A 115,343-nucleotide genomic window follows, 5' to 3' on the forward strand; every position below is an offset into this window, starting at 1 on the left:
TTGCCTAACCCTACGAAATCGGCGCATCCACTTACCTCCTCGCAATCATTTGTACATTCATTCACAACAAGTATACGACATTTGAGGAGGAATCCCTATACAGGCAATAGTCCTAACAGAAACGTACCGAAATTGGGACGGATTGACGAGACGATACAAAAACCTCTCCGCATAGCAAGCGGAGAGGTCGGCTTTAGTCCGTGACTTTCAGTTGTCCCATCATTCCGTTCTCTTCATGTTCGAGGATGTGACAATGGTACATGAACGTGCCGGTTTCAGTGAAGGTAAGTTCAATCTTCACTCGTTCATCTGGAGAAACGGCCACCGTGTCTTTCCAACCTTTCTCATGGTCGGCTGGCGGGTTACCATCTCGACTGATGATTCGGAATTGGACACCATGAATATGGAAGGGGTGCGTCATCCCACCCATCATATCCGGTTTGTTTTCAATCTCCCACACTTCGGTGTCTCCGCGTTTCGCTTCGATATCGATGCGGTCCGGGTCATATGTCTTTCCGTTGATGGATACCATATTGCCCATCCCGAACAGCGTGAGTTGGCGGTCGATTTTCTCATCTGTAGAGAGCTCGATTGTTTCGCTCGTCGGCATGTCGATGGACGTCTTGTCGAGTTCGCCAATACGAAACGTAGTGAACGGTACCCCATCCGCTTCTAAAGCAACGTTATCTTTTACTTGTGAGAAATCAATCAGCACCTCGGCCCGTTCGCCTGGCGTCAACGAGATGGTCTTCATCGGTACGGGGCGCTCCAATAGACCGCCATCTGTTGCGATTTGCGTCATCATCTCTCCGTTCGACAGGGTAAAGTCAAAATCACGCGCGTTTGAACCGTTGACAAGTCGCACTCGGAGCGTCTCGGTCTGAACATCGAACGTGGTATTGACGGCTCCGTTCGCAAGAATCGTATCCCCGGTCGTTCCGTCGACGTTCATGTGGGCATCGTAATCCAATTCCCCGTTTTTAGTAAACAATCGGTCTTGTACGATGAGCGGGATATCGTCGACCCCGTATTCGTTTGGAAGGCCACTCTGTGCATCGTCGGTCACATAGAGGAGACCAGCGAGTCCCTTGTAAACTTGTTCGGCTGTCGATCCCATCGGATGGGGGTGAAACCAAAGCGTGCTAGGCTCTTGGTCGATGTCGAGTCGAACTTGCGCACGTTCACCCGCAGGCACAGCTTGATGTGGCCCCCCGTCCATTTCAGCAGGGATGACAAGACCGTGCCAGTGGAACGTTGTCGGTTCATCCAATCGGTTGATTGTATCAATCACGACCGTCTTTCCTTTCGGTAGCTCTAGCATCGGTCCGAGTAAGTCTCCGTTATACCCGAGCGTTTCTGTCGATTTTCCATCTTGAAAAAAGCGTGACGTTCCTTCATCCGCTACTACCGTATAATAGATGGCACTTTCCGTGACGCGATCTGGCTTCAATGGCGTTGGAATCGGAAGTGGTTGTTCCGATTCGTCAGATGCCTCGAGTTCTTGGATAGTTCCGTGTCCCATCGGTCCGCTATCACCATTCCCCATCATGTGATCATCCATCTGTTCAAACGTCGAATTGTCGCCCCACATATGATTCATATTGTTCATGTTCCATCTTCCATTGAATAAGACGAACAGTAGAACGAGAATGATTCCAATCAATATCCCTATCAAGAGGAACCACATTCCTTTTGATTTCATAATGTAACACTCCTTTTGTGATCAGTCCTTACTCTGTTTTACCACCTAAATGTGAAAGAAACATGAAAGTCAAAATTCGTTTATCCTGATACCGCATAGGGGTATAAAAACCGTGTAAAGGAGAGGATATTATGATGGAACATGAACACCATGAGGAAAGTCACGATTCCCATCATGGCGGACACGGACATGAGCATATGATCGATGATTTCAAACGACGCTTTTTCGTATCGCTCGGTCTGATGATTCCGATTTTGTTGTTGTCGGACATGATTCAAGAATGGTTACGATTTGAACTCGACTTTCCGCTTGAAAAGACCATCTTATTTGTGTTGTCAACGATTGTGTACGTATACGGTGGATGGCCGTTCTTGAAAGGGAGTGTGGAAGAGCTGCGGGATCGTAGTCCAGGCATGATGATGCTCATTGGCTTGGCGATTAGCGTCGCTTACTTTTATAGTGCGGCTGTCGTTTTCGGATATGGAAGTGGGCATGACTTCTTTTGGGAACTCGCTTCACTCATTGTGATCATGTTACTCGGTCACTGGATTGAGATGCGCTCTGTCATGGGTGCGTCGAATGCGCTGGAACAACTCGTGCAACTCCTGCCGAACGAGGCGCATCGCATCAACGGGGAAGACATAGAAGACGTTCCCATCTCTGAATTAAAGGAAGGGGACCGGATTCTCGTCAAACCGGGGGAGCAAGTTCCCGTGGACGGGAAAATCGTGAAAGGACGGACGACCATCGATGAGTCGATGTTGACCGGCGAATCGGTCCCGGTCGAAAAGACAGAAGGCGAAGATGTCATTGCGGGATCCATCAACCAAGAGGGCAGTTTGACGATTGAAACGATCGGTACGGGAGAAAGTACGTATTTGTCAAAAGTGATCGAATTGGTGAGCGAGGCCCAAAAATCGAAGTCACGGGCTCAAAATTTGGCGAACCGTGCAGCGAAATATTTGTTCTATATCGCAATTGCGGCGGGGGTCATCACGTTCACAATCTGGTTTATGCTCGGATACTCGGTTGGAACAGCGGTCGAACGGATGGTGACGGTCATGGTCATCTCATGTCCACACGCACTCGGACTGGCGACACCGCTCGTCGTTGCCGTCTCGACAGCGTTATCGGCGAAACAAGGTCTCCTCATCCGCAATCGGACTCAGTTTGAGGAAGCACGTCGACTCGATGCGGTCATCTTTGATAAGACCGGCACGTTGACGAAAGGGAATTTCGGCGTCACGGACGTACAAGCGAGCTCATCTTACACGGATGAAGATGTACTTCGATTAGCAGGGGCTGTCGAACGGGAGTCGCAACACCCGCTCGCGCAAGGAATTTTGCGAGAAACCGAAAAACGGGAGTTAAAATTGTCGGCTGTCGACAACTTCGGATCGATGACAGGTGTCGGATTAGAAGGGTCGGTCGATGGTTCGCATATTCAAGTCGTCAGTCCACGCCATATCCGTGATCAGCATATTCAAATCGATGAGGAGACGTTCCGTCGACTCTCCGAGGAAGGGAAGACCGTTGTCTTTGTTTTGAAAGACGGAGAATGGGTCGGCATGATTGCGATGGCCGATTTAGTACGGGAAGAGTCGAAAGAGACCGTCGAGGAGCTTCGTGAAAAAGGTGTTCGTTCCATCATGTTGACGGGGGACAATGAAAAAGTCGCGCATTGGGTCGCCAGTCAGCTCGGGATTGACGATGTGTATGCTGAAGTGTTACCGGACGACAAGGCGAATCAAGTGAAGGATGTTCAAAAAGATGGTAGCAAAGTGGCGATGGTCGGTGATGGGATTAATGATGCTCCGGCACTAGCGCAAGCGGATGTCGGCATCGCCATCGGGAGTGGGACGGACGTTGCCGTCGAGACGGCAGACATCGTCCTCGTCCGCAGTAACCCAAAAGATGTGCTATCCATTCTAGAGCTATCACAAAACACATATCGGAAAATGATTCAAAATCTATGGTGGGCCGCAGGATATAACGTCGTCGCCATTCCGCTCGCTGCAGGGGTGCTGGCTCCGGTCGGAATCATTCTATCACCAGCCATCGGTGCTGTTTTGATGAGCTTGAGCACGGTCATCGTCGCCATCAACGCCCGACTTTTGAAGATTTAACAAGTTTTTCATCTTTAGCACGTATGCTAGATGGGATGCTACAGATGGAGGGATCAAGATGAAACGAACGTTGATGCTATCACTTTTACTGACGCCACTACTTTTATCGGCTTGTGGTGCAGAGGAAGAACCGTCAGACACTAGTCAATCAGAGAGTATGACGACAACCAAAAAAGACGAGTGGCAACGCGTGAGAGCGGATGAGATGGTGTCCCACATCCATGGGGCTGGATTTTGGCAAGACGACAACCGTCCGGTCATTGCAACGCATGCCGGATTGATGGAGTATCGAGAAGATGGCTGGTATACACTTCCGACGAATCGCCACGACTATATGGGCTTTGAACTCGTCGAAGACGGGTTTTATGCAAGTGGTCACCCGGATCGCCGAACGGACTATAAAAACCCGCTCGGTGTCATCTACGGGAAAGACCACGGTACGATGTTAGAAGTACGGTCACTCGAAGGAGAAGCGGATTTCCATTATATAAGCGCCGGATATGCGACAGGAACGTTGTACGTCTATTTAGAAGAGGCGACGTCCCAACTCGAGACAGGTTTCCATCGCTCGACAGATGGAGGGAAGTCATTTGAACCGATGCAGGTGAAAGGGATCGAAGGAGGACAAGTAGCAGGGATTGTCGCCGATGCGACGGATGCGGAGCGCGTCTTCTTGTACGGTCCGTCTGGGATCCTCGTTTCAAATGATTCCGGGGATTCATTTGAGCCACTTGTTGAAGCGGAACAGGTAGTCACGGTTGGAGCGGATGATGGGCAGTTGGCTTACGTCCGGCAGACAGACGGTTCTTTCGAAGGTGTTCGATTCAACTTAGACGCTGAGTCGACAGAGACGTTCAATCTTCCAGAACTTCAAACGAACGCTGTGCCAATCGAATTGGCAGTCAACGAGGAGCACATGTTGCTTGTTGCATCGGATAATAGCGTATATGAGTTTACAGACGGGGAATGGGAGATTCGCCTCGACAAAGGGGAGCTCAACTGATCAAAAGACGCCTTTCCATTACAGGATAGGCGTCTTTTTGTCGAGGGGAAGCGTGACGGTGAAAGAGGTACCCGATGCATCGGAGGATACCGTCAACGTCCCGCCGTGGCGAGTGACGATTTGATCGGCGATGGCGAGTCCGAGGCCACTACCACCGGTCTGTCTGGAGCGTGATTTTTCCACGCGATACAGCCGGTCAAAAATATGAGGCAAATCTTCTGTCGGAATGCCTTTCCCGTCATCGCTGATGGTCAAGACGAGGTGTGTGTCCGTGACGTGTGAGTAAAGCGAGACATGCGAGGCCTCGCTATGTTCAATCGCATTATGGGCGATAGAGCGGAAGACTTGAAGCATGCGGTGACGATCTAATGTAAGCGCGATATCTGGTTGTCCTGCGCTCGGTGAAGCATCGAAGCGAATCGTCGTCATCCGGAACATTGTATCGAGCATTCGGCGTAAGTCCGCACAAAACGTGGTGACGGTCACTTCTTCTCGATGCAACAAGAACGTGTTTTCATCGAGTTGTGCCAATTGAAACGCATTTTCGACGAGTTCGGTGAGCGAACGACTTTCTTCTAAAATGGTTTGAATCGATTGTTTGCGAAGTGATTCAGGCGTACTCTCTTTTGAAGCGATCTCGGCATACCCTCTCAAGTAGGTGAGAGGGGTCTTAATTTCATGCGAAAGATCGGAAAGGAACTGATGCCGTTCTCGTCGCAGTCGAGATAGTTCGACAGACATCGATTCGATTGAGCGGGCCAATTCGCCGATTTCATCGACTCGGTTCGTCGGCAATTGTAACTCGTCCGGGTTCGTGAGCACGTTCTCTGTCGCTCGTCTCAACGACTCAATCGGTTTTGAAATGAGACGGCTCAGGAGAATGAACGTCAGCACGGTCGTCACGAGTGCGATGGCCGTGATATATAGAAATCGCCATTGAAGGCGGTGACTGATCCCATGAATGATCTCGGTCGGTAAAAACATATAGACGTATCCATATCGTGTGCCGGCATCGTCCGTAATCGGTGTGCGGACACTCAAATACGGTTCGTTTTCCCAATCATCCTCTAGAACGGTCGTGTCATCAAAGGGACCAGTGCGTTTTTTCGAATCGACGGTGTCGACTAAGACTTGAGGAAAAGAGTGCGAAGTTTGTAGCGTATCATGAGCAGTATCGGTAATAGCGACTTTCGTGTCGGTCTCACTTTCCATGGTGGCCACATGACTGATCGTTTCTTCCGAAAAATTCATCGCCAATACGCTTGCATGGCTCTCGGCCCGAGATTCGAGACGATTGATTTCTTCTACCACGCGTTCCCCGAGTAACGTGTGATAGAGGAGAAGGAATAACACCCCTTCAATCAAGAGGGTGGATAGGAGAAAGACGAGGCTAATCCGAAACGGTAAACTGTTACGACTTCGCTTCATCCAGAACGCTCCTCGGTCCAACGATAGCCACGTCCCCAAACCGTCTTCAAATAGTCGTCGATTGGAAATCCAGCATCCCCTAACTTTTCTCGAATCATACGAATATGTGCATCGACCGTACGAGGGTCGGATTCGGCAGAATAGGGCCAGACGAGGTCATAGAGATCCAAGCGATTGAAAAGTCGATTCGGATGCTGGAGGAACAACTTCAGGATGGCCGTCGCTTTTGGGGTGAGGACGACCTCTTGTTCTTCATAAAGGATGCGTCCGCTCTCTTCGTCGTAACGGAGCGGACCATAATGGATATTCACAACCTTGCTTCGCCGTAAGACGGCACGGATCCGGGCGAGGAGCACGTTCCCATCGAATGGTTTGGTGACGTAATCATCCGCACCGGCATCTAGCCCTTGAATTGTCGTCTCATTGTCTGAACGTGCCGTCAACAAGACGACAGGCAATGTCGGATCGATCGTCTTTAGTTGACGACAAAGGGAGATACCATCCACTTCCGGCATCATGATATCTAAGAGGACAAGGTCCGGGCGTTCTTCAATTTGTTCGAGTGCTGAACGGGCATCGCTTGCTTCTAAACAAGAATAGCCATCGCTCTCGAGAAACAGACGAATCAAATGTCTCATTTTTTCTTCATCGTCCACAATGAGGATTTTCATCACGCATCCCTCCTTCCTGTTATCGTTCCGCGTGCTTCGCGTGATTTCCTTCCGGAACGAAAAGAGTCTGTAGTTGTTCATATGCACGTGTCACGTCTCGACAGTAAATAACTGGTACGCGCGCATCAATCGGTCGATCCGTAACGATAGCCACTGCACCGTTTCGGATAGCTGCTTTCACCAGGTCGACGCCGCGTTCATTGACGGGGCGATTACATACATATAAAAAAGTTTTATTTATTTTTTCTGGTGTCGTCCCGATTCCACGAATCGCCATCTCTTCCGGACGATCGAGATAGGACCACGATAAGACAGAATCCAATGTTGCCAGTACATCACGCAGTGTCACCTGTTGCATCAATGTTCCCCTTCCTTGCATAATCTCAATTTCATCAGTCTACCCTACGTTTGTGAAAAAGAAGTGAAAGCTTTGGAAAACACGCTATGACTGAGAAAGATGCAGGTTTGAGTGCAGAACAAGTAGGTAAAAGTACTTCTACATGCATAACGAGAAAGGGTGAACGAGATGAAATCGTACGGAAAATTTGGAATCATGATTGCGGTCTCTACATTTTTGATGTACTGGCTCATGTATTTGAACGTCTTTCAAATCAATCATATCTTCTATAGTCAGACGAGGTTGTATATGGCACTCATCATGGGATCGGTCATGGCATTCGTCATGCTTCTCTTTATGTGGGGGATGTACAAGAACAAAACACTTAATTTTATCATCCTAGGGGTCAGTGTCCTCGTCTTCAGTGCCTCGCTCTGGCTCGTACGCAGTCAGACGACGGTCGATGACGTCAGTTGGATGAAGGCAATGATTCCCCACCACTCCATCGCCATCTTGACGAGTGAGCGTGCGGAAATCGAAGACCCGCGTGTGAAAGAACTGTCTGAAGAGATCATCAAGGCGCAGCGCCGTGAAATTGAAGAGATGAAGCAACTGATTAAAGATTTAGAGGATGAAGAAGAGAACGCAGAAGAGAATCAAGAGTAACAGGCATACACAGTCATGATTGACTGTGTATGTTTTTTTGATTTTAGGAAAAATGAGGGAAGTAAGTTAGAATTTGTTTTCCTTTATTTGAAATATAAATGACATATTTGTCGATTCGTTTTGGTGGTAAAATTTTTTCATCAAGATAATATAAAAAATAAAAATTTAAATACATAATTGAAAGGATTTACCATACTATGAAACGAAAGATGCTTTCTCTCCTCTGTGCTGCATTGCTCACCATCGGAATCTTCACCCCAGCCGGTACGCCTGCTGAAGCAGCGACCACGTATTATGTCAAAGTCACGACCAACAGTTTAAACGTCCGTTCGGGCCCAGGCACGACGTATGCGATCGTTGGAAGCGCGAAGTTAGGCCAGTCGTTCAAGTATCTCGGCGTAAGCGGGGGATGGACGAAAATCAACTTTAACGGGACAGCCCGTTACGTATCGAGTACATATGTGAAGAAGTATAGTGTGACGACACTCTCGACGACGTCGACAGCAAAAATGATCATCCCGACAAAAGGAACGTTAACGCAAAAATACGGTCCAGCGAGCGGACAATACGGCTACACGTTCCATAACGGCATCGACTTGGCGGCACCGAGAGGGACTCCAGTCGTGGCGGCCGCATCTGGACAAGTCATCGTCTCCCGGAACTACGGGGCGTATGGGAATCACATCATGATGACCCATCAGTTAAATGGCCAAACATACATCACGGTATACGCACACCTCGACCGCCTCAATGTCGTCAAAGGACAGACGGTCGCAAAAGGGGCGACAATCGGAGCGGTTGGCAACACCGGCAACTCATTCGGAAACCATCTCCATTTTGAAGTACATCGGAACAGCTATGTATATAGCAGTTCATCGCCAGCAAACAGCATTAATCCGTATACGATGTTTTAACGTAAAAGCACGCGCTCCTCATATTTGGGGGCGCGTGCTTTTACGTTAATGGATGGTCGTTCGTTTGTTCCGTCCGATTTGGTTGGCGACGACGAGGCTGACACCAAGGACGACACCAAACACCAGTCCGAATAGGTTGTTGAAGAGTAACATGAGGATGATCCCGAAAACGAGACCGATACTCATGAGGCCAATCCGATCAAACATAGTGAATCCCCTTTTCTGTAGTTGTGCACCTCATTGATTACCCGATTTTCAAAGAAAGAACACCGACGAAATGGATCGATTGATTCATTATACGTGTTTGGACGAACTAGGTTTCGTTTTGTAGAAACTATAGAGGACGCTAATCAAGATGACGAGAATGATTGTCCCGAGCGACATCCAAATCGGCATCTTGTACACATCGCCCAAGATCATCTTCGCCCCGATAAAGACGAGCATAAAGCTGAGACCATGTTTCAAATAGTAGAAACGGTCGATCAAGTTGGCGAGGACGAAGTAGAGACTACGGAGTCCAAGAATCGCCATGATGTTCGCATAGAAGATGATATACGGGTCACGCGAATACGCGAAGCTCGCGGCGACCGAATCGACGGCAAAGACGATATCCGACAATTCGATGAAGATGAGCGCGATGAAGAGCGGCGTGAAGAACAACTTCCCATTGATTCGCTTCGTGAACTTCCCTGATGAAATGTCTTGCGTGATCGGAAGGCGTCGCTCGAGCCAACGAATCGTCTTGTTCTCCTCGAGCGACTCGTCTTTCCCGATATTTTTATACATCATCCACCCTGTATAGACGAGGAACGCTCCGAACACGTAATAGACCCAACCGAAGTTTTCTAAAAGCGATACCCCAGCGACGATGAAGACGGCGCGGAAGAAAATGGCTCCGAGAATTCCCCAGAATAACACTTTGTGCTGATACTTGAGCGGGATGGCGAAGTAGGCAAAGACGAGCGAGAAGACGAACACGTTATCAATTGCGAGTGCTTTTTCGATGAAGTATACACTCGCATATTCTGTCGCCGCCGTACTACCTTGCGTGTAGAACAACCATCCTCCGAATACGATTGCAATTCCGATCCAGACAAACGTCCATGTCCATGCCTCGCGGAGCGAGACTTCGTGTGCCTTACGGTGGAACACCCCGAGGTCAAGCGCGAGCATAAAGATGACGATGAGTAAAAACCCGATGAGTAGGGTCAACAACAATTCCTCCTTTTAAGTTCGTATGAACCTCTATGTCATTAATTTAAGTTCATTTGAACTCAAAGTCAAGAGGTCAATGAAAAAACCACTCTCTAAAGAGTGGTTCATGAAGTGAATCTTTCAATCTGCAAGTTGTTCGATGTCTTTCACGACATCTCCGAGTGTAATCTGTTCAAGTACACGTTCCATTGCAGATTGGGCGGTTATAAAGAGGGGTTCGATCGTTGTTTGGATATTTCTTCCGACTGGACAAGCGGGATTTGGTTGGTCATGAATCCCGAACAATTCATTCGGTTCAACGACAGAAACAGCTTGATAGATTTCGAGAAGTGAGATGGCGTTTAGTGATTTTTTTAGGGTTGCGCCGGCCACACCGGGTTTGACCTGAATCAATTCAGCTTTTTTCAACATAGCCATAATCTTTCGGATAAGGGCAGGGTTTGTATTTACGCTCCGCGCTAAAAAATCTGATGAGATGACTTCTGGTGGTGAAAGCGCGACAAGAGTCAGCATGTGGATGGCCACCGAAAAACGACTACTGATTGTCATAAATCTCTCCCTTTCTATTCATACGTGTAAACAACTTTGTTACATGTTTAGTATAACAGGGAAAGAGTAATTGACAAATGAGTTACCTGTAATTATGATGGTTACATGTAATTGATTCGATTACAAGTTGAAGGAGGAAAATAAAATGAAATATTTAATCACCGGGGCAACCGGTAAATTAGGGTCAAAAATTGTAGAGGAGTTACTTAAGTCAATCGATGCGAGCGACCTTGCTGTCAGCGTACGGAATCCAGAGAAAGCAGCATCACTGAAAGAACGTGGGGTCGACGTACGCCACGGGGACTTCGATCAACCGGACACACTCGATGAAGCGTTCAAAGGCGTCGAACGTCTCTTGATCATCTCGGCAGATGGAGACAATGACACACGAATTCGTCAACATACGAACGCGGTCGAGGCGGCGAAACGGGCAGGTGTCTCATTTATCGCCTATACGAGTCTGGCCGATGCGACAGATAGTGAGAACTTGATGGCACCCCCACATGTCGTCACGGAGGAAGCGATTGTAGAATCGGGGATTCCGTATGCGTTCTTGCGCAACAACTGGTACTTAGAGAACGAGTTGTCGAGTATTCAAGCAGTGCTTGATGGGGCGCCATGGATCACGGCAGCACGGGACGGGAAGGTCGGATGGGCACTTCAACAAGATTATGCGGAAGCAGCGGCGAACGTTTTGTTGAAAGAACAGCAGGAGAGTGCGGTATATGAATTGTCGGGACCGCTCCATACGCAGCAAGATCTCGTCGATGCATTGAGTGAGGTGCTTGGTCGCGAAGTCGCGATGCAAGAGTTGAACCTCGAAGCGTATGAAGAAACGATGCGCGGGGCAGGACTACCTGATGACGTGGTCGCACTTCTCGCTGGCATTCAGCGAAGCATCCGTCAAGGAACGCTCGAGATTCACGAGAGTGACTTTGAACCGGTTCTCGGACGTCCGGTCACACCGCTCGCTGAAGGGATTCGACAACTGCTCGACAAATAAACCAACATTCCCCCGACCAAACGGTCGGGGGAATTTGTGTTAGGCGCGGGATGCGTGATTTTCGAGTTGTGTCGTCACATCTTCAAGTGCGTTCGCTGTGACGGCGAGTCGGTCTGACATGGAGCTAAGCTCTTTTTGGATGGCGACTTGTTCTTCTGTTGCGGCAGCGACATGGTGGATTTGTTGCTGGAGTTCGCTTGCCGCATGCTTTGTTGATTCGAGTCGTGTCTCGAGCGTTTCCATCTGGGTAGTCACGTGTTGCCGAGTCTCTTGAATCGACGCAATCTGTGCATCGATTTCAGACACGTCTTCCGTGAGTCGACCGAAGACGGCGGTCACATCGTTCGTGACGGTTTGACAGTTCTCCGTCGCTGCTTTAAACAAATGAGCGGATTTCGATACAACCGTCGTATCCTCCATCAATCCACCGAGGACACGTGTCATCTCGGACGCATATTCTCGAGACTGGACGGCAAGTTTGCCGACTTCTGAGGCGACGACAGCAAATCCACGACCGGCTTCTCCGGCACGAGCTGCTTCAATCGAAGCGTTCAAGGCGAGCATATTCGTCTGTTCACTGATCGAGCCCACTTGCTGCAAGATGCCTTGGATTTCAGATGAACGATTCGACATCGTTGCGACGATCCGTTCGAGTTGTTCAGACTCGGTGATGATTTCTTGCACTTTTTCTTCCATGAGACGCATATCCGTATTCCCGGAAAGGGCATCTTTCGCGATACGTGACGAGGCAGCGGCCGTCTGAGCCATTCGTTCTTGGATGAGTGCAGTGAGTGAGCGGATCGATTGGATCTCATCCGCCCCTTGTACCATCGATGTTTGTTGCGATGAAGCGTGCGCAACGATCGGGTCGACGGTGATGGCGATCTGTTCGCCTGATTCGAGTGATTGGTTCGCAGCCGATTCGAGTTCTTCCGCGTGGCTATTCAAGGACTGAACGAGGGAACTGACGTCATGAATTGCTTGTCGCAATAACTGTCGCGTCTCTTGTTCGTGCGCTTCGACACGTTCCGTTTCCTTGTTTCGGAAATGAATCTGGGCGACGAGTACCGCACTTAGCAGGATTAAGTACACTGCATGGATAAGCAACAAGCTGAACGGATAATCGCTCGTTCCACAAATCATCTCAGGGAATAAAGCATATCCCGCTAAATGCTGGACAGCGAAGATGCCGGCGCTGTAGAGGATCAAATCGATGCGACGCATGAACGATAAGATCGCCAAGACGACAAAGATGGAAAAGTGATATTCGACGAGCCCTTGTCCACCGGCGATCGTCGAGATGCTCGCGAAGGTGAGCGTCAACATCATCCAGTGCGGGAACGTCTTCTGTTCTCGTTTCAAGCTGACGAACATCATCCCGAAAAAGACGAGTGGAAGAGCGAATAACACCCACGTCATAGTTGAATACACATAATCATCTGCACCGTTCCGTAAAATCGTATACGTATAGGCAAATTCTGTGAATCGGTGAAGCAAATGGACAACAATCGACGTCATCACAATCAATAACGTCGTCAACAACATCAACTGATTTCGTCTCGTAAAACTCATGTTTCTTTCCTCACATTCTCGTGTTCATTTGTTGTGGCTCTATACATATCGGACGAAGTTCATTGATGTTTATATGAATTACACATTGAGCGCACAAAAAAAGAGCATGAAGCTCTCTTTCATGAATTTTTAATTTAACCCAAGCCATTTTTTAACCGGTTCACGGAAGATATACGTCACGACAATCAATCCGACGAAGACGAGTGCGGCGATGAAGATCGTGGTGACGCTACCTGACGCGAGGCTCGCTCCGAGAAAACTATAAGCGAACGTCCCGGGAATCATGCCAAGAACAGTCGCTGGGACGAAGGCTCGGAAACGGACGCGGGAGATGCCTCCGGCGTAACTGAGTAAGTCGAAACTGACGAGCGGGATGAGCCGTAAGACGAACACATATAAGAAACCGCGGCGCTCCATCTGGGTGAATAGCTTCTCCGACCAAGGGTAACGGTCGACGTTAACGACCGAGCGTCCGAAGAAGCGTCCCATGACGTAACCGGTCGTCGCAGCAGCGGTCGCACCGATGATGATGTAGAGTACCCCAGGCCAAACGCCGAACGCGAGACCGGCTCCAAGTGATAGCACGGATGTCGGTAAAAAGGCGACCGGACCGATGGCGTATAGAAAAATAAAGAATAACGGACCCCAAAAACCAAACGACAAGACGATATCCCGTATGTCAGACGGACGCAACTCATAATGGAAATGGGTGATGTAGAACAACGTGCCAAATACGAGTAAAAACAAAGTGATTTTAAGCCAACGTGGCATGAGGCGCCCCTCCTTTTTTCTAAGCATACCGCATTCATCGTTCATGACAGAAAACGAATGTGCGAAAAAACCGAAGCGTTAGCCTCGGTTTCCTTCATAGCGTTGAATCCATTCATCGACAGATATTTTTTCGGCGAGTTCCCCGACCAAATCAAACGGGATCCGCTTCACGTTGTTGAAGCGAATACAGCTTTTCCCCATGTCGAGTTTCGTCGGGACGCGTTTCGCATACTCTTGTTCGAACCAAGCGAGTAGTTCGGGATCAGCGTAAATCCCCATATGATAAAGCCCGACATGGCGCTTTTGTGCGATCACGCTGATGAAAGGAAGGGGTGTACCCGGCGTCACATGATAACCCGACGGATATCGCTCGAGCGGGACGACGTAATGGACACCATGTCCGTCCGTCGTCTTTTCAAACCCGTCAGGTAAATGGTCATCGATGACCTCAATCAGATGGATGAAGGAATCGAGCCGTGCCTCGTCCACAAGTGTCGTCACGTCCATCATGATTGGCCTCCTCGCAAGATTTTCTCCATTTTCTTCCCCTTCGCCAATTCATCAATAAGCTTATCGAGATAACGGATTTCACGCATGAGTGGTTCTTCGACGTTTTCGACGCGGACCCCACAGACGACACCTTTGATGAGGGAGCGGTCTTCGTTCAAATGAGGCGCTGAAGCGAAGAACGTATCAAAATCAACCTCGTCAGCAATCTGACGCGCGAGTCCGGTCTCGTCATACCCGGTTAACCACTCGATGATCGTGTCGACCTCTTCTTTCGTACGTCCTTTTCGTTCGGCTTTAGCGACGTAGAGCGGATAGACGCTCGCAAAGCTCGTCGTATAGATGCGGTGTGCCATAGGTCTCCCTCGTTTCGGTCATATTTTCTCTATTTTCTCACATCTTAACCGAAGCGGTTAGACCCATTCTAAGATTCCATTCAAATCGTCATAGATCGTATCGGGCGCAACATCGAACTCCTCGAACGGTAGGTCATTTCGGTTGATCCATGCCGCATGGAAGCCGAAGTTTTTCGCTCCGGCGATGTCCCAACCGTTCGACGATAAGAAGAGCACCTCGTCACGGCGAAGACCGGAAGTCTTGAACCAGTGCATATAGGCGGCTGGAGTTGGTTTCGGTTGTTTGATGCCGTCGACGCTGACGATGTCATCGAAATAGTCCGTAAATCCGGCGTTTTGAAGTAGCGCCTCAAGCATTTCGTCCGTTCCGTTTGAGAGGATGACGGTCTTCAAGTCATGTAGCTGTTTCAAGACAGACTCGACTTCTTCGTAAGGGGTGAGGTGCGCATATGATGCGATCAGGCGCTGTTCGATGTCCTCCGTCGCTTTTGCGTCATGGACGGCGAGTGCGTAACGGAGTGCGTCCCGGGTCACCGTATCAAAATCTTCGTAGCGACCCATCATGTGCCGCCAAAAGAAATACTCGAGTTGTTTTGTCCGCCACACTTGGCTGATGGCTGCTCCTTTTTCAGGGAACGCTTCTTCACAGGCATCCTTCACCGAATGGACGTCGAATAAGGTGCCGTATACGTCAAAGACGATGGCTTTGATTGTTGGTTTCATAAGAACATTCCTCCTTCTGTGTCGTTATACCCGTCTTTTCAGAATATAATGGGGGAAAGGGGGCTCAATCATGTATATCCAAAACCGCTATTCCGTAGAAGATCAGGCAGATATCATAGCTTTTTTACATGCCCATCCGTTCGGTACGGTCGTGACGCATGACGGGGACAAGCCGATCGCGACGCACGTCCCGTTACGATTCGATGAGGCGAACGGTCAATTGACGACCCACGTATCGAAAGCGAATCCGCAGTGGCGAACGATTGAAGAACAGGACGTTCTCATCATCTTCCAAGGACCGGACGCGTACGTGTCGGCGTCATGGTACGGACATGAGGACGTATCGACATGGAATTACCAAGCGGTACACGTATATGGACGTGCGACGATTCTCAATGAGACCGAGTTGATTGAAGAACTCGCAGGTTTGCTGCACGAGCACGAAGGAGAACGTGAACATGCGGTGCGGTGGGATGATTTATCCGAACCGGTGAAGCGACAAATGCACGGCGTCGTCGGGTTTCGGATCGACATCACAGACATTCAGGCGACGTTCAAGTTAAGCCAAAACCGAAATGACGTGGACCATGAACGAATCGTATCGGAGCTTGAAAAACAAGATGAACCGATCGCAGACGTCATGCGACGACATCGGAAATCTTGATTAACCTGTCCTAAAATGGCAGTTTTTTTTCATTTTTGTTAGCCGAATAGCGGTTGACATGACTTAGGAGCAGGTCTATACTCATAACTGATAATGATTATCAGTATCGACAAAATACAGAGAAGTTCGAAAAGGAGAAAAATCACGTGAACAACACATTGAAGAAATGGTTACATATGTTCATCTTTGCATCGGCTTTTGCACTCATCTTAGCCGGTTGTGGTTCAGAAGAAGCGGAGAACGCTTCCACAAATGAAGAGACAGAAGAAGCGGCAGAAGGTTACCCAATCATGATCAAGCACGCATTCGGTGAAACAGTCATCGAAGAGAAGCCAGAACGTGTCGCAACGATCTCATGGGGGAACCATGATGTCGCACTTGCACTCGACGTCGTACCGGTCGGATTCTCGGCTGCGAACTACGGTGTCCAAGACGACAGCGGCATGCTTCCATGGACGGCAGAGAAGTTAGAAGCACTTGGGGAAGAGAACCCGAACATCTATCAAGACACGGACGGATTAGACTTTGAAGCAATCGCAGATTCAAACCCGGACGTCATCTTGGCGGCCTACTCAGGTATCACACAGGAAGACTACGACACGCTCAGTCAAATCGCACCGGTCGTGGCATACCAAGAAACTCCTTGGGTCACGTCATGGCAAGATATGGTTCGCTATGACTCACTCGCAATGGGACTTGGTGAAGAAGGCGAACAGTTGATTAAAGATACAGAGAAATTGATCACCGACAAAGCGACAGCCGTTCCTGAGATTGCTGGAAAGAAAGCCGCTTTCGTCTCGATGAGCGCGGAAGACCTTTCAAAATACTATATTTACACGACAGGTGACCCACGCGGTGCTTTCATCGAAGAACTTGGGATGGAATATCCGCAAAACATTTTGGACGAGGCAGAAAAAGCAGACAGCTTCTACCTTGAGCTCAGTAAGGAAAACGCCGACATCTTGAACGACGTCGACATCTTCGTCACATACGGGAACGAAGACACGTTGAAGGCGCTCCAGGCAGACCCGCTCTACGGGAAAGTGCCGGCGATTGAACGTGGATCGGTCGTCTTGATCGAAGACAACACACCGCTCGCAGCGGCAGGAACGCCGACGCCACTCTCGATTGAATATACGATCGATGAGTACGTCTCACGCGTATCGGATGCGCTCGCGAAAGTAAAATGATGCAACATCAGGTGAAACAGATGCATACCCCGAAGTATTTCCCGCTTCTTTTGGTCGGGACGCTCGTACTGACGGTGCTATGTATCGTGGCATCTCTTGCCTTCGGCTCAAGAACAGTCGGGTGGACTGAACTGCTGGACGGTTTATTCCGCCCGGCTGTTCAGTCGTATGAAGCGGACATCGTCCGAGAGCGGGTCGTTCGGACAATTTTCAGTTTCATGTGTGGCGCAGCGCTCGGTGTGGCGGGGGCACTCATGCAGTCGGTGACGCGTAACCCGATCGCCGACCCGAGTATTCTCGGGGTCAACACGGGCGCGGCGCTTGCCGTCGTCATCGGAATCGCATTTTTCAACATCTCGACGGCGAGTGCGTTCATCTGGTTCGCGCTCGTCGGGGCGTTGTTGACGGCCATTTTCGTGTTCGGCATCGGCTCACTCGGACGGGGTGGCGCGACCCCGCTCAAACTCGTCTTGGCGGGTGCGGCGACGAGTGCGGCATTATCGTCCCTCGTCATGGCGCTCATGATTCCACGTTCGAACGTCATGGACCAGTTCCGCTTCTGGCAAGTCGGAAGTGTCGGCGCGGGGAATATTGATTCCATCTATACGTTTTTACCGTTCTTATTGATTGGTCTCGTGATCGCAGTCGTGACCGCCCCTTCCTTGAACGCGCTCGCGCTCGGGGAAGAGATGGCGAAGAGCCTCGGTGTCCGAACTGGGACGTTGAAGCTGACGGCCTCGTTCGCGGGCGTCATCCTGTGTGGGGCGGCGACAGCACTCGCTGGACCAATTGGCTTCATCGGGCTACTCGCTCCTCATTTGATTCGGTTCGTGCTCGGTCCGGACCAGCGTTATCTCATGCCGATGTCTGCCCTCGCGGGTGCGATCATCTTGACCTTCTCGGACGTCATCGGACGTTTGCTCGGAAGTCCGGGCGAGCTTGAGGTCGGAATCGTGACGGCATTCATCGGGGCACCGATTTTGATTCTATTGACGATGAAAGTGAAAGTAAGAGGACTATGATGCAACCAGCGATTGAACAAATCAGACAAGGACGCATGAAGCGTCGCCGTCGCTATGTCGGGATGACACTGCTCTTGACTGTCATTGCGATCACGTTGAGCGGGTTGATGCTCATGTTGGGCAATACGATTTATCCGGTCCAGGACGTCATCCGCGTCTTGCTCGGGGAAGACGTGAAGGGGGCGTCGTTCGCCGTTGAGGTCCTTCGGTTACCACGTATGCTCGCCGGTGTCTTTGCGGGGGCAGCGTTCGGTGCGGCGGGAACGATTTTTCAGACGATGCTCCGCAACCCGCTCGCTAACCCGAACGTCATCGGAATCACGACTGGGTCGAGTGCGGCGGCCGTCTTCTGTATCGTCGTCCTGCAGTCGAGTGAGGCCATCATCTCGATTGCATCGATTATCGGGGGACTCGTGACAGTGCTCGTCATCTACTTCCTCTCCAAAGGGGCCTCCTTCTCGATTGGTCGCCTCGTCTTGGTCGGGATCGGGATTCAGGCGATGCTTACGGCGGTCATCAATTACTTACTCCTCATCAGCCGACAAAATGATGTCGCCATGGCGATGCGGTGGTTGACAGGAAGCCTGAATGGGGCGAAGCTAGAGGAGTTGCCGCCTTTAATCATCACGGTACTCATCTGTTTACCGATTGTATTGTTACTCACCCGTCAGCTCGAGATGCTCGAGCTCGGTGAAATGGCGGCGACAGGGTTAGGGATCAATACGAACCAAACCCGATTGCTTCTCATCGTTGCTGCGGTGTTCATGCTCGCCCTCGCGACAGCGACGACGGGACCGATCGCCTTCATCGCCTTTTTGGCGGGGCCGATCGCCAAACGTCTCGTCGGGACGAGTCACGCGGGAATTTTGCCGGCAGCGCTTGTTGGTATCATCTTAGTGCTCGCGTCCGACCTCGTCGGACAATTTGCCTTCACGGCACGCTATCCGGTCGGTGTCATCACCGGGATCATCGGCGCGCCTTATCTCTTATACTTGTTGATTCGGATGAACCAGAAAGGGGACTTCTAAATGGCATCCATTATGAAAGTGGAACATCTCACCTCAGGGTATGAGGACAAGATGATTTTGAACGATATCAGCCTTGAAATTCCGAGCAACCAGATTAGCATCATCATTGGTGCGAACGGTTGTGGGAAGTCGACGCTACTGAAGACGATGGCACGCCTCATCAAGCCGAGTGCCGGTCAAGTGACGCTTTACGATAAGCCGATCTCGAAGATGGCACCGAAAAAGCTGGCGCGTGTCCTCGGGATGTTGCCACAGTCCCCCGTCGTACCGGAAGGAATCACGGTCGCCGATCTCGTCGGTCGCGGTCGTTATCCGCATCAATCGTTCTTAAAGGGATGGACGAAAGCCGATTATGAGGCCGTCGCCGAGGCGATGGAGATGATGAACATTACGGAGTTTGCGGACCGTCCGATCGACGAGTTGTCAGGCGGACAGCGCCAGCGCGTCTGGATCGCGATGGCACTTGCCCAACAGACGGACGTTCTCTTTTTAGACGAGCCGACGACGTATCTCGATATTACGTATCAGGTCGAGATTCTCGACTTGTTGACGGACTTGAATCGAAAGTACGGGACGACGATTGTCATGGTGCTACACGACATCAACTTGTCGGCACGTTATGCCGACTACATCTTCGCACTCGACAAAGGGAAGTTGATTGCTGAAGGGAAGCCATCGGACGTCATCACATGTGACTTGATCCATCGGGTCTTCAACCTCCGCTGTTCGGTCATGTGTGACCCGGTGTCGGGTTCACCGTCGGTCATTCCGATCGGTCGCCACCATGTACAGACAGAAACGGAAGAGGCGCCTGTCGCGCAGCTTGAGTTGGTATAACGAAAATCGAGAAGGAGCGAATGTTCCTTCTTTTTTTTGCATTGATGAAAGCGTTCTAAAAAAGTCGTTGACTTCTCTTTGAGGCGGGTGTATGCTAAAAATCCTGCCCAAAAATGAGAGGCATGGGGACTGGCATCAGTTCATTCGATTTTTGAGAGGAATGACTTAAGATGAACCAACAACAATTAGTCGAGCGCGCACGCCAATTGAAAGACAATGCGTATTCACCATATTCGAAGTTCCGCGTCGGAGCGGCACTTCTCATGAAGGACGGCACGGTCATCGACGGCGTCAACGTCGAGAACGTCTCGTTTGGAGCGACAAACTGTGCGGAGCGTACGGCCATCTTCACAGCAATCGCGCAAGGATATAAAAAAGGTGACTTCGAAGCGGTTGCCGTGTCTGGGGACACGGACGACTTCTTGCCACCGTGCAGCATTTGCCGCCAAGTCATGGTCGAGTTCGGCGATCCTGACTTCAAAGTACTCCTCACGAACGGCAACGCCGATGTGAAAGAAGTGACGCTTGGGGAACTCGTCCCGCTCGCGTTTACTGATTTGGATATGTGAGTTCGAACCCCTTGGATGTATTGTCTAAGGGGTTTGTTCTTGTCTACTTTAAAAAGTGAAAAAGTAATCGAGGGATGGCCAGAACAATTTCAAGTGTCAAATCGAAGACATCATACCCGTCCCAAAGTCTTTCGGCTCGTGGGACGATAATTTGACCACGAACAGGTTGCATTCTCCCTTTCCAACGAATCGGGAGAGCGGTCGCGGTATCCACATCCGGGTGATTCATGACACGCATATGTAAGCGTGGCTCTAGTGTGTTTCCGGAACGTCCACAGCGTCCGATTAACTGTTTGGTTTTAAGTTGTTCCCCGACATGAACGGCAATCGAACCATTCTCTAGATGGGCGAGAAGGCTATATTCATCATGTTTGTGTTGAATGATGATGTAATTGCCGAGTGGATGGTCATCATTTGGTTCATCTGGTAAGCCATCGACGACCTGATAAACCGTACCATCTAATGGAGCAATCACTCGCTCCCCAAATGCATACGAGCCATCAATTCCGACTTTTCTACGATTGTAAGGTTGTTGATCTTTTGTTTTTAAAAAATCATAGCCAACACGTTTCTTTCGAATCGGTTCATGGAGATACATTCCGACGTTCGTCCCTTCTGAGACGACGAACCACTCTTCTTTGAATGGGAGACGGTATTTGTTTTTCGTGAAAGGGTTGGTCTCTTTTGAAGAGGATGTGACAGTCATCTGAATGGATTCAATCTCATTCGCGCGATTGAATTGAACGGACAATAACTTTTCTTTTCGGAAATCCGACCATAAGACATACCGATTCCCGTTCAATACCATCTCGTTGAGCAGACGATAGCGCCGAATTCCGTGATGAAACGAAGATGCCTGACGATGAAAGGCATCCATGGAATATTGAGATTTGAATAAATCGCTTGTCTGATGATAAAGATCATCGAATTGACCCGACTTGAATAAGAGGATGAACTGTTTGTACTCGTGACGCATACGCATACCGCCTTTGTTGAGTGTTGGTTTTATATACGGACAAAAATTCATAAATGTTTCGTCGTAAAATAGAGTGATGTTTTGATGTACAATAGGCGTAAATGAAGGGTGATTTGAATGTCTACGATTCCATGCAAGAAAGCTCGAGAAGAGTTTGGGTATATGCTTCATCAAGTATGTGAAACTGGTGAGATAATCGTTGTTTCTAGAAAGAATAGGAAAAATGCTATTATTCTGTCTGAAGGAGAATATGCAAGCTTGTTGGAAACAGTTTATTTGTTAGATAGCCCTAAAAATGCAGAACATTTATTAGATTCTATTGCGAGTATAGAATAGATCACTAAAAAATGAGAACTACTATAATAGATGATTTCTGCTGTATAAGTATCACGAGCGAATAATGTTTGCATGTGCAACTAGACTCACATCAATCAAAGATGAGAGTCTTTTTTGACATTTCGAGAATTATCGAATAACATAAGCGTATGAAAAATGCTGTGGAACTATTTAAAGTGTTGGGAAATGAAACGCGACTCGAAATGTTGCATTGGCTGAAAGAACCGATGCGTCACTTTGATAAACCGACAGCGCATCTTACGAAAAATATGAGCGAGAAAGGAGGCGTATGCGTTGGGGATATCCAAGAGAAGACCACGTTATCCCCGTCAACGGTCTCACATTATTTAAAAATGATGCAAAGCGTTGGCTTGTTAGAGTCAGAGCGACACGGGCAGTGGACGTACTATCGAAGAAATGAAGAAGTACTCCAAGAACTGTCTCGGTACATTGGAGAAGAGCTTTGACTCTTTTCCACGCTTTTAATTTCGACTTTTCTCGAAATGTAGATATAAGCAGCGGATAGAAATGGAGGAAGACAGGATGAAATCAATTTTTTACGTCCTCGCTTTTTTAGCGGGTGTGGCGCTCAGTCTAGAGGGAGCGATGTATGCGAGTTTAGGAGAAACAATTGGAAAACTCGAAAGTAGTTTATACAACTTTGCCGTCGGTACGATTATTTTAGGAGTGGCCTTATTATTCTTCGGTAAAGGCAAATTGTCGTATACGAAAGAAGCACCGAAATGGCAACTGACAGGTGGACTGCTCGGGTTAATTTATCTCACGATTCTTGTTGTTGGAATCCCGCTAATTGGCGTCGGGATGGCAATGAGTAGTGTTGTCGTCGGTCAATTGATCATGAGTATGGTGATTGAGCACAACGGTTGGCTCGGAAGTCCGAAAGTGACAGTGAGAAAAGAGAAAATTATCGCTGTCGGACTGATGATCGTATCGTTGTTCTTAATCTATTAATCGGGAGGTTTAACATATGTCTATATTATTATTGCTCGTCACCGTCATCGGAGGCGCGCTTCTCAGTGCACAGTCTTCTGTGAACGGAGCATTTAGCCGAAAGGCGGGTACATTAGAAAGTGCCTTCTTAACGTTCATTACGGGAGCCATGATGCTGTTCTTGCTTGTTTTGTTCTTTGGAAGTGGGAAGATTTTAAGCATTTTAGATGCACCGGTCTGGCAACTAAGTGCCGTCTGGCTCGGAGTCGGTTACCTGTTTTTAACGATTCTAGCAGTTCCCAAAATCGGGGTCATCGCAGCTAACTTGGCGGCGATTATCGGTCAACTCTCGATGGGAATGGTGATTGATCACTTCGGCTGGTTCGAAGGAGCTGTGATTCCATTCGACACGAAACGGTTGATTGCGTTGATCTTGATGGTTGTCGCTTTGCGGTTGCTATACGTAGGAAACGTGAAACAACAACGTGAGAAAGAGATGTTGGAAACAAAAGCATCATAATCAAAAGGCAAGTTATGAAGTCAATCATTCATAGCTTGCCTTTTTTAACGGGTTCAATTTTATTGAAACATCTTCATTGATAGTGCCGCATTAATTGTTCCGCATGCTCCTTCATCATCCCCCGCAACACACTCGGCGCCTTCACCTCTACTTCAGCCCCAGCCTTCAACAGCTGCCTCGACAAAAAGGGAAGTTCTTCTTCGGGTACGTCCCACTCATTTTTCTCCTCGATATCGGGTAATACATCTTCAAGCAAACGACGACCGAGTGGGGTGAGTTCGAGTCGAACGGTCACACCGTTTCGTTCATCACTTGCCTGTAATAAGCTCACCAAATCCTCGGACTCAAACGTCTCCTCAAGCAGTTTAACCGTTTCGATGCGATCGATTCGATATTGACGGAGTCCAAGTTCAGAGAGACCGAAGACGTACCACTTCAAATCAAGGAGTGCCATGCCGACCGGTGCGACGTTGAACGTGCGTTGTCCTTTGGTCGTCCGATACGTCATCTCTATCTTATTTCGATGTTCGATTGCCTGATAGATGTCTTTCGTGAACGGGGCTTTTGGAATCTGTTTGTTCCCGAGCCACAAAATGTTTCGCTCCAATCGACGAATCTTCGCCTCCAAGTCATGAGGCAACTCGTTCACGTACCAGTCGGATAGTGTGCTTCGTATATCCCCGAATGGCACGTTTGGGATGTGTTCTATCCATTTGAGTGTGAGATAGAGGGCGACGGCTTCCTGTTCGCGGAGATGGAGCGGGGGCAACAAGCGGTTCGGTAACATCTCATAGCCACCGCCAGTCCCGGGCATGCTCCAAATCGGATAACCAAGCTCCTCGAGTGACAGCATATCCCGTTGAATTGTCCGGATGGAGGCACCTGTCTCTTGCGCCAGCTCTTCAGCGGTAACGCGTCGTCCATGATTTAGCAATCGAATCAGTTGTAAATGTCGTTTCTTCACTTAAATCATTCCCGTCATCTTTTGTCGTGTTTATCAGATAAGCTGAATGTATCACGAATCAAGGAGGAAGACACGATGCCAAATGTAGTGTTATATATTGCGATGAGTTTAGACGGAAAGATTGCTCGGTCGAACGACCAGCTCGATTGGTTGTTCGCCGTAGATGGAGACGGGGATAACGGCTATGCCGAATTTTTCAAAACGATTGGTGCTGTCATCATGGGACGAAAAACATATGAAGAAGTCCTTCAATTGTCAGAGGAGTACCCATATCCAAACATGCCGAACTATATTTTGACGCATCAGTCTGATCGCGAAGCCGAGCATGTCACCTTTACGGACGAACCGATTGAAGAGCTGATTCATCGGTTGAAAGAAGAAATCGGTCAAGACATTTGGCTCATCGGTGGCGGGGAAGTCATCAAAGCGGCGATGGAACAAGATCTCGTTGATCGTTACGAGATTGCGATTGCGCCGGTCGTCCTCGGTGAAGGGGTCCCGCTCTTCCCAGAAGGTACGAAAGAGACGAAATTGCGACTAACGAACCAACGTGCATCGGGGCAGTTCGTCATGGTGACGTACGACAGCTATACAAATGAATCATGATGTCAAAACACTCTGTTCTATATGAATAGAGTGTTTTCAATGTGTAATCATGATGAAATAATGAAGAACCAATTTACTTTTTTGATAAAAATATTATTGAAATTTAATATCTTGAATAGGAAAATATTATTAATATGTATTCGATTTTTGGTAATAGAAGGGATATAGAGATCACAATCGAAACCGAGGTGTAAACGAACATGTTCATCAGTCTAGTCGCCAATTCGTGTATTGCGTTTACTGGGATTTATTTTATATCTAAGATTGTGAATCACCGTACGAACTATCTTCTTTTAAAAAAATTCTTCATCGGAATCTTATCTGGATGTCTGGGGATCTTTTTGATCACGCAAGGGGTGTTGTATGAAGAGGTTGTGAAAATTGACTTTCGTTACCTCGCGCTCATCCTGATTGGATTCTATCGGTTAGTTTCTCCATTATTCATTGCAGCGACCGTCATTTCAATCTATCGATTCAGTTTTGGTCTGAATCTACAATCCATCGTGGCTTGTATCGCCATCTTTCTTATCGCAATTGGAATTGTCATGATTTATCGAATCGCTCGACTTGAACAGAAATTTCTTCTATTCGGAATCATGCTGAATCTATGGGCTTGTCTCATCGCTTTTTTTGCCATCTATACGAATGGTGGCTTTACAGGGAGTGCATTCGCTGTCGGTCTATTAGTCGTGAGCATTAGTTTCCCGGTAGGCCTTTTAATCACCTTTTTAAATATCGATGTCTATTTGATTAACCAACGCGTGAAAGAGTATAAAGTGTCGGCCGAGACGGATCATTTAACAGGATTAGCGAACCGTCGGGCATGGGAGATGCAGATGAAGAAGTTCAAAGAGCGTGCATTGATTTGCAATGTGTTGATTCTCGACATCGACCACTTCAAACAAATCAATGATCGATTTGGTCATTCGAATGGGGATGAGATTTTAAAACAGTTCGCGCAACTTCTGTATCGAGAAACGAGGGACCACGATATTAAAGCGCGAATCGGAGGAGAAGAGTTTGGGATTTTGATACCGATGCTCTCCCATTCGGAGATTATGAACGTAGCAGAACGGATTCGGCGAAGTATCTCGAAGCACGAATTTAAACTGCTCGATGAACGAGTCATTCATATCTCCGTATCGATTGGGATTGCCAATGGAAAGAGTGAAAATCTGCAGCACATGATTCATTTAGCAGACGATTGTTTGTATCGTGCGAAAAATAGTGGGAGGAACTGTACGCACATTAACGAAACGGTTGTGTAATTCTTTAATGGAAAGGAAGTATGGTGAATGAAGATGACAAAACAGCCCATTTTCTTATGGTCAATCCTGACCGGTGGTGTTCTTCTGTCTCTTATCCTCGCTAATGTGATTGAATTGTTAGAAGGGTTACGTTATTTGAGTGTGACATTCATTATGTTGTTAGGTCTTCGTATTTCTGTTGAATCGTTAATGATCTGGCGAAAAAACAAAAGTGATATCCCTTTCTTTTGGCTACTATTCGGTATTGCGTTCACGTGTTTCTGGATGTATCGATCGCTTTACGAACTTTATATTCAATCTGACACGTTCATGCCGTACATGGTTGTCCTAGTCGTTGAAATCATGAGTTTCATCTCACTTTTCATTGCGCTTCTATACAAATTGAGTAAGCGTAGGTTACACGGAAAAGGAAAATCCTATGTATTTGATCTGCTGATTTACTTAACCATCCTTACAGCGATGATGATACAGGGATCGATGTTCCTCAATCAATCGGTCCACTACGATTTTATGGCGCACCAATATTTAAATAGTACAGTTCAAGTTTTATATACAGGCGTACTCATCACGATCCTGACCATCTTCTATTTTAATAAAATTGAAATGAACAATCGAAATACTACACAGGTTTTAGTCGGGCTGACATTGATCGTCTGCATTGATTTTGTAAAGTATCCGATTTATCACACGTCACAACCAGTGTTGGTTATGTTGGATTACCTGACATGGCTTCTTTCGTTTTTGCTCATCTCAAACGCCGTTCACAATCAGTTGACAGGGCGGAATACCACAAGAATCAAACCGAAGCGTCGAGAAAAGATGATTTTTTGGTCAGTCCGCGAGTTGTTGTTGCCGACTTTTGCGATTTTTGTGTTGCTTATATTGACCCTTGCGAGCTCGGGGTGGGATGTCGATTTATTTGGTCTTGCCGGATTGATTTGTATCCCGCTGTTCATGGCAAAACAGTTCGTGGTGTCGCGTGATAATACCCGCTTGGTCGAGAATCTCGAGCAGATCGCATATCGGGATAAAGTGACAACACTAGGGAATCGAGATGCATTTCTTCATATGTTACATCAAGAACTTGTATCATATGAAGACTCTAAAAAAGCGATCGTCATCTTGAATGTGAACCGCCTGAAAAAAATAAACGATACGTATGGTCATCGGTTCGGCAATGAGGTCATCCGAGAGTGTGTGCATAAGATCAAAGAGAATATAGATCCAGACCATGAATTGTTCGTCCTCGGGGGTGGGGAGTTTGCCTTCCTGTATACGATGACGACATCAGAGGAGATGGAGAGCAACTTGCACCAAGTGTCTCAAGCGTTCGCAACGCACGTTCATATCAATCAGCGTGATGTGTTAGTGTCCATCCGGATTGGTGTCTATGAAATCAATCACTCAGAAGACACGGTGACAAGCATTCTAGAAAAGGCGGATATCGCTCTCAAAAAAGCGAAAGAATATCCAACTCATTCGGTCGTCATCTTCAATGAATACCTTCAATCAAGCCTCATTCGAAAAATGAAGATTGAAAAGGAACTGCGTCACGCTTTGGCGAATGATGAATTCGATGTCCATTATCAACCGAAATTTTGTTTGAAGGATGATTCGTTGGTCGGGGTCGAGGCGTTAGTTCGATGGGAGAATGAACACCTCGGGAAAGTCGGTCCGGGTGAATTCATTCCGATTGCGGAACAGATGGGGTTAATTTATGAAATTGGCGAATGTGTGTTTCGTCAGGCCGTTGGGCAGTGTCTGAATTGGAATCAATGGCTAGATGAACCGATTTCGGTATCCGTCAACGTTTCCGTTTTACAACTGGAAGATCGACGTTTCGTCGGTATGATTGAGGATGCAATTCAACAAATTGGAATCCCCCCAGAGTTAGTAGAATTAGAAATCACTGAAAGTGTGGCGCAAAATTTAGACGAGAATCGCATCACGTTGAGCCAATTGAAGCAAATCGGTGTGAAATGCTCCATCGATGACTTCGGAACAGGATATTCTTCACTGAATGTACTTGAACAACTCCCAATCGATACGCTGAAAATTGATAAATCGTTTATCGACCGGCTGAATCATCGAATCAGTCAATCTGTCATCGAGACGATTATTCATTTATGTACAGTGCTCAACCTTGAAATTGTGGCAGAAGGCATCGAGTCAAAAAACCAGGCAGACGTGTTGAGAGAGATCGGCTGTAATATCGGACAAGGCTATTACTTCTCAAAACCGCTCAATCAACGCGATATGAGTCAGTTATTGAGAAACTACTCGAAAGAAAACAAGAAACGGGTGGCCCGTCCATCTTGATGAAGAAAGAGCATTAACGGAAAGTAGCGCATCGGTCATCCATCCGATGCGCTACTTTTCTGTAAAGTGGTAGACGATTGGTTAGTCACGGAGTAGCGCTGTCACTGACGTAGGGCTCCCATCCATCCGAAAAGTTGTGCGGCGTCTGGATGCCTTCTAACGTCCGAAATTCATAATCTCGCTCCTTCGCATAGCGGATGATCGTATCAAGTGCTTCTGGCGTCATCGAATGATCGTGTGCCAAGATGATGGAGGCAATATTCGCCACACGATTCGCCTCGAGACGATTGAACACGCGTTGCTCCACGCTGGCGTTGTCCTTCTTATAGATATGATCGAGACTACCAACATTCCAGTCCCAAATCGCAAAACCGGCTTCATCCATCGCTTGCCAATGCGCAGGCGTCATACCTGCATCACTGCCGTAAATCGTCCGGGCCATATTCGTATGAATTCCCGTTACCTCGTAAATGAGACGTTGTACGTCCTTCATCTGACGGACGGCCGTCATCGGTGACGCATAAAACTCTTCGCGTTCGTGTGTCATCCCGTGTAAGGCGATGAGATGACCTTCGGCGACGATGCGTCGAATAAGATGCTCATTCCCTTTGATATTCTTTCCGAGAATGAAAAAGGTCGCTTTCACCTGATGCTTCTTCAAGACATCGAGCAGCTTTCCCGTTTTCCAGTTCGGTCCGTCATCGAGCGTCAAATAGATGAGACTCGGGTCGTTATACGCTTTCGGCTCCGGGATTGCTGCCTGTGACAAGGAACCGATTAATAAAAAAATAGACATGAGTAAAAGAACGCGTTTCTTCATTCGAATGAAAACTCCCTCGAGACGATTAAACAAGTGACAGGGTATCGGTATGAAGCATAGATTATCACAAAAGGAGTTGAAGACGAAGCAAAAAATGCCCCTGAAGTGGAGATCTGAGTCGGTTCATTTCAAGATAGGGAGCTCGTAAATTTGTTCATCCATCTCTGTCATGGAATAGGTGAAGTTCAATTTTTTCAATAGCGCAATGGACGCCTCGTTCGTCTCAAGGACACCGGCCTTGAATGCTTCTGCTCCTTGGTCGGCCAAGTGATGAATCAAGCCCGACATCACCTCGAACGCATAACCTTGACGGGCGCGTGTGGGCGCGATCGTATAGCCAATCCAATACGTCGTCTCTTCCTGCTGAATATACACGTCCCCAATCAGTTCACCTGTCGTTTGGTCGATGATGGCGAGTTGCGCGCCTTGATGTAGCGATGGTTTACCGAGTAGGGCGCTCTCATATTCTTCACGGGTGAGCCCTTTGAACGATTGATGCTTCATCCAGTCTAAGTCGTTCCGATAGGTCATGAACGATTCGATGTCCTGTCGTTCAAACGGACGGATGAGACAGCGGGTTGTCATGAGTTGCATCGTTTGTTCCTCCTGTAACGTTTCATTCTTTCCTCTCAGTGTACCGTTGATGATGCAGATAGGGTAGAGGGTTGATGCATACAAAGACCCGTCAATCGAGTGACTGACGGGTCTTTGTTCGAACTTATACATGCTTCCGCTGAAATGCAGAAATGGCTTCATACTCTTCCGACAGATGACGCGACAGACGGATGTAGATCGGCAAGAGCTCCCGATAGACGTTCGTCGCTTCCATGTTCGGTGTATGCTCGTGGGTCACTTGCGGCACTTCTTGGAACTCCTCGATATCCCCGAAGGCGTATTCCCCGAGCATGACGGCCCCGAGGCATGAACTCTCGTGACTTTCCGGCACGACGACCGGTGTGTCGAAGATATCTGCCATCATCTGGCGCCAGAGGCTCGACTGGGCGAATCCACCGGTCGCATGGATACGGTTCGGTGCGCCCGTCAACTCATCGAGTGCGAGCATGACCGTATAGAGGTTAAAGATGACACCTTCCAACACGGCACGGATGAAGTGCTCCCGTTTATGGTGGATGCTGAGCCCGAAAAACGAACCGCGGGCGTTCGAATCCCAGAGTGGGGCGCGCTCACCCATCAAATACGGATGAAACAACAGCCCGTCGGCACCCGGCTTGACCGTCTCGGCGATACGGGTCAACACATCGTACGCGTCGATGCCGAGGCGTTTCGCCGTCTCGACCTCGCTCGCCGCGAACTCGTCACGGAGCCAGCGGAGGATGATGCCGCCGTTATTGACCGGTCCACCGATCACCCAATGCTTATCCGTCAGCGCATAACAAAAGATGCGACCTTTCGGATCTTCGACGGGTTCCGAGACGACCGTCCGGATGGCGCCGCTCGTCCCGATTGTCACAGCGACGACACCTTGTTCGAAGGCACCGACCCCGAGGTTCGAGAGCACGCCGTCGCTTGCCCCGATGACGAGAGGGAAGTCCCAGCCGAGCGTCTCGGTCACGTCAGGCGTCACCTGCAAGACTTCCGTCGTCGGAACGAGTTCGGACAGACGCTCTGGCGTCACACCGGCAACGTCAAGTGATTCCGCGTCCCAATCGCATTGTTTCAAATTGAACAGTCCCGTCGCCGAGGCGATGGAATGGTCGACGACGAAGCGTCCCGTCAACCGATAGAAGACATATTCTTTGATGGAGACGAACTTGTCCGCCTGCGTAAAGACGTCAGGATGCTCCGCTTTCAACCAGCGTAGCTTCGAAAGCGGTGCCATCGGATGAACCGGGGTGCCGGTGCGCATGTGAAGAGCACTCGCGTCAAAGTCGCGTTTGATTTCTTGCGTATACGGGTTCGCCCGACTGTCTGCCCATGTGATGCTGTTCGTGAGCGGGCGTCCTGACGCATCGAGTGCGATCAAGCTGTGCATCGCCGAACTGAACGATGCGAAGCGAATCGGACCGTCCGCTTTGGCACGGACCGCCGAAACGGCTTCGAGCACGGCCCCATAGATGACGACCGGGTCTTGCTCGGCCGTCTCCGTATCGGGTGTGAGAAGCGGATACAACACGTTATGTACCGCCAGTTGTTGATGACCGTTGAACAGGACGGCTTTCGTACTCGTCGTCCCGATATCGACCCCAATCGTAAACACACAATCACTTCCTAACTTAGATGATAAATAGGCTAATCAAGAACACGACGGCAAAGCCGGTGAGCCCGATAATCGTTTCCATGATCGTCCATGACTTGAGCGTATCTTTGACGTCGAGACCGAAGTAACGGTTGACGAGCCAAAAGCCTGAATCGTTGACGTGCGAGAGGACTGTCGCCCCTGAGGCGATGGCGATGACGATCAAGCCGAGCGCCGCGCCCGTGATGTTTTGAATTTCAAGTAGTGGTGTGATGAGTCCGGCTGCTGTGACCATCGAGACCGTTGCCGACCCTTGGGCGACACGGACGACCGTTGCAATCAAGAAGGCGAGGACGATCGCCGGAAGTGGTGAACCGGCCATCATTTCGCCGAGGACGTCACCGACACCTGAGTCGATGAGCACTTGTTTGAACACACCACCGGCCCCTGTGACGAGGATGATGATTCCGGCTGGCTCGAGAGCTTTCGTTGCAATCTCTTGGACTTCGTCACGTGAATATCCACGACGTGTGCCGAGGAAGACAAACGTGAGAAGCGTCGCAATCGTCAAGGCGACGAACGGATGTCCAAGGAACGTCAAGAAGTCACGGACGGCGTTCCCTTCGTCTAAAAGAACCGCTGATAATGTGTTCGCTAAAATTAACACGAGCGGGATCAAGATGAGCGATAAGATCATTTTGAAGCTCGGTAATTCTTTCGATGTATCGATTTCTTTGAATTCCATGTAGTCCGGAATCGTCACATGGATCTTCTTAGCAATATACTTCCCAAAAATAGGACCGGCTAAAATCATCGACGGAATCCCGGCGAGAACACCGAACAAGATGACCCAACCGAGGTCGGCACCAATCAAGTTCGCAACGGCGATCGGACCAGGTGTCGGTGGGATGAAACTGTGCGTGACCGCGAGACCCGCGAGGAGCGGAATCCCATAGTAGAGAAGCGAACGGCCCGTCTTTTTAGCGAGACCATATACGATTGGAACGAGAATGATGAAACCGACATCGAAGAAGACCGGGACAGCGACGATGAACCCGGTGATACCGAGCGCCCATTGTGCCTTGTCTTCCCCGAACTTACTGACGAGCGTCTGGGCGAGGCGTTCCGCGCCACCCGACACTTCAAGCATCTTCCCAAACATCGCGCCGAGACCGACGACGACGGCGACGAAGCCGAGCGTTCCGCCCATCCCGTTCTGGATGGAGGCGATGACGTCTCCGAGCGGCATGCCGGCCGCGACCCCGACGATGAGACTGACGAGTAACAACGAAACGAATGCGTGAAGCTTTGTGCGAATGACTAAAAATAAGAGCAAGAAGATCCCGGCTAAGGCAATCAAAATAAGTGTTGAGCCAGACATTGAGTATTCCCCCTAAATTCCGAATATGTAACCGTTTACAGTTTCTTGCAAAGGAGAAGGTCATTTCCCCGTGACCTTTTCCGCATTTCTTACTTCTTGACGACCGCGTGACCACCGAACTCGTTACGGAGTGCGGCGACGACTTTACCTGAGAATGTATCGTCCTCGAGTGAGCGATAGCGCATCATGAGCGACAAGGCGATGACCGGTGCTGCTGCCTGAAGGTCGAGCGCTGTCTCAATCGTCCACTTGCCTTCACCTGACGAGTGCATGACCCCTCGAATCTCATCAAGCTTCGCATCTTTCTTGAAGGCGTTCTCCGTGAGCTCCATGAGCCAAGAGCGGACGACCGACCCGTGGTTCCAGACGCGTGCGACTTGTTCGTAGTCGTAATCGAACGGGCTCTTCTCTAAGATGTCGAACCCTTCCGCAATCGCCTGCATCATCCCGTACTCGATTCCGTTATGGATCATCTTCAAGAAGTGACCGCTTCCGGCAGGTCCCGTATATAGGTAACCGTTCTCGACAGACAAGTCTTTGAAGATCGGCTCGATCGTTGGCCACGCGTCTGCGTCGCCCCCGACCATTGTACAGGCGCCATTCCGTGCCCCGTCCGTCCCGCCGCTCGTCCCGCAGTCGAAGAACTTGATATCCTTCTCGGCGAACTGCTCGGCGCGTGCGACCGAGAGCTTGTAGTTCGAGTTGCCGCCATCGATGACGATGTCGCCCGGTTCGAGTCGCTCATACAATTCAGCGAGTACTTCTTCCGTGACGTCGCCGGCAGGGACCATCGCCCAGATGACGCGTGGCGTCGATAACTTGTTCACGACGTCCTCGAGTGTCGGTACGATGGTGAACGCGTCCGATGTGACGTCCCCGACGTCCGTCCCGACGACCGTATGTCCGTGGTCGCTCAAGTTGAGCGCCAAGTTGTAGCCCATCTTTCCTAATCCAATCAAACCAATTTCCATATTGTCACCCCTGAAAAAGAATTTTTTTCCGTCTCTGTATTTATCTTATCAAAATAAATTCGATTTACAAGCGGAATCGCGGAATTTTTTTCTTTTTTGGGCATAAAAAATCGACCCCCGAGGTGGAGGTCGAACGCATCAACTTGAAGATGCTTTTTTGAATTGCTGGAAGAAGACTTCAATGTCTTCCGCCGGCAATGGGCGATTGTAATAATATCCTTGCGCCTGGTTGCATGATTCGGCTTTTAAGAAAGCGACTTGATTCTCCGTCTCGACACCTTCCGCGATGACGTTCAAATCAAGCTCATGCGCCATGCGGATGATTGTTTTGACGAGGGCGGCATCTTTTTCGTCGCTCTCAATATTTTTCGTAAAGTGCTGATCGATCTTCAACGTGTCGATTGGGAACAGCTTCAAGTAGCTGAGCGACGAATATCCGGTCCCGAAGTCGTCGATGGAGAGGTGGACACCGAGGGCGACGAGCTCGTGCATCGTCTCGATGGCACGGTCCGCACTCTGGATGACGCTCTCGGTCAACTCGAGTTCTAAGTACTGTGCCTCGAGACTAGAAGCAGCGAGCGCACGACTGACCACTTCCGGTAAATCTTTTTGGGCGAACTGGATGGCCGAGATGTTGACGGCGACCCGGAACGGGGGAATGCCGGCATCTTGCCACGCTTTGTTTTGACGACATGCTTCATTCAGGACGAACTCGCCGAGGCGGTGGATGCTTCCCGTTTCTTCGGCGATTGGAATGAATTCACCAGGCGAAACCATCCCGAGTTCCGGGTGTTGCCAGCGCACGAGCGCTTCCATGCCAATCACCATTTCCGACTCTAGTTGAATCTGTGGTTGATAGTGGACCGTGAATTCACCACGTCCGATACCTTTGCGGAGTGCCATCGACAAGTTTGAGCGACGAGACACGGATTCGTTCAATTCGTTCGTGAAGAACTGATAGCCGTTCTTTCCGTCAGCCTTCGCCCGATACATGGCGATGTCGGCGTTCTTGATCAACTCCTCTGCCGTATCCCCATCGGATGGATAGAGACTGATGCCGATCGAGGCGCCGGTGAACACTTCCTCGTTCTCGAGTTCGAACGGGGGATGGAGGACATTGATCAGTTCTTGTGCGCGATGGGCCGCCAAGTTACTTTTCGTAAGGGGCGACAAGATGATGAATTCATCTCCACCGAGACGGGCGAGCGTGTCCGACTTTTGAATCGTCGATTGGATCCGGGTCGTCACCTGTTTCAAGAACTGGTCGCCGATCGAGTGACCGAAGCGGTCGTTGATCACTTTGAAGTTGTCTAAGTCGATATAGTACAACGCGAACGGGTCTTGCTGGGACTGACCGAGTAGGGCATCGAGTCGGTCACTGAACAGACGGCGGTTCGGGAGACCCGTCAATGGGTCCAAATAGACGAGGTCGTTGATTTGCGCCTCGATTCGTTTCCGTTCACTAATGTCACGGATGATGCTGCTGAAGAAGATACCCTTGTCCGTCTTCCACGTCCCGAGCGACATTTCAATCGGGACTTCGACACCGTCTTTCCGTAAGCCGATGAGTTCCACCGTCTGACCGATGACGCGTTTCTCACCCGTCGTTTCATAACGTTGCATCCCACGTTCATGGGCGTCCCGGAATCGTTCCGGGATAATCGTGACAATCGACTGACCAATCATCTCCTCGTGTGTATATCCGAACAAATCGGTCGCCCCTTGATTCCATTGAAGGATGACGCGGGTATGGTCGGCGACGATGATGGCATCAGAGGCTGACTCGATGATGGATTCGAACTTCATCTCGAGCTCTTCCGATTGTGCCTCGAGCTGTGATGCCGTTCGGAGTGAGATGTACATAATTACGAACAAGGTCATGACGCTCGCTGCGATGACGTAGGCGAGAAGGGTGCTATCGACCGCATAGCCACTCATCGGTTTGACGACTCCTTCTGTCGGCGTGAAACGGGCAGCGCCCATCCCGACGTAGTGCATGCCGGAAACGGCGACACCAATCAAGACCGAACTGGCGAGACGACGCCAATGAAACCGTGAGACGTTCGGGATATAGAAGAGGATATACAATCCAACGAGCGAAGCGGCGAACGCGACGATGGCAGAAGCGACCCACATGACCGGGTCATACGAGAGGACCGCATTCATCTGCATCGCTTCCATGCCGATATAATGCATCGAGACGACCCCGATACTGATCAAGAAGGCGCAAAAGACGAGTTGTGTCGGTCGTGTCTCAGGATGACTGATGATCCAGAAGGCAAGACCAGAGGCGACGACGGCCGGCACGATTGATAATAAGACGATGCCGAGGTGATACGTCACGTCGTCGTTTAGATGGAACGCCAACATGCCGATAAAGTGCATCGCCCAAATTCCGAGGCCGAGGCTAAATGCACCGGCTACAATCCAACTGAATCGTGAGGCATATTTCGCATATTTTAAACGACTGCTAATATCGAGGGCGACACCGGCAGCAAAGATGGCGACAGCAATGGAAAGAATAACGAGTGGTAAGTTGTACGAGCTACTGAGGTGATGTTCGATTCGAAACAGTCCTTTCAATTTCAAATGGTACAAAGAGTGAAGCAATGAAAAAGTGCTTCATTAGAGTAGCACATCAAACAATCCGACTTCCTGTCTCCTTTTGTAAGGTGGGTCAATCTTTTGAGCGAATCACACATTGCGGAATTTTTTTCGAAACGGTATCGTTAAGTGAAGAAGAGAAAGGGTGATTCTTGATGGAAACGATGAACGGGACGGCCCGCATCCGTGGCGCCTATTCGACACTGAGTAAGAAAGAGCAACGCATTGCCGATTATATTTTAAAACAACCAGAACAAATCATTCATCATACGATCAATCAAGTGGCAGACGACCTCGATGTCGCCGAATCAACCGTGTTCCGCTTTTGTCAGCGCGTCGGATTCAAAGGCTACCAGGCGCTAAAAATTGCCCTCGCCTCGGATGTCGTCGCCCCGCTTCAAGACATCCATGAAGACATCACGGAGACGGACACGGCGCTCGAAATTGCGGAGAAAATTTTTTCGACGAACGGGAAGACGATTGAGTCGACGCGTCAGATTTTAGAAGGGGGTTCTCTTGAGAAGGCGATCGAATTGTTCCTCGGGGCACGTCGCATCGAATTTTTCGGAAGTGGTGGCTCGGCCGTCGTCGCACTCGATGCGTATCATAAGTTTGTCCGCAGCGGGCTTCAGGTGAGCGCGATTCTCGAGTCGCACATGCAGCTCATGTCTGCCTCGCAATTGACGACAGAGGACGTCGCCGTCGTCATCTCGCACTCGGGTGCCTCGAAAGAAACGCTCGATATCGCGAAACTCCTAAAAGAAAAAGGTGTGCTGATGATTGCCATCACAAACTATGCGAAGTCGCCCCTCTCGAAAATCGCGGACGTATCCCTCTATACTGTGTCCCAAGAGACGGCGTTTCGTTCAGAGGCGCTCGCTTCCCGAATCGCTGAGCTCAGTTTGATTGATGCCCTGTTTACGGCTGTCATGATGCGGCGCGGGGAAGCGGCACGGATGTCTCTCCAACAGATGCGTGAGGCGATTTCAATGCGCCGAATCTGAAGAAAACAGGGTTAACTTCTACAAAAAGGTGGAAATTATATACTCTGAGGACAACGAGAGGCTTAGAGAGAGAAGGTGGACCGATGAACCATATTGATTTTTTATCTTCCGACCATTACAACGAGTTCAAACGGTTAGCACAACGGCTCACGGATCCTGGTAGTACCAGTCGCGAATATTATGCCGCGCTGTACGTCATTGCGGGCAACCCGCACATCCGAGAATGTTTGCTTCCTTATATAGACCTCGAGGCAGGGAAGATTCGAACCTCTACGATCATCGATGACAACTCGTTCGATAAACGAGAGTTTGTACTCGCCAAACTCGTCATACATTTGTATAACTCAAAAGAGTGGGTCCTTCCGACCGAATTGATTGCCTTACCGGAAGAGGACTATAAATTAGCGATGCAGGCGATCACGCTTTGCCGAAATGAACAATTTGACGGGGTCACGATCCCGAGCGACTGACGACACCCTGTTATGTAGAATGGCAGGGTGTTTTTCGTCTACCCAAAAGGAGGAGAGCGTGTGTCACTGAATACGTCGATGTTGACTATCTTGCTTGTGCTCTTATTGCTGATTATGACCGGACCTCCGCTATTGATCTATTATTTTTGGTGGCGTGACCGAAACCAGCGTGAGCATTCTGTCCTTCGAAACTTCCCAATCCTCGGGAAATTGCGTTATATGTTCGAAAAGATGGGTCCCGAGCTCCGGCAATACTTATTTTTGAATGACAATGAGGCGAAGCCGTTCTCGCGGAACGAATACGAAGCAGCCGTCATTGCAGGGAAATATAAGTCACGCATCATCGGATTCGGGTCAGAGCGAGACTTTGAAGCGGGCGGATTCTACCTTCAAAACGCGCTCTACCCGACGAATCGGAACGAACTCCGCGTCGACAATTCAACCAAGGTATCGACGTGGGTGTATGAACTCGATGAAGATAACCTTTTCACCCGAAAAGAGCATCTCGTCGAACGTGACATTTCTCCATACTTGTTAGCAGAGGAAGACACGATTGTCATCGGGAAAGAGACATGTCGAGAGCCGTTCCATGTCCGAGGGCTCGTCGGCCAGTCGGCGATGAGCTTCGGCTCGCTCGGGGACAAAGCGATCACGGCCCTCTCGATCGGGCTCGGACGTGCAGGTGGGACATGGATGAACACTGGGGAAGGTGGATTGTCGGACTATCACTTGAAAGGAAATGTCGATATCATCTGCCAGATCGGTCCGGCGCTCTTCGGCGTCCGGGATGAGGACGGAACATTTTCCGTGGAGGCGTTCAAACAGAAGAGCGAACTTCCGCAAGTGAAGGCGTTCGAATTGAAACTCGCACAAGGGGCGAAGACGCGCGGGGGACATATCGATGGGTCGAAAGTGACCGACGAGATCGCCCGTATCCGTCATGTGCGGGTCGGGGAGACGATTGACAGTCCGAACCGCTTCTCCGAATTTCAGACACATACGGAATTGCTGGCATTCGTCGAGAAATTGCGTGAAATCGGCGGGAAGCCGGTGGGTATCAAGCTCGTCGTCGGCAATATGAAAGATATCGAATCACTCGTCCATGAGATGGCGACGTCTCAGACCGTACCGGACTTCATCACGATTGATGGGAGCGAGGGCGGGACGGGCGCGACGTATCAGGAGCTCGCCGATACGGTCGGCTTGCCGCTGAAGGCGGCACTCCCATACGTGCATCGACTCTTGATCGAGCACGGTCTTCGGGACCAGGTCAAACTGTTCGTCTCAGGGAAACTCATCACGGCGGATAAGGTCGCGATTGCACTTGCGCTCGGTGCCGATCTCGTCAATATCGCCCGCGGGCTCATGTTCAACGTCGGCTGTATCCAGGCACAGGTGTGTCACACGAACCGGTGCCCGGTCGGTGTCGCGACGACCGACCCAAAACTGCAACGTGCCCTCGTCGTCGACGAGAAGAGCTTTCGAGTGACGAACTATATTATCTCGCTCCGGGAAGGACTGTATAATATGACGGCCGCGGCCGGGGTCCGTTCCCCGACGGAACTGTCAGAGGAACATGTGATGTATCAGGAGCCGGACGGACGTGTAAGGACGATTGAATGATTTGGTCACTGTGTTCGGGCAGTCGCTTTATAGCTACGTTGAACGAACGATTCGAATAGAGACGAATCTTCTAATAAACGTCGACCACTCATACACATCCGGCGCGGCCGCAGCTTCGCATGACTCGGCGTGACGAAATAGTCGTCAGGATACGTGTGAAGCAGGTGACGAATCAGGCTTTGAATCGTATCATAGTCATCCGGAATCCATTCTTTCTTCATGGAGGGAATGTTATCAAGCGTGAGTCGAATGTGGTCACCGTTTCGAATGAACGGATTCACACAGACGCGTCTCGTTTGAGCTCCTTGAAACACATGAAACGTGTGCGTGACAGTGTCACCCTCAATCGAACCGATGACATACCCGGTTTCCCAAGCCTTGCCGCAACCGTCCCATACCGAAAATAAGTGTCCAGGATACACGATGGTCGTATTCAATCGCTCAATCACGTCGTACCGATGATGATCTCCGAGTGCGACATATGCGAACGAATGACGTTGAAGACGTGAGGTTGAAAAGGCACCGACACGCCCATGACTGAGTAATAGATTCGGATGTGTCGCATCGAGCGGGGGGATTCGTTCAAGTGCTTCAGTCAGACCGATTTGGTTCGACGTGCAACTGATACCATAAATCCCAATCCCGAGTTTCGGCTCGAATCGATACGCTGGTTCTACAAAACAGTGGACATGAGGAATCGTCTCCCATAATTCTTTGTCACGATGGCGATTGACGTCATGTTCACCGAAGACGATATAGACGGACGCACCGAGAGCCGTCCATTCTTCTAAATAGGGAATAAGGTCATCCGAATCACTCACTTCGATGTCGCCGGCGATCAGAAATGCAGCAATATCGTGCTCACGAATGACCGAGGCGAGTTGTTGGAGTTTTTCGCGCTGAATGTCAAAGCTCTTTCGTTCTGCATGAATCGCATCCCCTGTATGCCGAGCGTGATGGAGGTCGGCAATGTGTAGAAAGTTTGGCATATACATCAACTCCTCGACCAAAGAATTCTGCTTCACATGAACGAAATCCTTTGAATGGTATTAAGAAGCGGAATGAACGGGAACACGTAACTGTTGAAGATTATTCAAGGAGGGGTTCCATGAAAGCTCTATTTTTGAATTGTACGCTGAAGGATGGCGACACGACGTCGCATACGGAAGGGTTAATCCGAGATATTTTACCGCATTTTGATGCGCTCCAGGTCGATTCGGAGATTGTTCGAATCGTCGACTACAACATCGCGTTCGGGGTCACAGAAGATGAAGGGGACGGGGATGAATGGCCACAGATTTTCGAGAAAGTGAAAGGGGCAGACATCGTCGTCATCGGGACGCCACTCTGGCTCGGGGAGAAGAGTAGTGTTGCGACGCAAGTGGTCGAACGGTTATACGGGGGCAGCGGCTTGACGAACAAGTCAGGCCAAGCCATCTACTACAACAAAGTCGGCGGGGTCGTCGTCACCGGGAATGAGGACGGGGCAAAACATGCATGTGCCGGCATTTTATATGCCTTGTCCCACATCGGTTTCACCGTGCCGCCAAACGTCGATACGTATTGGGTCGGAGAGGCGGGACCAGGCGACTCGTATATCGACGCCGGGCGCGAAAATGCGTTCACGAAGTCTCACGGAAAGACGATGGCATATAACCTCGTCCATTTCGCGAGAATGCTGAGAGCACATCCGATCCCGGCAGAAGGCAATACGATGGAATGACGACAGTAGCGATGAGGATCGCTACTTTTTTTGTGCCAGGCACGCAATGGTGAAAATCCACTCCCCTTTTGGTTAAAATTGGATTTCATGGACAGTAAAAGAAATTATAATGTAGAGAGAAGTCACATGAATAAAAATTTCGAGAGGGATGATGAAATGCAGAGTAGGTCGAGTCTAAAGCGAATAATGAAAACAACGATGAACTACCGACAATCCGCTTATGAACAAACAAACCCTGCTCAATCACATCATTGTGACCAGGCAGGGTTTTCTTCATAGCTGATACGGCACTGGAATCAAACTTTTTGATAAATACAACGGATGTCGCGGATAGTTGCCGGTAGTGGTCACTTTAAGACAATGAGGCGACTGATGTTGGACGAGCTGGTAGACGTCCTGCATTCGGGACTGTGCAGTCGGGGTAGTAATGGCATCCCCCCAAGCTAAAATGACGGCGGCGGAATGGTCTGCCGCAAAACGAATATACGAATCGTTATCTGGACCGATTGGGTCATTCACCTGATCAAGCGACTTCACATCCGGGGCAATCATGGCGTACAAATTGACGACTTTCAATCCATCAAACCCCCACAGTTTTGCATAGTGGATGCAGCGTCTGAGTGTCGGTTCGGTCTGTGTGACGTCACCGATACTCGGATGAAACAGGATGAACGTAATGAAGTGACCGCCGGGGCTCCAATTGCATTCGAACAAATAACGGTACTGATTCGTCTCGTCGATGGTTATTTTGACGTGATAGTTCGCATTCCATGATGGTGTCATGATGCTTCCTCTTTTCTAAGATGTCGTTCATCATTTTTTCTCGACTGCGTGTCCACCAAACTCATTTCTTAGTGCGGCGACGACCTTACCGGAGAATGTGTCATCTTGGAGCGAACGTTGACGCATCATGAGCGAGAGAGCGATGACCGGTGTCGGCACATCATATTCGAGCGCCGTCTCGACCGTCCACTTCCCTTCGCCGGACGCATGCATGACCCCACGGATGTCATCGAGCTTCGCATCTTTCGAGAAGGCGCTCTCCGTCAGTTCCATGAGCCACGAGCGGATGACCGAGCCATGGTTCCAGACACGGGCGACGTCCTCATACTCATAGTCGAACAGGCTCTTCTCGAGCACTTCAAACCCTTCGGCAATCGCTTGCATCATGCCGTATTCAATCCCGTTATGGACCATCTTCAGGAAGTGACCACTCCCACTCGGTCCGGCATACAAATAACCGTGATCCGTCGAAATGTCTTGGAACAACTGCTCAATCTTTCCGAACGCTTCCATGTCCCCGCCAATCATCGTACATGCCCCGTTCCGGGCTCCATCCATGCCGCCACTCGTCCCGACGTCAAAGAAGTAAATCAATTTTTCTTTAAAGTGGTCGGCTCGGCGCATCGACTCTTTATAGTTCGAGTTACCCCCGTCGATGACGATGTCCCCGGGTGAGAGAGCGTCATACAAGTCATTCAACACATGTTCGGTCACTTCTCCTGCCGGTACCATCACCCAGACGACTCGCGGCGCCTTCAGTGCCTCGACGACATCTTCAAGTGACGCTTTCGTTTCAAACTGACTTGTTGAGACGTTCCCTGGGTCGTACCCATATACGCGATGTCCATTATCCGTCAAGTTGAGGGCCAGATTCAGTCCCATCTTTCCAAGTCCGATCATGCCGATTTCCATTTATTCCACCCCATTCATCAGATTTGTTCTCCTAATAGGGTTACCCGAAACAATCGAGGTTCAAAAGAGCGGTTTGATTGGATCGACACGATAAGCGAGAATCTGTGATACTGGAAGCGATTCGCCGTCTGACAGTGTAATTTCCCCGGTCATTGGATGCAAGGATTGGAGTGTACGTTCAAACGTTTTGTGTGCATTATATTCGGAACTGCCATATACGATAAACTCACAAGATTGGTCTTGCTCTAAAAAGCATGTCACGATGAATTGCATCGATTAATCCCCTTATGTATGAAATGAGTTACTCTTCTATACATATTTTACAAAAAATGAAACAAACGTACCATTATGTTTTCTGAAAATAAGGAAAAGGAACTATAAAAAATGACAAACTGTCAAAATTCTTTCAATATTGGCATAAAAAATCGGGATATCTTTTGAAATCGCGACCAATGGCTTAGTACCGTTGTATGAAGCAAAACTACTTCCTAAAAAAGCTTATGTTATGATAGACAACAACTTGCTAAACTTTCAAAAAGCCTTGTCGATACTAGCGATGTGAGCAATCAACATCGCAAGAGAAGTATTTACCTCTTTTATAAAAAAGCGGAAAAGTCTGTCGATTCAGAGTGATAAAATGAAACCTGTGTCAATTACGGTCAATTGGGGATAGAAAGGTGCTATGTCATGGAAGAGCAAAAGCCAAAGAAGAGAGTCAAGAAACGTCGTCGTAAAGTGTCGCCTGCGAAGCGTATCGCCATCATCGCAGGTGCTGTCATCGGAGTGTTCCTGCTCATCGGAGCCGGGATGGCCTACTATTTATATAATCAAGTTGATACAACGGTCGACCGTTTGAACGAATCGGCCGGTCTCAGTCCCGATCGGATGAACCAGCAGACGATCTCAGACAAGAAGCCGGTATCGGTGTTACTCCTCGGGGTCGACCGTCGTGCGGACGAGCAAGGACGTAGCGACTCGATTATCGTCATGACGCTCAATCCGAACTCGGATGAGAGCGCGATGCTCAGCATCCCGCGTGATACGAAGACGGAGATCGTCGGCAAAGGAACGATGGACAAAATCAACCACGCCTACGCGTTCGGCGGAGCCGAGATGGCGATGGATACGGTCGAGAACTTCCTCGGCATCCCGATCGATTACGTCGCGGAAGTCGACATGAAAGGTTTCCAGGACGCTGTCAACTTATTCGGCGGCGTCGACGTGACGAACAAGTTCGCCTTCACGTCGGGTGAGTATACGTTCGAACCGGGAACGGTCAACCTCGATGGTGCAGAGGCACTCGCTTACACGCGGATGCGTTATGATGACCCGAACGGAGACTTTGGTCGCCAGGAACGCCAACGTGACGTCATCACGGCACTTGTCGACAAAGGGACGGACAGCTTCTCGATTGCACGTTTCAACAACATGCTCGACGTCCTCGGCAACAACGCCAAGACGAACGTGACGTTCAAAGACATTCGGACGCTCTCGAGCGACTACATGACGGCTTTCAAAAACCAAAGCGTCCTTCGCCTTGAGGGTAGCGGTGGCAAAGAAAGTGACGGCATCTACTATTGGAACCCAGACGAGGCATCACTCGACGAAGTAAAGTCGTACCTCGGACAATTGATGGAACAATGACAGCGGCACTCGATTCGGATGAATCGGGTGCTTTCGTTTGTGGCATAATGAAAAGAAAAAGGAGTGACGGCCGTGCTCGATCGACTGACCCGACTCGCCATCGATGTGAGACATCGCTTCAAGGACCACCATATCAATGACTATAGCGCCACGCTCGCTTTCTTCTGGTTTCTCGCCATCTTCCCGACGTTCTTCGTCCTGTTCGCCGTCATGTCATGGTTCAAGATCGACCAGGCACTCTTGATCGAGCAGATCGAGACACTTGTCCCGGGATCGAGCGTGCGCGACATGCTGTCGATTGTCTATGACGTCAGTGGCAACTTGAATAGCGGACTCGTGTCAGTCAGTGCTATCATCGCCTTTTGGTCCGCATCGAACGGGACGGCCCGTCTCGTCAAACTGACCGTCTTCGCCTACGGGGAGACCGAGGCGCGCGGATACGTGTGGCGTCGGCTGATTGGCTTGATGACGATTCTTGCCGGTAGTATCGGGGCTGTGATCCTCATCGTGTTCCACGTCTTCAGTCAAGAGTTCCTCGACTTGTTGTATGCCTTTTATCCGCCCGTCGAGGAGTTCGATCGATTGTCGACCGTGACACGGTACACCGTCTCGACAATCATCTTAATCGTCGCGTTCTCGTTTTTCTATAAGATTGCCCCGCAGCAGCGTGTCCGGTTTATCGAGACACTTCCTGGGGCCATCTTTGCCGTCATCTCCTGGCAACTGTTGTCGACCGGCTACAGCATTTACGTCGAGCGCTTCTCGATCCTTGGGGACACGTACGGCACGATCGGTGTCGTCATTTTGCTTCAAATCTGGCTTTATTTGACGGCGGCGACGATGCTCATCGGGGCAGAAATCAATGCTGCTTGGCCATATCATATGCATCGGACAAAAATGAAGACACATTTCCCATAATAACTGGAAAGAAATGATTAGCATTTTTTGGAGACATGCTATAATCCAATGTAGAGTCTGGGAAAAGATATACTAACTGAACTTACGAAAGAAGGTGGCCCGATATGGCGAAACATCAGAAGAAATCACGGTGGAAACTCATCCTTGGCATCACAGCGGGCGTACTGACACTCATACTTGTCGCAGGCGGTCTGTTCGTCTGGTCGATGGTCGACGAGGTCAATGACACGGTGACGAAAGTGAACGACAACTTACAGATCAGCCCGGAACGAAAACAAGTCGAGACGATTGAAGAGAAGCGTTCGGTGTCTGTACTTCTGCTCGGGATTGATCGACGCGGGACTGAACAGGGACGAAGCGACTCGATCATCGTCCTGACACTGAACCCTGACACGAATGAAGGGGCGATGCTCAGCATCCCGCGTGACACGAAGACGGAGATTGTCGGTCGCGGGTACCGCGATAAGATCAACCATGCCTATGCATTCGGCGGTGCCGAGATGGCGATGGACACGGTCGAGAACTTTTTAGATATCCCGATTGATTATGTCGTCGAGGCAGACATGGAAGCATTCACAGAAGTTGTCGACGCGCTCGGCGGGGTCACCGTCATGAACAAGTTCGCGTTCAGCTCAGACAACTATACGTTCCCTGTCGGTGAAGTGACGCTCGATGGACAGAAGGCGCTCGCCTATACACGGATGCGCTATGATGACCCGAATGGGGACTTCGGCCGCCAAGAACGGCAACGGGAAGTCGTCGCGGCCATCATCGAGAAGGGACGCTCGGACTTCTCGCTAGACAAGGTGACGAATCTGTTAGACGTTGTTGGCAACCGGGCGAAGACGAATATCGAGTTCAACGAGCTCGTGACACTGTCGACGGACTACATGGGTGCGTTCCGCAACGCGAGCACGCTCCGCATCGAAGGCGGCGGTGGACTCGAGTCGGACGGCGTCTATTATTGGAACCCGGACCCGGCGTCACTCGAGGGGATCCAGACCGAATTGAAACGTTTGATGGAATGAGTCGTCCGATCAGGGCGGCTTTTTTTGTTTTGAAATCGGTGAGAAGTGAAAAAAGGTAGAGAGATAGTAGAAGGAGGGAATCGTATGGACTGGCAACAGATTGAACCGATTATTATGAAATGGACGACGCATTCACAAGAGGCGTGGCAGCGTCTGTTCGATAAATGGGAGAGTCACACGTGGCATGACCACGAGGCACCGAGCGAGAAGACGAACGTCCTACTTATCGATGCGAGTCTCGTCACGACAGAAGGAAAACCGGACATGGGAGCGCTTCATGACGTCCTAGCCAAGCATGTGGCGGGTACGATCAGCGACTTGCATCTCGTCTCACTATTTCCGTACATCGGACGGCAGACGGACACGGCGGTCGACCCGCGCATCCGATTGTACGAGGACCTTGGTGAATTGAGCGACGACTTTCAGCTCATGTATGAACTCGCCCCGGTTGCCTATAACGCGGAGCAATTCGACCTACTCGCCGAGACAGACGCACTCATCGAGCGTCTCGCTTACGGGGCGACGAAAATTCGCGTCCATGCCCAGTCGTTCCGCGGGATGACGAAAGAACAAGTGAGGGACGTGCTCCAGCTTTGGCATACGGTCTTACATCACTATAAGCCGAACGGTCAGCTCATTCTCGCGGAAGACGGGCTCGATGAGGCGAAGAGTTATATCGAAGTGGTCGACGCGGTTTGTCATTTCGATTTGGCGAGTCATGTGACGCTCGCACTCGCGCAAGGAGAGGCGACGCGTTTAACGGAGTGGGCACGGAAGATTGCGGCACCGCCAGAAGGGAAGACGTACTTCCATTTCTTGTCGAGCGCCGAACGCGACCCGTTCGAGAAGAATCTGTTGGAGTCTCACGAACCGATGCTCCTCGCCGCCCACAGCATCCTGTTCTCGCTACAAGGGATTCCGTCCGTCGACTATCGGACGCTCTTTGGCGTCACCGGTCCGACCGATCATGACGAACTCGTCCATGGATTGAAGAAAGAAGAGACGCGATTGAATCGCTTCTCAAGGATCATGGGGCAATTGAATGTGAAGCGCGCGGAACCGCCCTTGTCCCCATATGCCACGCAGCAAATCTTGGACGTCGACAAGCACGTCTTTGCCGTCGAACGTCAACTAGACGGACGGACGGTGCGTCTCTATACGAACGTGAGCGACAAGGAAGTCGGATTGGATATTCAAGGAATGAGTTTATTCACAGGAGAACCGATTGACGGGATAAAACTCGCTCCATATGAATATGTATGGGTTCGTTTATAGGACTTTTGAATTAAAAATCGGTTTCGATTAATAGGTTTATTGACTCATATGATGGATAGGTGGAAAATGGAATAGTAGGAAGGCTTTACACATCAAGAATTAGTCATAAAAGGAGCAAATTTCCATTGGATTCATCTTTTTATCTTATGATGTTTCGATTAACAATGCAGTCGTTTACGTACTGGATGGTCGCGATTTTATTCCTGTCTTGGGGCGCATACCTCATCTTTTACTTATTGGACCGAGAGCGTGCGAACGTGTATCGGACGTGGTGGCGGATTAGTTTCTATTCGGTCTTCCTCGGTCTCACGGTACTTGGATATGTGTGGGAGAAATTCATGATTGCGGATGTATGGAAGTTCATTGGCATCGCCTTGCTCGTGGGGGGCATCGACTTCGGGCTGATGTCACGAAAAGGAAAAACGCATCAAAAAAATCAGCTGACGGAAGAACAATCGTTCTAACGTCAGCTGATTTTTTTAGTTATATCTGTTCGGGTTTTTCGACTGCCAGTTCCAAGCGTCACGGCACATGTCACGAATGTCATGCTTCGCTTCAAAGCCAAGCAGAGATTGAACGCCTCGACTCTAGTCGTCAAAAACACCTTTAATTGTCTAGTTTGGTCACACGTACACGTGTCGACTCATTTTCTTTCACAAAGAGGCGGAGCGAATAGTTTTGACTTTCATAGACGACACCGTCCTCAATCTCGTACGTTGGTTCTCCAAGTTTGAGGAACATTTCTTTCGTTTGGATCGTACTTGGCCAGTCAATCGCTTCGACCCGTCCGTTTTGGATGGTGAAGAAGATACCATTATAAATCAAATATTCGTTCAAGTCATCTGAGTCCAAGCCATACGGTTCCCCGACGACCTCGACGAGCTGATCTCTCGTCATCTCTAGGTAAGCTTCTGCTGGTTCGTATAAATATACTTGGTCAACACCGACCGTTAGCCATTTCAATAAATCTGGGTCACTAATTGAGAGTCCTGACCATTCCGTGACGACTTCATCTCGTGACACCCAACCGGTCAAATTATTGACCCCTAGATCAAGAAAGAGGGCGTCGTCACGTTCTTCAAGGACATCGTAACGGTCCCCGATGTCGGCGACATACACAACGTCTTCGCTGTTCGGCTCACTGAGGAGCGGGGTATGTTTGACGCCAATCCATACTTCTTCAAGTACCTTCGTTTCGGCGACTGGTTCAGGTTCTGGTGTGGCAGGCTCTTTCGTGACAGTCGGTGTCGATGACGGTTCGAATAGGTCTGAAATCATAGGATAGGCTACATACCCACCGACAGATAAAAGGATGATTGCAAGTAACCCAATCAACCAGCCACGACTTTTCTTTTTAAGGGGTCGAGCAGGTTTAATCTCACGATGTGATTTCATACGTTCCGTACGTGAGGGAATCGTCGACTCTGGGACGTAACGTGGTTTCGTCGGTGTCGGATCAATGGGTGTCTCGGCTTCCGATTCTACCTTTTCCTCAGAGGTCATTGCCTTCGGGACGACCGGTTCGACCAAAGGCGGTGGTGTGGGTCCAATCGTTTGCGGCATGACAACCTCGGATTGGAGCATCTCGCTCTTCTCTAGCAAAGCGACGTAATAGGTCAAAAGGTCTAGATCCGTCTTTCCTTCTTTCAGCCAATTTGAAAAGTCTGTAGCTGACTTCTCTTCGACGGAGAGTGAATCGTTTGTCTCTCCGGTCAGTTCATGATAAGAGGCGGCAAGTGATTTGCCGGCTGCTAAGTTTTTCTCAATACGTTGCTGGACGACGTCTCGCGTTTGTCGGTCGAGTTTGGCGTACAGCTGGAGTAGGCGCTCACTTACATGCACTAGGGGTCTCCTCCTTTGTTAAGTTCTTCCTTTCAAAGTTTAGCAGATTTACATGTCAAAAAACCCATTTTTTTAAAAACGGGTCATCAACCGATGAAAATTTTGCTATACTGTTCTGGTATTGTCATTTTAAATATTATCTGCGGGAATTTTCCAGCAGTGAATTTATTGGAACAAAGGAGAGAAGGACAGAATATGAACGAAGAAACGATTTCCCTTGGAGAATTGTTCTCCATCTTGAAGCGGAGCAAATGGCTCATCGCAAGTTTAACCATCCTCGCAGCACTCATTGCCTTTTTAGTGAGCTCATTTGTGATCAGCCCGACGTATGAGGCGTCGACGCAAGTGCTCGTCGCACCGAAAGAATCACAGAACAACATGATCGACAGCAGTCAAATCCAATCGTCGGTCACACTCGTCAACACATATCGTGTCATCATTCAAAGTCCAGCCATCCTTGAACAAGTCCAAGAAAATGTCGTCGGGGCACCTGACAACATCAGTAACTTGATCACCGTGAACAGTGAACAAAACTCACAAGTCATCAACATCGCTGTCCAACATACGAGCCCGGTCATCGCAACGGATATCGCGAATGAAATCAGCCGTGTTTTCTCAAAAGAAGTACCTGAACTCATGAGCGTCGATAACGTCAAGGTACTGTCGGACGCGAACGTGCCGATGTTCCCGGTCAAACCGAACATTCTATTGAATACAGCAATTGCAGCAGTTCTCGGGATGATGATTGGGATCGCCATCGCCTTCCTTAAAGTCGTTCTCGACCGTCGCATTAAGACGGAACAAGATGTCGAGACGATTCTCGAACTTCCGGTACTCGGCTCAATCCCGGTCATCGACCGTGTCGAAATGAAAAAGCAACGTCAAGCGAATGTGAAGGGGGAAGAGGTCCGTGTTTAAGTTTGGGAAGAAGAAATCAAAACATGTTCAGTATGATAAGACAGGCCGCGACTTGATCACGGTTCATAAACCAAAGTCACCAATCTCAGAGCAATATCGGACGATCCGGACGAACCTCGAGTTCACCGCCGTCGATGACGAATTGCAGACAGTAGCCATCACATCATCATCGTCAGGTGAAGGAAAGTCAACGACAGCATCAAATTTGGCAGTCGTCTATGCCCAACAAGGTAAGCGTGTCTTATTGATGGACTGTGACATGCGTCGTCCGACGGCTCACTTTACGTTCCGTCTCTCGAACGGGATCGGGCTCTCGACCGTCCTTGCAAAAAAGACGACGCTTGATAAAGCAATCCATTCGACTCAAGTCGAGAACTTGGAATTGATGGCAGCGGGACCGATTCCGCCGAACCCCTCCGAGTTGCTCTCGTCTAAAATGATGGACCGAACGCTCAATGAATTGAAAGAACATTACGATGTCATCATCTTGGATGCACCACCGATGATGCAAGTTGCGGACACGCGCCTGTTGGCACGTAAAGTGGACGGCGTCGTCCTCGTCGTCGGCTGTGACAAGTCAGATCGTCAGATGGTCGTCAAAGCGAAAGAACAGTTGGTCCTTGCAGACGCCCACATCCTTGGTGTCGTCCTTAACAAGCGCGAACCACAAGGTAGCGACGATTACTACTATTACTACGCGTATGAATAAAAGGAGAATCACGCCATGATTGATATCCATTGTCATCTTCTCCCGGCCGTCGATGATGGTCCGGGAACGGTCGAACAAACAATCGAGATGGCGAAGCGCGCCGTTGAGGAAGGGGTGACCGCAATCGTGGTCACCCCCCACGCGTTTCACCCTCAATTTGAGACGGAAGACTTAAACGTTCAAGAAGCAGCAGCGACACTTCAAAACGTCTTACGCCAAGAAGCCATAAAGCTCGACATCTATCCAGGTCAAGAGATTCGTGTGTTCGGAGATTTGGTACAAGCGTTAGAAGATGGAGAGGCACTCTCGCTAGCAGGATCACGTTACGTCCTCGTCGAGTTTCCAAGTGATACGGTCCCGGCATATGCCGAGCAATTGTTCTTCCGGTTACAGGCAGAAGGCTACACGCCGGTGATTGCCCATCCAGAACGCAATAAAGAACTCGCGACAAACCCGAAACGATTAATGGACTTTGTCTCGTCAGGTGCTTTGTCGCAAGTGACAACGAGTAGTCTGACAGGGGAGTTCGGACAAAACGTGAAAGAGATTGCGTTTGTTTTCTTACGGAATGGTTTGAGCCAACTTGTAGCTTCCGATGCGCATAGCACAGGACGTCGAACGTTCTACTGGGAAGAAGCGAAACAAGTCGTTACAGATGAATTAGGAGCAGGACGTTGGGAGACATTAGTGGAGAATGCAGAAGCGGTAGTGAAAGACGAGTTCGTCTTTGTCGATCCCCCGATTCTTCCGACAAAGAATTGGCGAGGGAAATGGAAGAAGTAATCTCCCTATTTCCACATAAATAATTGACAATTAATGACTTTTATGATTTTTGTCGACACTTGTCGAACGAAAATAGGTTTTAATTCCCTTACCTTGGTTTTTTCATTAGGTCAAAAGTGTTAACCTTAAAATATATTTTAGTAAGGATGTTAAAATCATCCTTTTTTTCTATAATTGACCGAATTAGACAATCATTAAATTTCATAAGGGGGGATTATCGTTGTCGCTACCTGATTTAGGTCGTAAGTCGTTACGTACAGGTGTACTGGTTAGTTTAGATATGTTTGCCATTCTATCCGCCATGTTCATCTCTTATTTTTTCCTGTATCCATTAGAATTTATTCAAAATATCGATCGCAATCATTTTATCGAAACAGCCATTTCGTATAGTGCCATCTTTATCATCATGGCAGGTATCAGTCGGCTTTATCGAGTGGCTTGGCGGTTCGCCAGTATGACGGAAGCAGTTCGTCTAGCGATGACACTCGCATCGAGCACACTCCTGTTATACATACTACAATTCGCTGTATATGGCGAAGCGATGGAGCGCATGTTGTTCTTGAGCTGTTGTCTCTCATTACTCATGCTAGGTGGGATTCGTCTCGGTTCACGAATTTATGTGACATGGAAACAAGATCAGATGTCTATTTTACGTGGACGAAAAATGAAACGCAGAAAAGATGAGAAGCGAACGCTCATCATCGGAGCTGGGCAAGCTGGTCGGATGTTGGTGCGTCAAATGAAATATTCTGATAATCACCGGATGAATCCAATTGGTTTTTTAGATGACAACAAGCACCTTCAAACATTAACGGTGAACGATGTGAAAGTAATTGGTACACTTGGACAACTTGAAGAAGTCGTCGAGAGTGAAGCCATCGATAAAATCGTGTTTTCGATTCCGTCGATGAATTACCAAGAGCGAGTCGCGCTAATTCAACGTGCGAAGAAAGTATGTACGAATGTTCATACGCTTCCGATGATTGAAGAAGTGGCAGCGGGTAGAATCTCTGTCAATCAAATGCGTGAAGTATCAATTGAAGACCTCCTCGGTCGTGAACCGGTCGAGTTAGATATTACAGGTATTCAAGCAGAGGTCGAAGGGAAGACGGTTTTGGTGACAGGTGCTGGTGGATCGATTGGATCCGAAATCTGTCGCCAAATCTTAAAGTTTAACCCGGACCGCTTGTTACTACTTGGTCATGGGGAAAATAGTATTTATCTCATCGAACGCGAGCTACGTGAAGCAAAGATTGAAGCCGAACTGATTCCAGTCATTGCAGATATTCAAGACGTGGAGCGATTAAGAGAAGTGTTTATGACGTATACACCACATCTCGTCTTCCACGCCGCAGCGCATAAGCATGTTCCTTTAATGGAAGCAAACCCGTATGAGGCGGTGAAAAACAACATTTATGGAACAAAAAATGTTGCAGAGATGGCCGATGAATATGGGGCTTCACGCTTCGTCATGATTTCTACGGATAAAGCCGTCAACCCGACGAACGTCATGGGCTCGACGAAACGAATCGCTGAAATGGTTGTTCAACATTTAGCGAAATCGAGTGAAACGAAATATGCGATTGTTCGATTCGGAAATGTACTAGGAAGCCGTGGTTCGGTCATTCCATTATTCAAGTCACAGATTGAAAAAGGTGGTCCAGTGACTGTGACGCATCCAGATATGACACGTTACTTCATGACGATTCCAGAGGCGAGTCGACTCGTCATTCAAGCGGGAACACTCGCAAATGGTGGAGAAGTATTCGTCCTTGATATGGGAGAACCGGTGAAGATTGTCGACTTAGCACGGAATATGATTCAACTGAGTGGCTTCACAGAAGAACAGATTGCGATTCGATTCAGTGGTATTCGTCCTGGTGAAAAGATGTACGAAGAATTGTTGAAGGAGGGCGAAGTCCATCCGGAAGCAGTGTATCCAAAAATCTTCACAGGGATTGTTACCGAAGAGCCTGATTTAGACGGCAAACTTGAAGATATGAATCGGTTGATGACGGACGAAGCGCTTAGCTTATATCTTGTAAACTGGGCGAATGATTGCCTTGACCGATTTGAACACAAGCAAACAGCAGACTATAAAGAAACGGTTTAACTTATGGAGAGTGAACAATGACATACATTGAGCAGAAACGAAAAATTGATTTTATGTTAGCGTTGATTGGTTTAATCGTCTTATCGCCTTTATTTATAGGAATTATGATTGCTATTAAACTCGAATCAAAAGGACCGGTCTTTTTCAAACAGAAACGTGTAGGGATTCGTCAATCTCATTTCAATATTTTAAAGTTCCGTACGATGCGGATTGATACACCGAAAGACACACCGACGCATCTCTTGGCTGATCCAGATCAATATATTACTAAAATCGGTAAGTTTTTACGTAAAACGAGCCTTGATGAGTTGCCACAAATCATCAATATTCTAAAAGGTGAGATGGCAATCATTGGACCACGTCCAGCATTGTGGAATCAGTATGATTTGATCGAAGAACGAGAAAAGTATCAAGCCAACAATGTATTACCAGGTTTGACAGGGTGGGCCCAAATCAACGGGCGGGATGAACTACCAATTGAATATAAAGCTCAACTCGACGGGGAGTACATTAAAAGAATGACGTTTTGGATGGATGTGCAGTGTTTTATTGGAACGATCTTTAGTGTATTGAAAGGCCACGGAGTTGTTGAGGGTGGAACAGGGATGATGAGTAAAGAAATTGCTTCTACAAAAGAGAACGAAAAATGAAAAGAGTACTAATTACGGGACAAAACAGTTACGTCGGGAATTCATTCAAACAATGGATTAATGAACACCATTCATCATCTATTCAAATAGACAGTATCTCTGTTCGTGATGACAGTTGGAACAATATACAGTTTTCAACTTATGATACAGTCCTACATGTCGCTGGAATAGCTCATGTACCCTCTAATGACAATATGAAAGCTCTTTATGAAGATGTGAACACAAAACTCCCTTACAATATTGCTGAAAAAGCAAAACGGGAGGGTGTTAAGCAGTTTATTTTTATGAGCAGCATGATTGTTTTTGGAAATGGCGATATTAATAATCGATTGATTGATGAGTATACTTCACCTAAGCCTATTGATGTTTATGGTGAAAGTAAATTGAATGCAGAAAAATTGTTGAATCAACTAGAAGATTCAAATTTTCACCTTGCAATCATGAGACCGCCAATGGTTTATGGTCCAAATTCAAAAGGCAATTTCCCTATGTTGCTGAAATTTGCAAATAAAGTACCCTTTTTCCCTTCGTATTCTAATGAGCGAAGTATGATTTTTATTGATAATTTAACGGAGTGTCTAACACAAATCATTCTAACTGAATTTTCAGGGGTGGTGCATCCTCAGAACCCTCAGTACATGAATACGAAAGACATCATTAAATGGATTCGTGATTGTCAGAACAAGCCAACACTTTCGGTACATTTTGTAAACCCTTTAATTACTCTTGGTATCAAAAAGAGTAAAACACTTCAAAAAATATTTGGGGATTTTGCTTATAACCAGAAGCTTAGTAAGCTACCTTTTGAATACCAAATTGTAGACTCGCAAGAATCAATAAGACAGGTTGTAGAAAAAACTTATGAATAAAAATGTATTAATTTTAGTCAACCATGAAGTTGTTATTTATAATTTCCGCAAAGAATTAGTAGATAAATTAATTAAAGAAGGTCATCGTGTCACGATTTCATGTCCTACTGGTTCAAAGTTAGAAGAGTTAGCATCTATGGGATGTCATATTATTCAACAACCGATTGATCGCCGTAGTATCAATCCAGTAAAAGATGCCAAACTTTTCTTTGATTATCTAAGAACAATGCTAAAAGTTCAGCCCGACGTTATATTAACATATACGATTAAGCCTAATATTTATGGTGGAATGATTGCCTCCTTACTTAAGATTCCTTTTGTTTCAACAATTACGGGGTTAGGTTCGGCACTCCATAAAGAATCGTTATCCAAAAAGTTAATGATTAGTTTGTATAAAGTTGCATTGAAAAAAGCATCAACAATCTTTGTTCAAAATAAAAGTAATCTCATGTTCTTAATTGAGAACGGATTTAATGAAAGCCAGCTTCAGCTCGTATCAGGTTCTGGAGTCAATCTAAAAGAATTTAAGATGCGACCTTATCCGAGCCTAGAAGCACCGATCCAAATTTTATTTATTGGACGAGTGATGAAAGAAAAAGGTGTATATGAGTTAATCTCTGCTGCTAAATTACTACAGGAAAAGGGACATCAAGTTGAGTTTAAGCTTGCTGGATTTTTAGATGATGGTTTTCAAATGAGCGATGAACACGTACCCGGAAATGTGAAACTAGTCGGTGCAATCAAAGATGTGAGGGAAAGTATTGAATCTTCACATGCCATTATTCTTCCGTCATATCATGAAGGAATGTCGAATGCATTGCTTGAGGCAGCTGCTACAGGAAGACCATTGTTGGCTTCTGACATCCCCGGGTGTAATGAAATTATAGATGATGAGCTAAATGGATACGTTTTTGATGTCAAATCGACTGAAAGTATCGTAGAGAAAACAGAGAAATTTCTCCAACTACCACATGAGCACAAAGTTCTTATGGGACAAGCGTCCCGCAATAAAGTAACGCTTGAATTTGATCGCGAAAAGATTGTCGATACATATTACAAGAGAATAATGGAGGTTTCAAAATGAACACACAAGTTGTACATAAAGACTTATACCAGCAGATTGTAACCAAGCAAGCCAATATATCATTGATTGGACTCGGATATGTAGGAATGCCAATCGCAGTAGCATTTGCAAAAAAAATTAACGTGATTGGTTTCGACATTAGTAGTGAAAAAGTAGAATTGTATAAGAACGGAATTGATCCGACTAAAGAAGTTGGTAATGATGCAATCAAGCAAACCACTGTTGAATTTACTTCTAATGAAGAAGACTTACAAAAAGCAAAATTTCACATAGTCGCAGTACCTACTCCTGTGAATGCGGATCATACTCCTGATCTCCGCCCCATTCAAGGTGCAAGTCGAACACTTGGTAAGAATTTGACTAAAGGATCGATTGTAGTTTACGAGTCAACTGTTTATCCAGGTGTCACTGAAGATATTTGCGTTCCCATTCTTGAAGAAGAATCAGGATTAAAATGTGGTGTTGATTTTAAAGTAGGTTACTCACCTGAGCGAATCAATCCAGGGGATACAGTTCATCGTCTAGAAACAATTATTAAAGTAGTATCAGGTATGGATGAAGAATCATTAGATATCATTGCCAAAGTCTATGAATTAGTTGTAGACGCAGGTGTATATAAAGCAGAATCGATTAAAGTTGCGGAAGCAGCAAAAGTCATTGAAAACTCTCAGCGTGATATCAATATCGCATTCATGAATGAATTGTCGATTATTTTTAATAAGATGAATATTGATACAAAAGCAGTTTTAAAAGCAGCGGGAACGAAATGGAACTTCTTAAACTTCTCTCCAGGTCTCGTGGGTGGACACTGTATTGGTGTAGATCCGTATTATCTCACTTACAAAGCTGAGCAATTGGGATATCGTTCTCAAATCATTTTGTCTGGTCGTCGAATTAACGATGATATGGGCAAATACGTTGTTGAGAATCTGATCAAAAACTTGATTAAAGCTAATGTCCCTGTTGCAGATGCAAAAGTTGCGATTTTAGGATTTACATTCAAAGAAGATTGCCCGGATACACGAAATACCCGGGTAATCGACATTGTAGAAGAATTAAAAGAATATGGAATTACTCCTGTAATTGCAGATCCAGTAGCAGACGCTGAAGAAGCACACCATGAATATGGAATCATTTTCGATTCAATGGAAGATGTTCAAGATATGGATGCTGTCATCTTGGCAGTCGCACATAAAGAATTCATGGAACTATCTAACGAAAAAATTTCGAAATGGTTCAATCCTACAAATCAAAAGAAAGTACTTCTTGATATTAAAGGTGTGCTCAATCGACAAGATTATGAAACTAAAGAATATAAATACTGGAGACTTTAAGGGAGATCATTATGGGATACGAAAATGTGAAGTTCGAAGAGAATGCGCTGTTTTTAGTGACAGGTGGTGCCGGATTTATCGGCTCCAACCTTTGTGAAGCAATCTTAAATAAAGGATATCGTGTAAGATGCCTTGATAATTTATCAACTGGAAACCCGAAACATGTTGAGATGTTTTTAGATAATGAGAACTATGAATTTATTGAAGGTGATATAAGAGATTTAGAAACATGCCTTGATGCTTGCGATGGGGTAGATTATGTACTACATCAAGCTGCTTGGGGTAGTGTACCGAGAAGTATTGAAATGCCTTTATTGTACGAAGAAATTAACATTAAAGGTACGTTAAACATGTTGGAAGCTGCAAGACAAAATGAGGTAAAGAAATTTGTCTACGCGTCAAGCTCTTCTGTATATGGAGATGAGCCAACATTGCCGAAAGTTGAAGGAAGAGAAGGTAAAGTACTATCACCTTACGCATTAACTAAGAAGGTTAATGAAGAATATGCTCGTCTGTATACTCAATTGTATGGGTTAGACACCTATGGCCTAAGATATTTTAATGTGTTTGGTCCAAGGCAAAACCCTGAGGGGAATTATGCTGCTGTTATACCTAAATTTATTAGTAGTTTAATAAATGATATATCTCCGATAATAAATGGAGATGGACTTCAAAGTAGAGATTTTACATACATAGAGAATGTAATAGAAGCTAATTTGAAGTCATGTGCAAATTCACAAAACGGTAAGAGTGCGGTCTATAATGTTGCTTACGGAGAGAAACACAGTTTACTTGACATTTTAAAGGTAATGTCGCTTTCATTAGGAAGAAATGTTGAGCCTATATTTGAAAACTCTCGTTTAGGTGATGTGAAACATAGTTTAGCATGCATTAATAAAGCGAAACAAGAGATTCAATATTCCCCAGATTGGAGTTTTCAACAAGGGATTGAAAAAACTATTGATTACTTTCGAGGTATTTAATTTTGTCAAAATTTAAAGATGGGTTTAAATGGATGTTGTTATTGTCAACTTTTGCAATTCCAATACAATTTCTAATTTCTGTTGTTATTGGTAGAGTATCAGCAGAAGCGTTAGGCATATATGCTAGTGTTGAATTGATATTAAGCTTGATAGTGATTTTTATTTTTATTGGGGGAGAGTACACATTTATTAAATTTATTCCTAGATTTAAAAGTAAAAAATCATCTATAAATTTTTATCTATCATCTCTTGTTGTATTATCTATACTTTATATTTTCATAATTTTATCTTTTGAATACACACGGGTATATTTTGAAGAAGAATTAAAAATAAGTCGTTTTGAAGCGCTATTTACCTACAAACTCTATTATTTAGGATACCTTTATCTTTTATGGTCAATTTCTGTTGCTTACTTAAAAGGGATGAACTCTTTGAAATACGCAACAATATCACAAAAAATGCCAATTGTTATACCGTTAATTTATTTTTCCACTTCGATAATATTTGAATTTAGTTTATCTACGAGATCCCAAGTCATTTTATCATTCTATTTAATGACTATTGTTGGATTGTCACTTTCGCTTTACTTTATATACAAAGTTAAGAAAAATGATGAGATGATTTCAAATAAAATTAAAGAATATAAATCTAATAGTTTTAAAGAAATATTCAAATATTCATCTTATATATATTTATCAGGGATTGTTATTTTTATTTACGAAAAATTAGATCAAATAATTATTATGGCTAACTTTAATATTGGGATATTAGGCATTTATTTTGCCTGCTATAAAATTTCTCTATTAGCAAAATTTATTCCGAAAACAATGAATCAATCACTTTTACCCTCTTTTTCAGAAATGATATCTACAGACGATAAAACTAGCATTGAAAAATACCACAATAAGAACATAAAATTCAACCTAATATTTTCATCTTTAGTTAGCGGTTTTGTTGTTATATTTTCTGAAAATATTTTATCAGTGTATGGTATTGAATTTGCAGAGTACAGTTGGCTATTAAGTGGACTTATTTGTCTGTTCTTTTTAGGCGCTCCAGGACAAGTGAACACGAATTTAATTGGTATTATTGGTGACGGGAAAAAAATGTTGACGATAAGTGCTTTTGTTGTAGTTGTCCAATTATTATCAATGTATTTAGCAATTAGTTATATAGGCTTGTGGTCGATATTACTAGCTCGTTTTTTAGCTGTTGTATTAAATCAAATATTAACAAATTACGAATTAAGGAAATTATATAAAGTACACAGGAATGGTATGACTTATTATTTAATAAGCACTCTATTAATAATATTCAGTTTTATAGAACATTCAAGTTTAATAAGTCAAATAATTCTTCTGTTTATTTATATATTTATAATAACAATAATGTATTTTAATGAACTAACTACCTTAATTAAAAAAATGAAAATCGAGGTACTTCAAAAATGAGAGTAATTGCAAAGTTTTTTTATCAGATGCTATTTGAGTCACTATCTTCTCTCACTAATGTTTTTCCTGATAATGAGATTGGAAATCGAATTAGAGGGAAAGTGATTGGTCTTTTTTTTAAGAAAAAAGGGGCGAATTTACAAATTTCAAAAAGAACTCATATTTTATATCCTAGAAAAATATCGGTAGGAAATGATATTTTTATTGGTTATGGTGCATGGATTAACGCACAGGGAGGGATGATACTTGAGGATGAAGTAATGGTGGGACCTCTTACTTGTATTGTTACTGGTAATCATACTGCTCAAGGTCAACCTTTATCGTATCGATTTGGTGATCATAAAAAAGAATTAGTCAAAATTGGACATGGCTGTTGGATTGGGAGTCACTCGGTTGTATTACCGGGAAGTAACCTTCCTGCAGGTTGTTTAATAGCAGCTGGGGCTGTAGTTACTAAAAAACATAATCTATTAGAAAATCATATCGGCGGTGGAATACCTTTGTCTAGTATAAGATCTGGAGGAAACAATTGATGAAAAAGTTGATAAAAAATAATGTTATAAAGTTTATAAATGCGCCTGAAAAGGACATACTTAGCTCGCAAACTTTGTATGAAGCCTTATTAACAGCCTTAGATATGTATGAAAGTTGTACGAATGAAAATGATAAAGTTTTCTGGGAGGACGAAAGCTTTAAATTAGCGAATCTCATTAAAAATACTCAGTTACCGAATGGAGGATTTGATTTAGGCTATAACTTTCTTTTCGGTAAAGGTCTTGAAAAAACTTATAGTAAAGAAGCAACTACACCAGAAGTACTATCAGTGTATGCATTATACCGCTATACAGAGACTTTTGGACTTGAAAAATCTTCATTTATTTCTGCAAGTATTGAAAATGGAGTAAATTGGATACTGAATAACATTATAGCTATAGACAATTATTATGCGATTCCATATGCCCCTCACACTTATGATAAAGTGCACATTACTAATGGTGTTTCATTTGCTATAGGTGCACTTGCTTACTATGTTAAGGATAATAAAAAAGATGAAAGAGCAGTAGAAGTATTTAATGGAATGATAGAGTTTATGTACGATCAACTTGAGAGCTCTGTGTCTGGAAATGGCTCGTATTGGCCATATTTTTATCAAAATGGCTCCGAGAAAGAAAAAGAGTTGATAAATGATAAAGTTGATAATTATCATATAGCACAGCAGTTAAAGTATCATTGTGTCGCGTATAAATTAGTACCAACTGCAAAAAACCTGGAAATAATAAAACTTGTAAGTGAATACTTATTTTCCAAAATTGATAATAATATGTTTATTCCCTATACAGAAAACGGAAATAAAAAAAGTTCAAAGATAGATATGTGGGGTTATACGTCAATAATTAAAGCATTTATTGAAGTGAATCATATTTTAAAAGATGAAAAATATATTATCCTTTCTAAAAAAATTGTCAAAAAAGTAATAAATCATTCTTGGAATGGGGAATATTTCTATCCTATCCTTGATGAAAGATTTAGAGCGTTTGATAAGAATTTTTATCCGAGATCTGATGCTTGGGTGCTCCATTCATTAGCACATTATTATAAAAATATTGAAAGAGATGAAGAAATATATAAAGTAATTTTTAAAGGATATACTTCAATTTCAGAAGTAAATTTCATTGGGTATGAGAACCATACGCTTTCAAAGAGAAAAAAAGTATTTATTAAACTGTTAAGTGGCATTAAAAGAGGTAAAAAATGAAAATATCACTTATGACTCTTAATTATTTGCCGAATAAAGGTGGCTTAGTAAGTTATGTACAAAATGTATCTAAAGAAATAACTAAATCAAGCCATTCCGCAGTTGTTCATACTACTGATGGGAAGAATAGAGAGTTACCTGAATTAGAACGCATTGACGGTATTCAAGTTTACAGACATAGAGCGTTAAGTATGAAAGGGATTTTAAAATTATTTACTCCCTTTATTGTTCCTTTAAAACTATATAGCAGATTTAAATTAAATTTAGAAAAAGACGAATACGTAATTATTAGACATTTGTATTTTGCCATGGCATTAAGTCTTTTCAAAAAAAGAGATAATTTTATTTATATTATTCCTTTAATTGCTCCGCGTCTGCAAAGGATGAATATTAAACAAGTAAATACTTTCAAAAAAATATATTATTATTTTTTAATCCCTCAACTCTATCTAATCGAAAAATTTGCCTTAAATCGAATAAAAAATATAGCGACATTAAGTGATACAAAAAAAGAAGAGATTGTGGAATTTTACAATATTTCTTCTAATAGGGTGCATGTAATTCCTCCAGGTGTAGACTTAGAGAAGTTTAAGCCATTAGTTAGTCAGGATGAAAAAGAAATGATCCTAAAAAATGAGGGATTAGAAATACTTAAGGAATTTAAAATTATTCTTACGGTTTGTAGATTATCTAATGAAAAAAATGTCACTTATGCTATCGATATGATTAGTCATATGGGAGAAGGTTTCAAGTTAGTCATTGTGGGAGACGGTGAAGAATCTTCGAAGTTAAAAAAATATGTCATTGATAAAGAACTGGATGACAAAGTGATTTTTGTTGGTTTCAAGTCAAATACTGAAGATTTCTACAGAATTGCTGATGTATTTATTTTACCAAGCAAATATGAAGGCTTTGGTCATGTATATTTAGAAGCTATGGCGTCGGGAATTCCTTGCATAGGACTTCAACATAATCCTCCTAATATTATCACAGCAACTCAAGAAATCATTAAACAGAATCAAACTGGTTTCATTGATAAAGGTGAAAATTCCGAAGAATTAGCTAATAAACTAATTAGTTGGTTTCAAAATCCTCTTTTAGTCCAAGAGTATAGAAAAAATTGCAGAACATATGTGGAAGAGAATCATTCTTGGAATACACATTTGACTTCTATTATTTCTTTATGGGAAATGAATGAAAGAGGAGATTAAATAATATGTATGTTGAAGAAAGTTCAAAAAAAACTAATGATGTTATAATATTTAGCTTAATGTTACTTGTAATTTGGAAACCTACACCCACGATTTTATTGGGTGAAAGCTTAGGTTATAAATTTGGCGATATTCTTTTGTTGATTACTATTATTAGCATTCTAGTACGAATAAAAAACATTATTAATCCTATGAATTTGAATTATATCTTTCTAGTATTTTTTATTTTTGTAGAGATTGTCTCGCTGTTTTTTTCTTCTTTAAGATTACCTGTAATACTTGATGATCTTTTTGAGTTATTTAGACCGGTGTTATATTTACTTATTTATCTCACGGTATATTCTCTAGTTAACAACAGTATATTTTACAAAGATAGTATACGTAGAGTGTATATAGCACTTTTTATTTTTTTTGTGATAAGTGTATTTCAATTGTTCAATTTTTTGGGGACAAAAAATATCATGAGTTTCTTTTATGAAGTTAGTAAATCACGCACTTTTGATACAAGCGAATCCATTTGGCGACTTGCTAGTACTTTTACTAACCCAAACTACTTTTCATTTTTTCTTGCTATAACCTTAAGCTTTTTTTTTAGTGGAATACTAGTTTCGGAAAATATAAAGGAAAAGGTATGGAACTTAATCTTTTCTATCGTTGTTTTGTCTTTAGTACTTTTTACAGGTTCAAGAACAGGATTAGTTGCCTCGATAATTTCTGTACTAGGGATTTATTTTGTATACACTTTTAAAACATATAGAAAATCAACTCTATACAAATTTATATCAATCATTACATTTTTCTTACTTATGATTTTTATTACATTTTATAGTCAAGACTTTTTGAATAGATTCGAAAGGTTTTCAGATGTGGAAAATATTAAATTTAATTTATATGTTAGATATGAAATTTGGTTTGAGGCGTTAGATAAGTGGAAACAAAGCCCTTTAATAGGAAATGGACCATATAAGTATTACATGGACACATTTGATAGTAACTATGTTTTAATGTTATACAGATATGGATTGATAGGGTTAACATTATTTATATTATTATTCTTTTTTAATATTTTAAAATCTATCAAAAACGCGCACACTAAATTTTCTTTAGGGATGGTTGGTGTAAATATAGTTTTCATGATTTCGATGATTTCGGCAATTTCTTTCAACTTTATCCAATTGGGAGCTATCTATATTGGTTTAGTGGCTGTACAAGACAAGATAATTTATTTAAATGAAAGAGGTAAGAATAATATTGAATATAAAAATTAGTGTTGTGATAATCGGGAAAAATGAAGAAGACAATATTTTAAGAAATATAAATTCAATTAAAAATACAGTAGAATATAAAAAATCCGAAACCGAAATTTTGTATATTGACAGTGGATCTGAAGACAATACGATTTTTAATATAACATCTAATCATAATGATATTAAAGTCTATAGAATTGAAGATGATGAAGTTAAAACAGCCTCAAAAGGTAGACACTTAGGAGCTCTATTATGCAAAGGTGAGTATATACTATTTTTAGATGCTGACATGGAATTACACAATTTGTTTATAAGTCGAATTTTAGATGTTTCAAAAACGGATCCAGGTTTTATAGGAGGTATTGGAATTCGAAATGATATATTTTTAAATAACGGTATAGAGGTATATAGAAAACAAAATGTTTATAATACTCTCAGTGAAAAAAAATGTAATCATTTCGGAGGAGCCCTCTTTATAAAAAGAGAATTTTTGATTGGAATAGGTAATTATGGTAGTTCTATAGTTGCAAATGAGGAAGCTGAATTAGATAGCAGGATAATACAAAAAGGTAAGTTTATTAAAGAATATCCCTTTCAAATGATTAATCACTACATCCGTATTGAAGATGATAAAAAAAGTTTGAAAAATATATTGTTTGGAAAGAGAAATCAAGGGATTGGACAGGGTTTCAGACATTCATTCTATTTCAAATCTACTTTTAGTTTCATCAAAAGATTCAATCTATTTTTCATAGCTTTTTTTGGTGATTTAATTTCTCTTACTTTGGTTTTGGCTTCTGTAATAAATTATTCATTGTTTTTCATTGCTATACTAATTCAAATATCTTTGAGCATATTTTATATGAAAAACAGAAAATTGAAATTTTTTGTACTACATAAAATATACGCTCTTCATTTTTTCAAAGGAGTACTTAATTATAAATTGGGTAACAAAATTAACTTTGTGAGAATTGACAACTATAAATATTAATAATTATGTATAGTGCAAAATAGTAGTGGTTCTTACAAAAAAATGGTGAGCGATAAGAGCGATTGTCTAAAGTTGCTCGCTCATTTTTGCAATATCAATGAACAGGGCTCAGTGTAGACATTAAGTTTTTTTACAATTTTTAGGCTTTTGCCTTTATACGCTTCTGCCGAAACAATGTTTTTCTGCTTTTCATTACTACACACGAGTGGTTTTGCGATGTACAAGATGGAAATCCTAAGCTCTAAGTAGCTCTCTATTTTCATACGTTCGAACAAGGTAGGTAAGATGGTTGTATTTCAAAGTGATATCTTTCGTTAGAGTGTTTGTGTAGTAACTTCATTCTACGTGAGGGTGTCACTATATTTTTTTACATTCACGTTCTGGTGTTGTAATTAATTTCATAATTTATCGCTTCTAAAAAATGAAATATTAGTTACAAACGATTAAACTATGAATCTATTTTCCGATATATAGAATATGAAAACAACTCACATTAATTCAAAAAATAGTATACATGAGCGAACTATATCTAAATTTTTATTTACTTTAACAAAATCGACATATTCATATAATCATACGGATGGAGAATCGTTTATAGATAGCATCATGTTTCATCGAATTTATCCAAGCTCGTTAGAACTTTCATATCTGAGACAAATTCAAATTAAAAATAACATGCAAATGCTACAGACGAAGCGGCAATTATGTCTTATTGCTCAACTATTTGAGCAAGAGAACATTCCAATGATCTGTCTGAAAGGTCCAGTCATCTTATCAAAAGCATATGATGCTAACGTTGGAAGAATTATGCGTGATCTCGATTTACTTGTGTCTCCGAAACATATCGAAGAATCTGCTAATCTTCTTCAAAGTCTCGGTTATGTCACGACAGACGATTTAACTGATTTTAACTATCGACAAAAAAATCATCATTATATCTTCACTCATCAAGAGTCAAATCATATCGTAGAACTCCATTGGCGACTTTTTCCGAGTATTGTCGAAGAGCCTGATTTTTCACTGCTGTGGAAATCGCGTGATTCGATTGAGATTGCTGAACAAAAGATCAATTGTTTAAATGACGAACTCCTTTTCACTTATTTAATCGTACATGGCTCAAAACATGGCTGGTTTAGATTGAAATGGTTATTTGATATTCATCAATTTTTACAACAACCTTTGAACTGGAAGCGCGTTGCCTATATCACTGATCAATGGAAAATTCAGCACATGATGGGACAAGCTATGATTCTCATCGAAACTCTGTTTGAACAAGATGCACCTGAACCGTTGAAACGATATATGAACTCGAAAAAAGCTCGAAAGATGGCTCAGATTGCTTTAGTAATGGTGGGTGAGAAAATGAATCCAGAAGAGGCTAATCGACAGTTTTCGCATTATCTGTTTTGGAAACGGTACTTTTTCTTGATTCGACCACGCAGTCAGCGTGTATCTTACATACTTCATCACTTTATCCCTACACAACAAGATCGAGATATACTGACCATTCCGAACCGACTTCAATTTTTGTATATACCGTTGCGACCTGTAACATTTCTAATGAGACGTCGTGTAGCTAAGAGAGGAAATCAATCATGAGTGCAATCTTTGGCATGTTGGGTTCTACCTCTGCCTCAAATGGAGTAAGGGCTCTCCGATCATCTTTTACCACAAAATATGAATGTGATCGATCTGCGATTTGGTTCAATGAAACATGTGGACTAGGGACACTCGAACAATGGATCAATAAGGAGGAAGAACACTCGCCACAACCTTTTCGGTTAGATTCGCTCATCATCGTTTTTGATGGAATGTTAGACTACCGAGACGATTTAAAAGAAAAGTTAAATGTAGGATTTCAAGAGAAGTCTACGGATGCCGAACTCGTTGCGAAATCTTTCATGAAGTGGGGAATCGAATGCGTTGAGCACTTGATGGGTATCTTTGCGTTTGCTGTGTATGACGAATCGATAAACGAGATGTGGATTGTTCGAGACCGGCTAGGGGAACGAGCAGTCTGTTACACCCATCGGGAAGATGGACTGATGTTTAGTACCACGCCTAAACCGATTGCCACTTACTACGATTACGACATCAATGAAACATTTTTAAAGCAGTATGCCGTTTCACCGATGCAGTTAAAGACACATGATCCTTACATAGCGCCTTGGGAAAAGATTCAATACGTACCTCCTGGTCATGTTTTGCATTATCAACAGGGGAATGTGACTTTGAAAGAATATTGGGCGTATCAATCACAACCAGAACGAACTTTTCGTTCAGAAGAAGAGTGCCATGAGGAACTTGATAAAATTCTAGAAGAGGCAACTCGTACTTGTACCCGAACAGATGGAGAAGTTGGTTTGATGTTGAGTGGTGGACTCGACTCGACGACAGTTGCTGCTTATGCTGCACCGCTCTTGCAACGTGAAGATAAATCTCTGCATGCGTATACGCACGTTCCTCTCTCAGAGTATGAGGATTCTGCAGAGATACTCGGAAATGAACGGCCGCTCGTCGAAGAAGTGTTGAAGTATTACCCTTCGATTAAACCAAACTGGATTGAAAACCGAGAGCGAAACGCTTATAACACGATGGATGACTGGTTAGAAATTTTGGAGATGCCTTATGGATTCTTCATAAATGCTCCATGGTTACTCAGCATCCATGAAACTGCTAAGAATCAAGATGTGCGAGTCATGTTGAATGGGAAACATGGCAATTGTACGATTTCATATGGTTCAATTGGAGTTTATTACTCAGAGTTATTTAGAAGCGCCCAATTCTCAGAGATGATAAAAGAATTTTATGCATTGCTGAATAATGGTATGAGTGTCTATACTGCTTCAAAAAAAATATTTGGATCCGTTATATTAAGTTATAAAATTTCGCATAAAAGTGAACGATTGTTAAAAAAGCATATAAGCAAATTTCTGTCGATTGATCTTCGAAACAAGATAACATATAGGCATTTGAATCTCAATGAACATAATGTGAAAGAACGCTTAAGTGACTCGTATGAGAGAGATCATTTTCATTTTCATGGTGTATTTTCGACAATGTGTTCTCTGCGTTTTAATTGTGTTGTACGCGATCCATTGTCCAGTATTCAGTTAATTGATTTTTGTTCTAGTCTCTCTTCTGATTACTTTGCTTCAAAAGGAGTCTCAAAAAAGTTAGTGCGGTCATTAATGAAAAATCGTTTACCTCTTAAAGTACTAGATATGAATCGTCCTAGAGGTCGACAATCCGCAGATTGGAATTTTCGTTTGATCAATAGTCAGAATAGTATTATGAATGATTTACAAATAACAAAATCCAATCTGATTTCAATAGAATCTCTAGATAAGTTGTGGAACAGTTTGAGTAAAGACATATGGACAATGAACTTCATGTTTCGAAGAATTATTATTCATAAATTCAAAGGAGGTGAGAGTTAATGAAATTAGAATGGAATGAACCAGTTCTAGAAGAACTAGATGTGAAAGAAACGGCAGAGAGTGGTATCCCAGGTGGTTCAGACTTGTTTGCAGAAACATCATAATTTAACAGTAAGAAGTTGCCTTCCCACATTCGTGAGAAGGCTCCTTTATTAATGGAAAGCGAGTCAATTCATGAACTTATCCCAAATGATTCATGACGTGAAAACGTTCATTCAATATATGTATCAAGCGTTTCGAAGTGATGTGTGGCAAGTCATCGTATTGAGTAGCTTCAATGCGCTGTTGACTGGGGCGGGAATATTGATGATTCTGCCCCTCTTATCTTTAACGAGTCTGCCCCTTCCGAATCAAACAAAGGTATGGATGACCTTTCCAAGCGATTGGTCGTTCTCTAGACAGCTTGCGGTCGTCCTCGTCTTATATTTTGTACTGATTTGTATGAGTGTCTGGGTGAACCGAAAGGCGACGTTAGCAAGTGTCTCGCTCTTACAACGCGCTGTCCAGACATTACGAGGTGATTTATTCACGAGTCTTTTCTCGGCTGAAACCTCAGATGTTGTGCAAACTTCACAAAGTCGATATATCAGCCTATTTACTGTTGAAATTAACCGAATTAGTTTAGGTATCCAAGGGATGATTCAACTCATGACACTAATCCTTGTGGCGATACCGCAACTGTTGATTGCGTTCTATTTGTCTCCTATGCTCACGATGTACGTGTGGATTGGTGGCGCACTATTGTTCGTCGGGTTTTATCAATCGATGAAACATGTCAGGCAACTTGGAATCTCATTGCAACATCTCAATCGTGACTTGCAACAAGCAGTTCAGGATCAATTGAATGGGATGAAAGAAATCAGGTCGTACGGGGCAGAACAGAGACATATCTCAGACTTTCAGGAGACGACCGAAGACATTCGACAAAACATTACAGCATTCACGGTCCAACAGACGAAAGTCGATAGTGCCTTTAAAATCGGGGCGGCGCTTCTCATTAGTCTCTTCCTCGGTTTTGGTCTATTGGCATTCAGTCAAGATATCGCATCTTTACTTGTGATTCTCTTGATTTTTAGTCGACTTTGGCCGTCATTTTCCAATGCGCAGCGACATCTTCAATCTATTTTGTCGGCGTTACCGAGCTTTGAGGCGTATCATCAAGCGCTTGCTCAGTTACAACAAAGCGACTCGAAGCATTCAGTTGAACCGATTTCATTTGCGCGCGAACTACGCTTTGAAAACGTGTCGTTCCAGTATCCGGAGCACCGTGGATTCTCGCTTCAACACATTGATATTACGATTCAAGCAGGGACGACCGTAGCACTGACAGGACACTCAGGTTCAGGGAAAAGTACTTGTCTTGATTTATTGCTAGGGTTTCATCAACCGACGAGTGGTCGTCTGTTGATTGATGACCGCGTGCTATCCTCTGTTGATCAAACTGCATGGTTCGAGCTGATTGCGTACATCCCTCAACACCCTTATTTGTTTGATGGGACCATTGAGGAGAATCTTCGAAAGTGGCATCCAAATCTGACAGATGAAGCACTGCACGAGGTCATTGACATGGCAGAGGCTACCTTTGTCTATAATCTACCGAATGGTTTGCAGACGAGAATCGGTGACTTCGGTCACTCTTTGTCTGGTGGAGAACGTCAGCGCATTGTGCTTGCACGAGCTTTGGCCAAGCGTCCAAAACTGTTGATTTTGGATGAGGCGACAGGGGCTGTCGATGAAGCTCAAGAAATGAATATTTATCAGACGTTGCATCGTCTGAAACACGAGATGACAATCATCTACATCACGCATCGAAAAGAAGTTTCGCAGTTAGCCGATCAAATGATTTATTTAGAACAAGGAAAGATTGTGAAGCGGGGTGATTTATATGCACCATTATGAAGTGTTCGGGTTACAGGTATCGTCGGAGATTGAATTGGATGAAGTCCCCATTGGTGTCGGAGGGGACGTCTGGATTCGAAAAGGCGAAGTCCATCGTCCGAATCAAGCAACATTTGAAAATGATGTATATGCGATCGAGGAACAACTATTCTATTTACATATCCCTGAAGTGGGAAGATTTCAAGTTGAAAACGGGCAAACGATTACGGTTGATCCCTATCCTGACGCGACGACAGAACAATTGAAGCTTTATCTACTCGGCTCATGCTTAGGTTGTCTACTCCACCAACGTCAAGTAGTCCCGCTCCATGGGAGTGTACTCGATATTGAAGGGCACGGGCTTCTTATTACGGGTCAATCAGGGGCGGGTAAATCTACGATCGCCAATGCGATGATCGATAGAGGGTATCCTTTCGTGACGGACGATGTCGCTGCTATCGCGTTCAAAGAAGATGTCCCATACGTGCATCTAGCGTACCCATCTCAAAAGCTATGGGAGGATGTCGTGACACGCTGGGAAATTGAAACAACGAGGGGAGTCACACGTCAAGTCGAAGGACGTACCAAATTCTCGGTCGTTCGACAACAAGCATTCGCAAAAGAGATGGTTCCACTTCAGTTTATTTTTGAAGTGAGTCCGGTTCAAGATTTAACCGATGTACAGATGTGTCACGTTACAGGGATCGAGAAAATTAAAACGTTGCTGACGCATACCTATCGAAACAAGCTGCTTGTGCACCTTCGCCCGCATGAATCGTACTTACAACAGATTATGCGTATCGCAAGTCATATCCATGTATTTCGAATCGAGAGACCAATCGGTATACCGTTAGAACAGCAAATTTGTGACATGATGTTAGAACAACTACATGTAAAGGTGTGAATGATACGATGACAATCAATGAATCGACAACAGTAAAACAAAATCCAAATATGTTAACGACACCGATGGACGGTGAAATCGTGATGATGAGTATCAAACATGGCAAGTATTATAGTATTGGAAAAACGGGGGTCGCCATTTGGGAAGAGGTTGGAGAAGGACGTACCGTTCAGGAGATTGTGAGTCGTTTATGCGAGCGTTATGAAGTGGATGCTGATGTGTGTAAGCGAGATGTGATTGCATTTGTTGAACAAATGGCCTCGAAAGAAATCGTTTTGGTGCGATGAAACCGAGGCGTAGTGTACAGGAATACGTTTTAGCCTTCGAGGCGTTTTGTCTTCTAGGGATTGCACGTGCGTGCATCTTATTCCTTCCGTTTCCTTTTGTTTCAAATGGATTAGGTACAGACAACCCCATTCAGATACGAGAGAAAAATGAGCATCGTATGTTAAATGTCAAATTGGCGATCGCAAGAGCCAGTCGTCACACTCCGTGGACGAGTAATTGCTTGGCACAGTCGTTGACTGCTGCTTGGATGCTTGGAAGGCGACAGATTTCTTCGAGTACGTATTTAGGTGTGAAACGAGATGACAATGGATCTATGATTGCTCATTCGTGGACCGTTTCGGGAGAACAATTCATTACAGGCAAAAAAGGGCATGAATCTTTCCATGTGACCCAAACGTTTTATAGATGAGGGCGAACATCCGAGTGATTCGGATGTTCGCTTTTTGTATTCGCCTCTTGAATTTAGATGTGCTTATTTACTTCTGTTTTTTTACAAATTTACTAACCTCCCGATTCTTCGCATTCAATATTTCGATCGTCTCTTGATTCTGTTCTTTCAAGATGTGCAGATACAACTCCGTCGTCTCGGTCGAGGCATGCCCGAGTAAACGGCTGATTTTCGTGATTTTGACATCTGCGTTATAAAGTTCCGTTGCGAAGCTGTGACGGAGTACGTGGCTCGTGATTCCAAAGCCGAGCTGTTCTTTAGACACTTCCAGGAGATACTCATTCACATAATTCGCACGAACTTTTGACCCGTTCGGCATGATGAACAAGTATGGCGAGTCCGTGTCTGACTTTGGCCGCTCGATTTGGATATAACGCTCCAACGATTTTCGGATTCGTTCGGTCATCGGCACTTCCCGCATTTTATTCCCTTTCCCATGTCGGATGATGATGTCGTTCGACTCAAACGACACGTCCTCGAGTTTCAAATCCAACGTCTCGCTGATTCGGAAGCCGGCGTCACAACCGATCAAAAAGATGTTATACAACGTCGCATTGTGCGCATGGTATAGCAGCTGATTCACTTGTTCACGGCTTAAACTGACGGATTGCCGTTTTGCTTCGGCACCGGATACATTGACGAATACAAATGGATTACGTGTGATCCACCCTTGATTGACCGCATAAACCATGAAGGTTTTAAGCACACTCGCATATTTTTTAATCGTGTTGTGTGCTCGTTCCTCACGTATATGTTTGTCTCGATATGAGAACGCGTGTGCCTCGTCCACGTCTTTCAGAAACACCACATTCGACTGTTGCATCATCTTCTCAAATCGGCGTAACGTGTTCCGATACGTCTTCACCGTCTCAGGGGAGCGTTGTTGCCGCACCTCCACATCTTCCAGGTAACGTGTGATCGCTTCTTTGATTTGAATCGGTTCCATTGTTGTTCACTCCTTCGAATACAACTCTTCTCGCAACTCACGTTGAACGTCCGCCTTATACGCCCGCAATCGGCTTGCGGAGTAGGCGAGCGTCTGTTCCGTGCCGTCAATCAGGTGACAGAGAAGTTCGAAGTGGCGTGGGGTTAAATTCTTGCGCTGTTCGTCTAACCAGTCGAACAGATGGCGTTCGGATGTCATGCATTGCTCGGGGAGCCGTTCGGCCGCGACCTCATGTTTCAAGTGTCGGGCGTTCTTTTGTTGCTGGTTCAAGATGGCCCCACGGATGCGCTGGAAGCAGTACGTCTTCGACAGCGTGCAACCTCGGTTCAAGGCTTCCCATAAGGCGATGCGGGCGATTTGTACACAGTCATCTTGTTCGTTCGGGTGGATGTTCAAGTGGCGGATGACGTAATGGATCATCGGCTCCCATTCTGCGATTTGTTCGTCAATCGTTTTCATGTTCGGTTCTTTTCCGAGCGCTCTTTCATATTCCTAGGTTAGGGCGAGTATAAACGCTATTCCCCCCGCCTAGCGACCGCCCTTATCACACATAAGCTCAGGGGATATCTCCGATAACATGAGGATTAAGGTGACAGAGGCGTTAAGCATTGGTGTAACAACGACGGAAAGGAGAAGAATAGCGTTTCTTTCCTGATGGCGTTGTATTAACCGGGTGAATGATTCAATCTGATCATTTGTATTATGGAGAAGAAATAATACTTTCCGAATTATCCACACATCATCTATAAAAACGAATTTTAGATTTAATTAAGATTAGCGAGGTGTATTTATTCGTTATTTTGTTATTTAATATAACAAAATTGTTTGTGAAATCTTGATGAACAAAGACCAACAACCAGACTTGACCGCAATCCATACAACATCAACTGTGAGACGCGAGACATGTTGTAAAGCATGTCATCTCATCGTGGAAATAATACTCTTGATGAGCAGTCAATTAGATAGGAAATTTACTTTGTACATAGTAATCAATACATTTTGATTTTATTTCAGTAATGTCGGCAGCATTATTTCACTAACATTTCGTAAAAGCCACTCCTAGTTTGATTCCGCACAAATATTTTGGAAATAAGTTTATATTTTACATTTTTAATTCTTTAGAGTTTTTTATTGTATAATATATGTAAAATAAATCAAAGGAGTTTGTTTATGATTTCAAAACAAATTTTTAAAAAGTGTAACGATGTGCATTATCTGAACTATTATCATCCCTATCGTATACAAGGAGATAGAAACCCTAATTTTAACGACTTCAGTGGTAGGATTTTGAATTTGAAAGATAATAAAGATAAAGATATCCAGCATTTTTTCCTGGAGATGAACACTGGATTAAACAGCAGGAATGTAGTGATTTGTGTTGTACCATCATCAGATAGTAGCAAAGTTGATAGTGGCATTAAAAAATTAGCACAAAAATTTGCAAACTTTGGTGAACGTATTGATGGTACGTCTTGCTTGCGGAGACATACAAGTGTACTAAAGGCCGCACACGGAGGAAGTCGTGATGTTGAAACACATTTAAGAAGTATTGAAGTAACTAACAATGTAATAATTAGAGATAGAGAAGTAATATTACTAGATGATGTTTGTACAAGTGGAAGTTCATTAACCGCATGTGAAATTTTATTAAAAAATGCCGGTGCGTCAAATGTTCACAAGGTAGTAATAGGGCTGACATTTAGATAGAGGGGGTAGTATCAATTGAACAATGATGTATGGTTAGCGATCTCTAGTATCTCTGGAATAGGTACTAAAACACTTTTGAAAATTTATTTAAGTTCTCCTAATCTAACAAAAGAAAATTATTTTGAAGAGGCAAAAAAGATTAACTTTGAAAAAATCGGGGTTAGAAAAAACTCTATATCGTTTTTACTAGACTCTGACTATATGAATCAAAAATTTAAAAAGGCAACTTCTCAAATCGAAATTTATAAAGAAAAAGGAATTGAGGTAATTTCTCTTTCTGATAAACGATATCCTATTGCATTGCGTGTAATTGATGACCCTCCAGCGGTATTGTACTGCAAAGGAAACATTAATCTTTTAGCACAGAATAAACAAATTGCAGTAATAGGTACACGTAATGCCACTGCTAAAGGTATGAATGCTGCAGGAAAAATTGCGGCTTCCTTTAGTGATTTAGGATACGTAATAGTAAGTGGACTAGCAACAGGAATTGATACTGGTGCTCATCTAGGAGCTCTTGAAAGTAATGGATATACAATTGCGGTACTAGCAGGCGGTGTAGACGACTCATCTATTTATCCCAAAGAAAACATAGATTTAGCAAAAAGAATATTGAGTAAAGAAGGATTGCTTCTTTCAGAATATGCACCTGGCACACGCCCAAATAAGTCCTCATTCGTACAAAGAGATCGAATCCAAAGCGGTTTAAGTTTAGGTATATGTCCTGTACAGACTGACATTAAAGGAGGAACACAGCACACTATTCAGTATGCATTTACTCAAAACAGGATAGTATTCTGTCCAGTTCCTTCTGAACTAGACCATGAAAAAATAGATGTATACAGAGGAGTTCATCAATTAATCAATGAAAAAAAAGTGTATGTAATAAAAAATAAAAACGATTATAAAGTGATTGATGAAATCCTATTAAAAAAGTGGAGAGAGTTGCTGCAAAAAAATGATTCATCTTTTTTGAATGAAAAAGTTTATACGCTTCCAGTTATTGAAGTTAATAGTTCGCAATTAGACATGTTTGGAAATGATAGTTTTTCTGATCTCTTAGTTTCAGTTAATAGCGATGATATTTCGCAAAATGTTCTTCGATATATTGAAATATGTCGAAAGCATAACATTACCTTAAATGAGTCTATCGACATCTTAAAACAATTATGGAGGAAAGATGGAAATGAGAAAATATAAGGGTATTATTTTTGATTTAGATGAAACATTGGTTGATACCACAATGTTAGCAGGATTTAGAGAAAGTCGGAATTGGTCACTTTGTTACGCAAATATCAATAAAACATTACTTTATGAAAATGTGGATGTATTACTCAAAAAAATCGGAGATAGCCAAATTAAAATTGGGGTAGTAACAATGTCTCCGCAATCGTATGCAAGAAAGGTTCTATCATACCATAAGATTAAATATGATGTTTTAATTGCTTATCATGATGTGAAAAATAGAAAACCACATCCAGAACCAATGTTAAAATGTTTGGAAAGGTTAGAATTGTTAGCGTCCGAGGTGATTAGTTTAGGTGATGATGCAAAAGACATTAAGTCTTCTAGATCAGCAGGAATTGACGCAATTGGTCTAGATTTGAATTCACAGCGCCGAGGCAATTTAATTAGCGCTGGAGCCCAACGGGTGTTTGATAATTATTACGAAATCGATGAGTTTATATTCGAAGGAAAGTAGATTAGAAATAAAACAGTAAAGTTATATGGTTACCCAATAAGCGCTTTCATCAATATGATATACTAAGAAAAAAGAAAAGAAATGGGTGGAGTAGTCATGGGGAACACAACACCACGCAACTCCAAATGGATGAGGTCCTACAATCGGGCGCTCATCCTTCGGCTCATCCGGCTCCATCAGCCGGTGTCCCGCGTTGAGCTCGCCAAGAAGACGAGTTTGACGAAGCCGACGATCTCGAACATCGTCAACGAACTGAAAGAAGAAGGACTGATCAATGAACGGGAACTCGGCGTCTCGAGTGGGGGACGACGTCCGATCATGCTCGAACTCGCAGCGAGCGACCGTTTCGTCATCGGGATCGATGCGACGCAGCGAAAGCTTCATGGAGTCGTCACGAACATCCACGGGGAACTGCTCGACGAGGCATGGCATGATGAGCGATTCGACACGAACGAGGAGTTCATCGACGCCATCGTCGCGCTCTACATAACACTGAACGACCGCACGACAGGCGATGTCATCGGACTCGGCGTCTCCGTGCACGGGATGGTCGAGGCGGGTGACGGGGTCGTCTTGTTCGCACCACGTTTCCATTTACATGACATCCCGCTTAAGCGCGAACTCGAGACACGTCTCGGCCAGCATGTCTTCGTCGAGAACGATGTCCGGACGCTCGCGCTCGGTGAACTGTATTTCGGGGAAGCCATCGGCATCGAGGAGTTCTTTTATGTGTATGCCGGGTACGGGATTGGGGGAGCGTATGTCCATGCGGGCGAGTTGATCGATGGGGAGCATCACATCGCCGGTGAGATCGGACATATGCGCATCATGCTCGACGGACCAATCTGTTCATGCGGCAACCGTGGTTGTCTAGAGGCGGTCGCGGGGGAGCGCGCCATCTTGAACGAGGCACGCCAACTCGCGCATGACTTGACGCTCGAGGACCTCCGTGATTCTGTAAGCTCGAATCAAGACGTCCAAAAGCTATATGAACGGGCCGGTGAATATATCGGAATCGCCACATTGAATATGATCCATCTGTTGAATCCGGGTCGAATTCTTCTCGGGGGTCCACTCTTCAACTATGCGCCGGACGTCGTGACGAATATCCAGGAGCGCGTCGCCCAGACGGCGCTCACGCTCGACGCCCGCCAGACCGACATCCGTGTCGTCTCGTGGAACGCCAACCAAGGCGCGCTCGGGGCCGCGGCGCTCATTACGAACGAGATGTTCGGTGAAATTCAATGAAATCACGACTCGTCTTTCTCCTAGAGAAAGGCGATTTTTAATTTCTTTATAAGAAAGCGTTTACAAGATAAATAAGAGCGTGCTATAGTCTATGTGTAGTTAGATAATAAATTTAATTTACTAAGTAAGGGGTGACACTCTCAACGACACGTTTGGAGGGGTAGCGATGCAAAAAGAGACACCATTGAAAGACCAGTTCCACGCGATCTTCGGTCGCTACGGGGCGACCCGATTGTTCGCACGACACGATGTCGCCTTCGACGAAATGGAAGCGTTCACAGGCGATGAGACGAGCATGATCATCACGCGTTCAAGACGCGACGGCATCTTTCGTCTTTATGACGATGAGACGCGTGACATCCGCTTGTTCCGGGCATCGACGCTCTCGCATGACGTGTCGTTCGACGACATGGACGGCCTGTTCGAGCTTTTGCTTTGGCGTTTGAAAGAACAGGACGCATTGCCGTTCGGGGCGGACCTTTACGTCGTCGGCCCATACATAGACGGACCGAAGCTCGATTTGGAACTGATCGCGTACACGTTAACACGGCTCGGGGATCGCCCGATGCCAGACCATCTTATTCGGGAGTTATGCCATCGGATCGTGGCGTGACAACACATTCAAAAGGAGAATGAACATGAAAAAAACGACGATTGCTCTCGCATCATCTGTCTTAATGCTCTCATCTTTACTCGCTGCCTGCGGCGATGACGAACAAGCGGCGGCGACAACGGAAGACGGCAAACCGGTCATCACATGGTGGGGCTGGGCGCCACAACCTGAAGTCGGGGAAGAAATGGCGAAAGCGTTCAACGAATCGCAAGACGACTATGTCGTCAAATTCAAGCGTCTCGAAGACTACGAGCAACAGCTCCAAGTCGCGATGCTCGGTGGTGACGGTCCGGACGTCATCGGTCTAAAGGAACCGATGATTCCGCAATACAAGGATCGCCTCGTGCCAGCGAAAGACTACATGGACAAAGCAGCCGGCGAAGGTTGGAAAGAAAAATTGATCGAGCTCGGCGTCGAACAGACGACGGTCGACGGGGAGCAGTATGCGGTACCGGTCGGCTTCACGGGACAGGCTTACCTCATGTACAACAAGACGCTCCTCGACAAATACGGTGTGACACCACCGAAGACATATGATGAGACGGTCGCGGCGATTGACAAGATCAACGCATCAGGCGACAAGGTCATCCCGATGCAACTCGGCGCGAAAGACGCATGGGTCGGTGTCGACGTCTTCAACGTCTTGAGCCACCAGGTCGCACCAGGCTACATCCAGGACGTGCTCGCAGGTGACGCGAAGTGGACGGACAAAGAGATGGTTGAGACGGCTGAACTTTGGCAACAACTTTACGAAGACAAAGTGTTCCAAGAAGGGGCATTGGGTCTCGCGACATACATGGACGGTATGAACAACTTCTTCGACAAGAAAGCCGCGATGTGGATCATCGGTTCATGGGAAGCCCACTCGATGACGACGGTCGAGAAGCGTGACAAGTGGAACAACTTCGAAGACGAGATCGGTTTCGTTCCGATGCCGAACCTCGCAGGTGGTACAGAACAACCGGTCATCGCTTCAATCGACATGGCACTCGGTGTCAACAAAGAGTCGAAACAACAAGAAGGCGCGGCTGCCTTCATCGCCTACATGACGCAAGGCGAGGGCCAAGCGCTCTACATGGAGAAGTTTGAGATGGCACCAGCCGTCAAAGACATCGAAGTGGCGTACGAAGACAAGTTCACGAACGACGTCGAACGCGAGTCTTATGAAATCTTGAACGAGACGGTGAAGAACGCTGTCGCGGGACGCGGAATCCGTGACCCGAAAGTGTACGACGCACTCGGGAAAGAACTTCAAAACATCGCTGCCGGACAAGATGCGAAAGAAGCACTCGCACGCATCCAAGCGATCGCAGACCAAGGTAAATAATCGAACGAGCGCCAGTAGCCAGACTCACTGGCGCTCGATTTTTTGAATCTGAAAGTGAGGGAACCTTATGCAGCAAGCAACCGATTTGACCAAGTCCAAGCCGAAGCTCACGTCGGTACCACCGAGCGCGCCGAATCCGATCCGCAAAAAAGAGCGGATGAAGCAGAACTTGATCGGCTGGGCGTTCGTCGCCCCGACCGTCCTGTTCGTCATCGCATTCATCTACTACGGGATTTTCTATAACGCCTATCACTCGCTCTTTTCATGGGACGGGATCTCGTTTGAGAAAGTGTATGTCGGTTTTGAGAACTTCGGACGCATGTTCAAAGACCCAGAATTTTATAACGCGCTCAAGAACACGGGCATCTTCACCGTCTTGACGGTCACGATTCAGGCAGGTCTCGGGCTCGTGTTGGCCTATTTGCTCCACACGAAAGGCGTGGGTCGGACGTTCTTCAAATCGGTGTTCTTCTTCCCGGTCGTCTTAAGCCCGGTCGTCCTCGGGGCGGCGTTCACGCAAATCTTTGACTTCCAGTTCGGCTACATCAACGAATTCCTTCGCATGATCGGTCTCGGTGCCTTTGAGCAGAACTGGCTCGGCGACCAAGACGTTGCGCTCTATGCGATCATCTTGATCAACATCTTCCAATGGACGGGCTCGTCGATGATCATGTATTACATGGCGATGCTCGCGATCGAACGGGAAGTGTTCGAGGCGGCCAATATCGACGGGGCCGGGTTCTGGCGCACGCTTTGGAGCGTCGTCTTCCCGAACTTGAAAGGAACGACGTTCACGCTGACGATCCTCGGGGTCATCGGTGGTCTGAAGACGTTTGATATCGTCTGGATCTCGACGCAAGGGGGACCGGGTAACTCGACCGAAGTCATCTCGACGTACCTGTTCCGGAAATCGATGTTACATCAAGAAGTCGGCTACGCCAGTGCCGTCGCTGTCATCTTGCTTGCAATCGCACTCGGCATCACGTACTTCCAAATGCGTGTACAGAAGAAAATGGATTAAGGGGGAGAACAGATGGAACTACAAACGAAAAAAGGAAGATGGTTCACCAATATCGGTCTGTCGCTCATGGCAATCCTCTGGTTGTTCCCGATCTTCGTCATGTTCAAGGAAAGCTTACGTGTCAACGGCTTTGAAAACTATATCGCGACGCTTCAAAATCCGAACTTCCCACAGTTCGTCTTGAACAGCTTCATCGTCGCGTTCTTCATGATTTTGATCTCCATCTCATTCCTCGCCTTCGCAGCGTTCGGCTTCTCGAAGCTTCAATTCGCCGGGAAACGCCTATTGTTCAATCTCGTCTTGGCAGGGTTGATGTTACCGGTCGCCTCGCTCATCGTGCCGCTCTTCTTCACGTTGCGCACACTGGACGGGCTCAACAGCTACTGGGGATTGATCGGTGCCGAGATCGCCTTCTTCCTACCGTTCGGACTTATGCTCATCAAGAGTTACTTCGACGAATTGCCGAACGAATTGATGGAAGCGGCGCATATCGACGGGGCGTCGACGTTCCAAATTTTCTATAAAGTCATGATGCCGCTCGCCAAACCGGCACTTGCGACAGCAACGATCTACGCGTTCCTCAACTCATGGAACGAGTACTTGATGGTCCTCACGTTCATGACGGACCCGGCCAAGCAGACGGTGACGATGGCACCGACCTTCTTCACGGAAGCGCTCGGCGGGGACCCTGGTAAACTGTACGCCTCGCTCGTCTTGATCAGCTTGCCGACGATGGTGTTTTATATCTTCTTCCAACGCTTCTTACAAAAAGGCATGACTTCGGGAGCGGTCAAATAATCGATTGAGGTGAACAGCATGTATTTAGGAGTAGATTACTATCCAGAACAGACGGACCGTGCGCTTTGGAACGAGGACGTCCGCTTGATGAAAGAACTCGGCGTCAACGTCATCCGTATGGCTGAATTCGCATGGACGATGATGGAACCTGCCGACGGCGAGTTCGACTTCTCATTTTGGGACGAGGTCGTCGAGACGTTCGGTGAACACTTTGACATCGTCCTCGGCACGCCGACGGCGACACCGCCCGCATGGCTCATCGAGAAGTGTCCGGAAATCCTCCCGGTGACGAAAGATGGCGTCCGCATCAGCTTCGGTGCCCGTCGTCACTATACGGTCAACAGCCCGATTTATCGGGAGTACTGTGAACGCATCACCCGCAAGATGGCGGAACGGTACGGTCGTCATCCACGTGTCATCGGCTGGCAGACGGACAACGAGTATGGACATGAACAGTCGGACCGCTCGTACGGCGACGTCGACCAAGTGGCGTTCCAGGCATGGCTAAAAGAACGCTACGAGACGCTCGACGCGCTCAACGCGGCTTGGGGGACCGTCTTCTGGAGCCATACATATACGGCATGGACACAGATTCCGGTCCCTCGCACCGTGTTCCAAGAACATAACCCGTCACTCCTCGTCGATTTCGACCGCTTCTGTTCGGATGCGTATCGCTCGTTCAACAAGCTCCAAGTCGACACGCTCCGTCCGCTCATCCACGAGGACGCGTTCATCACGCATAACCTCGTCTATAGCGACATGGCGATCAATCAGCAACAGATGGCCCAAGACCTCGACTACGTCTCGTTCGACAACTATCCGGTTTGGGGCGGGTTGCCAGAACCGAACCGTTTCGAGAAAACGGCGCACGACCACGACCTGTGCCGTTCGTCGAAACAAGGCAAAGGATTCTGGGTGATGGAACAGTTGAGCGGGGCCCAAGGATGGAGCCGCATCGGTTACTTACCACGACCAGGCCATATCCGTCTCTGGACACATCAGGCCGTCGCCCGTGGCGCCGAGGCGATCGTCTATTTCCGATTCCGCGCCGCGGACTTCGGGACGGAGGAGTTCTGTCACGGCATCATCGATCATGACGGGAAGCCGAAACGGAAATTCGAAGAAGTGAAGCACGTCATGTCGGAGCTTCACGCACATGGCGACATGATTAACGCGGCTACGTACAAGTCAGACGTAGCGGTCTATTTCGACCAAGAGAACCTATGGGCGTGGACGCACCAACCGCATTCGGATGCGTTCAACTTCAAGCAAGAGTTCGTCCGCTTCTACGGCGCGGCCGTCCGTCAAGGTGTCAACACGGACATCGTCTTCCCAGGGGACGCGCTCGACTCGTATAAGCTCGTCATTGTCCCACTCTATTTCCTCGGGAATGACGTGTTCGACGAGACGCTCATCGACTATATCGAGAACGGTGGGAACGTCATCTTCACCTACCGCACAGGAGTGAAGGACCCGATTAACCGTTGTCATAACCTCACGCTCCCTGGCAAATTCGCCGAATACGCCGGGATTGAGATCGACGAGTACGAGAGCTTACAAACCGTCCAGTCGAACGAAGTCCGGCTCGGGGACCAAGTGTCTGAGGCGAACATCTGGTGCGACTTGATCACGCCAAAGGGTGCCGAAGTGTTAGCGACTTACGGGCAGGCGTTCTATAAAGGGACGGCAGCGATCACACGCCATACGTACAAAGGCGACGTGACGTATATCGGCTCATCGGTCGACGATGCGATGCTCGACACGGTCTATCATGAGGCGCTCACACGCGCCGGGATTGACGCGAACCGACTCCCGGACGATGTCGAGAAAGTCGACCGTCACGGGGACGGGCAGTTGATCCGCTTCTATATGAACCATTCGACGGAGGTCACGTCATCCGTCGAACTCGATGGCACGTGGCAGACGCTTGACGGAGAGACGATGACTGGCACGCTCGAACTCGAACCACTCGCGGTCTTCCTATTGAAACAGGAGGTGGGGGCATGATCGTTCGTCACGACAATCGGTTCGCCCTCATCGGGACGAATCTCACATACGTGTTCGATGTCGATGCACGCGGTCGTCTCGTCCATCAGTATCTTGGCGGACGTCTGCATGAATCGGACATCACCGAACTGCCTGACGCGCGTGTGTTGCACTCGTCGTTCGAGACGCCTGAAGGGGTGGCCGCTTACGAGTTCAGCTCGTTCGGCGATCTCGTCTATACGGAATCGACGTTGAAGAGTCATACGTCGACGGAACGGTTGCATGCCTTTTCACTCGGTGATGCGCGAATCGATGGAGAGACGCTCGAACTCGATTTGGTCGATTCGATCCAGTCGCTTCACGTGACGCTCCAGTTCACGCTTCATCCGGCGTACGACATCATCGCCCGCAAGATGACGGTCACGGCAGGCGAGACGGTGACGCTCGAGAGCGCGCAGTCGTTCAGTCTCGGACTCATTGAGCGCGACATGCGACTCAGCCATTTCAGCGGGGCGTGGACGAGCGAGTTCCAGCTCCAACAAGGTCCGCTCCTCCCAGGCAAGAAGACGATCGAGAGTCGTCGTGGGTTGACGAGCCACCAAAGCAATCCGTGGTTCGCACTCGACAGTGACGCGACGGAGACAGATGGGGAAGTCGTTTACGGCTTCCTCGGTCACTCTGGCAACTGGGCGATCCATTTCGAGAAAGACCAGTTTGGCTTCACACAAGTGACGGGTGGGATCAATCCGTTCGACTTTGCGAAGACGCTTCAAGCGGGGGAATCGTTCACGACGCCACCGGCCTATATCGGCTATACGCAACGTGGGTTCGGTGGCATGAGCCAGAACGCTCACGACTTTGAGCGCGACGTCATCATGCCGGAAACGACACGTGACGTATTGCGTCCGGTCCTATACAACTCGTGGGAGGCGACCTATTTCGATGTCAGCGAGGACGGACAGAAACGTCTCGTCGACGAGGCGGCTGCGATCGGCTGCGAGTTGTTCGTCGTCGATGACGGTTGGTTCGGCGAACGTCACTCGGACGCAGCCGGACTCGGGGATTGGCATGTCAACACGACGAAGTTCCCGAACGGGCTCGACCCGCTCGTCCGCTACGTCGAGGAGAAAGGTCTTCAGTTCGGGCTATGGGTCGAACCGGAGATGGTCAACCCGGATTCTGACCTGTATCGGGCTCATCCGGAATGGATTTACTATACGGACGGACGCCCGTCGACGACGTCGCGGAACCAGTTCGTCCTGAACCTCGCCTTGCCTGAGGTCGAGGCGCATGTGACAAAATGGCTCGACGAGTTACTCGAACGTCACGCGATCCGTTATATCAAGTGGGACATGAACCGCGCCTTCTCAGAACCGGACAGTCCGCACTTAGGTGACGCAAAAGAACTGTGGCTCCGTCACGCGGAAGCTGTGTATCGTATCCTCGACACGTTGCGGGAGAAACATCCGGACGTCGCGTTCGAGTCATGCGCCGGTGGCGGTGGACGGATTGACCTCGGTGTCCTCTCGCGCGTCGAGCAAGTCTGGACGAGCGACAACACGGACGCACTCGATCGCCTCACGATTCAAGAAGGTTTCTCATACGCCTATAACGTCAAGATGATGAGCTGCTGGGTGACGGACGCGCCGAACTGGTTGAACAACCGTTCGTTGCCGCTCGCTTACCGGTTCGTCAGTGCGATGCAAGGCACGCTCGGCATCGGTGGCAACCTGCTCGAGTGGACGAAAGAAGAACTGGCGGAAGCGAAAGAGTGGATTGCGACGTATAAGACGATCCGTGCGATTGTGCAACACGGGACGAGTCATCGTCTCGCCTCGCTCAAACGGGATGGCTTTCACGCCGTCGGCTATACGGATGGCGAAGACTATGTCGTCCTCGTCAACGCCGACCGACGCCAATATGGGAAGAACCGCTTGCGCGTGAAACTTCGCGGGCTTGACCCGGAACGGACGTACGAACTAGAAGGGCGCCGCGTGAGCGGACGCTATTTGATGGAACAAGGCATAAACCTCACACAACAAACAGACTATGACGCATATTGCCTGGTCATCCACCCGGCATGAGCGATGGAAGGGATGAAGCCGCATGCTTTCATTTGACATGGAACAGCTGAGACAACAATTCGAGGAGGTATTCGCCGCACCAGCGGATCGGTCGTTCTTCGCGCCGGGCCGCATCAACTTGATCGGCGAGCACACCGACTATAACGGGGGGCACGTCTTCCCGTGTGCAATCACGTTCGGGACGTACGGTCTCGTGAAAAAACGCGAGGACGACGTGATTCGTGTCTACTCGCTCAACTTTGAAGAGGTCGGCATCGTCACGTTCCCGGTGACGGACGATGCGTATGAGGCGAGCCACGATTGGGCGAACTACGTGAAAGGGGTCGTCACGCTTCTTCGTAAAGACGGACACGACATCAATGGGTTCGACTTTCTTCTCGCGGGCAATATCCCGAACGGGGCGGGTCTCTCGTCATCGGCCTCCCTCGAACTCGTGACGGCTTATATGTTAAATGAAGTGTACGGTCTCGGTCTCGAACGGCTTGACCTTGTCCGGCTCGGGCAACGGGTCGAGAACACGTTCATCGGCGTCAACAGTGGCATCATGGACCAGTTCGCCATCGGGATGGGCAAGGCCGAACAGGCGATGCTCCTCGATTGTGAGACGCTCCATCATGACTATGCGCCGATCTCGCTCGACGGGTACGACATCGTCATCATGAACACGAACAAACGTCGGGAACTCGCCGACTCGAAATATAACGAACGTCGACGCGAATGCGACACGGCGCTCGGGTTGATTCAACCCAAACACGAGGTGGACGCTCTCGGACAGTTGTCGATGGATGCGTTCGAACAGGTCGCGATTGACTTGCCGGAGACACTTCGCAAACGGGCACGTCATGCCGTCTCGGAGAACGAGCGGACGAAACTCGCTTACACCGCCCTGCAGGAAGGACGCCTTGAGACGTTCGGTCAGTTGATGAACGCCTCGCACGCCTCGCTCCGGGACGATTACGAAGTGACTGGTCTTGAACTCGACACGCTCGTCGCAGCCGCGCAAGGCTGTGACGGTGTCATCGGTGCCCGCATGACAGGTGCTGGATTCGGTGGCTGTGCCATCGCCATCGTCCGTCAAGACAAGACGGAAGCGATGATTCAAGAGACGTCGGACCGTTATGTGGCGACAATTGGCTATGCGCCGACGTGTTACATCGCCTCGGTCGGGGACGGTGTCCGAGAACTCGTAGAGGAGGAAGTGAAATGAGTGTACTCGTTGTTGGCGGTGCCGGATATATCGGTTCGCACGCCGTTCGTGCCTTGTTGAAAGAAGGGGAAGACGTCGTCATCCTCGACAATCTGCAGACAGGACATGTCGAGTCGATTCCGCACGATGTCCGTTTTTATGTAGGCGACTTGCGTGACCGCGCGTTCGTGAAAGACGTGTTTGTAAAAGAGACGATCACGGACGTCCTCCATTTCGCGGCGAATTCGCTTGTCGGCGAATCGATGACGGACCCGCTCGCCTACTATGACAATAACGTTTTCGGAACACAGATCCTTCTCGAGACGATGCGCGATACCGGGGTGAAGCGCATCGTCTTCTCCTCGACGGCTGCGACGTACGGGGACCAGACGGTCATGCCGATCGATGAGACGGCGCTCACGAATCCGACGAATACGTACGGGGCGACGAAGCTTGCGATGGAGTCGATGATTCGCTGGTGTGACCAGGCGCATGGGATTCGCTCGGTCGCACTCCGTTACTTCAACGTCGCCGGCGCGATTGCGACCGGTGAGATCGGTGAAGACCATGACCCGGAGACGCATCTCGTCCCAATAGTCCTTCAAGTGGCGAACGGGCAGCGTGACGCGATCACCGTGTTCGGTGACGACTATGCGACAGAAGACGGGACGTGTATTCGCGACTACATTCACGTCCAAGACCTCGTCGACGCGCACATATTAGCGCTCCGTTATTTACGAGAAGACGGTGCGAGTGACGTCTTCAACCTCGGGACGGCGAACGGTCTATCGGTGCTCGAAATCATTGAGGCGGCACGCCGCGTGACGGGACATGACATCCCGGTCCGACTCGGGGAACGCCGTGCCGGCGACCCGGCCAAATTGATCGCCTCGTCTGAGAAGGCGAGACGCATCCTCGGATGGACACCGACCCGTTCAGACGTCGAGACGATTTTGACGGACGCATGGAACTGGCATGCGACCCATCCGTTCGGTTATCAGGTGAAAGAGGTGAGACGATGATCGACGTGACGATTGAGGCACTCGTTGAGGCGGCGATTCGTGCAGAGCTCATTGATGAGCAGGACCGTATCTATTCGCGGAACCGTGTGCTCGCAAAACTGAACAAGCTTGATTTTGATGTCCCACGTTTTGTGTCGGAGATGCAGATCCCTGAGTTGCTCGAGCAATTGGTCGCGTATGCGGTGGAGACGAACATCATCGAGCCAATCCTTGAGGAAAAAGACCGTTTCATGGCAGAAATCATGGATATCTTCGTCTCGAAGCCGTCGGAAGTGACACGTCGTTTCAATGAACTCCGCGAGACGGACGTCACAGCGGCGACGGACTATTTCTATCGGATGAGCCAGGCGTCAAACTATATCCAGACGCGGCGAATCGCGAACAACATCACGTACAAGGCACCGACCCGCTACGGCACGCTCGACATCACAATCAACTTGTCGAAGCCGGAGAAGGACCCACGTGAGATCGCACTCGCCCGGACACAACCGACGCCGACGTCGAACTATCCGAAAGGACTGCTCGCGATTGAGAACGAAGGATACGGCGGTCACTTGAAGCACCCGGCGCGTGCGAACCATCGCATCATCCCGCTCACACTCGGCGGACAGCCGTGGTCGTTCCAATATTCACCGTATCTGTACTACAATGAGCACTCGATTTTACTGTCGAACGAGGTGCGGGACATGGTCATCGATCGGGGCGCGTTCGAGCGTCTGCTCGACTTCATCACGCAGTTCCCGCACTACTTCGCCGGGTCGAACGCGGACTTGCCGATTGTCGGAGGCTCGATTTTGACGCACGACCATTACCAGGCCGGCCGCTACCGCTTTGCGATGGATGATGCGCGAGTCGTCTCGACCTATCGCTCGGAGCGCTATGACCAAGTCGACATCGAGACGCTCTACTGGCCGCTCTCGGTCGTCCGTCTCCGATCCCGTCAAAAAGAGCAGCTCGTCATGTTGGCGAACCAGTTGCTCGGCTATTGGCGCGACTATGAGGATGAATTGAGTGAGGTCATCCCGTATACAGATGGCGTCCCGCATAACACGGTCACGCCGATCGCGAGAAGACGGGACGGGAAGTATGAGCTCGACCTCGTCCTTCGGAACAATCGGACGAGCGAGGCGCATCCGGACGGGATTTTCCATCCGCATGCTGACGTTCACCATATCAAGCGTGAGAATATCGGTTTGATTGAAGTGATGGGGCTCGCCGTCTTACCGGCACGCCTGAAGGCGGAACTCGAACAAGTCGTCCGTTATGTGGCGGGCGAGGATGTCGAAGTCGAAGCGATGCATCAGGAATGGGCCGATACGTTACGGAAGAAAGCGGGCGAGCCGAAAATGATTGTCGATCAGGCAGTCGTCGACAAGTTCGTGAAAGGACTCGAGGACGCCGGTGTCTTCAAACAGACGGAGACGGGGCAGGAACAGTTTGATGCGTTCGTCCGTTCGCTCCTCGGTCATGTCGATAAAGTGGAGTACGGAACACCAAGGTCGGGAATGAGAGAGAAAACGAACTAAAGGTGGTTGTACGAGTGAAACAAGCGACGATTCAAAACACCAACGGCATGAAACTATCCGCCATCGATTACGGCTGTGCGATGACGGAACTGACGGCCCCGGACCGGGACGGCAAATTAGACTCGGTCATCTTAAAATACGGGGACGTCTCTCAATACTTAGAAAACCCGGTCTATCTCGGATCGGTCGTCGGGCGGATTGCCGGACGAATCCGTGACGCGGAGATTGATGGCGTCGCCTTGACCCCAAGCGAGGCGCCCCATCATATCCACGGTGGTGACAAAGGCATCACGGCCCGTCACTGGGAGATGGATGCCGACGATCAGTGTATCCAGTTCACGTATGTGAGCCCGGACGGGGAGGAAGGGTATCCCGGGAACGTCTTCTTCAAAGTGCTATACGAACTGACGGATGACAATGAACTGATTGTCACGATGACGGCGGAGACGGACCAACTGACGTGGGTCAACCTGAACCATCACAACTACTTCAATCTCGGAGGGCGCCCGACTATCCACGACCATGAGCTGACGCTACCAGCTGATTCGGTCGGGGTGCTCGATACGGAGTCGCTGCCGACTGGGGAGTTGCGTGATGTGAGTGGGACCCCGTTTGACTTCCGAGACGGGAAAGCGGTAAGAGAGGCGCTCGCGTCGGGAGACGAGGCGATTGAACGGGCTGGTGGACTCGATCACCCATTCATCTTGAAGGACGGGGAGACGAGGCTGCATGACCCGGTGAGCGGACGGACGATGACGGTCGAGACGAATCAACCGGTCATGGTCGTCTATACGGGCAACTTCCTCAGTGAAGAGACACCGGTGACGCTCAGTGGTCGACAAAAACATAGCGCGATTTGTCTTGAGGCACAGGCGTTCCCGGACGCCCCGAACCATCCAGACATCGCGACCTCGATCGAACTGAAACCGGGTGAGCTGTATCACTCTCGGACAGTGTATCGGTTTGGGGTGAAGTGAAGAACTCAAAAGACACTCACTTATGCTTAAATTCAGCATAAGTGAGTGTCTTTTTTTACTGTGGTAGAAATTAAGATATTCAAGTGATAAGAGGAAAATCAAAATACTAGAGTTACGACAAATATTTTATCAAATTCTAGAGTTTTCTCATTATCTAGTCTTAACAGGATATGTCACTTCTGCCCCATTCGTCGCAATCACTTGCTTGTACCAATCAAAGCTTTTTTTCTTCGACCGAGTGAGCGTTCCATTGCCTTCGTTATCTTTATCGACATAGATGAAGCCATACCGTTTCTTCATCTCGCCGGTCGATGCACTCACCAGATCAATCGGACCCCAGCTCGTGTAGCCGATGATGTCGACACCGTCCTTAATGGCCTCGTGCATCTGTTCGATGTGTTTCGTCATATAGTCAATTCGATAATCGTCTTCAACATATCCGTCCGCATCCGGTGTGTCGACCGCACCAAGTCCGTTCTCGACGACGAACAATGGTTTTTGGTAGCGATCGTACAATTGGTTCGCCGTGATTCGGAAACCGGTCGGATCAATTGTCCAGCCCCATTCCGATTTCTCGAGGAACGGGTTCTCGAGCGAGCTGAAAATATTACCTTCAGTCGACTGGTTAATCTCTGGATCTGTGCTCGTCGTTCGGCTCGCGTAATAGCTAAAGCCGATATAGTCGACGGTATGCTCTTTTAACAGTTCGAGGTCGCCGTCTTCCATGCGAAGCGTGATACCTTGTTCTTCTAAATAGCGTTTCGCATACCCTGGATACTCCCCACGTGACTGGACGTCGATGAAGAAAAACGATTCACGGTCCTTGTCCATCGCATCCAACACATCATTCGGATTACAGGAATATGCATACGTTTGACCGGCAGCAAGCATACAACCGACCTGTAGCTCCGGATTGATGGCATGTGCTGCTTTTACTGCTTTTGCACTTGCGACGAGCTGATGGTGTGCCGCCTGATATTTCACTTGTTGTTTGTCTTCACCATCCTCGAATACGATTCCCGCACCGATAAATGGTAAGTGTAACAGCATATTGATTTCATTGAATGTCATCCAATACTTCACCTTGCTATTGTAGCGGGTGAAGAGGGTGGTCGCATACGTCTCGAAGAAATCGACAACACGACGATTACGCCAACTTCCATAGTTTTTAATGAGGCTGACGGGCACGTCGAAGTGCGCAATCGTCACGACTGGCTCAATCCCATGCTTCAACAATTCATCAAAGACGTCATCGTAGAATTGCAATCCTTCCTCGTTCGGTTCCGCGTCACCTCCGTTCGGGAAGATACGTGACCACGCGATTGAGAGACGAAGGGCCTTGAATCCCATCTCGGCAAATAGCGCGATATCCTCTTTATAACGATGATAGAAGTCGATTGCCTCGTGTGATGGATAGAACTCACCGGGCACCGGCTCCAAAGAAGTTAACTCTCCGAACATGACATCAAAGCGTTTCTTCCCGGTTGGCAACAAGTCGACCGTCGTCAGCCCTTTGCCACCTTCTAAGTAAGCACCTTCCGCTTGGTTTGCGGCAATCGCGCCGCCCCATAAAAATCCTTTTGGAAAACTCATCAAATCCATCCCTTCTATGATAGGGGAGGAAAAATTCCTCCCGCTTGATTGATTAAATGCTGAAAATCGGATCACCCGTCTGGACGTGTGATGTCTGATTCGGTGAAATTACCTTTCGGTTCGTGACAATCACAGGTGTCGTCAACACGCGACCGGAATGCTTAATGGCTTCCATGTCGAATTCAATCAATAGTTGACCCTTTTCGACAAACTCACCTTGTGTGACATGCGCTTTGAAATGCTTCCCTTCTAGTTGAACGGTATCCATACCGATATGGATAAGGATCTCAGCTCCTGATTCCGTAGTGATTCCGATGGCATGATGCGTCGGGAATAGGGCAGACACCGTACCCGAAACCGGGGCGACGAGCTTGCCTTCCGTCGGTTCGATGGCGACGCCTTGACCGAGCGAGCCGGACGAGAAGGCGACGTCTGAGAGATCTTTTAAACGGACGACAGTTCCTTTGAGCGGGCTGACGATTTGTTCTTGACCGACTGTTGTCGCGGATACTTCTTTGGCGACCGGAGTGACTTCTGGTTGTGGTGTCGCAGCGGCTGATTTATTGACGCCACCGAAGAGGTACGTCAAAACGAATCCAACAATGAAGGCAACGGCCGTTCCAATCAGTGAACCATAGAAACCGGTCGTGATTCCTTCAGGTGAGATGTTCGAAGGGTAACCGAAGACACCGAGACCCCCGATGATATAGACTTGTGTGCCCATGATTCCCATGATTCCACCACCGACAGCACCACCGATACAACTCATGATGAACGGTTTCTTGAGCGGAAGCGTCACCCCGTAAATGGCAGGTTCCGTGACCCCGAAGATCCCTGAGATAAAAGCTGGGATACTGAGTGTCTTGATTTTCTGATTTTTAATTTTCAAGAAGATAGCGAGTACAGCCCCGATTTGAGCGAACGAAGCGGCAAAGATGAGAGCGAGCACTGGATCCGAACCGAGAGACGTCAAGTTGTTGATCGCGACCGGAACAAGCCCCCAGTGAAGACCGAAGATGACGAAAACTTGCCAGAGACCACCAAGGAAGATTCCGGCGATAAGCGGGCTCAAATTGTAAACGGCGACCGTTGCACTACCGAGCAACATACCTGCCCATGTCGCAATCGGTCCAATCAAGATGAACGTGAGCGGCACGATGATGAGCAACGTCAATAAAGGAACGATAAACATTTTGATGACGTCTGGAATGACCGTCTTCAAGAACTTCTCGAGCTTCGCTGCGAAGAATGCCGCAATGATGATCGGGATGACGGACGTCGAGTACGTCATCAAGATGACCGGGATTCCAAGGAACGTGATGTGAACCGGAGACTCAAACATTGTTCCGGAGAAGACGGTGTAGAGCGGGTCACCGGCTGTGAGTGTCGAGAGTGTCGGATAAACAAGTGACGCCCCGATTGCCATTCCGATGAACGGACTGCCTCCGAATTTTTTAATGGCCGTATAGCCAAGGAAGATCGGGAAGAAGTAGAACAACGAGTCCCCAATCGCATTCAACAGTTGATACGTGCCGGATGTATTATCGAGCCAACCGACGGCGACGAAGAGGGCGTTGAATCCTTTGATCATCCCGGTCGCGGCCAAGACCCCGAGGACAGGAGTGAAAATGCTAGAGATGATATCGATGAATCTGCTGAACAGGGACCCTTGTGGTGCACCTTCTTCTTCGACCGGTGATTGGTTTTGGAATCCACCTACTTCGACGACCGCTTTATACACGTCTGGGACGTGGTTGCCGATGACGACCTGATACTGACCGCCGCTCTTCATAACGGTGACGACACCGTCCATATTTTTGATGGCTTCTGTGTTAGCCTTGCTTTCGTCTTTCAATTTGAAACGCAAACGTGTGATACAGTGGACGACGCTGTTTACGTTCTCTTTGCCGCCGACTTGCTGGATAATGTCGCGTGCGAGCTGTTCATACTTCATGTCCGTTCCCTACCTTTTCCATTAGATTTTTGGTTTGCGTCAAATAAAAAACCTGACCCGTGTCAAATGAAGAGCGTGAAATCACGTCATTCATCTGACTCGAGTCAGGTTATGCCCACTAAAGGTAACATTCCTGCGCAGGAGACCGTTCAGTTGTTATTTGATAATTGAAATGTAGCATGAGTGAAATCGAAATGTCAACGCTTACATTTATATATTTTTCGTGACTTTCAACAAATATATGTAGCGTGTATGGGCAGAGATTCGACAAAATTAAAAAACCATTATTATACATATCTTTTGATTAAGTGGTTTATAATGACAATTAAAGTGACTACTGTTGTGAGGGTGAATCTATGAGTCCTATAATCATTGGAGCGATTGTATTATTAATTTGTTTACCGTTGAGTTACCTGTTAGGAAAGCGTGCCTTTCAATTATTTCGGATTCACACGCGCTTACGTGCCGGCTTGTTCTCGGTCCGTCATGCATTACGGGCTGCGAAGCATCATCCCGGTCGTCAGTTTGATATACTCGATCCCATTTACCGGGGTGTCGTCTTTCAGCTTAACGGAAGGAATTTGATGAAGCGGACAGAGCTCGAACAAGCCGTCAATGATGAGTTGAATCGCGTGTTGAAGTACGGATGGTTGTCTTCCTTGGCTCTTGTCGGAAGAGGGGCACTTGCGATGATTTTTCTCGTGATTGCCAGCGTGAGTGGGAACGTTGTCGCAAAAGATGCGAAGTCGCTGGACATGACGAGTTGGTTCGAACCCGAGCACGTCGAAAGTGAGACGAACGTGCTCGGTAAAACGTTCAAACTTCCATACGAAATTGATTCGGCCGAGACGCTCGGGACGGCTATCGCTTATCACATGACCCGCTTCGATGAGACGTTTTCGATTCCGTATACAGGAGACACGGACGATATGCAACAGACGATGGATGCCGCTTGGGATTGGATTGAACAACATCATATCTATGTGTATCGACTCTCGCGTGGTGGGGAATCAAAATGGGTCGAGCAGAACGGAACATTCGACTTACAGATGACACTGAATTATGACATGACCGCTTCTGAAGCGGCACAAGTGCAGGAACGCGTGAACGAAGTGATTCGCGACATGCCACGTGATCTAGATGAGGTCGGGAAGGTCAAATACGTCAACGACTATATCGTCTCGCATACCGCCTACAACCTAGACAGTCAGGCAAGCCCGTATACGCCATACTCGATTTTATTTAACGGGGAAGGGGTGTGTGAAGGCTACGCGCTGACGACACTCTTGTTGTTAGAGACGGCAGGGATCGAAGCACGTTACATTTCCGGGGAAGTTGCAAGCGGTCTTCATGCGTGGAACCTCGTCCGCGTGAACAACGAATGGTACCATCTCGATACGACGTGGAATGATCCCGTCCCGAACCAACCTGGGAACGGGCGAACGGATTATTTTCTCGTCTCGGATACAACACTTCGTGCGGACCATACGTGGACGTTTGGCCAATATCCGGTAACTGCCACGCAGAATATTCAATTGTGAGAGCGAAGGAGATTCTCCTTCGCTTTTTTGCATACAAAAAGGACCGATGTTTCAATCGGTCCTTTGACTATTCAGGAATTGTTCACACCAGGCGACCGATTCCTCTTATATAGTATTCATAATTTTTGAAAATGGTGCTTTCTTCATCATTAAGAGGTTTTCTTATTGCGTCGCATATAGATGAGAATGGTGATAATCAATCCGATTAACACGATGAATCCGATGAAGTACCATTTTGAATCGACAGAAATCGATGATTGTTCATCGGATGTCGCATTTGAATTCGAGTTCTCACTAGCAACACTTGAGCTATTCGTAAAGATAGATCCATTCTGGTTTTTTACTGCTACACTGAACGTTTCACTCGGAAAAGCGAGCGTTTGGATCAAGTTCGAGTCGATTGCATCTTTGGTGGAAACGACAATCATCGCCTTGTCCTCGTTCCAAGGAGAAGGTTGGATCCAAGCAAATTCGGAAGACGTTTCTGGAATAAAGCCATACTGTGCCAAATCAATTTGCTTGTCCTTCGTGACAATCCAATTTTCTTTTTGTTCATTGAACAAAGGGCTTTCCTCTGGATTTCCAATAAAGAAAATCGAACGATTGCTCACCATTTCTTCAGTCACTTCGCTTGAACGAACAAATTTGACTTGCGTGGTCAAAGGTGTGATGGGTAAGCCACTCATGACATCTGCCATGTTTTTTAATGATTTCTCGTCCGCTTCATCTGGAATAACGAACACGATACCAGGATCCATCGTGAAGAGGCTAGCCATATTTAAGAAGACCTCATTATTTGCTTGTCCATTGTTCACGGGTAACGTGATTTGACTGTCACTCGAAACAAAAATCCAACGATCTAAATCACTTGCGGTGCATGGTGCCTCTGAGCGCAATCCATTTGCCTCAAATGACACGTCTAAAAATGTTGCTTTTTTAAGCGTCGATGCATCGACTCGGATGACATGATGTTGCCATTCATCCTCTGTCTCCATGTCCGTTAAAGGGATTGAGTGAGGAATACCGTTTACCCATGCGATCAATTCAGGTGCGAGGGCACCTTCTCGCTCTACTACTAAATTTTCTGAGGCTTTGAAACGTACATCTAGTTCCACTACAGATTGCTTATCGATTACAGGTAGCGGATAAAAGTAGTTCGGACTAACGGCTTGACTCCCGCTCAACATCAAATCTGCTGCACCGAGCGCACGTAAATTAATCGTGTCTCCACTCTTTTGAATGGACGGTGCGCTCGTTAATGTCAATTGTTCCCCATTCAATTGCTGACGTTGTTGAACGACAAGTAAGTTGTCTAAAGTGCCTTCGAAGGCATCAGCATCTTCGGTGAGTACAAACATCGCATCAGCGGATTTTCCATCACTTACAAGACGGACCTGTTCAAACAAAACCTCTTCATCTTTCGGAAGTGTCTTTAATTCTTGAATGAAATCTTTGACGGGACCTGTGAAGGAGTCCGTTTGACCAACGAACACATAACGACCATCTAATGATTTTAACTGTTCTTCATATTGCAGGGACACATGATCTGGATCGGTCGCATCCCCTTTTAACTGTCTGTAAAGAAGAAGACCGGCTTCTAATGATTCTACTTTCGGTGAGTTCGGAAGAACAACGGTCAACTTTTGGTTTGTCGTCTGTGTGAACGGGTTTGGATAATCGTTTAAGGAGAGTTCAGCCTTATTTCCGACTGAAACAAAACTAGATGGTCGGACGGTCAACCAGCTCCCAGATGTATTCCCGGTATCACACATCCGACCTTCGATGATTCCTGTGAATCGGACCGTCACTTCATGTGTACCTTTTGTTAAGTGCTTATTTTGAAGTGATACTTTCACATTTCCTTGCGAAGATTTCTTCGTCAACGCCACCGATTTTAATGGTTCACCATCAATATCGATTGTAAGGGCTGACGGCGGAATCAATAATTCAGAATGAATCCAATCTAGTGACAAGTATTTTGCTGAACCAGCTTTCTCGTCACCTACCATCGTATATGTATACGTGCGGGAAGAGGTTTCTCCAGGCAATACATCATCATTTGTTGTCAGCAAACGTTCTCCGGCATCACTTTTTGATTCGATTGGTAGAGATGAACGGATATTGCTGGCGGCTTGAGCAGAAGTAGTCGATACAATCAACAACGTACTTAATAAATATGGCATGTAAGATTTCATAGTATGCTCCTCTTTAGTCGAATCGGTCTGTTTTGTACCATTTGACTTCTTGGTTGAATAATATACGTTTTGTTTCAAGATAGAGTGAATAAATGACAAGTAAAATCCAAAGTTGACTATATGTGAAGTACATCAAAATAACGGTGAAGAAGTTTTGTGCGTTGAATTCCGAACGTTCAATACTGAGTGTGACAAACACCTCGGTCACAAATAGTAAAAAGGCGAGAATCCATAAAATCAGTGTGATATTTCCGACTTCAAGACCAATATCGATAAATAGATTCAGAACGAATAAACTGTTCGAGAGAATGACTCCAAAGAAGAACAAGAAGTAGGTGAAGAAGAAGTAAATAATGTCGAACACAATTTTTTTTCGCTTCAATGAAAAAAGCTGACTCATGAATTTTAGGACTACATATTGATTTCCACGAGCCCATCTTGTGCGTTGTTTCCACCAAACGTTAAGTGTCTGAGGCTCCTGTTCCCAAGTGATCGCAGCAGGGAAAAAGCGAATATGCCATCCGAGCTCATAAACACGAATGGTCAGTTCTGTATCTTCCGCAAGTGCAGCTTCATCCCAACCACCCAGTTCTTCGATGATTGAGCGACGGATTGCAAAGTTTGTTCCAGGAATGGTAGCGATATTGAACCATTTCCATCTGCCGGCTTGAGCCATCCATTGAAAACAAATCGTTTCAATGTTGATTAAACGGGTGAGAAGTGTCTCATACGCATTTGTCACCCGAAATTTCCCTACGACCGCACCGGCTTTCGGATCATTCAAGAGTCCCATGACTAAATGATAAACACTGTCTTTTTCAGGTGTGTTATCAGCATCATAGACAACAATCACATCTCCTGTGGACTGAGTTAATCCATAGTTAAGGGCAGAAGACTTTCCTCTTCCTGCATAAGCAGGTGTCGTTTGTACAACATGGATGAAAGCGTACTTGTCTGCGAACTGTTGAGCGATTTCGCCTGTTCGATCTGACGAGTTGTCATTGATTAATAGGACTTCGAGTTTGTCATGCGGGTAGGCGATTCGCGACATTGCTCGTAATGTCGCGGCCACCACAACGGCTTCGTTATGAGCCGGAATTAAAACAGAGACTTTTGGCAAGTCTTGCATGTGCTTTGACCATTCAGGGATTGGATTCCGAAACGTCATGAAGTGCCAAAACCCACCTTGCATTAAAAACATATGGTATAAAAGCATCACCCAAATCATGACGAGTGAAAATAAGAAGAGTATGTTTGCCATGATTATCCACGCTCCTTAAAGAGTCGTTTTTTACGTTGCGTACGTAAGTAAATTGTGTAAATTAGAAAAGTAAGGACTGCTACTAACGTAACAAGGGCGAGTGCCAAAAGTGAACGTTCAAGAAATGATGTCGGGAGATACCGTTTTAGTTGATTGATGACTTGAGAACGGTCATCCCGCAATGTGAGGACGCCATCCACAGTCGTGACGGATACATCTACCGTACTTACTTGCTCATCTTGCTCACGCAAATTGAACCAGCGGAAACCAGGAGTCGATTCCATCATGTCCACGAGAGCGGGTAGGTGCTCTGTTCCAATATACGGGTGGTAAAATCCACCAATCATCGACTCTCGGACAATCATCATCTCATCACGTGCTCGCCGCATTTCCTCGACGGGTCTAGGCAGGTCGGTACGCACGTAACCAATCGTTTCCGGATACAGTGTCATCCCCTGTAACAGAGTAGGCTTTGAAATGTAAGGGGTGGTTCCCATCACTTCCCAATCGCTGTTGCTCCATTGTACTTGTCCGAAAATATTCGAAAATTGCTCGGATGCCAATGCATAGCCAGAGTGTGACATCGTATAGTGAGGTGCTTCAAAACCTAACGGATGCAGGTCGAGCGAAACGAGCTCATGAATGGAGCGGGTCAATTTTGAACGAATGTAGGCGGTTTCGCCTTCTAGAACCGTTTCCATGTACTGTTTATAGTCACGGTCGTTACTGAACGCCTCTTGTTGTTTTAATATCGGCGGTGTTTCATTTGAAGGAACGAGAACAGGTTGATTGTTTTCGACATCCCAAAATTCAAAACCCTCTCCCGTCTCAGAAGAGCGATATTGATGGGTATATCCATGAGAAATCACCGTAGCCCCGCGTTCTTCGAGCCGATTGATCACTTGAAGTAACTTCGGACGGTCGGTATAGTGAACATTTTGTCCGTTGTCTGGATCGACATACACTGCAATCACGGCTAACAGGATTGGGACATCACGGTCTAACAAGTAATCACCGACCTTTTCAAGCAGTACCGGATCCGTACTCGGGTTGATGTCCTCTAATCGCAGGTAACCGAGATGTTCCTCTTTTGCTTTGACCTTAAAAAAGTCATACAAACTATCTGCTACGAGTAAGGAAGAACGGTTCAAGAGGTTATAAACTCCCGAATAAAAATGAGTACCTGTTTGGATGATCATCGGCCGTTTCACATTTTTCTCAATCAAACTCGCGTGCACGATCGAGTCATCATGATTTACCAAAAAAACAGTGTCTGCTAACTCGAATGTCAAATCTGTATCTGTACGTGTTTGATGAAACTTCGAGATACCTTGAACGCGTGTTGTGTCAATTTTCTTGAAGACATTGAGTTGATCTACATTGTATCCAATACCATAGAGTGGGAGATTTGACTGATTGATTTGTTCACGAGTTGATTTAGGGATTGGAGAAGGATTCACACCGTAGTAAAAAAGATGACTCGTCTTACTAAGTGAATTTGGTACTACTTCTGTATCGCGAATGATGTCAATCTCTTTAGAAAATCGAGAAACGAGCGCATCCAATTTGTACACTTCTGGCGGTATATCGTTCGATTGAGAACTATAAATGATTGAAACGTGAGAATCTTGTGCTTGAACCGGTTGTGGTATACAAAGTAATGCAACGAAAAAGAAGAATATCTTATAGCGCATAGCTTTTCAGCTCGTTTCGCATGAGGCCCAATACGTCCGCTGGTGATTCGATACCGGATTTGTTTGTGACGGTATAGTGGGCAATATGATTTGTGAATGAAATCGTTTTTCCATTGGAAATGTGATAGTCTCCAATCATTCTTCTGAAGCGGTTCAAAATGATCTCCATATTTTCTTCTGAAGCATACGGTAAAATGAGAGCGAACTCTTCGGTAGACAATCGAAATTTTTTATCTGTCGTTCGTGTGGATTGATGTAACCGCTCACTGAAAAACGTTAAGAATCGCGTTGACTCTTCTGCACCATACAATCCTTTAAAATCCGCTAAATGATCAATTTTGTATAGGAGGACGGTGAACGATTCACCATGACGGTTTGTCCGATCAATCTCTAATTGAAGCTCAAGTTCGAAACGGTCCGCATTGTCGAGTCCAGTCTCATCATCGATTGCGACGAGTCGCCTGACTTTTTCAAGTAGTGCGATATTAGTTTGACTTAATTGGTTGATTCGCTCATAGACGCTCCCGCTCAAAATCACAAGTCCAATGAGCCAAAGCCCATAGTAGAAGAGAGTGGCTTCTGAAAAAAGAAAGGTCTGGTCACCCGGACGAAAGAACATATTCCAAAAATAAAGACTTCCGAAAAGGAATAATATTAATAATGTAGTGAATAAACCGGCTCGCATTCCTGCAAACAAACTAATACAGACGGCTAGGGCGATGAGCATCATTCCCTCGTTTTGCACTTTTCCTAAATCGGGCACATACATAAACAACACGGCGACGGCAAGAAGCAACAGGCCGATTTGTAAACTGATCAGACTCGTTTTACGGAATGAGGTATCCATTTTCAAGTCCCCCTTCTGCTAGTAGTGGTAATAAGTTATCAAATGAGTGAGTTTCTTTTGTTGAGATATCAAGATACCCTCCGACATATTCAGATGAAGAATCGGAGACCATCGATGACTTCAAACGTGCCATCACTTCCTCCGCAAACTCATGCTCGTCGCGTTCGAGTAAATAAAAAACAGCTAACGCATAGACGGCTTGAGATTCATAATCAACAATTGGCTCTTTCGTTACTCGATCGTATCGACCAAATACCGGACCTTGATCAAAGGCATCTTTAAAAAAGATATAGAAAGGATTTGTCGATAATCCAAACTGTTCATATCGAAGAGCGACATAAAGTTGGTCAATCATATTGATTTCATCATCGAATTGATATGTTTTCTCGGAAATGGAGTAGGATTTTGCAAAGAATGGCTCGCTCAAAGGAGCTTTTTCAAGTAGTTTCTTACTGTTTTCGTATAAATTATTTGATGACGACATGAGACGGAGCGCTGATTCATCTAAATAACTTAGTGTCAACATATCACCTGTTTCATTTGTCGGCCGATTTATATAATCGACGGGAAGACCGTCTTTCACTGCATGAGTCGTCAGGGGTTTGGCGATGCGTTTGGCTAAGTCGGCGTATGACATCTCGTCAAATACATCTGCTGCCTGGTATAAGGCATGAACGATTCGAGCATCATCAATCCATGCGTTGGCAGGACTTTGGGTAATCGTGTGATCGACTTGTTCGAGTCGCCAACTGACTAGATTGGAGTCATCCAAAAAATAGTGTTCGAGTACATCGGCTTGATGGGCAAACTCGTCTTCACGTTTTTGTTGAACTAAAAATAGTAAATAAAGCCCGAGGGACTCAGACAAAAATTCATGATCTCGATTGGTGATGTCTGTTTGAATCAAACCTTCCTCCGTCATTAAATGCTTCCGGATAAACGATTCAGTTGGGAATTGACTTTTGTACTCTTTAGAAGGCTTTGGTTCATCATTGAAGCAACCTGATAATAAAAAAATACATGATAGTGAAGCAAAAACGAGATATCGCATGGAAAGCTCCTTATCAACTTGTTGTAAGTAATGAGGTCAGGCAAAAAAAAGTGGATTGTTCTTTGAATAGTCTGTTCTATTCTAAAGTTCGTATAGGATTAGAATTTATTCTTTACTTGAGTGTCAATACATAATTCATTCGATTCTCTGTAAGCGAAGTGACTAAAAAATCATTACTATATATATCGGTATTAAATTTTAATAAATTGAGCGGAACATAGAAAATATTGCACTAAAAAATACTTTTACCAACTTTTTAACTAAATCAGGCGAGAATTCTCCCTCCTCTAAGCGTCTTGGGGCGAAGCCTAGCGTAGGTGGGAGATGAATCGCACATCTTGGTAAGATTGTATGTGCTCAATATAATCAGTGTAACCAATCAAAAGGACTGATGTATCAATGAAATGGATACGAACAAACATTCAGTCCTTCTTCTGAACTACCATCTCGTCTTGGTGGTCAAATATAGACGCAAGGTGATTGAAGAAGACGTCTCGGAGTTCGCGAGACGAACGTTCGAACGGATCGGCGCGTCATACCACATCACACTGACCGAGTGGAACCATGACGGCGATCATGTCCATGTGTTGTTCAAAGCCCACCCGAACACAGAGATGTCGAAGTTCCTGAACGCCTACAAGAGCGCCAGTAGCCGACTGATCAAACGAGACTTTCCGCACGTCAAGGGACGACTGTGGAAAGAAATGTTCTGGTCTCGAAGCTCCTGCCTCGTGACGACCGACGGCATCAGGCAATACATCGAAAAACAAGGGAAGGAGTGATCACTTTGCTGAAGGCGTACAAGTTTCGGCTATACCCGACAAGACCGCAACAGGAATACTTCATGAAGACGTTCGGTTGTGTGCGTTTCGTCTACAATAGGATGCTCGAAGAACGTATCCGGATGTATGAAGAGTCGAAGCTGAACCCCGACGCAAAGCAGAAGCTCCCGACCCCGGCGAAGTATAAACCCGAATTCCCTTTCTTGAAAGAGGTCGACAGTCTGTCCCTTGCCAATGCCCAGATGGATCTGAACAAGGCATACGCCAACTTCTTCCGGGACAGGTCTGTCGGTTTCCCGAAGTTCAAATCGAAGCACAGCGACCGTGCCTCCTACACGACCAACAATCAGAACGGGAGCGTCCGCATCGAGGACGGGAAGGTGAGACTTCCTAAGATCGGCTTCGTGAAGTTCAACCAACATCGTCCGTTCGAGGGTATCATCAAGTCCGCGACGGTCTCGATGACGAAGACGGGCAAGTTCTTCGTCTCCATCCTCGTCAATCAAGGTGAAGAAAAGTGGGTTCCTGCCAAAAATAAAATCGGTATCGATCTCGGCCTCGAACACTTCGCCATCATGACGAATGACGAGATGGTTTCGAACAAGATTGACAATCCTCGTTTCCTTCGCAAGTCGGAAGAGAAGGTCAAGAAGGCGCAGCGCGCTTTGTCACGAAAGAGGATTGGAAGCAAGAACCGAGAGAAAGCCAAGCTGATCCTCGCCAAGAAATACGAAAAGATTGCAAACCAACGTAAAGACTTTCTTCATAAATTGTCGAAACGAATCGTTGACGAGAACCAAGTCATCGTCGTGGAGACATTGAAGTCGAACAACATGATGAAGAACCACAAGGTCGCTAAATCGATCGCAGATGTCAGTTGGTACGAGTTCGTCCGGCGACTCGAGTACAAATCAAACTTCTACGGACGGACGCTCATCAAGGCGGATCAATGGTTCGCATCGACGCAGATCTGTTCCACTTGCGGCGAGAAAGGCGAGAAGAAGACGATGGATGTCCGTGAATGGACGTGTGCCTGTGGCGCTCATCATGACCGTGACATCAACGCGAGCATCAACCTGTTGATGTTGGCAAACTAAAACGAATTCCTTCAGGGTGGGAACCACCCGACGAGCTTGGTAAACAACCGTGGCTAGTAAAAGTACGGTCTTCCCAAGAAGCCCCCACTTCAATTTGCGAAGCAAATAAGTGGTGAGTAGTTCACGTGTATAGGAATTGGAACATAGAAACACCTCGTAAAATCTGGATTTTCTATCCGGATTTTACGAGGTGTTTCTAATTTTATTCTATAGTTTTTTATAAATATTTTTCTTGGATGTCACGCTTACGTGTCACTTTAGCAGGTGTACCGTAAGCGATGACTTGGCTCGGTAGATTGGAGACGACGGTGGCACCGGCGCCGACGACGGTATCGGATCCGATATGAATATTATGGATGACCGTCGCGCCCATCCCGACAAAAGTTCGTTCGCCGAGACGAACATTGCCACCAAGATGAGCACCTGGTGCAACAGAAGAAAACGGGGCGAGGTGACAGTCGTGGTCGACAGAAGACATCGTGTTGACGACGCTGTGTGCCTCGAGTCGCGTGTTCGGATTGACGACGCTTCCCGCCATCACGGCGACACCTGGACCGATGGTTACATTTTTGCCGATGATGGCGCTCGGATGAATGGCAGAGATGAATTCAAAGTCTGGCATTTGTTCTCGTATGCGATATTCAATCATTGCGCGTTGATCATTGTCCCCAATTCCGATAATTCCTTTTCGGATAGCCACATTTGAACTGATTTTTCCGAGAATCGGATAGCCGAGAATGAATTTACCGATTAAACTTGGGCTATCGTCATATATGCCTGCAATCCGATAAAGTCCTGTCAGCTCCAATATATCAATCAATACTTGCGCGTGACCACCCGCTCCAAAAACTACGATCCATTCCATTTGGAAGTCACCCCTTTGCCGAAAAATGTCGAGTTATCTGTAATCACATTATTGCCGATTCTCTTAAATTCAAACAAAACCAAAAAGAATTGACGAGCATGATTTTGGAATGCCATTTGAGAAGACGTATATCGTTGCAAAAAGATGCTATTCTTTTCTGTTTCATTGTTTTTTGGGATGGCTAATTTCAAATCGTAGTGATTTTGGTGAAGGGGGTTAGGATGATGTCTTTGGCGTTCATGTATATTACGAATCAACCGGAAGTTGCACGTTTGGCTGAACAAAATGGGGTCGATCTCATCTTTGTCGATTTAGAATTAAACGGAAAAGAGGAACGACAGGGACATCTCGACACAGTCATTTCGAGACATTCAATGCACGATGTCAGTCGCATCCGTTCCGTCTTGAAACACGCCATGCTGCTCGTTCGCATCAATCCGATTCATGCCGGATCACGTTTTGAAATTAACGAAGCGATTTTTCGTGGCGCGGACATGTTGATGCTGCCGTATTATAAAACGGTTGATGAAGTGGCAACATTTATCGAAATGGTTGATGGTCGCGTCAAAGTATGTCTCCTTTGCGAGACGAAAGAAGCGGTCACGTGCATGCCGGACGTATTGCGTTTACGCGGAATCGATTCGATTCATATCGGATTGAACGATCTTCATTTGAGTTATGGTCAGACGTTTTTATTTGAACCACTCACAACGGGACTCGTCGAATCGATTGTCACGCGAATTCGAGCAACTGGAATTCCGTATGGCTTCGGTGGGATTGCCCGGATTGGGGAGGGGCGGGTTCCTGCCGAACGAATCATTCCGGAACATGTCCGCCTCGGTTCGTCATGTGTCATTTTGTCTCGGAGCTTCTGTCATATCGGTCACGCGATAAAAGTATCTTCACAGCAGGCTCAAACATTCCAAGAAGGGGTATGGAGAATTAGGGCATATGAGCAGCAACTCGAATCGATGCCTGTTGAATGGTTTGAACAAAATCGTATGCGACTCATCGAAGAAGTTCAAGCCATCACATCAGAAATACGCCAAGAGAAAGGAATGTTGTCATGAACGTATGGGTGACAGGGATGCGTCTATCCCTCGACCAACAAGCGCAGCTTGAACAGTTAGGCCACAACGTCACAATTCTTCAAAAAGAGTCAGAGATTCAAGAGCGAGATGTATCTGAAGTAGAAGTGCTCGTCTGCCAAAACGTGTTTGCTTATCGGGCGCTTGAAGATTTTCCTCGCTTGAAGGTCGTTCAAGCCGTGAGTGCCGGCCTTGATCGCTTACCCGTTGAAGCATTAAAAGAGAAAGGCATTCGCATTTATAACGCCGGCGATACATACGCCGTTCCGATGGCAGAATGGGTCGTCTGGCAATTGCTCGACTTTATGAAACATGGCGCCGCGTTTCGCGAGAAGCAACAAAATCGACAATGGGAAAAAGAAAGACGATTACTCGAACTGACGGGAAAGACGGTCACACTGCTTGGGGTCGGCAACGTCAGTGAAGCGATCGCGAAACGGTTACGTGCGTTTGATATGCATCTGATTGGTGTCGGGCACCGTGAAAAAGACGTACCGTTTGTCGACCGCTACGTGTTATTGGACGAACTCCATGATGTGTTGAAAGAGAGCGATGTCGTCATTTTGGCGTTACCGCTCAAGGACGAGACGTATCATCTGATCGATCGGGATGCACTCGCGGCGATGAAAGAGGACGCCATCCTCATCAACGTGGCGCGCGGGGCAATCATTGACGAAGAGGCACTGGTCGAAACGCTCCAAGAAGGAAAATTCTTCGGCGTCGCGCTCGATGTATTCGAAACGGAGCCGATTCAACCGAGTCATCCGTTGTATGAGTTCGCGTGGGTGAGTCTCACGCCACACAATTCCTACGTATCGGATCAGGTAAACAACCGACTCTTCCAGAACGTGCTCGCGAATCTACAGAATGAACAACCATCTACCACGTGACGACGGACAGACCGAAACTTTCGGTCTGTTTTTTTGTTGTGCCGCTTCAAAAGAGGTCCTTATGATAATTCACTAAAAAATTATTCGCTACTCATTTCAATTCGTATTTATTCAAAAAATCGAATGGGAACAACGAGTTATAGTAACTCACCTACACCATGACTCTGCACCGAAGAAGGAGTGAACGCACATGGAACGTCCGGAAACACTCGTTAGTATCATCGTGCCTGTTTACAACACGAGCGCGTTTTTACGCCAGTGCTTAGACAGTCTCGTCAATCAGACGTATCCTCACCTTGAAATTATTTGTATCAATGATGGCAGTACGGATCAAAGTCTTGATATCATGTTGGAATTTGATGATGACCCGCGCGTCATCTTAATCGATCAGACGAATCGTGGGTGTTCCTTCTGCCGCGATCGTGGTCTTCAAATGGCGACCGGTGAATATATGATGTTCATCGATAGTGATGACTGGTTGGACCATGATGCGATTCGGCTTCTCGTCAAACATGCGGAAGCAGAACGAGCCGATGCGGTCATGGGCACATACGTTCGTGAGTATGAAGAGCGGTCCTTGCCAAAACGCATCTTTGAGGCTGATTTTTTATCGTATAACGCCGAAGAGACGAGACGTTTCGTCCATCGTCGTCTGTTCGGACTTGTCGGAGAAGAGCTCGCTCATCCGGAGACGGTCGATGCGCTGAATTCGAATTGTATCACCTTGTACCATCGCGATTTGATTCGTCATCTCTCGTTTCGTAGCCCGTACGGTTCGTTTGTCGACCTTTATTTTCAAATCCAGGCGCTCGAGCATTGCCAACGTTTTATTTACATCGATTATCCAATCTATCACTACCGTAAGACGAACGGACAGTCTGAGACGAGTGTTTATCAACGTAACCTCGTGAACTCACGATTGGAATTCTTCCACATGCTCATGACGTACATTGAAGAACATGATCTCGGAGAAGATTACACGCGTGCGCTATACAACCGGATTGCACTCAGCATGATCGGCATTGGATTAAACGAATTGAGTTCCAACAAACCGCTGTTTGCGCAAGCGGAAGTGTTGAGACAAGTGCTCCAACAAAAAGAATACAAAGAGGCCTATTCCCAGATGGATATGCGTTACTTTGATTTGAAATGGCGGACGTTCTTCCAATTGTGTAAGCACGAACGGACCGTGCCTCTCGTCTTGATGCTCCGTAGCGTGAACTACTTACGGAAACGTGTGTGAGGGGGAATCGAGATGAAACGAGTCCTCATGGTCGCTTCCGTCGTATCGATGATTGAAAGTTTCAATCGTGACAACATCCGAACCCTTCAGAACATGGGATACGAGGTACATGTCGCCACAAACTTTGAATGGGGCAGCATGTACAGCGCAGAAAAAGTCGAACGCGTCAAACAGAGTTTACGAGAGGAAGGAGTCACCCTTTTTCAAGTTGACTTTGAACGGGACATCAAAAAAATGAACGGACATGTCCGGGCATTCCAACAATTGAAACGCGTCATGACGACGAATTCGTATGCGTTCATTCATTGTCACTCCCCAATCGGTGGCGTCATTGGGCGTCTCGTCGCGAGACAAACGGACACGCCATGCATGTACACGGCTCACGGGTTCCACTTCTTTAAAGGCAGTCCTTCCCTCAACTGGATGCTCTATTATCCGGTCGAACGGACGCTTGCCCGATTGACAGACACCATCGTGACGATTAATCAGGAAGACTTCTCGAGAGCACAGACGTTTAAGACGACGCACACGTTCCGCATCCCGGGCATCGGGGTCGATACGAAACGGATTGAGCAGGTTCACATCGATCGTCCGTTGAAACGTCAGTCGCTCGGGGTGAATACCGATACCGATTTCGTCTTACTTTCGGTCGGGGAGTTGAACGAGAACAAAAATCACGAGACCATCATTCGAGCGATTGCCGAACTCGGTGATGCAAGCATTCGTTACTGGATTGCCGGGACCGGGGATGCAAGACCTCAATTAGAACGAGTCATTCGAGAGACGAACCTCACGAATCAAGTACAGCTCTTAGGATTTCGGGATGATGTGTTTGAAGTGATGAAAGGGGCAGACTGTTTCGTCTTTCCGTCTAAACGAGAAGGACTTGGGATGGCGGCGCTTGAGGCGATGGCGGCGGGTTTACCGATCATCACCTCGAATGTGCATGGAATCAACGATTATTCGGTAGATGGAGTGACGGGTTTCAAGTGTGCGCCGAACGACATTCAAGGATTCGCTCGCGCCATTCGAACGATGCGACTTGATTTCGAACTATCTCATCAGATGGGGTTGCATAATACACAAACGGCAAAAGCGTTTGATGTCGAGCGCTCCCATGAAGAGATGAAGCAGATTTACGATACGTTCACGAATCGGCGTCCTTCTTGATAGTTTATAAAAAGATGGTCATGATTTCTTTTGATTTGTCAGAAGAGCGGGGGTAAGTAGTAAGCACACAAAGATTCTAGGTACTAGGAAATGCAGCTGAATAGTTGAAGGAGGGTTCACCCGTGAATAGTCAGACGATGCTCCTATCGGATTTACTCGCTGTTTTCAAGAAGAGTAAACTGTTGATTCTTTTGACGGTCATGATCGCTGGAGGAGCGGCCTATTATGTAAGCCAATATGTGGTCGAGCCAACATATGAAGCATCGACCCAGGTGTTGATCGTACCGAAGCAAGAAGCCGGCTCAAACGTTGTCGACAGTACCCAAGTCTCTTCTTCCCTCTCATTGATCAATACGTATCGTGTCATCATGCGTAGCCCTGCAATCTTAAACGAGGTACAGGAGCAAGTCGCGAACGCCCCAGATGATATTAGCGAAGTGTTGTTGGTCGAGAGTGAGGAAGAATCGCAAGTCATCAACATCGTCGTCGAGTACAGCGACCCGGTCGTCGCGGCGAATATCGCAAACGTCATCACGGAAGTATTCGCCACTGAAATCCCGGATCTCATGAATATTGATAATGTTCGCGTTTTGTCGGTTGCTGACGTGCCGAGTGATCCCGTCGCACCGAGTACGGTCATGTATACAGCAATCGGCTTAATCGTTGGTTTTGTCATCGGAAGTGTGCTCGCACTCATCCGTTACACGTTCGACAAACGGATTCGCGATGAAAAAGAAGCAGAGAAGCTACTGGCGCTACCGGTCATCGGAAACATTCCTGTGATTGAAAAGCGAGACATGGCCGCGAAGCGGTCGAAACCGGAACCTGTAAAAGATGTCAATCCAGTGGCGAAAGGAGACGAGCCAAATGTTCCACCTACCAAAGACACAAGACAAAGTTCGTGAGGCGAAACGGAGCTTGATCACTCTCGTGAATCCGCAGTCTCCCATCGCTGAACAATACCGGACGATTCGGACGAACTTACAATTCACTTCACTTGGAGCCGACTTACAAACGATTGTCGTCACGTCCGCATCACCAGGAGAAGGGAAATCGACGACGGCTTCCAATCTGGCCATTGTCTATGCGCAACTTGGAAAGCGTGTCTTACTCGTCGATTGCGATATGCGAAAACCGACAGCCCATTTCACCTTCCAACTTCCAGGGCAACTCGGACTTTCGACAGTGCTCGCCAAACGGACGACGCTCGAGAGATCCATCCAAGCTACCCAAGTGCCTAAACTGTATATGCTCCCGGCCGGACCGATTCCACCGAACCCTTCGGAATTGCTTGCTTCTCCGATGATGAAACGGGTACTTGAAGAAATTAAGCAATCGTATGACATGATCATCCTAGATGCGCCACCAATCATGCAGGTCGCGGACAGCCGGATTGTTGCCAGTGAGGCGGACGGGACGATTCTTGTCATCGGCTGTGATAATTCGAACCGGGACTACGTGCTCAAGGCGAAAGAACAGCTTGAATTGTCGGGTGCGAACATCCTCGGCCTTGTGATGAATAAGCGAGATAAAGGAAAAGAACGTCACTATCACTACAAATACGATTGAGCCAGGAAAGGAGGCGAAGGGCGATGCGCATCTTACACATTAACGCGATCAATGAGGAGAAGAGCACAGGGCGAATTTGTAAAGAGCTCTCGACCGTCGCCAACCAAGCTGGTCATGAGAGTGTCGTTGCCTATGCAACGGGACCTGACAGTGAATCCGGCATTCGAATCGGCTCGTCGTTCGATCAAAAGCGTCATGCTTTCTTGTCGAGACTTACGGGCAAGCAAGGGTACGCCTCGAAAGGAGCGACGGAAGAACTAATCAGACGACTGGAAGCAAATCCACCAGACGTTGTCCATCTTCATAATCTTCATTCCAACTATATTCATTTGGAGACACTGTTGACGTGGTTAGCTGAAACCGACACACCGACCGTCCTGACGTTACATGACTGTTGGTTCTATACCGGTAAATGTACGCATTATACGAGTTCGGGATGTGACCGCTGGCAATATGGGTGCGGAAACTGTCCACGCCTCGCCCTTGATAATCCAAGTTGGGGGCTCGATCGGACCGCACAGATGTGGCAAGACAAGAAAATGTGGTTCCAAGCGATTCCGCGACTCGCTGTCATCGGGGTCTCGGATTGGATCACGACGGAAGCACGATTTTCATTTCTTGGACAAGCTTCAATCATTCGTCGAATCTATAATTGGATCGACACCGACATCTTTCGTCCGCGGGACACGGCGTTGTTACGGCGAAGACTCGGATTGACGAACCGATTTGTCCTTCTAGGGGTAGCCAGCTCATGGGACGATTCGAAAGGGTTGTCTAAATGGATTGATTTGGCTGAACGGCTGCCCGACGCAACCATTCTGTTAGTAGGGGCGATGCCAGACATCGCATTGCCGAAAACAATCATCCACATCCCGTCGACGAATCGTCCGGAAGAGCTCGCGGAATACTATGCGCTCGCCGATGTCTTTTTAAACTTATCTGAAGAAGAGTCGTTCGGGAAAGTGACGGCAGAAGCGATGGCGTGTGGCACGCCAGCAATCGTCTTAGATGGAACAGCGAATCCTGAGCTTGTCCCGGATTCGTGCGGATCTGTCGTATCTGGAAGTCACCCCGCGCTGCTAGTTGATGCGATTGAGCGAATCAAACGAGATGGAAAAGCGTCTTATACGGAAGCGTGTGTCTCGCACGCCCATCAAGCGTTTCGGATGGAACGACGCATCGCCGACTACTTGAACGTCTATCAGGAATTGATGAACCAGAAAGGAAGGGATTCACTATGGCACAGCCACTCGTCTCCATCGTCATCCCCGTCTACAATGGAGCGGACTATTTGAACGAGACAATCGAGAGTGCGCTCGCTCAAACGTACGAACCGATTGAAGTGATTGTCGTGAACGATGGGTCGACGGATGGTGGTGCGACGGCAGCTATCGCCAAACAGTTCGGTGATCGCATCCGCTATTTTGAGAAGGAGAACGGTGGCGTGTCGACCGCCTTGAATCTTGGGATTGAGAAGATGCGTGGGGAATGGTTCTCGTGGCTCAGTCATGACGATCTATATACTCCTGAAAAAATCGCGCATCAAATGAAAATTCTCGACCGCATGGACAATAAGCAGAAGACGATTCTATCTTGTGGGACGGACTTGATTGATGAGGTAGGGCGCCCGATTCAACGACTTCGGAAGCGTACGAAAGGCTTTTACACGAGTGACCAGATGTTTGATTACTTAATGCTAGAAGCTTGTCTGAGTGGATGTGCGCTACTCGTTCCAAAGCAGGCATTTGAGGAAGCAGGAATGTTTCCGACGAACTATCGCTATATCCAAGATTGGGTGCTTTGGGTCGATATGGCGCTTGCGGGATACGAGTTTCTCGTCACAACGAATCCTTATGTCAAATCGCGTGTTCATCCGAAACAGCAGACGAAACGGATTTCGGATGTGGCCCCGATCGAGTCACGACGGTTCTTCGAACAGCTACTGCAGCGACTCGAGTCACCCTCAAAACAAAAGACAGTCTTTCGAGCCATCTATAGGTCTGCCGCACCAGATGTGCGTGACGAGTTGATGACACGTTACGATGGGCATCAGGTGTTGTCTAGTCGTGAACAGAAGTGGCTGCAAGGTAGGTCTTATGTATATCATCGTGCGCTGTCCGTTTATCGCGGTGTCATGGACTTACGTTATCGCTAACGAAAAGGAGGGGCGACATGCTCATCTATTTGATCAACCTCATTCTCCTCATCGCATGGGCAGCGTTGCTCCTTCGCGATGACGGCATCCGAAACGGAAAATTGTTGTTTGTGATCATTGCGACCGTCCAATGGATTGTCCTATCCGGATTTCGACATCTAAGTGTCGGGGCAGATACGATGCAATACAAATGGATGTATGACCAATCGAGGGTCATGTCGTGGGAGCAAATCGGAAACAACTTCATGAGCGGTTTATTCGAGAGCGGTGACGAGCGAGATCCGGGCTATTTCGTTCTTCAAAAAGCGACCCAACTTATAACCGAAAACTACCAATGGTACTTGCTCATTGTCGCGATACTATTCCTCGTGCCGTTCGGGATTTGGATTTATCGCAACTCGACGGAACCGTTACTTAGCTTCATCATCTTTTCGACGTTATTCTATGCGTTTTTTGCGATTACAGGGATCCGTCAGACGATTGCGACGGCCATCGCCGTCATGATTGGCTATGGGTTCGTGAAGGCGCGCCGGTTTTGGCCATTCCTACTCATCGTTCTTCTCGCAGCGACCATTCATAAATCCGCACTCGTCTTCTTACCGTTTTATTTCTTGGCAAACAAGCAATTGACGAGCCGTTATCTCCTTTTCATGGGAGCGCTCATCCCGTTTTTATTCGTCTTTAGAGGACAACTGTTCGAACTATTCCGTCTCATCAGTGGGTATGACCAGTACGATTACTATGCAGGGGCAGGGACGCTCAACTTTTCGTTACTTCTCCTCTTGATCACCATCGTCGCCGTCTGGCGAAAGGACGAGATGATAGCGAACAATCCGAACGCTGTCCATTACATCAACGCGCTGTTGCTCGCGCTCTGCTTCTTACCGCTCACATTCATCAATCCATCGATGATGCGCGTCGTCCAATATTTCTCCGTCTTTATCATGCTTCTCATTCCAGAAATCTTGCGATCGTTTGACCGAAGGGAGCGACTTCTCGTCTATTACGTGGCCATCACAGCGCTTCTCTTCCTATTCGTCAGGAACGAACCGATTTATCTATTCTTCTGGCAACAAAAATAAAGGAGGGAAGTCAAGATGGCGACGAAAGTGGAATTCGATGAACAACGCAGCTCCCGTCAAATCAAAATCGGTGCCCTC

Annotated in this window: 112 protein-coding genes (2 of these 112 only partly in view); 76 read left to right on the forward strand and 36 right to left on the reverse strand. The window is 46.7% G+C overall.

Going from position 1 to position 115,343, the window contains the following annotated elements:
- Together KNO85_RS01570 and KNO85_RS01575 are read right to left on the reverse strand one after the other, a co-directional pair.
- Window positions 1-27 carry the 5' portion of a sensor histidine kinase gene (locus tag KNO85_RS01570; protein WP_214786345.1) on the reverse strand. The gene continues 1,116 nt to the left of window position 1, outside the view, so only the first 27 of its 1,143 coding nucleotides appear in the window; it begins with the start codon at window positions 25-27; its stop codon lies off the left edge, out of view.
- A 166-nt stretch (window positions 28-193) separates the two neighbouring features.
- Window positions 194-1,702 carry a multicopper oxidase family protein gene (locus KNO85_RS01575; protein ID WP_214786347.1) on the reverse strand — a complete coding sequence of 503 codons (1,509 nt, stop codon included), beginning with the start codon at window positions 1,700-1,702 and terminating at the stop codon, window positions 194-196.
- A 131-nt stretch (window positions 1,703-1,833) separates the two neighbouring features.
- Here KNO85_RS01575 and KNO85_RS01580 point away from each other — a divergent pair, with 131 nt between their 5' ends.
- The gene (locus KNO85_RS01580; RefSeq protein WP_214786349.1) at window positions 1,834-3,828 is read left to right on the forward strand and encodes a heavy metal translocating P-type ATPase; all 1,995 of its coding nucleotides are present in this window, start codon (window positions 1,834-1,836) and stop codon (window positions 3,826-3,828) included.
- A gap of 58 nt (window positions 3,829-3,886) precedes the next feature.
- On the forward strand, window positions 3,887-4,831 hold the full coding sequence (locus tag KNO85_RS01585) for a F510_1955 family glycosylhydrolase (protein WP_214786350.1): 945 nt from the start codon (window positions 3,887-3,889) through the stop codon (window positions 4,829-4,831).
- Between the two features lie 18 nt (window positions 4,832-4,849).
- Here KNO85_RS01585 and KNO85_RS01590 read toward each other — a convergent pair whose 3' ends face one another.
- The 3 genes from KNO85_RS01590 to KNO85_RS01600 are packed head-to-tail and all read right to left on the reverse strand — an operon-like array spanning window position 4,850 to window position 7,288.
- The gene (locus tag KNO85_RS01590) at window positions 4,850-6,259 is read right to left on the reverse strand and encodes a sensor histidine kinase (RefSeq protein WP_214786351.1); all 1,410 of its coding nucleotides are present in this window, start codon (window positions 6,257-6,259) and stop codon (window positions 4,850-4,852) included.
- The gene (locus KNO85_RS01595) at window positions 6,256-6,930 is read right to left on the reverse strand and encodes a response regulator transcription factor (protein WP_251126079.1); all 675 of its coding nucleotides are present in this window, start codon (window positions 6,928-6,930) and stop codon (window positions 6,256-6,258) included. Before KNO85_RS01595 ends, KNO85_RS01590 begins: the two co-directional genes overlap by 4 nt.
- A 19-nt stretch (window positions 6,931-6,949) precedes the next feature.
- Window positions 6,950-7,288: a hypothetical protein gene (locus KNO85_RS01600; RefSeq protein ID WP_214786353.1), complete on the reverse strand. Its 339-nt coding sequence runs from the start codon at window positions 7,286-7,288 to the stop codon at window positions 6,950-6,952.
- 168 nt (window positions 7,289-7,456) lie between these two features.
- Here KNO85_RS01600 and KNO85_RS01605 point away from each other — a divergent pair, with 168 nt between their 5' ends.
- Both KNO85_RS01605 and KNO85_RS01610 read left to right on the forward strand, forming a co-directional pair.
- A complete protein-coding gene (locus KNO85_RS01605; protein ID WP_214786354.1) occupies window positions 7,457-7,933 on the forward strand; it encodes a DUF305 domain-containing protein in 477 nt (158 codons plus the stop codon).
- A gap of 197 nt (window positions 7,934-8,130) precedes the next feature.
- On the forward strand, window positions 8,131-8,847 hold the full coding sequence (locus KNO85_RS01610) for a peptidoglycan DD-metalloendopeptidase family protein (protein WP_214786355.1): 717 nt from the start codon (window positions 8,131-8,133) through the stop codon (window positions 8,845-8,847).
- A 45-nt stretch (window positions 8,848-8,892) separates the two neighbouring features.
- Here the strand turns inward: KNO85_RS01610 and KNO85_RS01615 are convergent, their stop codons facing one another.
- The 3 genes from KNO85_RS01615 to KNO85_RS01625 form a co-directional block, all read right to left on the reverse strand.
- Window positions 8,893-9,054 carry a hypothetical protein gene (locus tag KNO85_RS01615; RefSeq protein ID WP_214786356.1) on the reverse strand — a complete coding sequence of 54 codons (162 nt, stop codon included), beginning with the start codon at window positions 9,052-9,054 and terminating at the stop codon, window positions 8,893-8,895.
- Window positions 9,055-9,141: 87 nt separating this feature from the next.
- Window positions 9,142-10,059, reverse strand: a complete 918-nt coding sequence (locus KNO85_RS01620; protein ID WP_214786357.1) for a TerC family protein — start codon at window positions 10,057-10,059, stop codon at window positions 9,142-9,144.
- A gap of 123 nt (window positions 10,060-10,182) precedes the next feature.
- A complete protein-coding gene (locus KNO85_RS01625) occupies window positions 10,183-10,611 on the reverse strand; it encodes an Rrf2 family transcriptional regulator (RefSeq protein WP_214786358.1) in 429 nt (142 codons plus the stop codon).
- Between the two features lie 145 nt (window positions 10,612-10,756).
- Between KNO85_RS01625 and KNO85_RS01630 the strand changes: the two genes are divergently transcribed.
- Window positions 10,757-11,614 carry an SDR family oxidoreductase gene (locus KNO85_RS01630; protein ID WP_214786359.1) on the forward strand — a complete coding sequence of 286 codons (858 nt, stop codon included), beginning with the start codon at window positions 10,757-10,759 and terminating at the stop codon, window positions 11,612-11,614.
- A 39-nt stretch (window positions 11,615-11,653) separates the two neighbouring features.
- Here the strand turns inward: KNO85_RS01630 and KNO85_RS01635 are convergent, their stop codons facing one another.
- The 5 genes from KNO85_RS01635 to KNO85_RS01655 form a co-directional block, all read right to left on the reverse strand.
- Window positions 11,654-13,186, reverse strand: coding sequence for a methyl-accepting chemotaxis protein (locus tag KNO85_RS01635; protein ID WP_214786360.1), 1,533 nt, complete (start codon window positions 13,184-13,186; stop codon window positions 11,654-11,656).
- Window positions 13,187-13,315: 129 nt separating this feature from the next.
- Window positions 13,316-13,957 (reverse strand): TVP38/TMEM64 family protein, encoded by a 642-nt coding sequence (locus KNO85_RS01640; RefSeq protein WP_214786362.1) that lies wholly within the window; start codon window positions 13,955-13,957, stop codon window positions 13,316-13,318.
- Window positions 13,958-14,035: 78 nt separating this feature from the next.
- A complete protein-coding gene (locus KNO85_RS01645) occupies window positions 14,036-14,467 on the reverse strand; it encodes a DUF1801 domain-containing protein (protein ID WP_214786364.1) in 432 nt (143 codons plus the stop codon).
- The gene (locus tag KNO85_RS01650) at window positions 14,464-14,820 is read right to left on the reverse strand and encodes a DUF2200 domain-containing protein (protein WP_214786367.1); all 357 of its coding nucleotides are present in this window, start codon (window positions 14,818-14,820) and stop codon (window positions 14,464-14,466) included. The genes KNO85_RS01645 and KNO85_RS01650 overlap by 4 nt, the downstream gene beginning before the upstream one ends.
- 57 nt (window positions 14,821-14,877) lie before the next feature.
- The gene (locus KNO85_RS01655; protein WP_214786369.1) at window positions 14,878-15,543 is read right to left on the reverse strand and encodes a haloacid dehalogenase type II; all 666 of its coding nucleotides are present in this window, start codon (window positions 15,541-15,543) and stop codon (window positions 14,878-14,880) included.
- 70 nt (window positions 15,544-15,613) lie between these two features.
- Between KNO85_RS01655 and KNO85_RS01660 the strand changes: the two genes are divergently transcribed.
- From KNO85_RS01660 to KNO85_RS01685, 6 genes are all read left to right on the forward strand, one after another.
- Entirely contained in the window at window positions 15,614-16,207 is a 594-nt protein-coding gene (locus tag KNO85_RS01660; protein ID WP_214786371.1) for an FMN-binding negative transcriptional regulator, read from the forward strand.
- A 146-nt stretch (window positions 16,208-16,353) separates the two neighbouring features.
- On the forward strand, window positions 16,354-17,397 hold the full coding sequence (locus KNO85_RS01665; RefSeq protein WP_376777991.1) for an iron-siderophore ABC transporter substrate-binding protein: 1,044 nt from the start codon (window positions 16,354-16,356) through the stop codon (window positions 17,395-17,397).
- Between the two features lie 20 nt (window positions 17,398-17,417).
- On the forward strand, window positions 17,418-18,419 hold the full coding sequence (locus KNO85_RS01670; RefSeq protein WP_251130563.1) for a FecCD family ABC transporter permease: 1,002 nt from the start codon (window positions 17,418-17,420) through the stop codon (window positions 18,417-18,419).
- The gene (locus KNO85_RS01675; protein ID WP_214786374.1) at window positions 18,416-19,447 is read left to right on the forward strand and encodes a FecCD family ABC transporter permease; all 1,032 of its coding nucleotides are present in this window, start codon (window positions 18,416-18,418) and stop codon (window positions 19,445-19,447) included. Before KNO85_RS01670 ends, KNO85_RS01675 begins: the two co-directional genes overlap by 4 nt.
- Window positions 19,448-20,284, forward strand: a complete 837-nt coding sequence (locus KNO85_RS01680) for an ABC transporter ATP-binding protein (RefSeq protein WP_214687506.1) — start codon at window positions 19,448-19,450, stop codon at window positions 20,282-20,284. It begins immediately after the preceding gene.
- A gap of 170 nt (window positions 20,285-20,454) precedes the next feature.
- Complete coding sequence (locus KNO85_RS01685; protein ID WP_214786376.1) at window positions 20,455-20,853, forward strand: cytidine deaminase; 399 nt, start codon at window positions 20,455-20,457, stop codon at window positions 20,851-20,853.
- A gap of 43 nt (window positions 20,854-20,896) precedes the next feature.
- On the opposite strand, the gene KNO85_RS01690 is transcribed toward KNO85_RS01685, so the two are convergent.
- On the reverse strand, window positions 20,897-21,829 hold the full coding sequence (locus KNO85_RS01690) for a M23 family metallopeptidase (protein WP_214786378.1): 933 nt from the start codon (window positions 21,827-21,829) through the stop codon (window positions 20,897-20,899).
- Between the two features lie 117 nt (window positions 21,830-21,946).
- Here KNO85_RS01690 and KNO85_RS01695 point away from each other — a divergent pair, with 117 nt between their 5' ends.
- The 4 genes from KNO85_RS01695 to KNO85_RS01710 all read left to right on the forward strand — a co-directional run bounded on the left by KNO85_RS01695 (window position 21,947) and on the right by KNO85_RS01710 (window position 23,636).
- Window positions 21,947-22,165, forward strand: coding sequence for a type II toxin-antitoxin system Phd/YefM family antitoxin (locus tag KNO85_RS01695; RefSeq protein ID WP_214786380.1), 219 nt, complete (start codon window positions 21,947-21,949; stop codon window positions 22,163-22,165).
- A 149-nt stretch (window positions 22,166-22,314) separates the two neighbouring features.
- Window positions 22,315-22,632, forward strand: a complete 318-nt coding sequence (locus tag KNO85_RS01700) for an ArsR/SmtB family transcription factor (RefSeq protein WP_214742031.1) — start codon at window positions 22,315-22,317, stop codon at window positions 22,630-22,632.
- 76 nt (window positions 22,633-22,708) lie between these two features.
- Window positions 22,709-23,137: a DMT family transporter gene (locus KNO85_RS01705; protein ID WP_214786382.1), complete on the forward strand. Its 429-nt coding sequence runs from the start codon at window positions 22,709-22,711 to the stop codon at window positions 23,135-23,137.
- A 16-nt stretch (window positions 23,138-23,153) separates the two neighbouring features.
- Complete coding sequence (locus KNO85_RS01710) at window positions 23,154-23,636, forward strand: DMT family transporter (RefSeq protein WP_214786384.1); 483 nt, start codon at window positions 23,154-23,156, stop codon at window positions 23,634-23,636.
- A gap of 73 nt (window positions 23,637-23,709) precedes the next feature.
- On the opposite strand, the gene KNO85_RS01715 is transcribed toward KNO85_RS01710, so the two are convergent.
- Entirely contained in the window at window positions 23,710-24,600 is an 891-nt protein-coding gene (locus tag KNO85_RS01715) for a helix-turn-helix transcriptional regulator (protein WP_214786386.1), read from the reverse strand.
- Between the two features lie 75 nt (window positions 24,601-24,675).
- Here KNO85_RS01715 and KNO85_RS01720 point away from each other — a divergent pair, with 75 nt between their 5' ends.
- From KNO85_RS01720 to KNO85_RS01730, 3 genes are all read left to right on the forward strand, one after another.
- Window positions 24,676-25,206, forward strand: coding sequence for a dihydrofolate reductase family protein (locus KNO85_RS01720; RefSeq protein ID WP_214786388.1), 531 nt, complete (start codon window positions 24,676-24,678; stop codon window positions 25,204-25,206).
- A 200-nt stretch (window positions 25,207-25,406) separates the two neighbouring features.
- Window positions 25,407-26,474, forward strand: a complete 1,068-nt coding sequence (locus tag KNO85_RS01725) for a GGDEF domain-containing protein (RefSeq protein WP_214786390.1) — start codon at window positions 25,407-25,409, stop codon at window positions 26,472-26,474.
- A 27-nt stretch (window positions 26,475-26,501) separates the two neighbouring features.
- Window positions 26,502-28,793 carry a putative bifunctional diguanylate cyclase/phosphodiesterase gene (locus KNO85_RS01730; protein WP_214786391.1) on the forward strand — a complete coding sequence of 764 codons (2,292 nt, stop codon included), beginning with the start codon at window positions 26,502-26,504 and terminating at the stop codon, window positions 28,791-28,793.
- A gap of 85 nt (window positions 28,794-28,878) precedes the next feature.
- Here the strand turns inward: KNO85_RS01730 and KNO85_RS01735 are convergent, their stop codons facing one another.
- From KNO85_RS01735 to KNO85_RS01760, 6 genes are all read right to left on the reverse strand, one after another.
- Entirely contained in the window at window positions 28,879-29,613 is a 735-nt protein-coding gene (locus tag KNO85_RS01735) for a polysaccharide deacetylase family protein (RefSeq protein WP_214786393.1), read from the reverse strand.
- Window positions 29,614-29,736: 123 nt separating this feature from the next.
- Complete coding sequence (locus KNO85_RS01740; protein ID WP_214786395.1) at window positions 29,737-30,207, reverse strand: GNAT family N-acetyltransferase; 471 nt, start codon at window positions 30,205-30,207, stop codon at window positions 29,737-29,739.
- A gap of 124 nt (window positions 30,208-30,331) precedes the next feature.
- Window positions 30,332-31,831: a gluconokinase gene (gene gntK / locus KNO85_RS01745; protein ID WP_214786397.1), complete on the reverse strand. Its 1,500-nt coding sequence runs from the start codon at window positions 31,829-31,831 to the stop codon at window positions 30,332-30,334.
- A 16-nt stretch (window positions 31,832-31,847) separates the two neighbouring features.
- A complete protein-coding gene (locus KNO85_RS01750) occupies window positions 31,848-33,191 on the reverse strand; it encodes a GntT/GntP/DsdX family permease (protein ID WP_214786398.1) in 1,344 nt (447 codons plus the stop codon).
- An 89-nt stretch (window positions 33,192-33,280) separates the two neighbouring features.
- Window positions 33,281-34,162, reverse strand: coding sequence for a phosphogluconate dehydrogenase (NAD(+)-dependent, decarboxylating) (gnd, locus tag KNO85_RS01755; RefSeq protein WP_214786399.1), 882 nt, complete (start codon window positions 34,160-34,162; stop codon window positions 33,281-33,283).
- Between the two features lie 138 nt (window positions 34,163-34,300).
- The gene (locus KNO85_RS01760; protein ID WP_260569794.1) at window positions 34,301-36,772 is read right to left on the reverse strand and encodes a bifunctional diguanylate cyclase/phosphodiesterase; all 2,472 of its coding nucleotides are present in this window, start codon (window positions 36,770-36,772) and stop codon (window positions 34,301-34,303) included.
- A 149-nt stretch (window positions 36,773-36,921) separates the two neighbouring features.
- Between KNO85_RS01760 and KNO85_RS01765 the strand changes: the two genes are divergently transcribed.
- The 3 genes from KNO85_RS01765 (at window position 36,922) to KNO85_RS01775 (ending at window position 39,863) form a co-directional block, all read left to right on the forward strand.
- Window positions 36,922-37,770 (forward strand): MurR/RpiR family transcriptional regulator, encoded by an 849-nt coding sequence (locus KNO85_RS01765; RefSeq protein ID WP_214786400.1) that lies wholly within the window; start codon window positions 36,922-36,924, stop codon window positions 37,768-37,770.
- Window positions 37,771-37,853: 83 nt separating this feature from the next.
- Complete coding sequence (locus tag KNO85_RS01770; protein ID WP_214786401.1) at window positions 37,854-38,240, forward strand: hypothetical protein; 387 nt, start codon at window positions 37,854-37,856, stop codon at window positions 38,238-38,240.
- Between the two features lie 78 nt (window positions 38,241-38,318).
- Window positions 38,319-39,863, forward strand: coding sequence for an FMN-binding glutamate synthase family protein (locus KNO85_RS01775; RefSeq protein ID WP_214789765.1), 1,545 nt, complete (start codon window positions 38,319-38,321; stop codon window positions 39,861-39,863).
- A gap of 5 nt (window positions 39,864-39,868) precedes the next feature.
- Here KNO85_RS01775 and KNO85_RS01780 read toward each other — a convergent pair whose 3' ends face one another.
- A complete protein-coding gene (locus tag KNO85_RS01780; protein WP_214786402.1) occupies window positions 39,869-40,852 on the reverse strand; it encodes a metallophosphoesterase family protein in 984 nt (327 codons plus the stop codon).
- Window positions 40,853-40,971: 119 nt separating this feature from the next.
- Here KNO85_RS01780 and KNO85_RS01785 point away from each other — a divergent pair, with 119 nt between their 5' ends.
- On the forward strand, window positions 40,972-41,586 hold the full coding sequence (locus KNO85_RS01785) for a flavodoxin family protein (protein ID WP_214786403.1): 615 nt from the start codon (window positions 40,972-40,974) through the stop codon (window positions 41,584-41,586).
- Window positions 41,587-41,859: 273 nt separating this feature from the next.
- Here KNO85_RS01785 and KNO85_RS01790 read toward each other — a convergent pair whose 3' ends face one another.
- Genes KNO85_RS01790 through KNO85_RS01800 form a run of 3 tightly spaced genes read right to left on the reverse strand, consistent with a single transcriptional unit; the run spans window position 41,860 to window position 43,554 of the window.
- Entirely contained in the window at window positions 41,860-42,369 is a 510-nt protein-coding gene (locus KNO85_RS01790; protein WP_214786404.1) for a DUF1643 domain-containing protein, read from the reverse strand.
- 30 nt (window positions 42,370-42,399) lie between these two features.
- On the reverse strand, window positions 42,400-43,281 hold the full coding sequence (gnd, locus tag KNO85_RS01795; RefSeq protein ID WP_214786405.1) for a phosphogluconate dehydrogenase (NAD(+)-dependent, decarboxylating): 882 nt from the start codon (window positions 43,279-43,281) through the stop codon (window positions 42,400-42,402).
- A 60-nt stretch (window positions 43,282-43,341) separates the two neighbouring features.
- A complete protein-coding gene (locus KNO85_RS01800) occupies window positions 43,342-43,554 on the reverse strand; it encodes a hypothetical protein (protein ID WP_214786407.1) in 213 nt (70 codons plus the stop codon).
- Window positions 43,555-43,968: 414 nt separating this feature from the next.
- On the opposite strand from KNO85_RS01800, the gene KNO85_RS01805 reads away from it, so the two are divergent.
- The 5 genes from KNO85_RS01805 (at window position 43,969) to KNO85_RS01825 (ending at window position 48,610) form a co-directional block, all read left to right on the forward strand.
- Window positions 43,969-44,925 carry an LCP family glycopolymer transferase gene (locus tag KNO85_RS01805; protein ID WP_214786408.1) on the forward strand — a complete coding sequence of 319 codons (957 nt, stop codon included), beginning with the start codon at window positions 43,969-43,971 and terminating at the stop codon, window positions 44,923-44,925.
- Between the two features lie 72 nt (window positions 44,926-44,997).
- Entirely contained in the window at window positions 44,998-45,843 is an 846-nt protein-coding gene (locus tag KNO85_RS01810; RefSeq protein ID WP_214786410.1) for a YihY/virulence factor BrkB family protein, read from the forward strand.
- A gap of 104 nt (window positions 45,844-45,947) precedes the next feature.
- Window positions 45,948-46,871 carry an LCP family glycopolymer transferase gene (locus tag KNO85_RS01815; protein WP_214786412.1) on the forward strand — a complete coding sequence of 308 codons (924 nt, stop codon included), beginning with the start codon at window positions 45,948-45,950 and terminating at the stop codon, window positions 46,869-46,871.
- 84 nt (window positions 46,872-46,955) lie between these two features.
- On the forward strand, window positions 46,956-48,146 hold the full coding sequence (locus KNO85_RS01820; RefSeq protein ID WP_214786415.1) for an alpha-amylase family glycosyl hydrolase: 1,191 nt from the start codon (window positions 46,956-46,958) through the stop codon (window positions 48,144-48,146).
- Between the two features lie 125 nt (window positions 48,147-48,271).
- The gene (locus KNO85_RS01825; RefSeq protein ID WP_214786417.1) at window positions 48,272-48,610 is read left to right on the forward strand and encodes a hypothetical protein; all 339 of its coding nucleotides are present in this window, start codon (window positions 48,272-48,274) and stop codon (window positions 48,608-48,610) included.
- A 142-nt stretch (window positions 48,611-48,752) separates the two neighbouring features.
- Here KNO85_RS01825 and KNO85_RS01830 read toward each other — a convergent pair whose 3' ends face one another.
- On the reverse strand, window positions 48,753-49,988 hold the full coding sequence (locus tag KNO85_RS01830; RefSeq protein ID WP_214786419.1) for a hypothetical protein: 1,236 nt from the start codon (window positions 49,986-49,988) through the stop codon (window positions 48,753-48,755).
- 195 nt (window positions 49,989-50,183) lie between these two features.
- On the opposite strand from KNO85_RS01830, the gene KNO85_RS01835 reads away from it, so the two are divergent.
- The 22 genes from KNO85_RS01835 to KNO85_RS14980 all read left to right on the forward strand — a co-directional run bounded on the left by KNO85_RS01835 (window position 50,184) and on the right by KNO85_RS14980 (window position 73,006).
- Window positions 50,184-50,906, forward strand: coding sequence for a YveK family protein (locus KNO85_RS01835; RefSeq protein ID WP_214786421.1), 723 nt, complete (start codon window positions 50,184-50,186; stop codon window positions 50,904-50,906).
- Entirely contained in the window at window positions 50,899-51,615 is a 717-nt protein-coding gene (locus KNO85_RS01840) for a CpsD/CapB family tyrosine-protein kinase (protein ID WP_214786423.1), read from the forward strand. Before KNO85_RS01835 ends, KNO85_RS01840 begins: the two co-directional genes overlap by 8 nt.
- Window positions 51,616-51,630: 15 nt before the next feature.
- Window positions 51,631-52,398, forward strand: coding sequence for a tyrosine-protein phosphatase (locus KNO85_RS01845; RefSeq protein WP_214786425.1), 768 nt, complete (start codon window positions 51,631-51,633; stop codon window positions 52,396-52,398).
- A 280-nt stretch (window positions 52,399-52,678) separates the two neighbouring features.
- The gene (locus KNO85_RS01850; RefSeq protein WP_214789767.1) at window positions 52,679-54,511 is read left to right on the forward strand and encodes a polysaccharide biosynthesis protein; all 1,833 of its coding nucleotides are present in this window, start codon (window positions 52,679-52,681) and stop codon (window positions 54,509-54,511) included.
- A 17-nt stretch (window positions 54,512-54,528) separates the two neighbouring features.
- A complete protein-coding gene (locus tag KNO85_RS01855; protein WP_214786427.1) occupies window positions 54,529-55,161 on the forward strand; it encodes a sugar transferase in 633 nt (210 codons plus the stop codon).
- Window positions 55,158-56,030 carry an NAD-dependent epimerase/dehydratase family protein gene (locus tag KNO85_RS01860; protein WP_214786430.1) on the forward strand — a complete coding sequence of 291 codons (873 nt, stop codon included), beginning with the start codon at window positions 55,158-55,160 and terminating at the stop codon, window positions 56,028-56,030. The genes KNO85_RS01855 and KNO85_RS01860 overlap by 4 nt, the downstream gene beginning before the upstream one ends.
- Window positions 56,023-57,114: a glycosyltransferase family 4 protein gene (locus KNO85_RS01865; RefSeq protein ID WP_214786432.1), complete on the forward strand. Its 1,092-nt coding sequence runs from the start codon at window positions 56,023-56,025 to the stop codon at window positions 57,112-57,114. Before KNO85_RS01860 ends, KNO85_RS01865 begins: the two co-directional genes overlap by 8 nt.
- Complete coding sequence (locus KNO85_RS01870) at window positions 57,111-58,448, forward strand: nucleotide sugar dehydrogenase (RefSeq protein ID WP_214786434.1); 1,338 nt, start codon at window positions 57,111-57,113, stop codon at window positions 58,446-58,448. Before KNO85_RS01865 ends, KNO85_RS01870 begins: the two co-directional genes overlap by 4 nt.
- 11 nt (window positions 58,449-58,459) lie before the next feature.
- Window positions 58,460-59,431: an SDR family oxidoreductase gene (locus KNO85_RS01875; RefSeq protein ID WP_214786436.1), complete on the forward strand. Its 972-nt coding sequence runs from the start codon at window positions 58,460-58,462 to the stop codon at window positions 59,429-59,431.
- A 2-nt stretch (window positions 59,432-59,433) separates the two neighbouring features.
- Window positions 59,434-60,882 carry a lipopolysaccharide biosynthesis protein gene (locus KNO85_RS01880; protein ID WP_214786438.1) on the forward strand — a complete coding sequence of 483 codons (1,449 nt, stop codon included), beginning with the start codon at window positions 59,434-59,436 and terminating at the stop codon, window positions 60,880-60,882.
- Complete coding sequence (locus tag KNO85_RS01885) at window positions 60,879-61,415, forward strand: acyltransferase (protein WP_214786440.1); 537 nt, start codon at window positions 60,879-60,881, stop codon at window positions 61,413-61,415. The genes KNO85_RS01880 and KNO85_RS01885 overlap by 4 nt, the downstream gene beginning before the upstream one ends.
- Window positions 61,415-62,638, forward strand: coding sequence for a hypothetical protein (locus tag KNO85_RS01890; protein WP_214786442.1), 1,224 nt, complete (start codon window positions 61,415-61,417; stop codon window positions 62,636-62,638). The genes KNO85_RS01885 and KNO85_RS01890 overlap by 1 nt, the downstream gene beginning before the upstream one ends.
- Window positions 62,635-63,849, forward strand: coding sequence for a glycosyltransferase family 4 protein (locus KNO85_RS01895; RefSeq protein WP_214786444.1), 1,215 nt, complete (start codon window positions 62,635-62,637; stop codon window positions 63,847-63,849). The genes KNO85_RS01890 and KNO85_RS01895 overlap by 4 nt, the downstream gene beginning before the upstream one ends.
- A gap of 5 nt (window positions 63,850-63,854) precedes the next feature.
- Window positions 63,855-65,117, forward strand: coding sequence for an O-antigen polymerase (locus KNO85_RS01900; RefSeq protein ID WP_214786446.1), 1,263 nt, complete (start codon window positions 63,855-63,857; stop codon window positions 65,115-65,117).
- Window positions 65,101-66,087 (forward strand): glycosyltransferase family 2 protein, encoded by a 987-nt coding sequence (locus tag KNO85_RS01905; RefSeq protein ID WP_214786448.1) that lies wholly within the window; start codon window positions 65,101-65,103, stop codon window positions 66,085-66,087. The genes KNO85_RS01900 and KNO85_RS01905 overlap by 17 nt, the downstream gene beginning before the upstream one ends.
- A gap of 606 nt (window positions 66,088-66,693) precedes the next feature.
- On the forward strand, window positions 66,694-67,686 hold the full coding sequence (locus KNO85_RS01910) for a nucleotidyltransferase domain-containing protein (RefSeq protein ID WP_214786450.1): 993 nt from the start codon (window positions 66,694-66,696) through the stop codon (window positions 67,684-67,686).
- On the forward strand, window positions 67,683-69,527 hold the full coding sequence (locus KNO85_RS01915; protein WP_214786452.1) for an asparagine synthetase B family protein: 1,845 nt from the start codon (window positions 67,683-67,685) through the stop codon (window positions 69,525-69,527). Before KNO85_RS01910 ends, KNO85_RS01915 begins: the two co-directional genes overlap by 4 nt.
- The gene (locus KNO85_RS01920; RefSeq protein WP_214786454.1) at window positions 69,527-69,631 is read left to right on the forward strand and encodes a paeninodin family lasso peptide; all 105 of its coding nucleotides are present in this window, start codon (window positions 69,527-69,529) and stop codon (window positions 69,629-69,631) included. Before KNO85_RS01915 ends, KNO85_RS01920 begins: the two co-directional genes overlap by 1 nt.
- Window positions 69,632-69,701: 70 nt before the next feature.
- Complete coding sequence (locus KNO85_RS01925) at window positions 69,702-71,426, forward strand: ABC transporter ATP-binding protein (protein WP_214786456.1); 1,725 nt, start codon at window positions 69,702-69,704, stop codon at window positions 71,424-71,426.
- Window positions 71,413-72,309 (forward strand): hypothetical protein, encoded by an 897-nt coding sequence (locus tag KNO85_RS01930; protein ID WP_214786458.1) that lies wholly within the window; start codon window positions 71,413-71,415, stop codon window positions 72,307-72,309. Before KNO85_RS01925 ends, KNO85_RS01930 begins: the two co-directional genes overlap by 14 nt.
- Before the next feature lie 8 nt (window positions 72,310-72,317).
- Window positions 72,318-72,596, forward strand: coding sequence for a lasso peptide biosynthesis PqqD family chaperone (locus KNO85_RS01935; protein ID WP_214786460.1), 279 nt, complete (start codon window positions 72,318-72,320; stop codon window positions 72,594-72,596).
- The gene (locus KNO85_RS14980; RefSeq protein WP_214786462.1) at window positions 72,593-73,006 is read left to right on the forward strand and encodes a lasso peptide biosynthesis B2 protein; all 414 of its coding nucleotides are present in this window, start codon (window positions 72,593-72,595) and stop codon (window positions 73,004-73,006) included. Before KNO85_RS01935 ends, KNO85_RS14980 begins: the two co-directional genes overlap by 4 nt.
- Before the next feature lie 67 nt (window positions 73,007-73,073).
- Here KNO85_RS14980 and KNO85_RS01945 read toward each other — a convergent pair whose 3' ends face one another.
- Complete coding sequence (locus KNO85_RS01945) at window positions 73,074-73,991, reverse strand: tyrosine-type recombinase/integrase (protein WP_214786464.1); 918 nt, start codon at window positions 73,989-73,991, stop codon at window positions 73,074-73,076.
- Window positions 73,992-73,997: 6 nt separating this feature from the next.
- Complete coding sequence (locus tag KNO85_RS01950; protein WP_214786465.1) at window positions 73,998-74,450, reverse strand: sigma factor; 453 nt, start codon at window positions 74,448-74,450, stop codon at window positions 73,998-74,000.
- 711 nt (window positions 74,451-75,161) lie between these two features.
- On the opposite strand from KNO85_RS01950, the gene KNO85_RS01955 reads away from it, so the two are divergent.
- From KNO85_RS01955 to KNO85_RS02020, 14 genes are all read left to right on the forward strand, one after another.
- Window positions 75,162-75,698 (forward strand): phosphoribosyltransferase family protein, encoded by a 537-nt coding sequence (locus KNO85_RS01955; RefSeq protein ID WP_214786467.1) that lies wholly within the window; start codon window positions 75,162-75,164, stop codon window positions 75,696-75,698.
- Between the two features lie 15 nt (window positions 75,699-75,713).
- On the forward strand, window positions 75,714-76,898 hold the full coding sequence (locus KNO85_RS01960) for a DNA-processing protein DprA (protein ID WP_214786469.1): 1,185 nt from the start codon (window positions 75,714-75,716) through the stop codon (window positions 76,896-76,898).
- Window positions 76,879-77,400: an HAD family hydrolase gene (locus tag KNO85_RS01965; protein ID WP_214786471.1), complete on the forward strand. Its 522-nt coding sequence runs from the start codon at window positions 76,879-76,881 to the stop codon at window positions 77,398-77,400. The genes KNO85_RS01960 and KNO85_RS01965 overlap by 20 nt, the downstream gene beginning before the upstream one ends.
- A gap of 96 nt (window positions 77,401-77,496) precedes the next feature.
- On the forward strand, window positions 77,497-78,648 hold the full coding sequence (locus KNO85_RS01970; RefSeq protein ID WP_214786473.1) for an ROK family transcriptional regulator: 1,152 nt from the start codon (window positions 77,497-77,499) through the stop codon (window positions 78,646-78,648).
- Window positions 78,649-78,814: 166 nt separating this feature from the next.
- Window positions 78,815-79,261 carry a hypothetical protein gene (locus KNO85_RS01975; protein ID WP_214786475.1) on the forward strand — a complete coding sequence of 149 codons (447 nt, stop codon included), beginning with the start codon at window positions 78,815-78,817 and terminating at the stop codon, window positions 79,259-79,261.
- Between the two features lie 25 nt (window positions 79,262-79,286).
- On the forward strand, window positions 79,287-80,588 hold the full coding sequence (locus tag KNO85_RS01980) for an ABC transporter substrate-binding protein (RefSeq protein WP_251126547.1): 1,302 nt from the start codon (window positions 79,287-79,289) through the stop codon (window positions 80,586-80,588).
- Window positions 80,589-80,655: 67 nt separating this feature from the next.
- The gene (locus tag KNO85_RS01985) at window positions 80,656-81,609 is read left to right on the forward strand and encodes a carbohydrate ABC transporter permease (protein ID WP_214786479.1); all 954 of its coding nucleotides are present in this window, start codon (window positions 80,656-80,658) and stop codon (window positions 81,607-81,609) included.
- 12 nt (window positions 81,610-81,621) lie between these two features.
- Window positions 81,622-82,407 (forward strand): carbohydrate ABC transporter permease, encoded by a 786-nt coding sequence (locus KNO85_RS01990; protein ID WP_214786480.1) that lies wholly within the window; start codon window positions 81,622-81,624, stop codon window positions 82,405-82,407.
- 18 nt (window positions 82,408-82,425) lie between these two features.
- On the forward strand, window positions 82,426-84,414 hold the full coding sequence (locus KNO85_RS01995) for a beta-galactosidase (RefSeq protein ID WP_214786482.1): 1,989 nt from the start codon (window positions 82,426-82,428) through the stop codon (window positions 84,412-84,414).
- Window positions 84,411-86,477 (forward strand): alpha-galactosidase, encoded by a 2,067-nt coding sequence (locus KNO85_RS02000; RefSeq protein ID WP_214786484.1) that lies wholly within the window; start codon window positions 84,411-84,413, stop codon window positions 86,475-86,477. Before KNO85_RS01995 ends, KNO85_RS02000 begins: the two co-directional genes overlap by 4 nt.
- Before the next feature lie 22 nt (window positions 86,478-86,499).
- Window positions 86,500-87,684 carry a galactokinase gene (locus KNO85_RS02005; protein ID WP_376777993.1) on the forward strand — a complete coding sequence of 395 codons (1,185 nt, stop codon included), beginning with the start codon at window positions 86,500-86,502 and terminating at the stop codon, window positions 87,682-87,684.
- Window positions 87,681-88,685 (forward strand): UDP-glucose 4-epimerase GalE, encoded by a 1,005-nt coding sequence (galE, locus tag KNO85_RS02010; RefSeq protein WP_214786486.1) that lies wholly within the window; start codon window positions 87,681-87,683, stop codon window positions 88,683-88,685. Before KNO85_RS02005 ends, galE begins: the two co-directional genes overlap by 4 nt.
- Window positions 88,682-90,211, forward strand: a complete 1,530-nt coding sequence (locus KNO85_RS02015) for a UDP-glucose--hexose-1-phosphate uridylyltransferase (protein WP_214786488.1) — start codon at window positions 88,682-88,684, stop codon at window positions 90,209-90,211. The genes galE and KNO85_RS02015 overlap by 4 nt, the downstream gene beginning before the upstream one ends.
- Window positions 90,212-90,225: 14 nt before the next feature.
- Window positions 90,226-91,188: an aldose epimerase family protein gene (locus tag KNO85_RS02020; RefSeq protein WP_214786490.1), complete on the forward strand. Its 963-nt coding sequence runs from the start codon at window positions 90,226-90,228 to the stop codon at window positions 91,186-91,188.
- Window positions 91,189-91,338: 150 nt separating this feature from the next.
- On the opposite strand, the gene KNO85_RS02025 is transcribed toward KNO85_RS02020, so the two are convergent.
- Together KNO85_RS02025 and KNO85_RS02030 are read right to left on the reverse strand one after the other, a co-directional pair.
- Window positions 91,339-92,790, reverse strand: coding sequence for a 6-phospho-beta-glucosidase (locus tag KNO85_RS02025; protein ID WP_214786491.1), 1,452 nt, complete (start codon window positions 92,788-92,790; stop codon window positions 91,339-91,341).
- A gap of 43 nt (window positions 92,791-92,833) precedes the next feature.
- Window positions 92,834-94,735: a beta-glucoside-specific PTS transporter subunit IIABC gene (locus KNO85_RS02030; protein ID WP_214786492.1), complete on the reverse strand. Its 1,902-nt coding sequence runs from the start codon at window positions 94,733-94,735 to the stop codon at window positions 92,834-92,836.
- Window positions 94,736-95,091: 356 nt separating this feature from the next.
- Here KNO85_RS02030 and KNO85_RS02035 point away from each other — a divergent pair, with 356 nt between their 5' ends.
- Entirely contained in the window at window positions 95,092-96,276 is a 1,185-nt protein-coding gene (locus KNO85_RS02035) for a transglutaminase domain-containing protein (RefSeq protein ID WP_214786493.1), read from the forward strand.
- Between the two features lie 149 nt (window positions 96,277-96,425).
- Here the strand turns inward: KNO85_RS02035 and KNO85_RS02040 are convergent, their stop codons facing one another.
- Genes KNO85_RS02040 through KNO85_RS02060 form a run of 5 tightly spaced genes read right to left on the reverse strand, consistent with a single transcriptional unit; the run spans window position 96,426 to window position 103,180 of the window.
- Window positions 96,426-98,471 (reverse strand): cellulose biosynthesis cyclic di-GMP-binding regulatory protein BcsB, encoded by a 2,046-nt coding sequence (locus tag KNO85_RS02040; protein WP_214786494.1) that lies wholly within the window; start codon window positions 98,469-98,471, stop codon window positions 96,426-96,428.
- A gap of 13 nt (window positions 98,472-98,484) precedes the next feature.
- The gene (locus tag KNO85_RS02045; RefSeq protein ID WP_214786495.1) at window positions 98,485-99,732 is read right to left on the reverse strand and encodes a glycosyltransferase family 2 protein; all 1,248 of its coding nucleotides are present in this window, start codon (window positions 99,730-99,732) and stop codon (window positions 98,485-98,487) included.
- A gap of 2 nt (window positions 99,733-99,734) precedes the next feature.
- Entirely contained in the window at window positions 99,735-101,426 is a 1,692-nt protein-coding gene (locus tag KNO85_RS02050) for a DUF2334 domain-containing protein (protein WP_214786497.1), read from the reverse strand.
- Window positions 101,416-102,273 carry a GGDEF domain-containing protein gene (locus KNO85_RS02055; protein ID WP_214786499.1) on the reverse strand — a complete coding sequence of 286 codons (858 nt, stop codon included), beginning with the start codon at window positions 102,271-102,273 and terminating at the stop codon, window positions 101,416-101,418. Before KNO85_RS02055 ends, KNO85_RS02050 begins: the two co-directional genes overlap by 11 nt.
- A complete protein-coding gene (locus KNO85_RS02060) occupies window positions 102,254-103,180 on the reverse strand; it encodes a glycosyl hydrolase lipoprotein (protein ID WP_214786501.1) in 927 nt (308 codons plus the stop codon). The genes KNO85_RS02055 and KNO85_RS02060 overlap by 20 nt, the downstream gene beginning before the upstream one ends.
- A 548-nt stretch (window positions 103,181-103,728) precedes the next feature.
- On the opposite strand from KNO85_RS02060, the gene tnpA reads away from it, so the two are divergent.
- Both tnpA and tnpB read left to right on the forward strand, forming a co-directional pair.
- On the forward strand, window positions 103,729-104,106 hold the full coding sequence (gene tnpA, locus KNO85_RS02065; protein ID WP_214786503.1) for an IS200/IS605 family transposase: 378 nt from the start codon (window positions 103,729-103,731) through the stop codon (window positions 104,104-104,106).
- Between the two features lie 5 nt (window positions 104,107-104,111).
- The gene (tnpB, locus tag KNO85_RS02070; protein WP_214786505.1) at window positions 104,112-105,203 is read left to right on the forward strand and encodes an IS200/IS605 family element RNA-guided endonuclease TnpB; all 1,092 of its coding nucleotides are present in this window, start codon (window positions 104,112-104,114) and stop codon (window positions 105,201-105,203) included.
- A gap of 217 nt (window positions 105,204-105,420) precedes the next feature.
- Here tnpB and KNO85_RS02075 read toward each other — a convergent pair whose 3' ends face one another.
- Window positions 105,421-106,068 carry an acetyltransferase gene (locus KNO85_RS02075; RefSeq protein ID WP_214786507.1) on the reverse strand — a complete coding sequence of 216 codons (648 nt, stop codon included), beginning with the start codon at window positions 106,066-106,068 and terminating at the stop codon, window positions 105,421-105,423.
- 224 nt (window positions 106,069-106,292) lie between these two features.
- Here KNO85_RS02075 and KNO85_RS02080 point away from each other — a divergent pair, with 224 nt between their 5' ends.
- The 10 genes from KNO85_RS02080 to KNO85_RS02125 form a co-directional block, all read left to right on the forward strand.
- The gene (locus KNO85_RS02080) at window positions 106,293-107,138 is read left to right on the forward strand and encodes an aldolase/citrate lyase family protein (protein ID WP_214786509.1); all 846 of its coding nucleotides are present in this window, start codon (window positions 106,293-106,295) and stop codon (window positions 107,136-107,138) included.
- On the forward strand, window positions 107,135-108,046 hold the full coding sequence (locus KNO85_RS02085) for an NAD(P)-dependent oxidoreductase (RefSeq protein WP_214786511.1): 912 nt from the start codon (window positions 107,135-107,137) through the stop codon (window positions 108,044-108,046). The genes KNO85_RS02080 and KNO85_RS02085 overlap by 4 nt, the downstream gene beginning before the upstream one ends.
- A gap of 190 nt (window positions 108,047-108,236) precedes the next feature.
- Window positions 108,237-109,289, forward strand: coding sequence for a glycosyltransferase family 2 protein (locus KNO85_RS02090; RefSeq protein WP_214786513.1), 1,053 nt, complete (start codon window positions 108,237-108,239; stop codon window positions 109,287-109,289).
- Window positions 109,290-109,301: 12 nt separating this feature from the next.
- Window positions 109,302-110,459, forward strand: a complete 1,158-nt coding sequence (locus KNO85_RS02095; RefSeq protein ID WP_214786515.1) for a glycosyltransferase family 4 protein — start codon at window positions 109,302-109,304, stop codon at window positions 110,457-110,459.
- A gap of 122 nt (window positions 110,460-110,581) precedes the next feature.
- A complete protein-coding gene (locus KNO85_RS02100) occupies window positions 110,582-111,364 on the forward strand; it encodes a YveK family protein (RefSeq protein ID WP_214786517.1) in 783 nt (260 codons plus the stop codon).
- Window positions 111,327-112,028 (forward strand): CpsD/CapB family tyrosine-protein kinase, encoded by a 702-nt coding sequence (locus tag KNO85_RS02105; RefSeq protein WP_214784392.1) that lies wholly within the window; start codon window positions 111,327-111,329, stop codon window positions 112,026-112,028. Before KNO85_RS02100 ends, KNO85_RS02105 begins: the two co-directional genes overlap by 38 nt.
- 23 nt (window positions 112,029-112,051) lie before the next feature.
- Entirely contained in the window at window positions 112,052-113,323 is a 1,272-nt protein-coding gene (locus tag KNO85_RS02110; RefSeq protein ID WP_214786519.1) for a glycosyltransferase, read from the forward strand.
- Window positions 113,266-114,183, forward strand: coding sequence for a glycosyltransferase family 2 protein (locus KNO85_RS02115; RefSeq protein ID WP_214786521.1), 918 nt, complete (start codon window positions 113,266-113,268; stop codon window positions 114,181-114,183). The genes KNO85_RS02110 and KNO85_RS02115 overlap by 58 nt, the downstream gene beginning before the upstream one ends.
- 17 nt (window positions 114,184-114,200) lie before the next feature.
- A complete protein-coding gene (locus tag KNO85_RS02120) occupies window positions 114,201-115,265 on the forward strand; it encodes an EpsG family protein (RefSeq protein ID WP_214786523.1) in 1,065 nt (354 codons plus the stop codon).
- A gap of 15 nt (window positions 115,266-115,280) precedes the next feature.
- Window positions 115,281-115,343, forward strand: partial view of an oligosaccharide flippase family protein gene (locus tag KNO85_RS02125; RefSeq protein WP_214786525.1) — the 5' portion only. 1,470 nt of this gene lie beyond the right edge of the window; the window shows 63 of its 1,533 coding nt (coding positions 1-63); its start codon is at window positions 115,281-115,283; the stop codon falls past the right edge of the window.

It is taken from the genome of Exiguobacterium sp. s124 (assembly GCF_018617485.1).
Lineage (GTDB): Bacteria > Bacillota > Bacilli > Exiguobacteriales > Exiguobacteriaceae > Exiguobacterium > Exiguobacterium aestuarii.

Bases quoted from the DNA above. Each gene is read 5' to 3' on its own strand.
- KNO85_RS01575 (WP_214786347.1), bottom strand. From the start codon at position 1,702: ATGAAATCAAAAGGAATGTGGTTCCTCTTGATAGGGATATTGATTGGA.
- KNO85_RS01580 (WP_214786349.1), top strand. From the start codon at position 1,834: ATGATGGAACATGAACACCATGAGGAAAGTCACGATTCCCATCATGGC.
- KNO85_RS01585 (WP_214786350.1), top strand. From the start codon at position 3,887: ATGAAACGAACGTTGATGCTATCACTTTTACTGACGCCACTACTTTTA.
- KNO85_RS01590 (WP_214786351.1), bottom strand. From the start codon at position 6,259: ATGAAGCGAAGTCGTAACAGTTTACCGTTTCGGATTAGCCTCGTCTTT.
- KNO85_RS01595 (WP_251126079.1), bottom strand. From the start codon at position 6,930: ATGAAAATCCTCATTGTGGACGATGAAGAAAAAATGAGACATTTGATT.
- KNO85_RS01600 (WP_214786353.1), bottom strand. From the start codon at position 7,288: ATGCAACAGGTGACACTGCGTGATGTACTGGCAACATTGGATTCTGTC.
- KNO85_RS01605 (WP_214786354.1), top strand. From the start codon at position 7,457: ATGAAATCGTACGGAAAATTTGGAATCATGATTGCGGTCTCTACATTT.
- KNO85_RS01610 (WP_214786355.1), top strand. From the start codon at position 8,131: ATGAAACGAAAGATGCTTTCTCTCCTCTGTGCTGCATTGCTCACCATC.
- KNO85_RS01615 (WP_214786356.1), bottom strand. From the start codon at position 9,054: ATGTTTGATCGGATTGGCCTCATGAGTATCGGTCTCGTTTTCGGGATC.
- KNO85_RS01625 (WP_214786358.1), bottom strand. From the start codon at position 10,611: ATGACAATCAGTAGTCGTTTTTCGGTGGCCATCCACATGCTGACTCTT.
- KNO85_RS01630 (WP_214786359.1), top strand. From the start codon at position 10,757: ATGAAATATTTAATCACCGGGGCAACCGGTAAATTAGGGTCAAAAATT.
- KNO85_RS01635 (WP_214786360.1), bottom strand. From the start codon at position 13,186: ATGAGTTTTACGAGACGAAATCAGTTGATGTTGTTGACGACGTTATTG.
- KNO85_RS01640 (WP_214786362.1), bottom strand. From the start codon at position 13,957: ATGCCACGTTGGCTTAAAATCACTTTGTTTTTACTCGTATTTGGCACG.
- KNO85_RS01645 (WP_214786364.1), bottom strand. From the start codon at position 14,467: ATGATGGACGTGACGACACTTGTGGACGAGGCACGGCTCGATTCCTTC.
- KNO85_RS01650 (WP_214786367.1), bottom strand. From the start codon at position 14,820: ATGGCACACCGCATCTATACGACGAGCTTTGCGAGCGTCTATCCGCTC.
- KNO85_RS01655 (WP_214786369.1), bottom strand. From the start codon at position 15,543: ATGAAACCAACAATCAAAGCCATCGTCTTTGACGTATACGGCACCTTA.
- KNO85_RS01660 (WP_214786371.1), top strand. From the start codon at position 15,614: ATGTATATCCAAAACCGCTATTCCGTAGAAGATCAGGCAGATATCATA.
- KNO85_RS01670 (WP_251130563.1), top strand. From the start codon at position 17,418: ATGCATACCCCGAAGTATTTCCCGCTTCTTTTGGTCGGGACGCTCGTA.
- KNO85_RS01675 (WP_214786374.1), top strand. From the start codon at position 18,416: ATGATGCAACCAGCGATTGAACAAATCAGACAAGGACGCATGAAGCGT.
- KNO85_RS01680 (WP_214687506.1), top strand. From the start codon at position 19,448: ATGGCATCCATTATGAAAGTGGAACATCTCACCTCAGGGTATGAGGAC.
- KNO85_RS01685 (WP_214786376.1), top strand. From the start codon at position 20,455: ATGAACCAACAACAATTAGTCGAGCGCGCACGCCAATTGAAAGACAAT.
- KNO85_RS01690 (WP_214786378.1), bottom strand. From the start codon at position 21,829: ATGCGTCACGAGTACAAACAGTTCATCCTCTTATTCAAGTCGGGTCAA.
- KNO85_RS01695 (WP_214786380.1), top strand. From the start codon at position 21,947: ATGTCTACGATTCCATGCAAGAAAGCTCGAGAAGAGTTTGGGTATATG.
- KNO85_RS01700 (WP_214742031.1), top strand. From the start codon at position 22,315: ATGAAAAATGCTGTGGAACTATTTAAAGTGTTGGGAAATGAAACGCGA.
- KNO85_RS01705 (WP_214786382.1), top strand. From the start codon at position 22,709: ATGAAATCAATTTTTTACGTCCTCGCTTTTTTAGCGGGTGTGGCGCTC.
- KNO85_RS01710 (WP_214786384.1), top strand. From the start codon at position 23,154: ATGTCTATATTATTATTGCTCGTCACCGTCATCGGAGGCGCGCTTCTC.
- KNO85_RS01720 (WP_214786388.1), top strand. From the start codon at position 24,676: ATGCCAAATGTAGTGTTATATATTGCGATGAGTTTAGACGGAAAGATT.
- KNO85_RS01725 (WP_214786390.1), top strand. From the start codon at position 25,407: ATGTTCATCAGTCTAGTCGCCAATTCGTGTATTGCGTTTACTGGGATT.
- KNO85_RS01730 (WP_214786391.1), top strand. From the start codon at position 26,502: ATGAAGATGACAAAACAGCCCATTTTCTTATGGTCAATCCTGACCGGT.
- KNO85_RS01735 (WP_214786393.1), bottom strand. From the start codon at position 29,613: ATGAAGAAACGCGTTCTTTTACTCATGTCTATTTTTTTATTAATCGGT.
- KNO85_RS01740 (WP_214786395.1), bottom strand. From the start codon at position 30,207: ATGCAACTCATGACAACCCGCTGTCTCATCCGTCCGTTTGAACGACAG.
- KNO85_RS01750 (WP_214786398.1), bottom strand. From the start codon at position 33,191: ATGTCTGGCTCAACACTTATTTTGATTGCCTTAGCCGGGATCTTCTTG.
- gnd (WP_214786399.1), bottom strand. From the start codon at position 34,162: ATGGAAATTGGTTTGATTGGATTAGGAAAGATGGGCTACAACTTGGCG.
- KNO85_RS01765 (WP_214786400.1), top strand. From the start codon at position 36,922: ATGGAAACGATGAACGGGACGGCCCGCATCCGTGGCGCCTATTCGACA.
- KNO85_RS01770 (WP_214786401.1), top strand. From the start codon at position 37,854: ATGAACCATATTGATTTTTTATCTTCCGACCATTACAACGAGTTCAAA.
- KNO85_RS01775 (WP_214789765.1), top strand. From the start codon at position 38,319: ATGTTGACTATCTTGCTTGTGCTCTTATTGCTGATTATGACCGGACCT.
- KNO85_RS01780 (WP_214786402.1), bottom strand. From the start codon at position 40,852: ATGCCAAACTTTCTACACATTGCCGACCTCCATCACGCTCGGCATACA.
- KNO85_RS01785 (WP_214786403.1), top strand. From the start codon at position 40,972: ATGAAAGCTCTATTTTTGAATTGTACGCTGAAGGATGGCGACACGACG.
- KNO85_RS01790 (WP_214786404.1), bottom strand. From the start codon at position 42,369: ATGACACCATCATGGAATGCGAACTATCACGTCAAAATAACCATCGAC.
- gnd (WP_214786405.1), bottom strand. From the start codon at position 43,281: ATGGAAATCGGCATGATCGGACTTGGAAAGATGGGACTGAATCTGGCC.
- KNO85_RS01800 (WP_214786407.1), bottom strand. From the start codon at position 43,554: ATGCAATTCATCGTGACATGCTTTTTAGAGCAAGACCAATCTTGTGAG.
- KNO85_RS01805 (WP_214786408.1), top strand. From the start codon at position 43,969: ATGGAAGAGCAAAAGCCAAAGAAGAGAGTCAAGAAACGTCGTCGTAAA.
- KNO85_RS01815 (WP_214786412.1), top strand. From the start codon at position 45,948: ATGGCGAAACATCAGAAGAAATCACGGTGGAAACTCATCCTTGGCATC.
- KNO85_RS01820 (WP_214786415.1), top strand. From the start codon at position 46,956: ATGGACTGGCAACAGATTGAACCGATTATTATGAAATGGACGACGCAT.
- KNO85_RS01835 (WP_214786421.1), top strand. From the start codon at position 50,184: ATGAACGAAGAAACGATTTCCCTTGGAGAATTGTTCTCCATCTTGAAG.
- KNO85_RS01845 (WP_214786425.1), top strand. From the start codon at position 51,631: ATGATTGATATCCATTGTCATCTTCTCCCGGCCGTCGATGATGGTCCG.
- KNO85_RS01850 (WP_214789767.1), top strand. From the start codon at position 52,679: ATGTTTGCCATTCTATCCGCCATGTTCATCTCTTATTTTTTCCTGTAT.
- KNO85_RS01855 (WP_214786427.1), top strand. From the start codon at position 54,529: ATGACATACATTGAGCAGAAACGAAAAATTGATTTTATGTTAGCGTTG.
- KNO85_RS01860 (WP_214786430.1), top strand. From the start codon at position 55,158: ATGAAAAGAGTACTAATTACGGGACAAAACAGTTACGTCGGGAATTCA.
- KNO85_RS01865 (WP_214786432.1), top strand. From the start codon at position 56,023: ATGAATAAAAATGTATTAATTTTAGTCAACCATGAAGTTGTTATTTAT.
- KNO85_RS01870 (WP_214786434.1), top strand. From the start codon at position 57,111: ATGAACACACAAGTTGTACATAAAGACTTATACCAGCAGATTGTAACC.
- KNO85_RS01875 (WP_214786436.1), top strand. From the start codon at position 58,460: ATGGGATACGAAAATGTGAAGTTCGAAGAGAATGCGCTGTTTTTAGTG.
- KNO85_RS01885 (WP_214786440.1), top strand. From the start codon at position 60,879: ATGAGAGTAATTGCAAAGTTTTTTTATCAGATGCTATTTGAGTCACTA.
- KNO85_RS01890 (WP_214786442.1), top strand. From the start codon at position 61,415: ATGAAAAAGTTGATAAAAAATAATGTTATAAAGTTTATAAATGCGCCT.
- KNO85_RS01895 (WP_214786444.1), top strand. From the start codon at position 62,635: ATGAAAATATCACTTATGACTCTTAATTATTTGCCGAATAAAGGTGGC.
- KNO85_RS01900 (WP_214786446.1), top strand. From the start codon at position 63,855: ATGTATGTTGAAGAAAGTTCAAAAAAAACTAATGATGTTATAATATTT.
- KNO85_RS01910 (WP_214786450.1), top strand. From the start codon at position 66,694: ATGTTTCATCGAATTTATCCAAGCTCGTTAGAACTTTCATATCTGAGA.
- KNO85_RS01915 (WP_214786452.1), top strand. From the start codon at position 67,683: ATGAGTGCAATCTTTGGCATGTTGGGTTCTACCTCTGCCTCAAATGGA.
- KNO85_RS01920 (WP_214786454.1), top strand. From the start codon at position 69,527: ATGAAATTAGAATGGAATGAACCAGTTCTAGAAGAACTAGATGTGAAA.
- KNO85_RS01925 (WP_214786456.1), top strand. From the start codon at position 69,702: ATGAACTTATCCCAAATGATTCATGACGTGAAAACGTTCATTCAATAT.
- KNO85_RS01930 (WP_214786458.1), top strand. From the start codon at position 71,413: ATGCACCATTATGAAGTGTTCGGGTTACAGGTATCGTCGGAGATTGAA.
- KNO85_RS01935 (WP_214786460.1), top strand. From the start codon at position 72,318: ATGACAATCAATGAATCGACAACAGTAAAACAAAATCCAAATATGTTA.
- KNO85_RS14980 (WP_214786462.1), top strand. From the start codon at position 72,593: ATGAAACCGAGGCGTAGTGTACAGGAATACGTTTTAGCCTTCGAGGCG.
- KNO85_RS01945 (WP_214786464.1), bottom strand. From the start codon at position 73,991: ATGGAACCGATTCAAATCAAAGAAGCGATCACACGTTACCTGGAAGAT.
- KNO85_RS01950 (WP_214786465.1), bottom strand. From the start codon at position 74,450: ATGAAAACGATTGACGAACAAATCGCAGAATGGGAGCCGATGATCCAT.
- KNO85_RS01955 (WP_214786467.1), top strand. From the start codon at position 75,162: ATGATTTCAAAACAAATTTTTAAAAAGTGTAACGATGTGCATTATCTG.
- KNO85_RS01965 (WP_214786471.1), top strand. From the start codon at position 76,879: ATGGAAATGAGAAAATATAAGGGTATTATTTTTGATTTAGATGAAACA.
- KNO85_RS01970 (WP_214786473.1), top strand. From the start codon at position 77,497: ATGGGGAACACAACACCACGCAACTCCAAATGGATGAGGTCCTACAAT.
- KNO85_RS01975 (WP_214786475.1), top strand. From the start codon at position 78,815: ATGCAAAAAGAGACACCATTGAAAGACCAGTTCCACGCGATCTTCGGT.
- KNO85_RS01980 (WP_251126547.1), top strand. From the start codon at position 79,287: ATGAAAAAAACGACGATTGCTCTCGCATCATCTGTCTTAATGCTCTCA.
- KNO85_RS01985 (WP_214786479.1), top strand. From the start codon at position 80,656: ATGCAGCAAGCAACCGATTTGACCAAGTCCAAGCCGAAGCTCACGTCG.
- KNO85_RS01990 (WP_214786480.1), top strand. From the start codon at position 81,622: ATGGAACTACAAACGAAAAAAGGAAGATGGTTCACCAATATCGGTCTG.
- KNO85_RS01995 (WP_214786482.1), top strand. From the start codon at position 82,426: ATGTATTTAGGAGTAGATTACTATCCAGAACAGACGGACCGTGCGCTT.
- KNO85_RS02000 (WP_214786484.1), top strand. From the start codon at position 84,411: ATGATCGTTCGTCACGACAATCGGTTCGCCCTCATCGGGACGAATCTC.
- KNO85_RS02005 (WP_376777993.1), top strand. From the start codon at position 86,500: ATGCTTTCATTTGACATGGAACAGCTGAGACAACAATTCGAGGAGGTA.
- galE (WP_214786486.1), top strand. From the start codon at position 87,681: ATGAGTGTACTCGTTGTTGGCGGTGCCGGATATATCGGTTCGCACGCC.
- KNO85_RS02015 (WP_214786488.1), top strand. From the start codon at position 88,682: ATGATCGACGTGACGATTGAGGCACTCGTTGAGGCGGCGATTCGTGCA.
- KNO85_RS02025 (WP_214786491.1), bottom strand. From the start codon at position 92,790: ATGGATTTGATGAGTTTTCCAAAAGGATTTTTATGGGGCGGCGCGATT.
- KNO85_RS02030 (WP_214786492.1), bottom strand. From the start codon at position 94,735: ATGAAGTATGAACAGCTCGCACGCGACATTATCCAGCAAGTCGGCGGC.
- KNO85_RS02035 (WP_214786493.1), top strand. From the start codon at position 95,092: ATGAGTCCTATAATCATTGGAGCGATTGTATTATTAATTTGTTTACCG.
- KNO85_RS02040 (WP_214786494.1), bottom strand. From the start codon at position 98,471: ATGAAATCTTACATGCCATATTTATTAAGTACGTTGTTGATTGTATCG.
- KNO85_RS02045 (WP_214786495.1), bottom strand. From the start codon at position 99,732: ATGGCAAACATACTCTTCTTATTTTCACTCGTCATGATTTGGGTGATG.
- KNO85_RS02050 (WP_214786497.1), bottom strand. From the start codon at position 101,426: ATGCGCTATAAGATATTCTTCTTTTTCGTTGCATTACTTTGTATACCA.
- KNO85_RS02055 (WP_214786499.1), bottom strand. From the start codon at position 102,273: ATGGATACCTCATTCCGTAAAACGAGTCTGATCAGTTTACAAATCGGC.
- tnpA (WP_214786503.1), top strand. From the start codon at position 103,729: ATGGATACGAACAAACATTCAGTCCTTCTTCTGAACTACCATCTCGTC.
- KNO85_RS02075 (WP_214786507.1), bottom strand. From the start codon at position 106,068: ATGGAATGGATCGTAGTTTTTGGAGCGGGTGGTCACGCGCAAGTATTG.
- KNO85_RS02080 (WP_214786509.1), top strand. From the start codon at position 106,293: ATGTCTTTGGCGTTCATGTATATTACGAATCAACCGGAAGTTGCACGT.
- KNO85_RS02085 (WP_214786511.1), top strand. From the start codon at position 107,135: ATGAACGTATGGGTGACAGGGATGCGTCTATCCCTCGACCAACAAGCG.
- KNO85_RS02090 (WP_214786513.1), top strand. From the start codon at position 108,237: ATGGAACGTCCGGAAACACTCGTTAGTATCATCGTGCCTGTTTACAAC.
- KNO85_RS02095 (WP_214786515.1), top strand. From the start codon at position 109,302: ATGAAACGAGTCCTCATGGTCGCTTCCGTCGTATCGATGATTGAAAGT.
- KNO85_RS02105 (WP_214784392.1), top strand. From the start codon at position 111,327: ATGTTCCACCTACCAAAGACACAAGACAAAGTTCGTGAGGCGAAACGG.
- KNO85_RS02110 (WP_214786519.1), top strand. From the start codon at position 112,052: ATGCGCATCTTACACATTAACGCGATCAATGAGGAGAAGAGCACAGGG.
- KNO85_RS02115 (WP_214786521.1), top strand. From the start codon at position 113,266: ATGGCACAGCCACTCGTCTCCATCGTCATCCCCGTCTACAATGGAGCG.
- KNO85_RS02120 (WP_214786523.1), top strand. From the start codon at position 114,201: ATGCTCATCTATTTGATCAACCTCATTCTCCTCATCGCATGGGCAGCG.